General features: G+C 58.9%; 126 protein-coding genes and 5 tRNA genes (2 of these 131 running past the window's edge). 83 read left to right on the top strand and 48 right to left on the bottom strand.

Annotated elements, in window-relative coordinates:
* The 5 genes from NCN06_RS05710 to cpeB all read right to left on the bottom strand — a co-directional run.
* Positions 1-231, bottom strand: the 5' end (the start) of a protein-coding gene (locus NCN06_RS05710; protein ID WP_226398222.1) for a HEAT repeat domain-containing protein. It extends 408 nt beyond the left edge of the window; the window shows 231 of its 639 coding nt (coding positions 1-231); the start codon lies at positions 229-231; its stop codon lies beyond the left edge, outside the window.
* A 77-nt stretch (positions 232-308) separates the two neighbouring features.
* Positions 309-1,628 carry a HEAT repeat domain-containing protein gene (locus NCN06_RS05705; RefSeq protein WP_250398727.1) on the bottom strand — a complete coding sequence of 440 codons (1,320 nt, stop codon included), beginning with the start codon at positions 1,626-1,628 and terminating at the stop codon, positions 309-311.
* 496 nt (positions 1,629-2,124) lie between these two features.
* On the bottom strand, positions 2,125-2,559 hold the full coding sequence (locus tag NCN06_RS05700; protein WP_226398220.1) for a DUF2656 family protein: 435 nt from the start codon (positions 2,557-2,559) through the stop codon (positions 2,125-2,127).
* A 134-nt stretch (positions 2,560-2,693) separates the two neighbouring features.
* On the bottom strand, positions 2,694-3,188 hold the full coding sequence (gene cpeA, locus NCN06_RS05695) for a C-phycoerythrin subunit alpha (RefSeq protein WP_115022908.1): 495 nt from the start codon (positions 3,186-3,188) through the stop codon (positions 2,694-2,696).
* A gap of 61 nt (positions 3,189-3,249) precedes the next feature.
* Positions 3,250-3,804 (bottom strand): phycoerythrin subunit beta, encoded by a 555-nt coding sequence (gene cpeB / locus NCN06_RS05690; protein WP_166017569.1) that lies wholly within the window; start codon positions 3,802-3,804, stop codon positions 3,250-3,252.
* 310 nt (positions 3,805-4,114) lie between these two features.
* Between cpeB and NCN06_RS05685 the strand changes: the two genes are divergently transcribed.
* From NCN06_RS05685 to NCN06_RS05640, 10 genes are all read left to right on the top strand, one after another.
* On the top strand, positions 4,115-4,348 hold the full coding sequence (locus NCN06_RS05685; protein ID WP_226398219.1) for a DUF8630 family protein: 234 nt from the start codon (positions 4,115-4,117) through the stop codon (positions 4,346-4,348).
* Between the two features lie 60 nt (positions 4,349-4,408).
* Positions 4,409-5,020, top strand: coding sequence for a phycobiliprotein lyase (locus NCN06_RS05680; RefSeq protein ID WP_226398218.1), 612 nt, complete (start codon positions 4,409-4,411; stop codon positions 5,018-5,020).
* A 5-nt stretch (positions 5,021-5,025) separates the two neighbouring features.
* Positions 5,026-5,733, top strand: a complete 708-nt coding sequence (locus NCN06_RS05675; protein ID WP_226398217.1) for a 15,16-dihydrobiliverdin:ferredoxin oxidoreductase — start codon at positions 5,026-5,028, stop codon at positions 5,731-5,733.
* Positions 5,730-6,503, top strand: a complete 774-nt coding sequence (locus NCN06_RS05670; RefSeq protein ID WP_226398216.1) for a phycoerythrobilin:ferredoxin oxidoreductase — start codon at positions 5,730-5,732, stop codon at positions 6,501-6,503. Before NCN06_RS05675 ends, NCN06_RS05670 begins: the two co-directional genes overlap by 4 nt.
* Before the next feature lie 176 nt (positions 6,504-6,679).
* On the top strand, positions 6,680-7,198 hold the full coding sequence (cpcB, locus tag NCN06_RS05665) for a C-phycocyanin subunit beta (RefSeq protein ID WP_226398215.1): 519 nt from the start codon (positions 6,680-6,682) through the stop codon (positions 7,196-7,198).
* A 42-nt stretch (positions 7,199-7,240) separates the two neighbouring features.
* A complete protein-coding gene (gene cpcA, locus NCN06_RS05660) occupies positions 7,241-7,729 on the top strand; it encodes a C-phycocyanin subunit alpha (RefSeq protein ID WP_115022894.1) in 489 nt (162 codons plus the stop codon).
* Positions 7,730-7,803: 74 nt separating this feature from the next.
* On the top strand, positions 7,804-8,397 hold the full coding sequence (locus NCN06_RS05655; protein WP_226398214.1) for a chromophore lyase CpcT/CpeT: 594 nt from the start codon (positions 7,804-7,806) through the stop codon (positions 8,395-8,397).
* A complete protein-coding gene (locus NCN06_RS05650) occupies positions 8,397-9,170 on the top strand; it encodes a HEAT repeat domain-containing protein (protein ID WP_226398256.1) in 774 nt (257 codons plus the stop codon). The genes NCN06_RS05655 and NCN06_RS05650 overlap by 1 nt, the downstream gene beginning before the upstream one ends.
* Positions 9,170-9,802, top strand: coding sequence for a C-phycocyanin alpha-cysteine-84 phycocyanobilin lyase subunit CpcF (gene cpcF / locus NCN06_RS05645; protein WP_250398726.1), 633 nt, complete (start codon positions 9,170-9,172; stop codon positions 9,800-9,802). Before NCN06_RS05650 ends, cpcF begins: the two co-directional genes overlap by 1 nt.
* Positions 9,799-10,278 carry a low molecular weight protein-tyrosine-phosphatase gene (locus tag NCN06_RS05640; protein WP_226398212.1) on the top strand — a complete coding sequence of 160 codons (480 nt, stop codon included), beginning with the start codon at positions 9,799-9,801 and terminating at the stop codon, positions 10,276-10,278. The genes cpcF and NCN06_RS05640 overlap by 4 nt, the downstream gene beginning before the upstream one ends.
* Here the strand turns inward: NCN06_RS05640 and NCN06_RS05635 are convergent.
* Together NCN06_RS05635 and NCN06_RS05630 are read right to left on the bottom strand one after the other, a co-directional pair.
* A complete protein-coding gene (locus tag NCN06_RS05635) occupies positions 10,262-11,779 on the bottom strand; it encodes a bifunctional pantoate--beta-alanine ligase/(d)CMP kinase (protein ID WP_226398255.1) in 1,518 nt (505 codons plus the stop codon). The genes NCN06_RS05640 and NCN06_RS05635 overlap by 17 nt on opposite strands.
* Positions 11,776-12,315 (bottom strand): septal ring lytic transglycosylase RlpA family protein, encoded by a 540-nt coding sequence (locus tag NCN06_RS05630; RefSeq protein ID WP_226398211.1) that lies wholly within the window; start codon positions 12,313-12,315, stop codon positions 11,776-11,778. Before NCN06_RS05630 ends, NCN06_RS05635 begins: the two co-directional genes overlap by 4 nt.
* 319 nt (positions 12,316-12,634) lie before the next feature.
* Here NCN06_RS05630 and purM point away from each other — a divergent pair, with 319 nt between their 5' ends.
* The gene (purM, locus tag NCN06_RS05625; protein ID WP_226398210.1) at positions 12,635-13,678 is read left to right on the top strand and encodes a phosphoribosylformylglycinamidine cyclo-ligase; all 1,044 of its coding nucleotides are present in this window, start codon (positions 12,635-12,637) and stop codon (positions 13,676-13,678) included.
* Between the two features lie 118 nt (positions 13,679-13,796).
* Positions 13,797-14,429, top strand: a complete 633-nt coding sequence (locus tag NCN06_RS05620; protein WP_226398209.1) for a DUF8655 family protein — start codon at positions 13,797-13,799, stop codon at positions 14,427-14,429.
* A gap of 9 nt (positions 14,430-14,438) precedes the next feature.
* Here NCN06_RS05620 and NCN06_RS05615 read toward each other — a convergent pair whose 3' ends face one another.
* Positions 14,439-15,455, bottom strand: a complete 1,017-nt coding sequence (locus NCN06_RS05615; protein WP_226398208.1) for an aldo/keto reductase — start codon at positions 15,453-15,455, stop codon at positions 14,439-14,441.
* Here NCN06_RS05615 and NCN06_RS05610 point away from each other — a divergent pair.
* Positions 15,454-15,612 carry a DUF8639 family protein gene (locus NCN06_RS05610; RefSeq protein ID WP_166017559.1) on the top strand — a complete coding sequence of 53 codons (159 nt, stop codon included), beginning with the start codon at positions 15,454-15,456 and terminating at the stop codon, positions 15,610-15,612. The two genes, NCN06_RS05615 and NCN06_RS05610, sit on opposite strands and share 2 nt — an antisense overlap.
* Positions 15,612-16,085: a hypothetical protein gene (locus NCN06_RS05605; RefSeq protein WP_226398207.1), complete on the top strand. Its 474-nt coding sequence runs from the start codon at positions 15,612-15,614 to the stop codon at positions 16,083-16,085. The genes NCN06_RS05610 and NCN06_RS05605 overlap by 1 nt, the downstream gene beginning before the upstream one ends.
* 11 nt (positions 16,086-16,096) lie before the next feature.
* On the opposite strand, the gene NCN06_RS05600 is transcribed toward NCN06_RS05605, so the two are convergent.
* A tRNA-Cys gene (locus NCN06_RS05600) sits at positions 16,097-16,167 on the bottom strand.
* A 54-nt stretch (positions 16,168-16,221) separates the two neighbouring features.
* Between NCN06_RS05600 and NCN06_RS05595 the strand changes: the two genes are divergently transcribed.
* Positions 16,222-17,442: a lipid-A-disaccharide synthase-related protein gene (locus NCN06_RS05595; RefSeq protein WP_226398254.1), complete on the top strand. Its 1,221-nt coding sequence runs from the start codon at positions 16,222-16,224 to the stop codon at positions 17,440-17,442.
* Between the two features lie 19 nt (positions 17,443-17,461).
* Complete coding sequence (locus tag NCN06_RS05590; protein WP_115023012.1) at positions 17,462-17,719, top strand: DUF8658 family protein; 258 nt, start codon at positions 17,462-17,464, stop codon at positions 17,717-17,719.
* Positions 17,720-17,721: 2 nt separating this feature from the next.
* Here NCN06_RS05590 and NCN06_RS05585 read toward each other — a convergent pair whose 3' ends face one another.
* Positions 17,722-18,366, bottom strand: a complete 645-nt coding sequence (locus NCN06_RS05585) for a ribonuclease D (RefSeq protein WP_226398206.1) — start codon at positions 18,364-18,366, stop codon at positions 17,722-17,724.
* 115 nt (positions 18,367-18,481) lie between these two features.
* Here NCN06_RS05585 and NCN06_RS05580 point away from each other — a divergent pair, with 115 nt between their 5' ends.
* Genes NCN06_RS05580 through NCN06_RS05570 form a run of 3 tightly spaced genes read left to right on the top strand, consistent with a single transcriptional unit; the run spans position 18,482 to position 20,337 of the window.
* Positions 18,482-18,865: a helix-turn-helix transcriptional regulator gene (locus NCN06_RS05580; protein ID WP_115023011.1), complete on the top strand. Its 384-nt coding sequence runs from the start codon at positions 18,482-18,484 to the stop codon at positions 18,863-18,865.
* A gap of 50 nt (positions 18,866-18,915) precedes the next feature.
* Positions 18,916-19,470 (top strand): cofactor assembly of complex C subunit B, encoded by a 555-nt coding sequence (locus tag NCN06_RS05575; protein WP_166017557.1) that lies wholly within the window; start codon positions 18,916-18,918, stop codon positions 19,468-19,470.
* A 3-nt stretch (positions 19,471-19,473) separates the two neighbouring features.
* Positions 19,474-20,337: an N-acetylmuramoyl-L-alanine amidase gene (locus NCN06_RS05570; protein WP_226398205.1), complete on the top strand. Its 864-nt coding sequence runs from the start codon at positions 19,474-19,476 to the stop codon at positions 20,335-20,337.
* Here NCN06_RS05570 and hemF read toward each other — a convergent pair.
* Positions 20,334-21,422: an oxygen-dependent coproporphyrinogen oxidase gene (hemF, locus tag NCN06_RS05565; protein WP_226398204.1), complete on the bottom strand. Its 1,089-nt coding sequence runs from the start codon at positions 21,420-21,422 to the stop codon at positions 20,334-20,336. The two genes, NCN06_RS05570 and hemF, sit on opposite strands and share 4 nt — an antisense overlap.
* A gap of 115 nt (positions 21,423-21,537) precedes the next feature.
* On the opposite strand from hemF, the gene NCN06_RS05560 reads away from it, so the two are divergent.
* The 8 genes from NCN06_RS05560 (at position 21,538) to NCN06_RS05525 (ending at position 31,943) form a co-directional block, all read left to right on the top strand.
* On the top strand, positions 21,538-22,614 hold the full coding sequence (locus tag NCN06_RS05560; RefSeq protein WP_115022852.1) for an Mrp/NBP35 family ATP-binding protein: 1,077 nt from the start codon (positions 21,538-21,540) through the stop codon (positions 22,612-22,614).
* 2 nt (positions 22,615-22,616) lie between these two features.
* Positions 22,617-23,855 carry a rod shape-determining protein RodA gene (gene rodA, locus NCN06_RS05555; RefSeq protein WP_226398203.1) on the top strand — a complete coding sequence of 413 codons (1,239 nt, stop codon included), beginning with the start codon at positions 22,617-22,619 and terminating at the stop codon, positions 23,853-23,855.
* Positions 23,852-25,201, top strand: a complete 1,350-nt coding sequence (locus tag NCN06_RS05550; RefSeq protein WP_226398202.1) for a sensor histidine kinase — start codon at positions 23,852-23,854, stop codon at positions 25,199-25,201. The genes rodA and NCN06_RS05550 overlap by 4 nt, the downstream gene beginning before the upstream one ends.
* Positions 25,202-25,303: 102 nt before the next feature.
* A complete protein-coding gene (locus NCN06_RS05545) occupies positions 25,304-25,735 on the top strand; it encodes a photosystem I reaction center subunit II PsaD (RefSeq protein WP_226398201.1) in 432 nt (143 codons plus the stop codon).
* Between the two features lie 60 nt (positions 25,736-25,795).
* Entirely contained in the window at positions 25,796-27,313 is a 1,518-nt protein-coding gene (locus NCN06_RS05540) for an anthranilate synthase component I family protein (RefSeq protein ID WP_226398200.1), read from the top strand.
* Positions 27,310-28,455, top strand: a complete 1,146-nt coding sequence (gshA, locus tag NCN06_RS05535; RefSeq protein WP_226398253.1) for a glutamate--cysteine ligase — start codon at positions 27,310-27,312, stop codon at positions 28,453-28,455. The genes NCN06_RS05540 and gshA overlap by 4 nt, the downstream gene beginning before the upstream one ends.
* Positions 28,456-28,487: 32 nt before the next feature.
* Entirely contained in the window at positions 28,488-31,481 is a 2,994-nt protein-coding gene (ppc, locus tag NCN06_RS05530) for a phosphoenolpyruvate carboxylase (protein ID WP_250398725.1), read from the top strand.
* 6 nt (positions 31,482-31,487) lie between these two features.
* The gene (locus NCN06_RS05525) at positions 31,488-31,943 is read left to right on the top strand and encodes an N-acetyltransferase (protein WP_226398198.1); all 456 of its coding nucleotides are present in this window, start codon (positions 31,488-31,490) and stop codon (positions 31,941-31,943) included.
* A gap of 17 nt (positions 31,944-31,960) precedes the next feature.
* Here NCN06_RS05525 and NCN06_RS05520 read toward each other — a convergent pair.
* A tRNA-Arg gene (locus tag NCN06_RS05520) sits at positions 31,961-32,034 on the bottom strand.
* A gap of 103 nt (positions 32,035-32,137) precedes the next feature.
* Here NCN06_RS05520 and recF point away from each other — a divergent pair.
* The gene (gene recF, locus NCN06_RS05515; protein ID WP_244279297.1) at positions 32,138-33,232 is read left to right on the top strand and encodes a DNA replication/repair protein RecF; all 1,095 of its coding nucleotides are present in this window, start codon (positions 32,138-32,140) and stop codon (positions 33,230-33,232) included.
* A gap of 31 nt (positions 33,233-33,263) precedes the next feature.
* Positions 33,264-33,731, top strand: coding sequence for an adenosylmethionine decarboxylase (gene speD, locus NCN06_RS05510; RefSeq protein WP_226398197.1), 468 nt, complete (start codon positions 33,264-33,266; stop codon positions 33,729-33,731).
* A 16-nt stretch (positions 33,732-33,747) separates the two neighbouring features.
* Here the strand turns inward: speD and larE are convergent, their stop codons facing one another.
* Positions 33,748-34,575 carry an ATP-dependent sacrificial sulfur transferase LarE gene (larE, locus tag NCN06_RS05505; RefSeq protein ID WP_226398196.1) on the bottom strand — a complete coding sequence of 276 codons (828 nt, stop codon included), beginning with the start codon at positions 34,573-34,575 and terminating at the stop codon, positions 33,748-33,750.
* Between the two features lie 53 nt (positions 34,576-34,628).
* Here larE and NCN06_RS05500 point away from each other — a divergent pair, with 53 nt between their 5' ends.
* Positions 34,629-35,777 carry a cob(I)yrinic acid a,c-diamide adenosyltransferase gene (locus NCN06_RS05500; RefSeq protein ID WP_115022838.1) on the top strand — a complete coding sequence of 383 codons (1,149 nt, stop codon included), beginning with the start codon at positions 34,629-34,631 and terminating at the stop codon, positions 35,775-35,777.
* A 9-nt stretch (positions 35,778-35,786) separates the two neighbouring features.
* Here NCN06_RS05500 and moeB read toward each other — a convergent pair whose 3' ends face one another.
* Positions 35,787-36,923, bottom strand: coding sequence for a molybdopterin-synthase adenylyltransferase MoeB (gene moeB / locus NCN06_RS05495; RefSeq protein ID WP_226398195.1), 1,137 nt, complete (start codon positions 36,921-36,923; stop codon positions 35,787-35,789).
* Complete coding sequence (locus NCN06_RS05490) at positions 36,895-37,422, bottom strand: M67 family metallopeptidase (RefSeq protein WP_226398194.1); 528 nt, start codon at positions 37,420-37,422, stop codon at positions 36,895-36,897. The genes moeB and NCN06_RS05490 overlap by 29 nt, the downstream gene beginning before the upstream one ends.
* 10 nt (positions 37,423-37,432) lie before the next feature.
* Here NCN06_RS05490 and NCN06_RS05485 point away from each other — a divergent pair, with 10 nt between their 5' ends.
* Positions 37,433-37,819: a CAAD domain-containing protein gene (locus NCN06_RS05485; RefSeq protein WP_186571359.1), complete on the top strand. Its 387-nt coding sequence runs from the start codon at positions 37,433-37,435 to the stop codon at positions 37,817-37,819.
* 3 nt (positions 37,820-37,822) lie between these two features.
* Here NCN06_RS05485 and NCN06_RS05480 read toward each other — a convergent pair whose 3' ends face one another.
* Complete coding sequence (locus tag NCN06_RS05480) at positions 37,823-38,710, bottom strand: fructosamine kinase family protein (protein WP_226398193.1); 888 nt, start codon at positions 38,708-38,710, stop codon at positions 37,823-37,825.
* Between the two features lie 50 nt (positions 38,711-38,760).
* On the opposite strand from NCN06_RS05480, the gene crtD reads away from it, so the two are divergent.
* Positions 38,761-40,263, top strand: a complete 1,503-nt coding sequence (crtD, locus tag NCN06_RS05475) for a C-3',4' desaturase CrtD (protein ID WP_226398192.1) — start codon at positions 38,761-38,763, stop codon at positions 40,261-40,263.
* On the opposite strand, the gene NCN06_RS05470 is transcribed toward crtD, so the two are convergent.
* Positions 40,247-41,128: a prephenate/arogenate dehydrogenase gene (locus tag NCN06_RS05470; RefSeq protein WP_226398252.1), complete on the bottom strand. Its 882-nt coding sequence runs from the start codon at positions 41,126-41,128 to the stop codon at positions 40,247-40,249. The two genes, crtD and NCN06_RS05470, sit on opposite strands and share 17 nt — an antisense overlap.
* An 83-nt stretch (positions 41,129-41,211) precedes the next feature.
* Between NCN06_RS05470 and NCN06_RS05465 the strand changes: the two genes are divergently transcribed.
* From NCN06_RS05465 to NCN06_RS05455, 3 genes are all read left to right on the top strand, one after another.
* Positions 41,212-42,657: an ATP-dependent DNA helicase gene (locus NCN06_RS05465; protein ID WP_115022826.1), complete on the top strand. Its 1,446-nt coding sequence runs from the start codon at positions 41,212-41,214 to the stop codon at positions 42,655-42,657.
* A gap of 35 nt (positions 42,658-42,692) precedes the next feature.
* A complete protein-coding gene (locus tag NCN06_RS05460) occupies positions 42,693-42,941 on the top strand; it encodes a DUF2839 domain-containing protein (protein WP_115022824.1) in 249 nt (82 codons plus the stop codon).
* A gap of 70 nt (positions 42,942-43,011) precedes the next feature.
* Positions 43,012-43,356 (top strand): DUF1815 family protein, encoded by a 345-nt coding sequence (locus NCN06_RS05455; protein WP_226398191.1) that lies wholly within the window; start codon positions 43,012-43,014, stop codon positions 43,354-43,356.
* Between the two features lie 2 nt (positions 43,357-43,358).
* Here NCN06_RS05455 and recA read toward each other — a convergent pair whose 3' ends face one another.
* The 6 genes from recA to NCN06_RS05425 all read right to left on the bottom strand — a co-directional run bounded on the left by recA (position 43,359) and on the right by NCN06_RS05425 (position 48,611).
* Positions 43,359-44,480 carry a recombinase RecA gene (recA, locus tag NCN06_RS05450; RefSeq protein WP_115022820.1) on the bottom strand — a complete coding sequence of 374 codons (1,122 nt, stop codon included), beginning with the start codon at positions 44,478-44,480 and terminating at the stop codon, positions 43,359-43,361.
* 86 nt (positions 44,481-44,566) lie between these two features.
* Positions 44,567-45,316, bottom strand: coding sequence for an HAD family hydrolase (locus NCN06_RS05445; RefSeq protein ID WP_226398190.1), 750 nt, complete (start codon positions 45,314-45,316; stop codon positions 44,567-44,569).
* A gap of 9 nt (positions 45,317-45,325) precedes the next feature.
* Positions 45,326-45,397 (bottom strand) — tRNA-Gln (locus tag NCN06_RS05440).
* Positions 45,398-45,500: 103 nt separating this feature from the next.
* Positions 45,501-47,129 carry an AAA ATPase domain-containing protein gene (locus NCN06_RS05435; RefSeq protein WP_250398724.1) on the bottom strand — a complete coding sequence of 543 codons (1,629 nt, stop codon included), beginning with the start codon at positions 47,127-47,129 and terminating at the stop codon, positions 45,501-45,503.
* Positions 47,130-47,151: 22 nt separating this feature from the next.
* A complete protein-coding gene (locus tag NCN06_RS05430) occupies positions 47,152-48,183 on the bottom strand; it encodes a Light dependent period protein LdpA domain-containing protein (RefSeq protein WP_226398188.1) in 1,032 nt (343 codons plus the stop codon).
* Positions 48,150-48,611, bottom strand: coding sequence for an NAD(P)H-quinone oxidoreductase subunit N (locus NCN06_RS05425; RefSeq protein WP_115022813.1), 462 nt, complete (start codon positions 48,609-48,611; stop codon positions 48,150-48,152). Before NCN06_RS05425 ends, NCN06_RS05430 begins: the two co-directional genes overlap by 34 nt.
* 380 nt (positions 48,612-48,991) lie before the next feature.
* On the opposite strand from NCN06_RS05425, the gene rplC reads away from it, so the two are divergent.
* The 30 genes from rplC to prfA all read left to right on the top strand — a co-directional run bounded on the left by rplC (position 48,992) and on the right by prfA (position 65,430).
* Complete coding sequence (gene rplC / locus NCN06_RS05420) at positions 48,992-49,648, top strand: 50S ribosomal protein L3 (RefSeq protein WP_115022811.1); 657 nt, start codon at positions 48,992-48,994, stop codon at positions 49,646-49,648.
* The gene (gene rplD, locus NCN06_RS05415; RefSeq protein ID WP_250398723.1) at positions 49,648-50,283 is read left to right on the top strand and encodes a 50S ribosomal protein L4; all 636 of its coding nucleotides are present in this window, start codon (positions 49,648-49,650) and stop codon (positions 50,281-50,283) included. Before rplC ends, rplD begins: the two co-directional genes overlap by 1 nt.
* Positions 50,276-50,578 (top strand): 50S ribosomal protein L23, encoded by a 303-nt coding sequence (locus NCN06_RS05410; RefSeq protein WP_226398187.1) that lies wholly within the window; start codon positions 50,276-50,278, stop codon positions 50,576-50,578. Before rplD ends, NCN06_RS05410 begins: the two co-directional genes overlap by 8 nt.
* Before the next feature lie 15 nt (positions 50,579-50,593).
* A complete protein-coding gene (gene rplB, locus NCN06_RS05405) occupies positions 50,594-51,457 on the top strand; it encodes a 50S ribosomal protein L2 (RefSeq protein ID WP_115022806.1) in 864 nt (287 codons plus the stop codon).
* Between the two features lie 35 nt (positions 51,458-51,492).
* The gene (gene rpsS, locus NCN06_RS05400) at positions 51,493-51,768 is read left to right on the top strand and encodes a 30S ribosomal protein S19 (protein ID WP_006849645.1); all 276 of its coding nucleotides are present in this window, start codon (positions 51,493-51,495) and stop codon (positions 51,766-51,768) included.
* A gap of 3 nt (positions 51,769-51,771) precedes the next feature.
* The gene (gene rplV, locus NCN06_RS05395) at positions 51,772-52,137 is read left to right on the top strand and encodes a 50S ribosomal protein L22 (RefSeq protein ID WP_115022804.1); all 366 of its coding nucleotides are present in this window, start codon (positions 51,772-51,774) and stop codon (positions 52,135-52,137) included.
* A 20-nt stretch (positions 52,138-52,157) separates the two neighbouring features.
* Positions 52,158-52,886, top strand: coding sequence for a 30S ribosomal protein S3 (gene rpsC / locus NCN06_RS05390; protein ID WP_115022801.1), 729 nt, complete (start codon positions 52,158-52,160; stop codon positions 52,884-52,886).
* A gap of 16 nt (positions 52,887-52,902) precedes the next feature.
* Positions 52,903-53,379, top strand: a complete 477-nt coding sequence (gene rplP, locus NCN06_RS05385; protein ID WP_115022799.1) for a 50S ribosomal protein L16 — start codon at positions 52,903-52,905, stop codon at positions 53,377-53,379.
* Positions 53,380-53,381: 2 nt separating this feature from the next.
* Entirely contained in the window at positions 53,382-53,591 is a 210-nt protein-coding gene (gene rpmC, locus NCN06_RS05380) for a 50S ribosomal protein L29 (RefSeq protein ID WP_038551201.1), read from the top strand.
* 16 nt (positions 53,592-53,607) lie between these two features.
* Complete coding sequence (gene rpsQ, locus NCN06_RS05375) at positions 53,608-53,904, top strand: 30S ribosomal protein S17 (protein WP_115022797.1); 297 nt, start codon at positions 53,608-53,610, stop codon at positions 53,902-53,904.
* Positions 53,901-54,266, top strand: coding sequence for a 50S ribosomal protein L14 (gene rplN, locus NCN06_RS05370; protein WP_115022795.1), 366 nt, complete (start codon positions 53,901-53,903; stop codon positions 54,264-54,266). Before rpsQ ends, rplN begins: the two co-directional genes overlap by 4 nt.
* 2 nt (positions 54,267-54,268) lie before the next feature.
* Entirely contained in the window at positions 54,269-54,625 is a 357-nt protein-coding gene (gene rplX / locus NCN06_RS05365; RefSeq protein ID WP_115022793.1) for a 50S ribosomal protein L24, read from the top strand.
* A 40-nt stretch (positions 54,626-54,665) separates the two neighbouring features.
* Positions 54,666-55,205, top strand: a complete 540-nt coding sequence (gene rplE / locus NCN06_RS05360) for a 50S ribosomal protein L5 (RefSeq protein ID WP_226398186.1) — start codon at positions 54,666-54,668, stop codon at positions 55,203-55,205.
* 19 nt (positions 55,206-55,224) lie between these two features.
* The gene (rpsH, locus tag NCN06_RS05355; RefSeq protein ID WP_011363382.1) at positions 55,225-55,626 is read left to right on the top strand and encodes a 30S ribosomal protein S8; all 402 of its coding nucleotides are present in this window, start codon (positions 55,225-55,227) and stop codon (positions 55,624-55,626) included.
* Positions 55,627-55,640: 14 nt separating this feature from the next.
* Positions 55,641-56,180: a 50S ribosomal protein L6 gene (rplF, locus tag NCN06_RS05350; RefSeq protein WP_115022789.1), complete on the top strand. Its 540-nt coding sequence runs from the start codon at positions 55,641-55,643 to the stop codon at positions 56,178-56,180.
* A 33-nt stretch (positions 56,181-56,213) separates the two neighbouring features.
* Positions 56,214-56,582, top strand: coding sequence for a 50S ribosomal protein L18 (gene rplR, locus NCN06_RS05345; RefSeq protein WP_115022787.1), 369 nt, complete (start codon positions 56,214-56,216; stop codon positions 56,580-56,582).
* Positions 56,583-56,596: 14 nt separating this feature from the next.
* Positions 56,597-57,241, top strand: a complete 645-nt coding sequence (rpsE, locus tag NCN06_RS05340) for a 30S ribosomal protein S5 (protein WP_011363379.1) — start codon at positions 56,597-56,599, stop codon at positions 57,239-57,241.
* A gap of 6 nt (positions 57,242-57,247) precedes the next feature.
* Positions 57,248-57,703 carry a 50S ribosomal protein L15 gene (rplO, locus tag NCN06_RS05335; protein ID WP_115022785.1) on the top strand — a complete coding sequence of 152 codons (456 nt, stop codon included), beginning with the start codon at positions 57,248-57,250 and terminating at the stop codon, positions 57,701-57,703.
* Positions 57,704-57,807: 104 nt separating this feature from the next.
* Positions 57,808-59,127 carry a preprotein translocase subunit SecY gene (gene secY, locus NCN06_RS05330; protein ID WP_115022783.1) on the top strand — a complete coding sequence of 440 codons (1,320 nt, stop codon included), beginning with the start codon at positions 57,808-57,810 and terminating at the stop codon, positions 59,125-59,127.
* 52 nt (positions 59,128-59,179) lie between these two features.
* The gene (locus NCN06_RS05325; RefSeq protein WP_226398185.1) at positions 59,180-59,731 is read left to right on the top strand and encodes an adenylate kinase; all 552 of its coding nucleotides are present in this window, start codon (positions 59,180-59,182) and stop codon (positions 59,729-59,731) included.
* A 46-nt stretch (positions 59,732-59,777) separates the two neighbouring features.
* Positions 59,778-59,891, top strand: a complete 114-nt coding sequence (gene rpmJ / locus NCN06_RS05320; RefSeq protein WP_006850859.1) for a 50S ribosomal protein L36 — start codon at positions 59,778-59,780, stop codon at positions 59,889-59,891.
* Between the two features lie 69 nt (positions 59,892-59,960).
* Entirely contained in the window at positions 59,961-60,326 is a 366-nt protein-coding gene (gene rpsM / locus NCN06_RS05315; RefSeq protein WP_115022779.1) for a 30S ribosomal protein S13, read from the top strand.
* A 35-nt stretch (positions 60,327-60,361) separates the two neighbouring features.
* Entirely contained in the window at positions 60,362-60,754 is a 393-nt protein-coding gene (rpsK, locus tag NCN06_RS05310; RefSeq protein WP_006850182.1) for a 30S ribosomal protein S11, read from the top strand.
* A 47-nt stretch (positions 60,755-60,801) separates the two neighbouring features.
* Positions 60,802-61,740: a DNA-directed RNA polymerase subunit alpha gene (locus NCN06_RS05305; RefSeq protein WP_115022776.1), complete on the top strand. Its 939-nt coding sequence runs from the start codon at positions 60,802-60,804 to the stop codon at positions 61,738-61,740.
* 49 nt (positions 61,741-61,789) lie between these two features.
* Positions 61,790-62,140: a 50S ribosomal protein L17 gene (rplQ, locus tag NCN06_RS05300; protein WP_006851925.1), complete on the top strand. Its 351-nt coding sequence runs from the start codon at positions 61,790-61,792 to the stop codon at positions 62,138-62,140.
* Between the two features lie 25 nt (positions 62,141-62,165).
* A complete protein-coding gene (truA, locus tag NCN06_RS05295; protein ID WP_226398183.1) occupies positions 62,166-63,047 on the top strand; it encodes a tRNA pseudouridine(38-40) synthase TruA in 882 nt (293 codons plus the stop codon).
* 157 nt (positions 63,048-63,204) lie between these two features.
* The gene (gene rplM / locus NCN06_RS05290) at positions 63,205-63,657 is read left to right on the top strand and encodes a 50S ribosomal protein L13 (protein ID WP_115022773.1); all 453 of its coding nucleotides are present in this window, start codon (positions 63,205-63,207) and stop codon (positions 63,655-63,657) included.
* The gene (gene rpsI / locus NCN06_RS05285; RefSeq protein WP_115022771.1) at positions 63,654-64,055 is read left to right on the top strand and encodes a 30S ribosomal protein S9; all 402 of its coding nucleotides are present in this window, start codon (positions 63,654-63,656) and stop codon (positions 64,053-64,055) included. Before rplM ends, rpsI begins: the two co-directional genes overlap by 4 nt.
* A 10-nt stretch (positions 64,056-64,065) precedes the next feature.
* Positions 64,066-64,317, top strand: a complete 252-nt coding sequence (gene rpmE, locus NCN06_RS05280; protein WP_115022769.1) for a 50S ribosomal protein L31 — start codon at positions 64,066-64,068, stop codon at positions 64,315-64,317.
* A gap of 15 nt (positions 64,318-64,332) precedes the next feature.
* Positions 64,333-65,430: a peptide chain release factor 1 gene (gene prfA / locus NCN06_RS05275; RefSeq protein ID WP_250398722.1), complete on the top strand. Its 1,098-nt coding sequence runs from the start codon at positions 64,333-64,335 to the stop codon at positions 65,428-65,430.
* A 3-nt stretch (positions 65,431-65,433) separates the two neighbouring features.
* Here the strand turns inward: prfA and NCN06_RS05270 are convergent, their stop codons facing one another.
* Positions 65,434-65,934, bottom strand: a complete 501-nt coding sequence (locus tag NCN06_RS05270) for an HNH endonuclease (RefSeq protein WP_226398181.1) — start codon at positions 65,932-65,934, stop codon at positions 65,434-65,436.
* Positions 65,935-66,003: 69 nt separating this feature from the next.
* On the opposite strand from NCN06_RS05270, the gene alr reads away from it, so the two are divergent.
* Both alr and NCN06_RS05260 read left to right on the top strand, forming a co-directional pair.
* Positions 66,004-67,134 carry an alanine racemase gene (gene alr, locus NCN06_RS05265; RefSeq protein ID WP_226398180.1) on the top strand — a complete coding sequence of 377 codons (1,131 nt, stop codon included), beginning with the start codon at positions 66,004-66,006 and terminating at the stop codon, positions 67,132-67,134.
* 37 nt (positions 67,135-67,171) lie between these two features.
* A tRNA-Ser gene (locus NCN06_RS05260) sits at positions 67,172-67,260 on the top strand.
* Between the two features lie 16 nt (positions 67,261-67,276).
* On the opposite strand, the gene NCN06_RS05255 is transcribed toward NCN06_RS05260, so the two are convergent.
* A complete protein-coding gene (locus tag NCN06_RS05255) occupies positions 67,277-68,191 on the bottom strand; it encodes a serine hydrolase (RefSeq protein WP_226398179.1) in 915 nt (304 codons plus the stop codon).
* Positions 68,192-68,208: 17 nt separating this feature from the next.
* Between NCN06_RS05255 and NCN06_RS05250 the strand changes: the two genes are divergently transcribed.
* Together NCN06_RS05250 and NCN06_RS05245 are read left to right on the top strand one after the other, a co-directional pair.
* The gene (locus NCN06_RS05250; RefSeq protein ID WP_226398178.1) at positions 68,209-68,937 is read left to right on the top strand and encodes a C40 family peptidase; all 729 of its coding nucleotides are present in this window, start codon (positions 68,209-68,211) and stop codon (positions 68,935-68,937) included.
* A gap of 60 nt (positions 68,938-68,997) precedes the next feature.
* Entirely contained in the window at positions 68,998-69,951 is a 954-nt protein-coding gene (locus NCN06_RS05245; protein ID WP_226398177.1) for a glycosyltransferase family 2 protein, read from the top strand.
* Here NCN06_RS05245 and NCN06_RS05240 read toward each other — a convergent pair.
* Positions 69,918-70,385, bottom strand: a complete 468-nt coding sequence (locus tag NCN06_RS05240; RefSeq protein ID WP_226398176.1) for a HEAT repeat domain-containing protein — start codon at positions 70,383-70,385, stop codon at positions 69,918-69,920. The genes NCN06_RS05245 and NCN06_RS05240 overlap by 34 nt on opposite strands.
* A 90-nt stretch (positions 70,386-70,475) precedes the next feature.
* On the opposite strand from NCN06_RS05240, the gene NCN06_RS05235 reads away from it, so the two are divergent.
* From NCN06_RS05235 to NCN06_RS05220, 4 genes are all read left to right on the top strand, one after another.
* Positions 70,476-70,592 carry a photosystem I reaction center subunit VIII gene (locus NCN06_RS05235; protein ID WP_006851672.1) on the top strand — a complete coding sequence of 39 codons (117 nt, stop codon included), beginning with the start codon at positions 70,476-70,478 and terminating at the stop codon, positions 70,590-70,592.
* A gap of 43 nt (positions 70,593-70,635) precedes the next feature.
* Entirely contained in the window at positions 70,636-71,127 is a 492-nt protein-coding gene (locus NCN06_RS05230) for a photosystem I reaction center protein subunit XI (RefSeq protein ID WP_115022755.1), read from the top strand.
* Positions 71,128-71,236: 109 nt separating this feature from the next.
* Positions 71,237-74,353 carry an efflux RND transporter permease subunit gene (locus tag NCN06_RS05225; RefSeq protein ID WP_226398175.1) on the top strand — a complete coding sequence of 1,039 codons (3,117 nt, stop codon included), beginning with the start codon at positions 71,237-71,239 and terminating at the stop codon, positions 74,351-74,353.
* A gap of 17 nt (positions 74,354-74,370) precedes the next feature.
* The gene (locus NCN06_RS05220) at positions 74,371-75,360 is read left to right on the top strand and encodes a cupin domain-containing protein (protein WP_226398174.1); all 990 of its coding nucleotides are present in this window, start codon (positions 74,371-74,373) and stop codon (positions 75,358-75,360) included.
* An 11-nt stretch (positions 75,361-75,371) separates the two neighbouring features.
* Here the strand turns inward: NCN06_RS05220 and NCN06_RS05215 are convergent, their stop codons facing one another.
* The 4 genes from NCN06_RS05215 to psaA all read right to left on the bottom strand — a co-directional run bounded on the left by NCN06_RS05215 (position 75,372) and on the right by psaA (position 81,870).
* Complete coding sequence (locus NCN06_RS05215) at positions 75,372-76,085, bottom strand: DUF3598 family protein (RefSeq protein WP_226398173.1); 714 nt, start codon at positions 76,083-76,085, stop codon at positions 75,372-75,374.
* Positions 76,086-76,174: 89 nt separating this feature from the next.
* Positions 76,175-76,972, bottom strand: a complete 798-nt coding sequence (locus NCN06_RS05210; RefSeq protein WP_250398721.1) for a helix-turn-helix domain-containing protein — start codon at positions 76,970-76,972, stop codon at positions 76,175-76,177.
* Between the two features lie 358 nt (positions 76,973-77,330).
* A complete protein-coding gene (psaB, locus tag NCN06_RS05205) occupies positions 77,331-79,544 on the bottom strand; it encodes a photosystem I core protein PsaB (RefSeq protein ID WP_166017519.1) in 2,214 nt (737 codons plus the stop codon).
* A 22-nt stretch (positions 79,545-79,566) separates the two neighbouring features.
* Positions 79,567-81,870, bottom strand: coding sequence for a photosystem I core protein PsaA (gene psaA, locus NCN06_RS05200; protein ID WP_166017663.1), 2,304 nt, complete (start codon positions 81,868-81,870; stop codon positions 79,567-79,569).
* A 403-nt stretch (positions 81,871-82,273) separates the two neighbouring features.
* Here psaA and NCN06_RS05195 point away from each other — a divergent pair, with 403 nt between their 5' ends.
* Complete coding sequence (locus NCN06_RS05195) at positions 82,274-83,602, top strand: hypothetical protein (RefSeq protein ID WP_226398171.1); 1,329 nt, start codon at positions 82,274-82,276, stop codon at positions 83,600-83,602.
* A gap of 69 nt (positions 83,603-83,671) precedes the next feature.
* Positions 83,672-85,399, top strand: coding sequence for a precorrin-3B C(17)-methyltransferase (gene cobJ / locus NCN06_RS05190; RefSeq protein ID WP_226398170.1), 1,728 nt, complete (start codon positions 83,672-83,674; stop codon positions 85,397-85,399).
* 829 nt (positions 85,400-86,228) lie between these two features.
* Here cobJ and NCN06_RS05185 read toward each other — a convergent pair.
* The 6 genes from NCN06_RS05185 to NCN06_RS05160 all read right to left on the bottom strand — a co-directional run bounded on the left by NCN06_RS05185 (position 86,229) and on the right by NCN06_RS05160 (position 91,659).
* A complete protein-coding gene (locus NCN06_RS05185; protein WP_226398169.1) occupies positions 86,229-86,372 on the bottom strand; it encodes a hypothetical protein in 144 nt (47 codons plus the stop codon).
* A gap of 54 nt (positions 86,373-86,426) precedes the next feature.
* Positions 86,427-86,573, bottom strand: a complete 147-nt coding sequence (locus NCN06_RS05180) for a hypothetical protein (protein ID WP_226398168.1) — start codon at positions 86,571-86,573, stop codon at positions 86,427-86,429.
* A gap of 926 nt (positions 86,574-87,499) precedes the next feature.
* Complete coding sequence (locus tag NCN06_RS05175) at positions 87,500-87,802, bottom strand: hypothetical protein (RefSeq protein ID WP_226398167.1); 303 nt, start codon at positions 87,800-87,802, stop codon at positions 87,500-87,502.
* Positions 87,803-88,152: 350 nt separating this feature from the next.
* Complete coding sequence (locus NCN06_RS05170) at positions 88,153-89,496, bottom strand: hypothetical protein (RefSeq protein ID WP_226398166.1); 1,344 nt, start codon at positions 89,494-89,496, stop codon at positions 88,153-88,155.
* A gap of 108 nt (positions 89,497-89,604) precedes the next feature.
* Complete coding sequence (locus tag NCN06_RS05165; protein WP_250398720.1) at positions 89,605-89,934, bottom strand: hypothetical protein; 330 nt, start codon at positions 89,932-89,934, stop codon at positions 89,605-89,607.
* Between the two features lie 396 nt (positions 89,935-90,330).
* Positions 90,331-91,659: a hypothetical protein gene (locus tag NCN06_RS05160; protein ID WP_226398164.1), complete on the bottom strand. Its 1,329-nt coding sequence runs from the start codon at positions 91,657-91,659 to the stop codon at positions 90,331-90,333.
* 193 nt (positions 91,660-91,852) lie between these two features.
* On the opposite strand from NCN06_RS05160, the gene NCN06_RS05155 reads away from it, so the two are divergent.
* Positions 91,853-92,749 (top strand): phytanoyl-CoA dioxygenase family protein, encoded by an 897-nt coding sequence (locus NCN06_RS05155; RefSeq protein WP_250398719.1) that lies wholly within the window; start codon positions 91,853-91,855, stop codon positions 92,747-92,749.
* Positions 92,750-92,900: 151 nt separating this feature from the next.
* On the opposite strand, the gene grrA is transcribed toward NCN06_RS05155, so the two are convergent.
* From grrA to NCN06_RS05130, 5 genes are all read right to left on the bottom strand, one after another.
* Complete coding sequence (gene grrA, locus NCN06_RS05150; RefSeq protein ID WP_226422701.1) at positions 92,901-93,263, bottom strand: GrrA/OscA1 family cyclophane-containing rSAM-modified RiPP; 363 nt, start codon at positions 93,261-93,263, stop codon at positions 92,901-92,903.
* Positions 93,264-93,807: 544 nt separating this feature from the next.
* Positions 93,808-94,122 carry a hypothetical protein gene (locus tag NCN06_RS05145; protein ID WP_226423214.1) on the bottom strand — a complete coding sequence of 105 codons (315 nt, stop codon included), beginning with the start codon at positions 94,120-94,122 and terminating at the stop codon, positions 93,808-93,810.
* A gap of 1,178 nt (positions 94,123-95,300) precedes the next feature.
* Positions 95,301-95,459 carry a metallothionein gene (locus NCN06_RS05140; protein WP_226398598.1) on the bottom strand — a complete coding sequence of 53 codons (159 nt, stop codon included), beginning with the start codon at positions 95,457-95,459 and terminating at the stop codon, positions 95,301-95,303.
* Positions 95,460-95,534: 75 nt separating this feature from the next.
* Positions 95,535-95,636, bottom strand: a complete 102-nt coding sequence (locus NCN06_RS05135) for a DUF1651 domain-containing protein (protein WP_350223182.1) — start codon at positions 95,634-95,636, stop codon at positions 95,535-95,537.
* A gap of 99 nt (positions 95,637-95,735) precedes the next feature.
* A complete protein-coding gene (locus NCN06_RS05130; RefSeq protein WP_226398599.1) occupies positions 95,736-96,311 on the bottom strand; it encodes a putative antibiotic biosynthesis monooxygenase in 576 nt (191 codons plus the stop codon).
* A gap of 662 nt (positions 96,312-96,973) precedes the next feature.
* On the opposite strand from NCN06_RS05130, the gene NCN06_RS05120 reads away from it, so the two are divergent.
* On the top strand, positions 96,974-98,116 hold the full coding sequence (locus tag NCN06_RS05120) for a THUMP domain-containing class I SAM-dependent RNA methyltransferase (protein WP_250398718.1): 1,143 nt from the start codon (positions 96,974-96,976) through the stop codon (positions 98,114-98,116).
* 24 nt (positions 98,117-98,140) lie between these two features.
* Here the strand turns inward: NCN06_RS05120 and NCN06_RS05115 are convergent, their stop codons facing one another.
* From NCN06_RS05115 to NCN06_RS05105, 3 genes are all read right to left on the bottom strand, one after another.
* A complete protein-coding gene (locus tag NCN06_RS05115) occupies positions 98,141-98,926 on the bottom strand; it encodes a hypothetical protein (protein ID WP_226398617.1) in 786 nt (261 codons plus the stop codon).
* A gap of 106 nt (positions 98,927-99,032) precedes the next feature.
* Complete coding sequence (locus tag NCN06_RS05110) at positions 99,033-99,419, bottom strand: phage holin family protein (protein WP_226398618.1); 387 nt, start codon at positions 99,417-99,419, stop codon at positions 99,033-99,035.
* The gene (locus tag NCN06_RS05105; protein ID WP_115093108.1) at positions 99,419-99,841 is read right to left on the bottom strand and encodes an ElaB/YgaM/YqjD family protein; all 423 of its coding nucleotides are present in this window, start codon (positions 99,839-99,841) and stop codon (positions 99,419-99,421) included. The genes NCN06_RS05110 and NCN06_RS05105 overlap by 1 nt, the downstream gene beginning before the upstream one ends.
* Before the next feature lie 59 nt (positions 99,842-99,900).
* On the opposite strand from NCN06_RS05105, the gene NCN06_RS05100 reads away from it, so the two are divergent.
* The 3 genes from NCN06_RS05100 to NCN06_RS05090 all read left to right on the top strand — a co-directional run bounded on the left by NCN06_RS05100 (position 99,901) and on the right by NCN06_RS05090 (position 105,152).
* Complete coding sequence (locus NCN06_RS05100) at positions 99,901-100,257, top strand: hypothetical protein (protein ID WP_226398619.1); 357 nt, start codon at positions 99,901-99,903, stop codon at positions 100,255-100,257.
* Positions 100,258-100,307: 50 nt separating this feature from the next.
* A complete protein-coding gene (smc, locus tag NCN06_RS05095; RefSeq protein ID WP_250398717.1) occupies positions 100,308-103,913 on the top strand; it encodes a chromosome segregation protein SMC in 3,606 nt (1,201 codons plus the stop codon).
* A 90-nt stretch (positions 103,914-104,003) separates the two neighbouring features.
* Positions 104,004-105,152 carry a PRC-barrel domain-containing protein gene (locus NCN06_RS05090; protein WP_370629834.1) on the top strand — a complete coding sequence of 383 codons (1,149 nt, stop codon included), beginning with the start codon at positions 104,004-104,006 and terminating at the stop codon, positions 105,150-105,152.
* Between the two features lie 24 nt (positions 105,153-105,176).
* On the opposite strand, the gene msrB is transcribed toward NCN06_RS05090, so the two are convergent.
* The 3 genes from msrB to NCN06_RS05075 form a co-directional block, all read right to left on the bottom strand.
* Complete coding sequence (gene msrB, locus NCN06_RS05085; RefSeq protein WP_226398622.1) at positions 105,177-105,578, bottom strand: peptide-methionine (R)-S-oxide reductase MsrB; 402 nt, start codon at positions 105,576-105,578, stop codon at positions 105,177-105,179.
* A gap of 28 nt (positions 105,579-105,606) precedes the next feature.
* The gene (locus NCN06_RS05080; RefSeq protein ID WP_226398623.1) at positions 105,607-106,890 is read right to left on the bottom strand and encodes a glycosyltransferase family protein; all 1,284 of its coding nucleotides are present in this window, start codon (positions 106,888-106,890) and stop codon (positions 105,607-105,609) included.
* 9 nt (positions 106,891-106,899) lie between these two features.
* A tRNA-Leu gene (locus tag NCN06_RS05075) sits at positions 106,900-106,981 on the bottom strand.
* 119 nt (positions 106,982-107,100) lie between these two features.
* On the opposite strand from NCN06_RS05075, the gene accC reads away from it, so the two are divergent.
* A complete protein-coding gene (gene accC, locus NCN06_RS05070; RefSeq protein WP_166017737.1) occupies positions 107,101-108,447 on the top strand; it encodes an acetyl-CoA carboxylase biotin carboxylase subunit in 1,347 nt (448 codons plus the stop codon).
* Between the two features lie 2 nt (positions 108,448-108,449).
* Here accC and NCN06_RS05065 read toward each other — a convergent pair whose 3' ends face one another.
* Positions 108,450-108,779, bottom strand: a complete 330-nt coding sequence (locus NCN06_RS05065; protein ID WP_166018068.1) for a YggT family protein — start codon at positions 108,777-108,779, stop codon at positions 108,450-108,452.
* An 80-nt stretch (positions 108,780-108,859) separates the two neighbouring features.
* On the opposite strand from NCN06_RS05065, the gene psbX reads away from it, so the two are divergent.
* Together psbX and NCN06_RS05055 are read left to right on the top strand one after the other, a co-directional pair.
* Positions 108,860-108,982 carry a photosystem II reaction center X protein gene (psbX, locus tag NCN06_RS05060; RefSeq protein WP_115022502.1) on the top strand — a complete coding sequence of 41 codons (123 nt, stop codon included), beginning with the start codon at positions 108,860-108,862 and terminating at the stop codon, positions 108,980-108,982.
* A 49-nt stretch (positions 108,983-109,031) separates the two neighbouring features.
* Positions 109,032-109,725, top strand: the 5' portion of a protein-coding gene (locus NCN06_RS05055) for a Ycf66 family protein (RefSeq protein ID WP_226398625.1). It continues 221 nt past the right edge of the window; only the first 694 of its 915 coding nucleotides appear in the window; the start codon lies at positions 109,032-109,034; the stop codon falls past the right edge of the window.

Below are 109,725 nucleotides of genomic sequence, written 5' to 3'. Positions count from 1 at the left end.
AAGTTCGATCAAAGGATCGAATGCAGAACTCCCAAAGAAACCAATTCCTTTAACAGCCGCTCTATATACTTTGGGGTCATGATGACAGAAAAGTTCTAATAATTTTGGCATCGCCTCTTTCTGATAGTGCTCAGAAAGAATCAAACAGGCTTCTTCCTGAATCCTAGGATTGGGATGCATTAGATCCTCAAATAATGCCTCAATTGAAGGAATAATCGAATCGTCGCTCACTTAATAGACTAATCATTGAGTTTTCCATATTAGCATTGGATGTCTCGGGTCATAAGAAATTGGAATTTGGTTCTCAACTAACCAATAACTGCCTGTGCTTTCAGACGCAGCAAACTGTCGACATCAGATTCGACAAGCTGTTGTAGCTGACGTTGATATCGAATTTGCAGACGATCTGTCTGATCAGCTTGGATTAAGAGGAGGCCTGCATAACACATGTCCCAACCAGGCTTATTTTCTAGAGAAAAACAATTGTCCAGAATACAATCGTATTGACCAGGAAACAATTTAGCGAATGATAACAAAGCCGCTGGTGGTGATTTTCTAAATTGTGGGCGCTTATCTATAATCGCATCCGAGAGGATTTTATATATTCGAACAAGGGCTTCATCACTCCAACCTGCCTTCAGTCCAAACAAACGCATCAAAAAATAGTGCGCACCGTAGTCATTATGGGCTTTTTCTCGCCAGCAATTGTCAACAGCAATCCAAGTCTCTTCAGCATCGCAGTTTAAGAGCGCCTGCATCGCAAGATAACAACGACTGAAATCTGGGTGAAACAAGCCCTCTACCAAAAGCTGTGTAGGCATAGATTCAGCATAATGATGAAGAACAGTTATCGACCGAGGATCATCAAAAAAAAGTTGATCAACTGCTGTTATTGCGTGATCGTTTGAGAGTTTTTTTACAGGGTTATCAAATAAAGCTCGAACAGCTCGCATCCGAAATGCAGGGGAAATTGGTGCCTGGAGTAAATCAGATAAAAGCTCAACAGCATTCGCGTCGATCACATCTTGTACAGCCGACTGTCGATCCATTTGATTGGAACTGTACAAATGATCTGAAAGATCAGCCAGATGTGAATGATCTCCAGATAGCTGAATCATGGCGGCGATGGCTGCACCGCGCACCGAAGGCTTTTCATGAGCTGTAAGAGCCGAAATCGTTGAAATTGCTGATTTAACAGAAAGCTTAGATAAACTTTGAATTAAGACTCTTTGATTTTGACAAGTGTCATTCACCAAATGAATCATGCGTTGATGCACTTCAGGGTCTTGACAATTCAGACGAGCCAAAGCCCAAGCAGCATTCTCAACCATATAAATGTCAGAGCTATCTAAAAAATTCGCAATTTTAGGTTTGGCCTCTGTCACCCCTAATCGCGCAAGAACTTCTACAGCTTTTCGTTGTGCAAGACCTATAGGTGTAACTGTAGACGGCCTATCGAGAAAAATTAATAATGCTTGGCTTGTTATTGGGTCAGGAAAATTGATCAGGTGGGAAACGGCCATATAATAATCACTTTCACTCTCTAAATCATCAACTTTTTTAGATAAGATATTAACGGCCTCGCTTTGATCAAGGCCAGCATGAATATTATCAAAAACACCGGGCATCAGAAATGACCAACTTCTCAATGATTCTACATGCTGTAGATGATTGAATGCTTCACGTCAAGATAAGAAAGTATTAGCAAGCTTGCCAACAGACGATACAAGGGGCAAAATTCTTTTTATCCACTATAAAAAATTATGGGACCATTTCCAGGACGATTGATTCAGGTTTCGACAGGAGTGATGGACGGCTGTAGGCCCTCAACGCCACACACAGTTGGTGTTGATACCCGATTCATGGCGCAATGGATGCAAGCTTTTAGAAGTTGCAAAACATCGATCACATGTGTCGGGTGGAGCAAAGCCGAGCATCGTCCATTGACAGCAACACCTAAAACGAAAGAATCGACTTCCAAGGTACGACAACTAGTTGAGAAATTGACATCGACGTCTGAGTCTTCTTCTAGCAAGAAAACCTCAGACAAGATAGAAGAAAGTAAAGAGACCAAAAAAAGCTCTGGTCGTCGCAAAAATCGCCGAAAGCAGTCTTAAGGACTGCTTATAGGGATGCTGAGGAAACCTGAAAAATGGAATCTTCTGGACGCCCAGATTTAAGAACATCCCAATTGATCGCCTGAAGAAAAGCAACTTCATCGGTTGTTTCAACTAAGTCAACACCCCAATATCCCTCCTGGAGTGGAGCTCCAGGAGAAGCTTGGGAATCCTTCCTTCCACCGAGTGCCAAGACAACGTGGTTCATCTCATGCCCAAGTTGTCGACGGTATTGAGACCATGTCTGAACTAGATCAGCAGCCAGTTCTTGCGGCGACAAATCAGATGATATTGAGAGTTTCCAATGAGGATGATCGAAAACTGCAGTTGATGAAATATTTTCCGAAAGAGATTTAAGTGCTTGTGCAAGCTCCTCAAAATTCAATGCAGGCACGTGCTCTGATTGAACTTGTAAGTTATGAGATAGAACAAACGTTGTCATCAAAAAACAGTTTCTTTGAGAAATCTAATGGAATTGAAGCTTGTCTGTGATGGGTGATTCAAGGTCTTCCATCTGACGGACACAAAAAAGGGGGGAGCAAAGTGCCCCCCCCTCCAGCTAGAACCTTGAGCGGATCAAGAAAGAGCGTTGATCGCGTAATCAAGGTAGCTCTTGAACTCGTTCAGAGCCTGGGGGCTCATATCACGAGGTGCACAACCGCGGTTGCGGGTGTAGGTGAGAGCTTCAATGTATGCATTGGTGGGAAGACCCAAGGTGCGATACACCTCACGTGCTCCAGCAATGCCCCACTCATCGAGAGGGCCGGTACCACCAACGATGAGGCAGTAGTTGATCAAGCGCAGGTAGTGGCCGAGATCGCGGTAGCACTTGTCGACCTTCACCTGGCTATCACCGGCTTCACCGGGTTGCCGCAGGTAGGCGTACTTGTTGAAGCAAGCATCACCAGCTTCGCGGGTGACGTTGTCCAGACCGGCGGCCAGCTTTTCAGCAGCCTCCAGACGAGCAGCAGCTCGCTGAATATTGCCCTGAACAGCCTCAAGGTCGTTCTGAGAAGGGAAGCGACCGGCTGCATCAGCAGCGGTCACAACAGTGGTGACGACGGATTTCATTTGAGATCCTTAGGTAAAAGGTGCTGAGAAGGTAAAAAGAGAAGACTTGTTCGTCCGCAGATCAGCTGATAGCGCCAATCACACGATCGAAGTAGGAACCTGCTTCAGACACCAGTGCAGAGCAGTCGCCCTGAGTGGTTTCCATCTTGCGGTACTTAGCACCACCGCTTGCAGGGGTATTGGTCTGACCAATCAGAGCCGTAGCAGCGGATTTCATGATCGCAACTGCGCGGGCTGCAGACTGAGTAGGAACACCTAAAGCGATGTAGGTTTCCTTGAGACCGTTAAGGCAACGGTCGTCCAGCACGGAAGCGTCACCAGCCAGCAAGGCATAGCTGATGTAGCGAAGCACGATCTCACCATCGCGAAGGCAAGCAGCCATGCGACGCGTGGGGTAGCAGTTGCCTCCGGCCTGGATGAGACCTGTGTTTTCGCAGATCATTCCGGTTACCGCATCGGAGACGATGCAATAAGCGTTGGAGGTAATGGCATTGACAGCGTCCAGACGCTTGTTGCCTTCTTGCACATAGGAGCGGAGGCTAGCGAGGTCGCTACCACCAACAGGTGCAGTTTTGGCGTCAGCGCTGACGACTGTGCGGGAGAATGCGTCGAGCATTGGGGGCCAGACAGTTTGGGGGATGCAGTGCTTCGGGGACCGATGGGTGAGCAGGCCTTAGAGACCTGGTAGCCCAAGGGTGGTGGAAGCGCTGACCAAGGCTAAACTCAGTTGTCAGCTGGCTTTGCAAACAGGCCCCTTTACGCAAAAGTTTGTCACCTTGCGGGAATAGCAAGGAGTTCCTCCAGCTGAACAGGGCACCTTCAACAGCACTCTTTCCTTTGTTTGAGCAATGCTGAGCGAAGGTTCACAAAAGCGTTAAGCAGGCGAGTTGGAGGCTTAGTATCGCCAGGGTCAACATGTGAAATGCATGGACAACGCAGCGTCCGATTTACCCAGCATCCAAGAATTGCAAGAGTCTATTGAGGAATTAGCTGCCTACCGAGAAAGACTTTTTCAAGATGTAATTGGTCTAGGCAAAAAACTGCGCCTTTCACAGAAAAAAATCGACGCCACGGTAGCGGCGCATCCAGAGCTACAACGGCTCGACGAAGTCATGTCACAACTCGTCGCCCAGAAGAATGCGCAGCAGGCACAATCTTGATCCGCTTAGGCAATAATTCGTTCGTCGACTTGAATTCATCTATTCAACAGGTTCAAGCCAATGGTCAAAACACTTTCCCCGCCGATGACGATGGCGGATTTTTTTCAAGCCAGCCGCGGAACTTGGTTGAACAGGCGCGCTGTTCATCACCTCGACCACCAAGATGATGAAGCGGCAGACTCGAATCTAATCATTGAACCTTTCAACTCAGATGACCCAGTCGTATCCAAAATCTGCGATTCTTTGAACATTAAGACCGAAGACAGTTCTGGTGGAGCTAGATTTTGGTGGGAAAGCAACATCAAGAAGGGCGTCCGCAACGATGACTATGCGGCAGTCGTGATCGACGTCCCCTCCCACGATGATTCCCGCAAGGGTTTTCTTCTGAGAGATGTAGGCTATGTCGAGAAACAATCCGTACTGAGCACATACACTTTTGCGGACGACGGAGTGGTAACAATCACGACGCGATATGACACCAATGTTGGTATTGAACGGTGTTGGTTTGTGACAGATCAGATCAGAATGAGAGTAAGTTCTGTTCAGTGTTTAGACGGCGTTGCAATGACCACATATTGCACTGAGTTTCGATGCCCTACCGATGCTGAAATCGCCGGCATTTCCGAGCGTTCACTGAACCTGGCCATGGCGACCTCTACAAGCAAAGGCTGAACATCATGTTTGATCCATTTCTTGATGAATTGCATTCAGGGATCAAAGCCCGGGGCGCAGTGCCAATTGAGGTTCCCCCTGGTCTGAAGCACAATCAATCATCCAAGCGCTCCAGCACGATCCAAAGCTGGCTTTGGGACGTTCCTGGATTTCGTCGTTGGCGCGTTACAAGATTGGATGCTGGCGACAGCCTCCAGGTGCTGAATTCAGTTGCCTATCCGGATTACGCCTACGACCATCCTCTGATGGGAGTTGATCTTCTCTGGTTCGGAGCCAAGCAGAAGTTAGTGGCAGTTCTAGATTTCCAGCCCCTCGTTCAAGACAAGGATTACTTAGAACGGTACTTCGATGGTCTGAAGTCTCTCAATGCTCAATTCCCTGATCTCAACGGAGAAGAGACAATGCGGTCTTTCGACCCAAATCAGTATTTCTCCTCCTGGTTGCTTTTCTGCCGTGGCGGCTCGGAACAGGCCACAACATCACTGCCTCCTGCCTTTAGCGCTTTCCTAAAAGCTTATTGGAACTTGCACGACGAAGCAGTTAAAAACTCATCGTTCATCAATCCCGAAAAAGTAGAGCAGCTTCAAAAAAACTACGATATCTACAGCGCCGAGAGAGATCCTGCGCACGGCCTTTTCAGCAGTCATTTTGGCAGTGATTGGTCTGATCGTTTCCTGCACGAATTTCTTTTCCCTGAATCTGCTAAATCATGACGCTCCAGCGCGCTAACAGCTCTGACCCGCTCGCAATACCGGGCTGGGCATGGCAGCCATTTCTTGATGATGCGGTTGCGGCACTCCAGACATTTGAGCCGCAGCCCTACCCAATTGAACAAGATTTTTTATTCAAGCAGGGGCAAATTGGCTCACGGGCGAAGCCAGTCACCGTGACCACAGCCACATGGGCTTGCCGCACTGAAAAATTTCGGCAAGTTCGTGCCGCTTGTGTCAACGGGGGGGACGCAGCATCGGTACTTAATTTCGTCATCAATCCATCCTCCAAGTACGACTTGCCCTTTTTTGGAGGTGATCTCGTCACCCTGCCTGGCGGTCATCTTCTTGCACTCGACCTTCAGCCCGCCGATAAAAGCGATGAGCAACACACGCGACCGGTTTGGGATCAGTTGATGCCAATTTTTGAGCGGTGGCGCGAGAAATTACCCGACGGTGGGCCGATCCCCGAAGAAGCCCAGCCCTTCTTTTCTCCTGGCTTTCTCTGGACCCGTCTTCCTCTCGGGGAAGAAGGGGAGCACTTGATCGAAACCGTGGTACGACCTGCTTTCAATGAGTACTTGTCTCTTTATCTGCGGCTTGCGGCCACGGCTGAACCTGTCTCTAACCAGCGCTCTGAGGTTCTCTTCGCTGGTCAACGTCGTTACACCGACTATCGCGCCGAGAAAGACCCGGCCCGAGGAATGTTGACCCGCTTTCACGGCAGTGAGTGGACAGAGGCATACATCCACGAGGTGCTTTTCGATCTTTGAGAAAAGCCTCACCACTTCCTTGTTGTAGCAAGGGAGTTAAGCATTATGAACAGCTTTCGGGAGGCTCCGGAGCTGTTGGTCAGAATCGCAGGCGACGGGATGGAGGCAATAGCCTTCAGCACTCCCTTTCATGTCTGAGATTCCCCTTCCAGACGTAGTTCACAGGAACAACAACCATGTTCGACGCCTTCACCAAGGTTGTCGCCCAGGCCGATGCCCGGGGACAATTCATCAGCACCAGCGAGATCGACGCCCTCGCTTCCATGGTTTCCGACAGCAACAAGCGTCTGGATGCCGTTAACCGCATTTCCAGCAACGCTTCCAGCATTGTTGCTTCGGCCGCACGCCAGCTGTTTGCTCAGCAGCCCTCTTTGATTTCACCAGGCGGTAACGCTTACACCTCCCGTCGCATGGCAGCTTGCCTGCGTGACATGGAGATCATCCTGCGTTATGTCACCTACTCAGCTTTCACCGGCGACGCTTCCGTGATGGAAGACCGCTGCCTGAATGGCCTGCGTGAGACCTATCTCGCCCTTGGTACTCCTGGTGCATCGGTTGCAGCAGGCGTCAACCTGATGAAGGAGGCAGCCCTTGCCATCGTTAACGACAAAACAGGTATTTCCACTGGCGACTGCGCCTCGTTGAGTAGCGAGATCGGCACCTACTTCGATAAGGCCGCAGCATCCGTCGCCTGATCGACGCGTTGATCCGACGTCTTTCACTTCTCCTATCAACCAATGAAAACCCCTCTTACCGAAGCTGTTGCAGCAGCTGATTCCCAGGGTCGTTTCCTGAGCAACACCGAAGTTCAGGCTGCCTCCGGCCGTTTCAATCGCGCCAAAGCCAGTCTCGAAGCAGCCAAAGCGCTCACAAGCAAGGCCGATTCCTTGGTGAACGGCGCAGCACAAGCTGTGTACACCAAGTTCCCGTACACCACTCAGATGGCGGGCCCCAATTACTCAGCCACCCCCGAAGGCAAGGCCAAGTGTTCCCGTGACGTGGGCTACTACCTGCGCATGATCACTTACTGCCTGGTCGCTGGTGGTACTGGCCCCATGGACGACTACCTGATTGCCGGCCTGGCCGAAATCAACCGTACTTTTGAGCTCTCCCCTTCCTGGTACGTGGAAGCTCTGAAGCACATCAAGTCCAACCACGGCCTCAGCGGCGATGCTGCTACCGAAGCCAACAGCTACATCGACTACGCCATCAACGCCCTGATCTGATCGGGTGATGTTGTCTGCAAAGCCCCCTTCGGGGGGCTTTTTTTATTGTTCTTTTCTGGCCTTATCAGAGCGCTGTGATCACCCCCAATGTTCGGCGTTTTCTCAACCTGCTCTGCGGCGAGTACAGCAACCAGCAACAAGCCTTCGATAACCCGCCTCTCTATGCCCACATCTTCCTGAGGTATCGCCCCCTGGCACAGCTGCGTCCAGGATCGATCCTGCTCGAGCAGACCTACGCAGTCGACCCCAAGCATCCCTATCGGTTGCGCATGATCCGCGCTGAAGCACAGCCCTCCGGTGCCATCAAGCTTTGGAATCACATCTTCCGCGATCCGGAACGCTTCGCTGGGGCAACGTTTGACCCGCAACTGCGACTTGCGATTCAGGACAGTGATCTCATCAGCCTGGATCAATGCCACTACCAGGTGGTCGAACAACAGGACGGCTACCACGGGGCCATGGAGCCCGGCTGCCAATGCATCGTGCGGAGGGATGGAAAAGACACCGTGCTGGTGAGCAGCTTTCACCTGGAGGGGGAAGCACTATCAACCCTGGACCGCGGTCATGACCCAACCACAAATGAGCGCTGCTGGGGCTCGATCGCTGGACCGTTCCAGTTCAAGAAAACCCAAAGTTGGACAGCCGACATGACGTCGGCCTGGGTGTGATGGAACCGCTGAGTGAAGCGCAGGTGATCCAGAACCTTCGCCAAACAGAGGATCCTTCAGCGCAGTATTACGCCGCCTGGTGGCTGGGAAAGATGCGCAGCCGGCATCCAGATGCCATCCCTCTGCTGCTGAAAGCCCTTGAGGCATTGAATGACACACCGATCGATACCGAACGACGCGGTATAGCTCTCAACGCAATCCGTGCTCTTGCTCTGCTTAGGGATGCCAGGGCAGAAGAACGCCTGCTGCTGCTGCTGAGATCGAACGACTACACCGTGCGCGAAGAGGTCGTTCGCACTCTTGGAGCGATGGGCAGCCGTGGGGCTGTTGAGGGCATCCGCGCTTTGCTGGCAAGTGGATTGGAAGGGGCAGGACAAGAGCAGACCTCTTCCCCCTTACTCAACGAACCCTGTGAAGCCCTGCTGGAGGCCCTTGGTGACATTGGTGATGCCAGCAGCAGCAACCTCGCAGTGATTCAGCCGTTCACGAAGCATCCTCGGCCGTTGATCCGTTCAGCAGCCTGCCGAGCTCTGCTGCAGCTCACAGCACTTGATCACTGGGGAGTTGAACTCAAAAAGCTGCTGAACCATCCCGAACCGTTGGTTCGCCGTGGCGCGCTGCTCGACCTCGGAGCCACCGGCTGGATCGCCGCTATCCCCTCAATCCGCTCGGCTGCAGTAGAGCCCAGCCTGAAGCTGGTCGCACTCCGTGAACTGGCGGAACACAACGACGACCCAGACGAGGTCCTCGATGCGATGGATGGCCTGCTCTGATGACCACGACAGGACTAGCCCAGGCGATTCAGACGCTCGACCGCGCCACCAGCACCCCTGAACTGGTCCGAGCAACGCAAGCCCTCTGTGCACTGAACGACCTTGAGGCCGCCAAGCCACTCGTGAAGGTACTTGGATTCAACAATCCAGCGGTGGCAGCAGTGGCGACGCAGGGACTGATTCAGCTGGGACGAGACATCGTTCCCACTCTTCTGGTGAGTCTGGATTCCCGCAATTACGGAGCACGGGCATGGGTGGTGAAAGTGCTTGCAGCGCTAAGGGATCCACGGGGTCTTGATCTTCTCGAACATGCTCTCCAGGCCGACATTGCACCAAGCGTGCGGCGCTCAGCAACCCGCGGCCTGGCGGACTTGGAGCTGCCCAAAGACGCGGGGGAAGATCAGCTTGAACGTTGCTTCCAGGGACTGCTCAAAGCGGGACGAGACGACGAGTGGGTCGTGCGTTACGCAGCTGCCTACGGACTCGAGCAGCGTTTGCTCGGCACGACTGTGTCGCAGCAACTAGCAGAACAGGGCCATGCCTCGCTGAAGCAGCTCGCTTCCAATGCTGAGGGTGTCAGGGTGGTGCAGCTGCGGGCCCAACGAGCCCTCCAACGCATCAACGCCGGATGACCCAAAAACTGTTGTTCGTCTGCCTTGGCAATATCTGCCGCTCTCCAGCAGCCGAAGGCGTATTTCTGCATCTGCTGCAGGAACGTGGTCTCAGCGATCAATTCGTGGTGGATTCCGCCGGAACAGGCGGATGGCATGTGGGCAATCCGGCGGACCGACGGATGCAGGGAGCGGCCAACCGCCGCGGCATTCAGCTGCCCAGCCGCGCACGACAGATCAGCCTCGACGATTTCTCGAGTTTCGATCTGGTGCTGACCATGGACTACGACAATCTCACCGCCGTGCAAGGACTGGCCAGGGAAGCTGGCCCAAGGGCGACAGCCACCATCAAACCGATGCTCAGCTACGCCCGCAGCTTCTCTGAAACAGAGGTCCCCGATCCCTATTACGGAGGCGACGCGGGCTTCGAGCATGTGCTCGACCTGCTCGAGGATGCCTGTTCCAACCTGCTCGACGAGCTCAGCCCGCCGGCGTAGGCCAGGCTTCTTCGGCCACTCGAGACCGAAACTCCGTCACCAGGGCGTCGATCACAGCCGCAATGCTCATGCCATCGGTGACGAGCTCCACAGCATCGTCTGCCTGCACCAAGGGGGCTTCCTCGCGGGTGCTATCGAGATGGTCCCGTTCGGCGATCTGTGCCTCGAGCTCAGATCGCTCAGGCACCGGGAAACCCCGCTGCTCAAGATCAAGGGCTCGACGCCGGGCGCGCTCGCCCACCGTGGCCGTCAGAAACACCTTTAGATCAGCATCCGGAAAAACAGCCGTGCCGATGTCGCGACCTTCCGCAACCAAGCCACCCTTGGCACCCATCGCCTTCTGCTGTGCCGTCAGCGCTTGCCTCACGCAGCGGTGAGCCGCCACAGCCGAGACCGACGCTGTGACTTCAGGGGAGCGAATCGCGTCGCTCACGTCCTGCCCGTTCACCAACACCTGCTGGCCGCCACCGGGCAGCGACCGCAGCTGAAGATCCAAGGCATTCAAGAGAGCCTCAATGGACGTCGCATCCTGGGGGTCCACACCGTTTTGTTGCACCAACCAGGTCACCGACCGGTACATCGCGCCGGTATCGAGGTAGACCAGCCCCAACCGCTCAGCAAAAGCCCGGGTAACGGTGCTTTTCCCGGCACCGGCCGGGCCATCAATGGCAACGAGAGGCTGGCGAGTCATCAGGAAGACATGATCGATCAAACGGGTCGTCCCGCAGCGCACCGCCGCGGCCAGCAGCGAGATGGCGGTTTCAGACCCACAGGGCTGAAGACTGAGGGGATCGACCCTCTCTACATACTCCACCTCAAGCCCCGCATCACACAGGCTCCTGCGGACTGAATCCTTGGGATCGTTCTGATCAGCACGGCGCAAAGCTGCTGGCAGAGCAGCAGCCCGCTCACGATCCGCAGCAGAGAGGTACTGGTTGCGGGAACTCAATGCCAGGCCATCCGCTTCACGAAGCGTGGGAACCCCCTGCACCGCCAGGTTCAAATCCAGATCAGCGACCAACCGGCGCAGGATCACGAGCTGCTGCCAATCCTTTTCACCTAGCCAAAGACATGAGGGCTTCACCAGCTGCAGGAGACGGGCCACGACTGTGACCACACCATCAAAGTGACCTGGACGGGATGCGCCGCAGAGATGGGACTGGAGGGCGGCCGGCGCTGACCGGGACACAACTGAATTGAGTCCACCGGGGTAGACCGTGTCGACACTCGGAGCCCAGAGGGCGTTGGCGCCACTGCCTTGGGCTAAAACCCGATCCGCCTCGAGCGCGCGGGGGTAGCGGTCGAAATCTTCGGTAGGACCGAATTGGAGTGGGTTGACGAACACACTCACAAGAACAGGGCCTTGTTGGGCAGCTCGGCGAATCAGCTGGCCGTGGCCTTCATGCAAACCACCCATGGTGGGCACGAATTGAAGCGGTCCACGGAGGCCAGTCCGGAAGATCTCCAGCTCGGCTTGCGTGGAGAGAACAACAAGGCTCAGCGCAGCACCTCAAGCTTGACTTGGGCAATTCCAGAGGCGGTCAGCCCAAGATCGGAGGCGGCGCCGTGGCCAAGGTCGATCACACGGTGATAAACGAAGGGCCCACGATCATTGATGCGAATAACAGCGCTTCGCCCGTTCCAAAGATTGGTCACACGAACCTTGGTGCCGAAGGGAAGCGTGCGATGGGCCGCCGTCATCGTGCCGGGCTGATAGACCTCGCCATTCGCTGTTCGGTTGCCATAAAAACCGGGGCCGTACCAACTGGCTTCTCCGGTGATGACTTTGACGACGTCAGGGACGACCCTCAGCTTGGGCTTAGGGAGCTCCGCTGCAGGGGGTGCATCGACTTGCTTGACCTCTGCAGGAGAGAGCGTTGCCTGCAACTCAGACACCTGTGGCTCGACGACCAGATCGAGGGGATCCAGGCGTTCTGCACCATCAACAGCCAGAAAATCGCTTGCCACCACGGGCAAGAGTGCAGCACTACCTGAAATCGCTCCGGAGAGCGTGGCCACCGTCAGAAGGACTCGCATGCAGAGCGGCTTGACCAACGAAACGGAACTGAAGTCGCAGTTCTCGAGCGTTGACTGGCCTAATCAAACAGTTGCTTGAGAACCTAAAAAAACCGCTCCCGAAAGAAAATGGGGCCCCATCGCCATGACCGTCACAACAACCCAAGCCCGACTGCACCGGCAATCCCTGCACTGACTGGCAGATCAACGCCCAAAAGCAAGCCCCCACGCATAAGCCGGGAATAAAGAAACGATAAGCAGATCGAATCAGAAGCTGTGCCGGCAGCCCAAGCCGCACAGGCGCCCCGGCATTGCAGGATCATTGCAACGGATTCATTCCATGGATTACAAGAGCGCTGGAGTTGACGTTGAAGCCGGACGTGCGTTCGTGCAGCGCATCAAGGCCTCTGTGGAAGCCACCCACCGACCGGAGGTCATCGGAGGCCTTGGGGGATTTGGGGGGGTGATGCGCCTCCCCAGCGGCCTGCGAAAGCCCCTGCTGGTGTCGGGCACCGATGGCGTCGGAACCAAATTGGAACTGGCCCAGGAGCATGGCAGCCATCACGGCGTTGGCATCGACCTGGTGGCGATGTGCGTCAACGATGTGATCACCTCAGGAGCAGCGCCTCTCTTTTTTCTGGATTACATGGCCACTGGTGCTCTGGCGCCGTCGGCGATGGCTGAGGTCGTGGAGGGAATCGCCGATGGATGCAGGCAAAGCGGCTGTGCCTTGCTCGGTGGAGAAACCGCGGAGATGCCGGGGTTCTATCCCAAGGGGCGCTACGACCTCGCCGGCTTTTGCGTGGCCGTCGTCGAAGAAGACCAACTCATTGACGGCCAGCGCATCCAGCCTGGCGACAGCGTGATCGGTGTGGCCAGCAGCGGCGTGCACAGCAATGGCTTCAGCCTGGTGCGCAAGGTGCTGCAACGTGCCAATGCTGATGCGAGCACCGTTTATGGCGATGACCAGCGGCCTCTGATCAGCGACCTACTGGCAGCCACAACCCTGTATGCCGACCTCGTGCAACATCTGCTGCAGGGCGGATGTGAGCTCCACGGAATGGCCCACATCACAGGCGGGGGACTACCGGAAAACCTGCCGCGGTGCCTGCCAGAAGGCTTATCTGCTCGCATCGACGCCACCAGCTGGACCAGGCCTCCACTCTTCCGCTGGCTGCAGGACGCAGGAGACATTCCCGAACGGGACCTCTGGCACACGTTCAACCTCGGCATCGGTTTCTGTCTGGTTGTGCCGGCAGGGAGTGAAGGCACTGTCATCGATTACTGCCGCGTCAAACAACATCAGGCCTGGGTGATTGGCGACGTGGCGTCCAAGTCCAACGACCCGGGTAACACAACGGCTCTGGAGGGGGTGCCCGCCTGATTGCGTCAGTTTCAGACGGGTTCAATGCAGCTGAGCACCAGAACGGAAAGGATCGAATAGGGTGCTGCCAAGCACATCGGAATCTTTTCCGATAGCAACGTCAATACATTTATTTTCAATGCCTTTTGATAAGCCCCAGCGCATCACGCGACGTCGATCGTCTGCAGGACCGGTTCCACCAAGACGCCCTTTAGCTTCCGGACAAGACAGGCAGCAGGGCTACAGGCAGGGTGCAAGGCCGACATTTCTCACACTGCGAGATCACGGCAAGGTCTTCGTGGCCGACATGCCGTACCTCTCAGATGGGCAGTTGGCCCACATCGGGAAAGAAGCCGAAGAGGTTTTGGAAAGCCTTGAACGGCGGATTCAAGACATGGAGCAGGAGCTCAGTCAGGGCCCTCAGGAGCGCGACACCCTGATCAAGGCGTGCACCAAACGCGACGTCACCCGACGATTCATCCGCGCCATTCAGGACGAGCAGGAGAACCGTCAGAACAACCCTGCTTTAAAGAGCGCTGCAAGCGAATCCCTACCTCGCACATTTCTGGAGGTCGCCCGGCATCGACTGCCCGGGGCAACCTTCGATTCACTCCTGCAAGAAGCGCTAACCGCCTGCGCTCAACAGCAGGAGGCCTCCCCCGCTCCCACTCCCCGGGAACCCTCCGAAGACAAGGTCATTCCGATTCGCACCAACGGAGATAGCCTCCCAGTCGTGGTGAGTCCAGCCCCCGAATCCGCCTCGGAGGCCTGAGCATCTCGTTTAGCGACTCTGGAATGGATTAGCGGGCATCCGCTCGCTGCAACTGCATCGGGCAGCATCCAAACGCTGGCATTCCTGCGTCGACAAGGACCACTGCAGTGCACCGGCAACATCCCTTGCTTGGTTCGGAGTTCGTAGCCCAGGAATCGGCGTCGTACCCAGTGATCTGCACCAGTTCAAGGCGACTTGCACCATCGTTGCTCCATGCTCGATCGCGATGGCATGCATCACCCTGCGCAGCTCAAAACTTGCGGGAAGGAGTCGCCGGAACAGACGACGTCTCAACCAGGTTGCGGGAAGCGTCTGCTCAGCCCCGGGAGGACATCCAAGGACGCCGAAGGCCAGAGGGCTGTAAGCCAAAACCTCCACATCCCTGTCCCTGCTGACGGCGATCAACTCGAGCAGCTGATCATCCCCAGGCGCCAAGAGTGAACACTGAACCTGAACACTGCGCAGGGAAACACCGCGTTCCAACAGACGGTTGTGGATCAACGCCAAGCGCTGGGGGCCCAAATTGGACAGCCCCAGCTCGGAGACCCGGCCACAAAGCACGAGCTCAGCCAAGCCATCGAGAAGGCCTGCCTCTTGCCAAGGCGCATAGCGAGCGGTGCTCCAGTGCAACTGCACCCGCTGGAGCTGCCCTTTGAGACGCTTTCGGCTGGCCTCAAAGGCGGCATCGAATCCTCGACGGCCCCATCTCCAGGGGAAGGGTGCCAACTTTGTCGCGACCATCAGCTGGGATCGACGAAGGGCTGGCAACTCAGCAATGAATTCGCCAAGAAGCTCTTCACTGCGCCCAGTCAGCCTCCCCGTGCCATAGGAATCCGCTGTATCCACCAGGTTGAGCCCAGAACTAAGGGCCTGTCGAAACGTGTCGCGCAGTCGACCATCGTCCCGCTCGGGGTCGTATCCCCAAACCGCCTTGTTACCCCAGGCCCAGGTGCCAAAACCGATGCCGTTCAACGGGGCGACGCTGCTGCCAGCCATGATCGCCTTCATCTCGTCCAGCTGCGTCATGACCGCATCCCCCGCACAGGAGCCTGCGACATCGCCCGATCAGGCTGTGGAGGGATCGTCTGCAGACGAGGAACGCATCCTCTGCAACCACTGCCGAAGAACCGCCAGCAACGGGATTCGCTGCCTGGGCATGTGCGTCGCCGACAGTGATTACTGATGATCCGCCTGTGGCTGGCTTCCCTGCTGCTCGCCGTTCCTGCAACGGCCAATCCAATGCTGACCTTTGGCCGCTTGGAGCACAGGCCTTCAAAATGCCGCATCCTTGTCGACGGGCGTCCCTTGGATTGCAAGCGCCTCCAGATCAGTGCGAACGGAAGTAGTGGCCTGCGGCTTCGCTTCATCGGAGACGATGAGGCGACGGGGGGCAGTTTTCAATTGAGCTTCGTGAGCCTTGATGGAGACCAGGGCAGTCCGCTTCTCTGCGACCGCTCCGGCTGCCGCTTGGATCAGCGCAGCTGGAGCGCGAGCCTGCTCAGCACCGCATGGGCCCGCTTTGACGCCAGAGGACTTCCCACGGGCCTGCCAGTGGCACGCACAGCCACTGGCAGCTGTTGGATTGATGCCGAAACCGTCAACTGCGAGAGTCACTCACGCAACATTCCCGCAATGAGCGCGGAGGCTCAACTGTGACGAGGATTAAAAGGCGGCACCCAGATTCGAACTGGGGATAAAGGATTTGCAATCCTCTGCCTTACCACTTGGCCATGCCGCCGCTGGGGAACAGCCGCTCCCATCAGGGGATCGTATCAGCCATGCCCCTGGCTCTCTGCTGTTTCTCTGCAATGGCCACGGCGAAGACCTGATCACCCTGCGGATCATCCAGGCCGTCCATCGACGTGCTCCCCGACTTTCCCTATCCGTGCTTCCTCTGGTGGGAACCGGCCGTGTTTTTGATGCTGCGGTTCAGCAGGGATGGTTAACGCGCATGGGGCCTAAAGCGGCTCTACCAAGCGGTGGCTTCAGCAACCAAAGCCTGCGGGGACTGCTGGCGGACCTCAGCGCTGGCCTCCCAACCCTGAGCTGGAGCCAGTGGCGCCTGGTGCGCCGCCTGGGTCATCACCACCAACCCATCGTTGCCGTCGGCGATCTGCTGCCGCTGCTGATGGCCTGGAGCAGTGGCTCCCCTTTTGGTTTCATCGGCACCCCCAAGAGCGACTACACCTGGCGCAGCGGGCCCGGACGGGCAAGAAGCGACTGCTACCACCTGCTCAAAGGCAGTGAGTGGGATCCCTGGGAATGGAGCTTGATGCGCTCGCGGCGCTGTCGAGTTGTGGCCATGCGTGATCGCCTCACGGCCCGTGGCCTGCGCCGCAAAGGAGTGGATGCTCTGTCTCCGGGCAATCCGATGATGGATGGCCTACGAATTCATCCGTTGCCGTCGGCCCTAGAACGCTGCCGACGGGTGCTCCTGCTCTGCGGCAGTCGCATGCCGGAGGCCCAGCGCAACCTGCAGCGGTTGGTTCGCAGCGCCATGGCCCTGCCCGGCAGTGTCCCGATGGCACTGCTCGTGGCCGTCGGCGCCCAACCCGATGCAAAGGCCCTGAGCGACAGTCTTGAACAACTGGGTTTTCGACGCAGCCTTCCTCCTTCGGACCAACTGGGTGCCGAAGCGTGCTGGGTGAAAGGAGCCTGTCTGGTGCTGATCGGGCGAGGTTGCTTTGACCAATGGGCCGGCTGGGCGGAAGCCGGCATCGCCACCGCCGGAACGGCGACGGAACAATTGGTGGGGCTAGGCATTCCTGCCCTGTCCCTGCCGGGACGAGGACCACAGTTCAAGCCAGGCTTCGCCCGCCGTCAGAGCCGCCTGTTGGGGGGAGCGGTTCGTCCGTGCTCTGACGAATCCGAGCTCACCAGACGGCTCGAATACCTCCTGGATGACCCGGCACTCCGCTCCCACTTGGGACGAATCGGTGCTCAGCGGATGGGACCTGCAGGAGGGAGCGATCAGCTGGCACGCCTCATCCTGGATCGCTTCAACGGATACTGAAGACACCCGGTTGGATGCGATGGCTGCGATTCAAGACCCCACCCTCGTCAAACTTTGCGCTCAGCTGGCGAGTCGATTGAGCATCAGCCTCGCCAGCGCCCGTCGCCAGGTCGAGCAAGCCGCGGCCCGTGAAGGTCATCGCGATGTGCAGGGGCGACGGGCGACGGCTGAATCCATGCTGGCCGCCCTCGACAACGACAACGGTGAGCACGCCCGTCAGCTGAACACGTTGTTGGAGCACAGCGAAGGAGATGGCAATTTCATGCTTGAAGACTGACTTCAGTGCTCAAAGATCTGGTGAAAACGCTGCCGGTCCAACTCGGCAACCACCGGAACGCATTGAAAACAGCGCTGAGCCAGATCCCAGCGCCCTTCCCGTCGCAGCATCTGTTCCAAACGCTCCCGGGCCGGCAAGAGATATCGGACGTCGTTAGCGGCATAGGCCAGCTGAGCATCCGTGAGTTCGTCCACACGGCCCCAATCACTGCTTTGGGCGCCCTTATCAAGCTCAACACCCACCAATTCCATCACCAGATCCTTGAGACCGTGGCGGGGGGTGTAGGTCCGCCCGAGCCGACTCCCGACCTTGGTGCAGAAGACAGGATCCACCGCAATCCCCAGACCGGCGGCGAGAGCTGCCACATCAAACCGTGCGAAGTGAAACACCTTCTCCACAGTGGAGGCCTCAAACAGGCGCTTCAGGTTGGGCGCATCGGTCTGGCCCAAGCCAATGCGGACGCAGGCGACACGGTCCTCTGCGTCCGCAATTTGAACCAGACAAAGCCGGTCACGGCCATGGATCAATCCCATCGCTTCGGTATCGACCGCAAGCCGCGGGCACTGCAAATAGCGCTCCGTCCAAGCTGCATCGAGATCGCGATCAAAGACGGCGAATTCCGCAGGGGACGAGGACTGCTCAGCCATGGCTTCAAGGATGGATATGGCCAGTGTGGCCAACCGCCTCTACAGCAAGTCTCAAGACTCTCCTCTTGAATCTCGAAATGAGATCGCATTTGATTGGGGGAGTTATCCCTCGCCTGTGTTCTCCCGCAGAAAGCCATCGCGCACCTGCCTGGCAGACATCGAGCAGTACTTCCACCAGCCACCGCCACAATTTCTCGACCTGGAACTGGCTGTCTGCTGGATCCTTGAGTGCCTGCTCAAAGACGACAACTATCCCTCCGCGCTCCTGCAGAAATTGATCCAGGAAGAGCCACAACTGCGGCTCTCTGAAACCGTGCTGCAGCAGGCTCTGGATTTTCTCGAGCAACAGGGCTCAATTAGCAGCTACACCCAACGCTGCCCGAGTCGTGGACGACCACGGCGCATGCTGCATCTTCAATCGGATGCCCGCAATGAAGCCGAGCGACTCATGGCCCCCTGGCGCAGCTGGCTGGACGCACACCGATTCGCGTTGAACTAAGCGATTCAGCCTGCGAAAGGCTTAAAAAGGTTCATCACGATCGGGATGCCATGCCTGCAGGATTCCAATCCACTCTCCTGCTGACCGTTCTGCTGGCGATTGGCCTGGTGTTCTTCCTGCGGGCAGCAAGCAAAGACCGAACCACTGTTGTGGATGTGATGTCTCCCCAACCGCCCTTGACCGTTCTCGACGGGCTCAGCGCTTGGCTGGAGGCTCGCGGTTGGAGCCGAGATGGCGGAGATGCAGAGCGGCAGGTGCTCCGCTTTAAGGGGAAGGTGGCATCCAGCCAACCCCTGGCCGTTCTGCTGTCTCTACTGGCTGCCATCGGCTCCGCTTGCTTCGCCCTGGTTCTGCGTCAGCTGTCACCACAACTGCACTGGTGGCCCCTGCTGTTGATTGGCTTCGGACCTATGGCCGGAGCTCTTTACACACGGCGAGCCTCACGCACAGAAGCCTTAGAACTGCAGTTGCTACCTCCTCCAGAGGGAGAAGGCAGCGCCATTCGCTTGCGGGCCCATCGCGACGAATTGATCGCGATCGAACTGGAACTGGCCGAGACCCTTGAACTCGCCAGTGATGGATCCCTGCTCTCCTCCCCCATCTGAACCATGCGTCTGCCGGCCTGGATTCAACGGCGTCGCTTTGCCACAGGCCTTGCCATCACAGGGCTGTCCCTGGTGACGCTCGCCATGACCAAGGCTGCTGAACAGCGCAATTGGCTGAGCGCACCAGGGACGAAAGAGCAACCACCAGAGCAACCAGCAGAGCAACTAGCGCCGGCACCGCCAGAGCCAAAACCCTGTCCCGCGCCCGCCACGCCAGACCCGCTGCTGGGCCCGCGCACGAAGGAATCCGGGAGATGGGTCGGTAGCAGCCCTGTTCAAACCAACTTGCCGATCGTCGTCATGGCAGGACACGCGGACTCCCAGGGCACCGTCAGTCCCGGAACACCGGGTTATGCCGTGGATCAGCAAAACCGTCCGCCGATGCAACCGGGCATTCGGGATGAGCTGTTCTGGAACCGCGAGGTTCAGGCTGCTGTTGTCAGCCAAGGCAAAGCACGTGGCTTGAACATCCGGTCTTACACCCCTCCCTCAATCACCATCGCGAACGACAACCACCCTTCCACCAATTGGTCGAAGGCCAAAGTGTTTTCCGAACGCGGGGAATATGTACTAGAGATCCATTTCGACGCCTACCGGCCCCATGGCTTCGGCTCAGGCCTGATTCCCGTGCTCGCGAACGTGCGTGCACTCAATGTCGTCGATGAAAGCTTGGCCAAGGCCTTTGGACGGTTCCCACGGAATTTTCGAGGAGGCCTTGGAGGTCCAAGGCGTGGCATCGGGATTCTTGAAATCGCCATGCTTGAACCCCCCCTCGAAACGAAGCTCAGAGATCCGAGCACAAGGGAGCAAACCGTGAACTGCCTGGCCGAGCGCGTAGTGAACGCACTCGTTCAGGGCGTCAGTTAGTTGATCGCTCCATGGGGGCGGCAACGGTCGTCGAGGGTGGAATCCCCAAGCCAATCCTGAGGCTTGGTGAACAGCTCGGTCAGCAGGGCCTCCCTTGATCCGGCCTCTGCGGTGTAGCCATACTCCCAGCGCACGAGCGGGGGCAGAGACATCAGGATCGACTCCGTACGCCCATTGGTCTGCAATCCGAAAATCGTGCCGCGATCCCAGACCAGGTTGAATTCCACGTACCTGCCACGGCGATAGAGCTGGAACTCTCTCTCGCGGTCGCCATAAGCCATCGGGTGACGCTTCTCAACGATGGGGGCATAGGAGGGCAAGAAGGCTCTGCCGTTGGCCTGGCCGAGCGAGAAAAGCTGCTCCCAGCTCAACGGCCTGGCCCCCAAACGTGCAGACACCTTGGCGGCTGGGCCCGCCGGGTCCTGTCCCTTGTAAAGCGTGCCGTTGGCATCTTGATAGTCGTAAAAAATGCCGCCGACGCCGCGGGTCTCACCACGGTGCTTCAAAAAGAAGTACTCATCGCACCAGGGCTTGAAGACCTTGTGCAGATCCGGATGAACCGAATCACAGGCCGCCTGATGGGTGCGATGAAAATGGCGTGCATCTTCGAGGAAGGGGTAATAGGGGGTCAGGTCGGCGCCCCCTCCAAACCACCACACCGGGCCAGCTTCGAAGTAGCGGTAATTGAGGTGAACCGTTGGGATGTAGGGGTTACGCGGATGCAGCACCATCGATGTTCCCGTGGCGAACCAGGGATGACCCTTCGCCTCCGGACGCTGCTTGAGGATGGATGGGGGCAGTTCTTCCCCTTGAACCTCTGAGAAATTCACGCCGCCTTGTTCAAAGACGCGGCCCTCACGCATCACCCTGGAGCGGCCACCACCCCCTTCAGGCCGCACCCAACTTTCCTCTGCAAAGCGACCTTCACCATCGAGAGCTTCCAGACCAGAGCAGATCTCGTCTTGAAGCCCCATCACCATTGCCCGAGCCCGATCTCTGGAGTCGCTGGGAGGAAGCTCGAGGGTGGAGTTGCTGACACCCACGTCCTGGCGTCCGAGGACGCGGCGAATCAGGGAGCGGACCATGTGTCAGAGACTGAAGACATCGAAACCTAACCAAGTCACCCCAGGCCTGGACAAGCATCCGTGAGGGACTGTCACGGGCGACGCCCCTAGGATCCGGCTTGCCCTAATGAAACTGATGAACCCGGTCGAGCAGGCCAACCACGCCCTCCAGCAAGTCAAAGATGCCGGCAGTGGCAAATCGGCACTGGAGCTCGGCTGGATCGAACAAATCCGCATCAGCCCGCCGCGGGCCGTGTTTCGCCTCAGCCTTCCCGGCTTCGCCCAAGGTCAGAGAGACCGAATCGTGACCGAGGCACGGGAAACGCTGCTGAGCATCGACGGCATCGACGACGTCCAGATTGAGATCGGCCAACCACCAAGCCAGGGGGGGATTGGCCAAGCAGGCCACGGACAGCCGGCTGAACGGCAGTCGATCCCAGGAGTGCGCCAGGTGATTGCTGTGAGCAGCGGCAAGGGAGGCGTCGGCAAGAGCACCGTGGCGGTCAATCTGGCCTGCGCACTCGCCCAGACCGGCCTGCGGGTTGGGCTCCTGGACGCCGATATCTACGGACCCAACGCACCAACCATGCTGGGTGTGGCTGATCAAACGCCGGAGGTGCAGGGAAGCGGAGATCAGCAGCGGATTGTCCCGATCGAAACCTGCGGAATCGCCATGGTGTCCATGGGTCTGCTGATCGATGATCACCAGCCCGTGATCTGGCGTGGCCCGATGCTGAACGGCATTATTCGTCAGTTTCTCTACCAGGCCGAATGGGGTGAAAGGGACGTTCTTGTCGTCGACCTGCCGCCGGGCACCGGTGATGCGCAGTTGTCCCTGGCCCAGGCAGTTCCGATGGCAGGAGTTGTGATCGTGACCACCCCGCAGCAGGTATCGCTGCAAGATGCGCGAAGGGGACTTGCCATGTTCCGGCAGATGGGCATTCCCGTCCTCGGCGTGGTGGAGAACATGAGCGCCTTCATTCCTCCGGATCGTCCCGACTGCCGTTATGCCCTCTTCGGCAGTGGCGGCGGAGCCCAACTCGCCTCCGACTACGACGTTCCTCTTCTGGCCCAAATTCCGATGGAAATGCCTGTGCAGGAAGGTGGAGACACAGGACGGCCGATCGTGATCAATCGCAGCGAATCAGCCAGCGCCGCAGAGTTCAAAGGGCTCGCAGATGCAGTGCTGAAGGCCGTCACCCAGCCCGCCTGACGATGTTCAGCCGACGTGACCGCCGCAGACCGCACCGGGAGTGGGTGCTCTGGGGTGTTCCGGTCGGGATGATCGCCATCGCCGGGGTGCTGATCGCCAGCACACAACGCCAGGCGGACTACGCCGACTGGTATCACCACTGGATCACCGCGGCCTTTGGGGTGCTGCTGGCGCTGGGACTGGAACGCCTGCCACTTCAGCGGCTCCGACCGCTGCTGGTTCCCGTCTATGGCTTGACCGTGATCAGTCTGGTGGCGGTACGGGTCATTGGAACCACGGCGCTGGGGGCCCAACGCTGGATCAGCATCGGCGGGGTTCATGTTCAGCCCTCGGAATTCGCCAAGATCGCCGCGATCCTGCTTGTGGCAGCGGTGTTGTCACGGCACCCGGTGGAACGACCGATCGATCTGATGCGTCCGCTGGGCGTGATCGCCGTGCCTTGGCTCCTGGTGTTCATCCAGCCTGATCTGGGCACATCCCTTGTGTTCGGCGCCCTGATGCTCACGATGCTCTATTGGTCGGGAATGCCAATTGAGTGGGTGATTCTTTTGCTGTCACCGCTGGTGACGGCCCTTCTGTCAGGGCTTCTCCCCTGGGCCATGGGGATCTGGATCCCACTGATGGTCGTTGTCGCCTACCGCTCCCTGCCCTGGAAGCGCCTGGCGGCTACAGCAACCTTGGCCATCCACAGCGCCATGGCTGCAGTGACGCCATGGCTTTGGATGCATGGCCTGAAGGACTACCAACGGGATCGTTTGGTGCTGTTCCTTGACCCCAGCAAGGATCCCCTCGGCGGGGGTTATCACCTCCTTCAGAGCACCGTGGGCATCGGTTCAGGCGGCGTCTTGGGGACGGGCCTTCTTCACGGGCAACTGACCAAACTGCGGTTCATTCCCGAACAGCACACCGATTTCATCTTCAGCGCTCTAGGCGAGGAGACGGGGTTTGTTGGGTGTCTCCTGGTGGTTCTTGGCTTTGCTGCATTGATGGCGCGGTTGCTTCAAGTCGCGCGCAATGCCCGCACCGACTTCGAATCGCTCGTGGTGATCGGAATCGGAACGATGCTGATGTTTCAAGTGGTGGTCAACATCTTCATGACCATTGGCCTGGGCCCTGTCACTGGAATCCCCCTGCCCTTCCTGAGCTATGGGCGCTCAGCGATGGTTGTGAATTTCATCGCCCTCGGCCTCTGCCTGTCTGTGGTTCGGCAGAGCCGTCGCTCCTTGGCACAACACCGTTGACCGGGCCAACCTTTACCGACCTGCGGCAACGACTGGCGCAGGATGTGCCCCAGGGGCGCTGCGATGAAATCGGTGTCCGACGGCTTTGGTGGGCAGCTCTGGAGACCCTGCAACAGGACCTGCTTGAGCGCGGCATTGAGCGTGGAATCTGGCTAGCAGCGCCCCTGCCAGCTCTCTACGAACCGGAGTTGCTGAAACATCTGCAGGGATGGGTCTGGGCTCCAGAGCGCCTGGATCAATTGAGTCCTCATCCAACGGCACTACCTGGACGGTCAAGCAGCGATGAACCAGGCACGCTGCAGGGATGCCAACGCTTGTCACTGCGCCGCGATGACGGAGATGATCCCCTGCTGCTGGTAATCACGCCCGAGGTCCAAGTCGCCCTGGCCCTGCACGGCCCCGCCCAGAAACGCCAGTTGCTGATGCGTTCTGACCCGGAAACACTCAGTGATGTTCTGCTGCAGCTCGGGCGTCGGCTGGAGCATCAGTCACCGGCAGAGGCCGATCAGCTGCGCAAAGCACTCGAATCCATCGGCACCCTTCAGGGCAATGGATCCTGGTCAGAACAGTTCTGGCCCCGCCTAACTGAACGGCTTACCGGAACAGCCCCAGGGCTGATGCTGCAACCCATCCAGGCCGAGCGCCCACCAGAAGACCCCAGCCATGGCGATCTGAATTTGCTGGAAGCCATCACCCATGAGGTGAGAACCCCTCTAGCAACGATCAGAACATTGATCCGGTCTCTGCTGCGGCGGAAGGATCTGCCCGAAGTCGTCGTGAATCGCTTGCGTCAGATCGATGTTGAATGCAGCGAACAGATCGACCGATTTGGCCTGATCTTCCATGCCGCCGAGCTTCAACGGGAGCCCAACGAAGCCAATTTGGCCCGCACGGATTTACACGCCATCCTCACCGCCCTTGCACCCAGCTGGACGGAGCAACTGGATCGGAGAGGGATCAGCCTTGAGCTGGACCTCACCGCTGACCTGCCGGCCATTCTCAGTGACTCCCGACGGCTGGAACCGATGTTGGGAGGTCTGATCGACCGCTGCACCAGAGGGCTAGCCCCCGGCAGTCAGCTGACACTTCATCTCCAAGCGGCGGGCCCGCGAGTGAAGCTTCAACTCCAGGTGGAGCATCCCAACAGAACCTCAGCCACCGAGCCCGGCACAGCTCCCCAACGCGAGGAAGTAGGGACCGTCCTGAGCTGGGATCCCAGCACTGGAAGCCTGCAGTTAAGTCAGGATGCAACCCGCCAAATGATGGCCAGCCTGGGGGGGCGCTATCAGTCCAGACGTGATCGCGACATCACCGTTTTCTTCCCCGTACACACCCCAGGAAACTGATCAATATGTTGTCTGGTGTGAAGCTTGCTTTCGGAGAGCAAAAGAGCAACCGATGACGGTGCTACTTTCCAGTCGTAACGGCTCTTGTGGATTCCTTCAGCCATGGCAGCAACGGCGTTGAATGGTCAACTTCCTCAGCACATCGCCAGCACTGGCGGACTTCTGAACTCAGCAGAGACTGAAGAGAAATACGCGATCACCTGGACCAGCAAGACAGAACAGGCTTTCGAGCTCCCCACCGGTGGAGCTGCCCTGATGAACTCAGGCGAAAACCTGATGTATTTCGCCCGCAAAGAGCAGTGCCTCGCCCTCGGCACCCAACTGCGCACCAAATTCAAGCCCCGGATTGAGGACTACAAGATCTACCGGATCTACCCCGGTGGTGACACCGAGTTCCTGCATCCCAAGGATGGCGTTTTCCCCGAAAAGGTGAACGAAGGACGTTCCATGGTCGGGCACAACTCCCGTCGCATCGGCGAAAACGTCAACCCTGCCAACATCAAGTTCAGCGGCCGCAACACCTTCGACTCCTGAACGATCAATCTGCAAGCCCGGAGGTCGTGATCTTCGGGTCTTGGCTGCGATGATCATGAGATGTTCAGTCCCGATCGCGACGCCTTTCATCAGGCGGTTTGCAGTGGCGCCAACCTGATCCCTCTGGCTCAGAGTTGGCCCGCAGATCTTGAAACACCGCTCACCACCTGGATCAAGGTGGGAGAGGGTAGGCCTCCAGGTGTTTTGCTGGAGTCCGTCGAAGGAGGCGAAACCCTCGGACGCTGGAGTGTGATCGCCTGCGATCCCCTCTGGACAGCATCAGCCAGGAATGACCGTCTGACACGCACCTGGCGCGATGGTCGCAAAGACGAGTTCACGGGCAACCCGTTTGAATCACTCCGCGACTGCTTAGCTCCTTACGCCTGCGTCAACCTGCCGGGCTTGCCCCCTCTGGGACAGCTCTATGGCGTTTGGGGCTACGAACTGATCCAATGGATTGAACCAACTGTTGCGGTGCATCCCCGAGCCGCGGCCGATCCCCCGGACGGGATCTGGATGTTGATGGACGCGCTCCTGATCTTTGATCAAGTAAAACGGCAGATCACGGCCGTCGCCTTCGGCGACTTGTCCGATGGCGCGGATGAGGAACAGGCATGGCAGACCGCCATCGGACGGATTGACGACCTGCGCCAACGGATGGATGCACCTCTTCCGGCCGTGCAACCGCTGACCTGGGATGCCAGAAGCAAAGAACTTCCCGCCGTGCGCTCCAACCGCAGCCGCGATGAATTCGAAGCTGCCGTCGACACTGCCAAAGAACACATCGCGGCCGGCGATGTCTTTCAACTGGTGATCAGTCAGCGCCTTGAGACCGACGTTCCTCAGTCGCCCCTGGAGCTGTATCGCAGTTTGCGGATGGTGAATCCATCTCCCTACATGGCGTTCTTCGACTTTGGGGACTGGCAACTGATCGGCTCAAGCCCGGAGGTGATGGTTCAAGCCGAGCCTGCAGCAGATGGCATCCATGCCAGCCTGCGGCCCATCGCGGGCACCCGACCACGGGGAGCCACGCCACTAGAGGATCGAGAGCTGGAAGCTGATCTGCTGGCCGACCCCAAAGAGCGCGCTGAGCACGTGATGCTGGTTGACCTGGGACGCAATGACCTCGGCAGGGTCTGCCAACCCGGAAGCGTGGCGGTGCAAGACCTCATGGTGATCGAGCGCTACTCACACGTCATGCACATCGTCAGCCAAGTCGAAGGACGCCTGGCCCCGACGCACGATGTGTGGGATTTGCTGATGGCGGCCTTTCCCGCCGGCACCGTCAGCGGCGCACCGAAGATCCGTGCCATGCAACTCATCCATACGCTTGAGCCCGATGCGCGCGGCCCCTATTCCGGGGTCTATGGATCCGTCGATCTGGCCGGAGCCCTCAACACGGCCATTACGATCCGAACCATGGTGGTGCAACCACGAGACGGCGGTGGATGCCGGGTCAAAGTTCAGGCCGGGGCCGGCATCGTTGCCGATTCACAACCGACGGCTGAATTCGAAGAAACCCTGAACAAAGCACGAGGAATGCTGACAGCACTGGCTTGCCTGAACCCGCCGGGATGACAGCTCAACAACTTCTACTGAAAGGCTTCGAGGTCGAACTGTTCACCGGTCAGCCCAACGGAGCCAACGTCGGCGTCGCCACCGACGTTGCCAGGGAACTGCCTGGCTTCGTAACAGAACCGGACTGTCGCAATCTCGAATACGTCACCGACCCGATCAGGGATTACGCCGAACTCCCCGAGGCACTGCTCGCTCCCCGACGGGAATTAAGGCGGTGGCTGCACGAGCGGGAGCTCACGCTTCTGCCAGGCAGCACCATGAGTTTGGGAGACAGCAGCCGGTTCGAACGCTCGGACCCCGGCAATGCGTATCACGCTCTCATCGAGCGGCTTTACGGCACCAGGGTCGTGACGGCCAGCATTCACATCAACCTCGGCATCACAGATCTGAACTGGTTGTTTGCGGCGGTCCGGCTCGTGCGCTGCGAGGCGGCTCTCCTGCTCGCCATGAGCGCCAGTTCCCCCTTTCTGGATGGGCGCAGCACCAGCCACCACTCCCAGAGATGGCATCAATTCCCCCTAACGCCGCAATCGGTTCCCTTATTTCGGGATCACGACCACTACATCCAGTGGGTGGAGGAGCAACTGGCCACGGGGGCCATGCGCAACGAACGTCACCTATGGACGTCCGTTCGTCCCAATGGTCCGCGACGCCCGTACGACCTCAACCGACTGGAATTACGCATCTGCGATCTCATCACCAATCCCCATGAGCTGCTGGCGATCACCTGCCTGCTTGAACTGCGGCTTCTTGCCCTCAGACAGGACATGACTCGCCTCGATCCCCTTTGCAACAGCGTCCTATCCGCGGATGAGCTGGCCCAGCTGGCTGACAGCAATGATGCAGCCGTCGCTCAATCAAGCCTGAACGCTGAACTCAAGCATTGGCGGGATGGCCGTGTGATCACCTGCAAGGACTGGCTTGAGGAGCTGCTTGATGAGCTCGCTCCCCTCGCCGAATCCCTCCAGCTCAGTGCTTTTTTGAAGCCGTTGGATGCACTGCTGACCCACGGCAATCAGGCCATGCGCTGGGAAGCGGCTCATGCCCGGGGCCAATCCATCGATGACTTGCTTCAGGAGGGGATCCAACTGATGCAGCAGGAAGAACAACAGATGACCACCGGGGAACCCTGTTTGGGATGATCATGTCGAGTCCATCGCAGCGTGGAGACTTCATGCCCGAGTCCACCACCCATGTCTCCGACAACGAGACAGCACGCTTGAACGGTGGTGCATCGGGTGCCGGGCAGCTTCTTCAGCACCGTCTGGATCTGATTGAAGACCTGTGGAAGACGGTGCTGCGCAGTGAGTGCCCACCGGAGCAGAGCGAACGTCTGCTGCGACTCAAACAACTCAGTGACCCTGTCTCCTTAGAGGGACGGGACGGCGACAGCACGAGCGAGGCGATCGTCGAGCTGATCCGAGCCATGGATCTTTCAGAAGCCATCTCGGCGGCCCGCGCCTTTTCGCTCTATTTCCAGCTCATCAACATCCTTGAGCAACGGATCGAGGAAGACAGCTATCTCGATAGCCTGCGGCCCAATCTCAGTGCTGAATCGGCTCAACGGGACGCCTTTGATCCCTTTGCACCCCCTCTCGCCAATCAGACTGATCCAGCCACCTTTGGAGAAGTCTTCGAGCGGCTGCGTCGGATGAACGTCCCCCCCGCGCAGGTGGAGCACCTGCTGCGGGAGCTGGATATCCGTCTGGTGTTCACCGCCCATCCCACGGAGATCGTTCGGCACACAGTGCGTCACAAGCAGCGGCGTGTGGCCAACTTGCTCCAGCAACTTCAATCAGACAACCCTCTCGCGAATCAGCTGCGCGAGGACTGTCGCGACCAACTGGAAGAGGAAATCCGACTGTGGTGGCGGACCGATGAACTCCACCAGTTCAAACCCACCGTGATCGATGAGGTGGATTCGACCCTGCACTACTTCCAGCAGGTGTTGTTTGACGCGATGCCGAAACTGCGTAGGAGGCTGATCACTGCTTTGCATCGGCATTACCCCGATGTCCAGGTCCCCCAGGCATCCTTCTGCACATTTGGCTCCTGGGTGGGTTCCGATCGGGACGGCAATCCCTCGGTGACACCCGAGATCACCTGGCGAACAGCCTGTTACCAGCGTCAGCTGATGCTGGAGCTGTACATCCACTCCGTCCAGTCGCTACGCCAGCAGCTGAGCATCTCCATGCAGTGGAGTCAGGTGGCGCCATCACTGCTGGAGTCCCTGGAGATGGATCGGCTCCGGTTCCCGGAGATCTACGAGCGCAGAGCAGCTCGATACCGACTGGAGCCCTACCGGCTGAAGCTCTGCTACGTGCTCGAAAAGCTTGAGCGCACGCTCGCCCGCAACAATCAGCTGTCGGAGGCGGGCTGGCAGATGCCCTGTGAAGCCCTGACCGATCCCAAGGACGGACTCGGCGGAGCCGATGTTCTCCACTACACCTCGGTGGATCAGTTCCGCAGTGACCTGGAGTTGGTCCGCAACAGCCTCGTCAGCACCGAATTGAGCTGCGAACAGCTCGACACGCTGCTGCACCAGGTGCACATCTTTGGGTTTTCGCTGGCCAGCCTTGATATCCGTCAGGAGAGCACCCGCCACAGCGATGCGATCGATGAACTCACCCGCAACCTGGAACTGCCCCAGGCCTACGGGGACATGGATGAAACGCAGCGGATGGCATGGCTCCTCCAGGAACTGAAGACCCGCAGGCCCCTGATTCCGCCAGCCACCAGTTGGTCAGCGCCTACATCAGAGACGTTGGCGGTGTTCCGAATGCTGCAGCGCCTCCAGGAAGAATTCGGCCAGCGGATCTGCAACTCCTATGTGATTTCGATGAGCCACACGGCATCGGATCTCTTGGAGGTTCTGCTGCTGGCGAAAGAGGCGGGTCTGGTGGACCCGCCGAACAAACGAGCCTCCCTACTAGTGGTGCCGCTGTTCGAAACCGTGGAGGATCTCCAACGGGCCCCCGCGGTGATGGAGGGGTTGTTTAAAACGCCGCTCTACCGCGAACTCCTACCGGTTGCAGGCCAACAGAAACAGCCGCTGCAGGAGCTCATGCTGGGCTACTCAGACAGCAACAAGGATTCCGGCTTTCTCTCCAGCAACTGGGAGATTCACCAGGCTCAGATCGCACTTCAGGAACTCGCCAGCCGCCAGGATGTGGCGCTTCGCCTTTTCCACGGCCGCGGGGGGTCTGTGAGTCGTGGAGGCGGGCCGGCTTACCAGGCGATCCTGGCCCAACCCAGCGGCACGCTGCAGGGCCGGATCAAAATCACCGAACAGGGTGAGGTACTGAACTCCAAGTACAGCCTGCCCGAGTTGGCGCTGTACAACCTGGAGACCGTGACCACGGCCGTGGTTCAGAACAGCCTGGTTACCAACCAGCTGGATGCCACCCCAAGCTGGAATCAGCTGATGAGTCGCCTCGCCACCCGTTCAAGGGAGCATTACCGGGCTTTGGTTCACGACAATCCCGATCTGGTGGCGTTCTTCCAGCAAGTCACTCCGATCGAAGAAATCAGCAAACTGCAGATCTCCAGCAGACCGGCCCGACGCAAAACAGGCGCAAAAGACCTGTCCAGTCTGCGGGCGATCCCCTGGGTCTTCGGTTGGACCCAGAGCCGATTTCTTCTGCCGAGCTGGTTTGGCTTCGGCACAGCTCTGTCGGAAGAAGTGGGAAGCGACTCCGAACAACTCGATCTGCTGCGCCGCCTCCATCAACGCTGGCCGTTCTTCCGGATGCTCATTTCAAAGGTAGAAATGACCCTCTCCAAGGTGGATCTCGACCTGGCTCATCACTACATGAACAGCCTGGGGCACCCCGAACAGCGAGAGGCCTTTGAAGCGATCTTCCAGGTGATCGCCAAGGAATACGAACTCACCCGCAAGCTGGTGCTGGAAATCACGGGACAAAACCGACTGCTGGGAGCTGATCAAGGGCTGCAGTTGTCCGTTGATCTGCGCAATCGCACCATCGTTCCCCTGGGCTTTCTCCAGGTTGCGCTGCTGAAGCGACTGCGTGATCAGAACCGGCAACCGCCCATGAGCGAAACCCCGGGAGCGCCCGAAGACACACGCACCTACAGCCGCAGTGAGCTGCTGCGAGGTGCACTGCTCACCCTCAATGGCATTGCAGCCGGCATGCGCAACACCGGTTGAGCCACTGTGCTGTCGTTCCTTAAACAACCCTCGATTCCACCGTTGCCCCAGGGCACGCGACTTGAGACATCGACCCCTCCAACGTCTGAACAGCTCAACACCCTGCTGATGTCCTGTGGGGAATCAACCCACCCGGAAGAACGCTGGGAGCTCGCGCTTCAGCGCAGTCTGTGGCAAATCAGCATCCTGGATGAGTCGAATGGGGAACTGATTGGATTTGTGCGGGCCACCAGTGATCTAGCCCTCAACGCCAATCTTTGGAATTTGGCAGCGAAACCGGGGCCAAACCAAGCGATCCTCTTCGCTGTTCTGGTGCATCGTGCCCTGCAAATCCTGCGTCGGGATCTACCAGGCTGCAGCCTTTCGATCTCAGCACCAGCAGATGCCCTGCAAGCTCTCAAAGAGCAAGGTTTTCTGATTGATCCCAATGGCATCCGAGCCATGGGACTCAGCCTGAGCTGAGACATTGAGGTCAAACACGAGCATGGAGGGACTCGAACCCCCGACCCTCAGAACCGGAATCTGATGCTCTATCCAACTGAGCTACATGCCCACTGATAGGCGGTAAGCCTCAGTGATATCGAGCGGCAACCGACCCGATACAGGTACCTTACTCACTGTTCGCCCCTGCACCCATCCGGCTACACAGGCTCCAGCTGCAGGGCTTCCGGAACCACACCGTTCTGCAGCTTGAACTGACGCAGCCGCGCTTGCTGGTGATCGGACCCAACGGAATTGGCAAGTCCAACCTGCTCGAGGCGGTTGAGTTACTGGGCAGCCTGCGCTCCCATCGCTGCAGCAATGATCGGGACCTCATCCAGTGGGACAGACCCCAGGCCCTGATCCGTGCCGACGTGGGGGATGGTGATCGTCTGGAACTGGAACTTCGTCGCCAGGGAGGGCGTCAGGCCAAGCGGAACGGAAAGTTGCTGGATCGGCAGCTGGACCTGATTGGTCCGCTGCGCTGCATCGGCTTCAGCGCCCTCGATCTTGATTTGGTGCGAGGCGAACCCGGTCTGCGCCGGCAGTGGCTTGACCGCGTCGTGCTGCAGCTCGAACCGGTCTATGCCGATCTGATGGCACGGCTCAACCGGTTGTTGCGACAGCGCAGCCAGCTTTGGCGCCAGAGACAGACCCCCAGCGCCGAACGCCATGCGCTGCTCGACGCTTTTGACGTCCAGATGGCGCTGGTCAGCACCAGAATTCACCGGCGGCGTCAACGGGCCCTGCAACGGCTGGAACCAATTGCCCAGCGCTGGCAGGCCCACCTCAGCGGTGGGACAGAAGCTCTGGAATTGCAATACAAACCAGGCAGCCGACTCGACGGAGAAGACGCCGAAGAACCATGGCGACTCGCCATTGAGGAGCAACTGCGCGAGCAGCGGGAAGACGAAGAACGCCTCGGCAACTGCCGCGTGGGGCCACACCGGGATGAAATCGCCCTGCTCCTAGGCGGCAGCCCAGCACGACGGTTTGGATCCGCTGGACAGCAGCGGTCGCTGGTGCTGGGGCTGAAGCTGGCTGAACTGGAGTTGGTGACCCAGTTGTGCGGAGAGCCACCGCTGCTGCTTCTCGATGATGTGCTCGCCGAACTGGATCCAACCCGACAGCAACTTTTGCTCGAAGCCGTGGGCGAATCGCATCAATGCCTGGTGAGCGCCACCCACCTCGAAGGCTTTGGCGGCGGCTGGCAGCAGCAGGCCCAAATTCTCGGAGCAAGAGACCTGAGACCAGACCTGGACATCAGATAGTCTGGCGGCCTTGTTTTTCTCTCATCGCCTGATGGAGCAGACCCTCTCTGAACTGCATCCCAACCCGGGATGGGGTGCAACTGAGATTCATGCCACCGACATGGTCGGTAAACACTGCATTCTCGAGCTCTACGACTGCGATCCAAACCGGCTCGACGACGAAGCCTTTATCCGCACAACGATCACCTCAGCAGCCAAAGGCGCTGGTGCAACGCTGCTGAACCTGATCACCCATCAATTCCAGCCCCAGGGGGTCACGGGTCTGGCCCTGCTGGCGGAATCCCACATATCCATCCACACCTGGCCGGAATCCGGCTACGCAGCCGTTGATGTGTTCACCTGTGGTGACCACACCATGCCGGAGCAGGCCTGCGCGATTCTCTGCACGGAGCTTCAAGCGAAACGGCATGCGCTGACAAGCTTTCTGCGCGAAACGCCTGCAGCTATTGCCACTGGGGTGAGAGAACCCGTGGAGACACCGACCCAGCTCCCCAGCTGAACAGACCGGCAAGCGTTCAGCGGCGATTCAACTTGCCGCTGACGAGACCTTCGAGATCCAGGTTGACGGAGGTGAACCCAAGGGAGCGAAAGGTTTCGACCAGAGGTTCACTCTCCGCGAGCGCAAACACAGCGCGAATCTGTTCACTGGGCACCTCAATGCGCGCAGCGAGACCATGGGATCGCACACGGACTGTGCTGAAGCCCCTGGCGATCAACCAGGCTTCCGCCTGGCCAACCTGCTTCAGCCGTTCAGCACTGATGCTTTCGCCGTAGGGGAAGCGAGACGCCAAGCAAGGCTGCGCTGGTTTGTCCCACCAGGGGAAACCGAGGGCCCGCGACAGCAGACGGATCGCTGCTTTGTCGATCGACAATTCAGCCAGGGGGGAGCGAACCCCAGCCTGTTGGGCGGCCTCGATACCCGGGCGATGATCACCCAGGTCATCGAGATTGACGCCATCAATCACCAACGCATCGCCCGCCTCCGCGGCAATGGGCTGGAGATGGTGATGCAATTCGCGCTTGCAGGCAAAGCATCGATCGACGGGGTTACTGCTGTAGTCGGGGTCGCTCAACTCGGCCGTAGGACACTCCCGATGCTGAATGCCGATCCAGGCAGCCTGGTCACGCGCCTCCCGCAACAGATGAGGAGCCAATGCCGGAGATACGCCCGTTACCGCCAAGGCTGAACTGCCCTTGGCTTCATAGGCGATTGCCGCCACCAGGGTGCTATCGACCCCACCGGAATAGGCCACACACAGTGCGGACTGCGCATCCATCCATTGCCGCAATTCAGCCAGCTGCTGCTGCTCACGATCCGCCAAAGGCTCCTGCAACCGAAACATCAGCGGGGAAAATCGTTTGATCTCTGTAGGCTCCAACGGTAAGAGCCGCCCCCATGCCTCAAAGCATCGGCATCGTCACCGCAGCGGACAGTCGCGAGCGCAGCCATGGACAGCTGCACATTTATGACGGCGAGGGCAAGGGCAAAAGCCAAGCCGCCCTTGGGGTTGTGCTGCGCACCATCGGACTCGGCATCTGCGAGCAGCGGCAGACCCGTGTGCTGCTGCTGCGCTTCCTCAAGGGTCCCGGCCGTGCCTACGACGAGGATGCGGCCATTGAGGCCTTGCAGCAGGGCTTCCCACACCTGATCGACCACCTACGCACCGGAAGGGCCGACCACTTCACGGCGGAGGAAGCCACCCGCTTCGACCGAGAGGAAGCGCAGCGGGGGTGGGTGATCGCCAAAGGCGCGATCGCTAGTGCCCTCTACTCGGTGGTGGTGCTTGACGAACTCAATCCTGTGCTGGACCTCGGTCTGCTGGATCTTGAGGATGTGGTCCGCACCCTCAGCAACCGGCCGGAGGGGATGGAAATCATCGTCACCGGTCGGGCCGCACCTGCCCCATTGGTGCGTGAAGCCGACCTCCACTCCGAGATGCGGGCCCATCGCCGTCCGGGCATGAACGACAACCGGGTCGTGCCTCTCAATGTGAGCAGCGGCATCGAGATCTACACCGGGGAAGGCAAAGGCAAATCGACCAGTGCGCTCGGGAAGGGCCTGCAGGCCATCGGTCGGGGCATCAGCCAAGACAAGAGCCATCGGGTCTTGATCCTGCAGTGGCTGAAAGGCGGCAGCGGCTACACCGAAGACGCGGCGATCGCTGCCCTTCGCGAGAGTTATCCCCATCTGGTGGACCACCTCCGCTCCGGCCGTGATGCGATCGTCTGGCGGGGCCAGCAGGAACCGATTGACTACGTGGAAGCCGAGCGGGCCTGGGAGATCGCAAGGGCAGCTATCTCAAGTGGCCTCTACAAGACCGTGATCCTCGATGAGTTAAACCCCACGGTGGACTTAGAGCTGCTGCCGGTCGAACCGATCCTGCAGACACTGCTCCGCAAACCGGCGGAAACCGAAGTGATCATCACGGGGCGCTGCAAAAACCCTCCCGCCTATTTCGATCTAGCGAGCATCCATTCGGAGATGGTGTGCCACAAGCACTACGCCGAACAGGGTGTCGATCTCAAGAGAGGGGTGGATTACTAACCCTGGGGTTCAGTAGCGGGGAACCGCAGGATCCACCTGCTGCGACCAGGCATCAATTCCACCGGTCACATTCGTGGCCGCAATGCCCTGCTGCCCCAGCAGCTCAACAGCACGTGCAGAGCGCCCCCCCAGCTTGCAGTGCACCAAAAGGCGCCGTCCCTCCGCCAAGGAACGCACGAGATCGATCGCCTCTCCACTCTCCAGGGAGGCCAAAGGAACCAAGTGGCTTCCTTCAATCGAAGCCACCTCTGCCTCAGCAGGATTGCGCACATCGACAAGCACAATCTCGCCTGGGGCGGAGTCGAGCAAGGCCTTCAGCTCCGTGACATTGATGGATTCCATCTCCGATGACGCCGGACGGCAGAACTCGCGATAGTCAATCAGGCTTTCAATCTTCGGGCGATCGGGATCAACGCGGAAGGTGAGTTCCCGAAAGCGCATCGCCAGGGCATCCACCACCAGCAGCCGACCATCCAGGCATTCACCGATCTCGGTGATCAGCTTGATCGCTTCCGTGGCCTGAAGCAGACCGATCAGCCCCGGCATCACGCCCATCACCCCAGCCTCTGAACAAGACGGAACAGACTCAGGCGGGGGAGGTTCTGGGAGCAAATCGCGGTAGTTAGGGCTCATCGGCGTGCGGTTGAACACGCTGACCTGGCCGTCAAAGCGCTGCACGGATCCATAAACAAGTGGCTTGCCAAGCAACACGCAGGCGTCGTTGATCAAATAGCGACTGGGGAAGTTATCCGTGCCGTCACACACCAGGTCATAGGCACCGATGAGATCCAAGGCGTTGTCCACATCAAGCATGTGTTCGTGCACATCGACCTGGCAGTGGGGGTTGAGCTCATGGATTCGAGCTGCTGCCGACCGAGCCTTGGAACGACCAACCCCACTTGAGCTGTGGATCACCTGTCGCTGGAGGTTCGAGAGCTCCACCACATCACCATCCACGATTCCGATGCGGCCGACGCCTGCCGCAGCCAGATACAGCAGCAGAGGAGATCCGAGCCCACCGCTGCCAACACACAACACAGATGCAGATTTCAGCCGGAGCTGGCCTGCCGGGCCAACCTCGGGAAGGATCAGATGGCGGGCATAGCGACCCCGCTCATCAGCACTCAGCATCGATCGGTCCTGCATGGTTGTGAGTGTCCCAAAGCTGGATGGGAATTTCATCCACGGTGCGGTCGCCATGCAGCCACCAGGCACGCAACCCAACCGAAGCCGAAAGAATCAGCATCACACCTTCAGTCTCTCCCCAAAGCCGATCGTGATGCGATGGCACTGCGGGGGAAGCCGGATGGGAGTGGGCCACGCCAAGACAACGTTGATGGCGTGCACGAGCCCAACGCTGCGCTGCAAGCTGTTCTCTGGGGTCCACCAGAAATCTGCGGCGGCGGCCGATGACGGGCTGCTGATCTGATCCTCCTCGCCCCCAGACATTGCAACAGGGCCAGGCCGTTTGAACTCTCAAGAGCCCTGGCGAGACCCGTTCGCCAAGCAGCAATGCACAACCCTCCTCGGGGTGAGGTGCCAGGAGAGTGGAGCACAGATCCGTGTGGCATCGGTAATCAATTTGCAGCACGGATGGCGTATATCGCGTCTCACCGATACCCTCAGCTGAAATAGCGAATGACATGGTCGTTTCCATGAGTGACGCCCCCACTGAAGTCAAGGATGCCGACACAACTGTGACGACACCCATCGACGCTCCTGCTCAGGAAGACACCACCTCCTTTGCTGAGCGCTACAGCGACGTTCTGGGCAAGGTGAACGACACCCTTGACCAGGTCGACTGGAGTCAGATGGGACGCATCGGCAAGATCGTTGGCATCTTTGCCGCCGTCATCATTGCCCAGATTCTGATCAAGGGCATCCTGGACACGATCAATCTCCTACCGATCGTTCCGGGGCTACTTGAACTGCTCGGCGTGGTTGTGGTCGGCCAATGGAGCTGGCAGAACCTGACCACCAGCGACAAGCGCAACGCCCTCGTGCAGCGTGTTCAAACACTCCGACAGGAGTACCTGGGCTGATCCTCAAAGCCGTCGAGCCAGATCTCTAAGACTGGCTCGACATTGGTTGATGTAACCGCCCCCAAACAAATTGGCGTGGTTGAGCAGGTGGTACAGGTTGTAGATCTCCACCCGAACGTCAGCGCCTGGAACCTCAGGAAGCACTTTCCGATAGGCAGATCGGAACTCTTCCCCGAAGCCGCCGAACAGTTGGGTCATGGCCAGATCGACTTCCCGATCAGCCCACCAACTGGCGGGATCAAAAATGCTTCCCCGTCCATCCGCGAGGCTGGCGGCATTCCCACCCCATAGATCGCCATGCACCAACGCAGGACGCGGTTGATGCTCATTCAGGTGCTCTGCAAGGCGATACAACAACGGGTCCAAGTCGATTGAAGCTTGATTCAACCAATCAAGGGCCTCGAGTTGGGGGCGCAGCCTCAACTCCACAAATGCAGATCCCCAATCACCCCGCCAACCACCTGGCTGGGGACCAGCACCGATGAAGCCATCACGGTGCCAGCCGAAACGTGCTGGGCTGGATGCCATGGACGACTGGTGCAGCAGTGCCAAACCCCGGCCGAGGGCTGCTTGGTCGCTGCCACGACAATCCAACCAAGGCAACAGCAGCACCGCACCATGGGGCAGTGCTGCCAGAGCCAAGGGCTGCGGGACAACCAAAAACGTGTTGTCTGCATGGGCACGCAAGGCCTCAAGGGCCTCCACCTCCACCTCAAACAGGGGCAGCGCGCTTAAGCCGCCGCTTTTGGCAAACAACACCTGGCCATTACTGAGACGCAGTTTCCAGGCCTGATGAATGCAACCGCCACCCACGGGCGAGACATCAGCGATGTCAGCCCCCGCCAACGGACCACCCTCCGCTGTGAGTTCGAGGCGCAGTTCGCTGTTCATCCTCATCAGGCCCCCTCTCTTGCCAGCATGGCTCGATTCTTCAGAGCGTCGTGAGCGATTCCAGCGTGATCGTGGTGGGCGGTGGCATCGCAGGCTTAACCGCAGCGGCACTGCTGGCCCGCGATGGCGTCAAGGTCTCCCTGTTGGAAGCGCACCACCAAACAGGGGGATGTGCCGGAACATTCCGTCGCCGTGAATGGGTGTTCGATGTTGGGGCGACCCAGGTCGCCGGTCTGGAGCCGGGGGGCAGTCATGCACGACTGCTGCAGCATCTGAACGTGCCTCTTCCCGCAGCGGAGATTTTGAACCCCGGGTGTGTGGTGGACCTGGGCGATGGCTCACCTCCCATTCCCCTTTGGCATGACCCGGAAGCGTGGGCCGCTGAACGGGAGCATCAGTTTCCTGGCAGCAAACCTTTCTGGAGCCTTTGCCATCAGTTGCATTCGAGCAACTGGCAGTTCGCCAACAAGGATCCCGTGGTGACACCGCGTTCCCTCTGGGATCTCGGCACCATGCTGCGGGCCCTGCGTCCCGCGACGCTGGCATCGGGACTGTTCACCGGACTCACCATCGCCGATCTGTTGCAGCTTTGTGGGTGCGGTCAAGATCAACGACTCCGGCGCTTTCTCGACCTCCAGCTGAAGCTGTACTCCCAGGAGCCGGCCAATCGCACCGCCGCTCTCTACGGCGCCACAGTCCTACAGATGGCTCAAGCGCCACTGGGTCTCTGGCATCTGGAGGGATCGATGCAGGTGCTGAGCGACCAGCTGGTGGCCGCCATTAAGCGCGACGGCGGGAACGTGCTTCTGAAGCATCGGGTCACCAAACTGCAGCCCTGCTCATCCGGTTGGCAAGTGCATGTCACCACGGCCGGAGACGAGCACAAACAACTCAACAGTCGCGATGTGGTCTGCAGCCTTCCCCCCCAGTGCCTGCTGAAACTGATCGATCTGAATCAGCTGCCCAAGGGATATCGAAGGCGTCTAGAAAACCTGCATGAACCGAGTGGTGCGCTGGTTCTCTACGGAGCGGTATCTCGTGATGCCCTGCCCGATCCCTGCCCAGGCCATCTCCAGCGCGGCTGCGCATCCCCGGGATCCCTATTTGTCTCTGTCAGCCGCGACGGCGACGGGCGCGCGCCCCGGGGACAGGCCACCTTGATCGCCAGCGTGTTCACCCCAACGGGTGACTGGTGCCGCTTGCCGGAGCCGGACTATCAGCAGCGAAAGCAAGAAATGATGACCCTGATCCAAGCAGAACTGAACAGCTGGCTCAACCTTCGGGAGGATGCCTGGTTGCACGCTGAGCTGGCAACGCCACGGGGCTTCGCCGGCTGGACGGGTCGTCCCAATGGAATGGTGGGGGGACTCGGGCAGCATCCCAGCCGGTTTGGCCCCTTTGGCCTGGCAGGACGAACGCCCATGCCAGGTTTTTGGCTCTGCGGCGACAGCCTTCACCCAGGCGAGGGCACAGCAGGGGTCAGCCTGTCTGCCCTCAATGCCTGCCGTCAGCTCATGGCGGAACGGGGACAGCCCCTCAGCTTTCGGAGCTGACCTCACCAGGTGCCCTCAAAAAATCTGGGCGCAGGGTTTGCGTTCGGAGCAATTCCAACTCCAATTGAGACCAGTTTTGCTGGAGAACGGCATCTTCAAGCTGCTCGAGGCTCCAGCGGTACGCCGCCAATCCGCGCAACACCGCATCTCGATTGGTGGAGGCCATCGCGACCCCCAACTGCGGATTCCCTCCACCCACGCGACTGGTATCGGCAAAGCCGCTGGAGGCCAGCACCATCGCCAGCTGCCGGATTTCCGGATCCCGCTCATCGCCCACCGCACGCAGCAGTGCGGCACTGACCAGCACCGGCATGTGCGAAATCAAAGCTACGGCCTGGTCGTGTTGAGAGGCGGTGGACGTCAGCCAATGTCCACCCACGCTGAGGGCAAGATCACGAACCTGGTCCAGGGCGATGGGATCCGTTTGAGCATCCGGAGTTGCGATCCAGGGGCGGCCTCGGAACAGATTCAGCACACCGGCATCGACCCCCGCCTGGGCCGTACCCGCCATGGGGTGACTCGCCACAAAGCGGGGATGCCGTTGGCGCCAAGCCTCCAAAACGGGCTGTTTAACCGAACCGACATCGGTCACCACCGCTGATTCAGGCAGGGCGGCCACCAACTCATCAGGTGGGTTCAGCAATAAGGGAATCGGCAAGGCCAGGATCACCACATCGCAATCCGCGAGGCAGCGCGGATCCGTCGACACCGTTCCCACCAGCCTTCGGGCCATGGCACGATCCGCCGTGATCTGACGATGCACGAGACCCTGCACCGTCCAACCTTGCGCCTGGAGATCGAGACCGAGGGATCCCCCAATCAATCCAAGGCCAACGATCCCCACCCTTCCCGGTTGCACCGCCATCACTCCTGCAGGGTCGTAAAGCCATGTTGATGGATGGATTGCCATGAACCAATCACAGAGGGAGCCCTGCTTAGGGTTTGACGATGTTGGAAGCCCAGGCCCACCATCAGATCAAAACCCTGCTCCGCCAGGAGGAATCGGATTGGCCCCACCACCTGACCCTGAGCCGGTTGGTGGCCAGAAGCCTGAGGCGCCGCGATACAACGCTCGTCCAACTCCCCCCCAGCAGCAGCGAACGTTGGTGGCTCGGTCTTCTTGTACCGCTTTGTCTGGCTCCCGAAGCTGGGGCTCTTGTGTTGACGGCCCCCCAGCGTCGGCGCCTGCTCCAATTGGAATTGCCCCGTTTACGGAACCAGGGCCTACGCCTTCCCTGTTGGCAAGGGACAACCCCACCTGAGGGGCCACAGCTCTGGTTGATGGATGTTGCAGAGCTGATTCAGGCCCATCGGGACGGGCACTTGGGCACGCGACAACTGCTGATCCCGGAGATGGATCAGTTGAGCCGTCGAATGCGCAACGCCCTCACGTTTGAGATCACTCCCCATCACTGGGACGAGCTTCGCCAAGCCTGCCCACAGGCTGAAGCCGGGTTGATGGAGCTGCATGACCGGATGAGCCGACAGCTGTTCGCTGGAGCCACGCGACCAGGGGGCGCGGTGCGACTCGAGGGATCAGCAGGGCAAGCGCTGCGTGACCTCCTCCAGCTGATGCCATCGAGCCCTGAGCCCTGGGACAAGCTCCGAAAGATCAACCCGGCGGACTGGACGGAGTGGGCTGAACTCGATCACCGGTTGCTCCAATGGCGCTGGCAGCTGGCCCCCTTGGAACCCCTTCAACTTCTGCGGGGGGTTCTGCATGATCACCCCTGCCTGATGTTTAGCAGCAATGGAGATAACGCAAGGCTGGATCTGGAGTTTGAGCAGGCGGGGGTGGTCCCCGACGTCCGCGCAACACTGCGCGAACGGGAGCTCAATGAACCCCTCCCTCTCTATGCCCCCCGCCGCCAGCCGCTGCCGAACACACGGATCTATTCCCAACATCTCCTTGAGGAGAGCAGACGGCTCATCCTTGGTCAGGCGGGAATGACCATCCTGCTGATCAATGACGACCAACTACGGCGACAGCTCACCAGCTCCCTGGCTGCCGAATTCGGACGCCGTGTGGACCATGAATCGACTGCACCCGAAAGCAATGGTGTGGTGACCTGCAGCTGGGACTGGTGGCTTGAGCATCAGGAGCATCTCCCATCTCCAGCGCAGCTGATTATCGGCATGCTTCCCCTCGCCAGCCTGGACAATCCACTCACCTCAGCAAGGGTGGAACGCATGAAACAACAGGGCGAAGACTGGTTCCGCACCCTGCTTTTGCCGGAAGCATTGAGCTTGATTCCAGCAGCCATTGCACCACTGCGACGCAGCGGTGGACGCCTAGCCATCCTTGATGGTCGTCTCCGAGGGCGCAGTTGGGGTGATCAGGTGCTGCATCGGCTTGAGCCTTGGATTCCACTGCAGCGACTGCTGCCGGACTGAACAACGCCTAACCTCCGTTCAACGCGCAGAAGTGCATGGGAGAAGCACGCCGCCGAGCTGCACAGGGCATGCCCCCTCGTCAGCCCAAGGCCAACACAAAAGCACCGGATACATCGCCGCGAGTGGTGTCCTGGCTTCCTCTGACGCGCAATCAGACACAGCAGTTCATGGCGGTGACCACACGCGGCGCCTGGATCGGCATCGGAGCCATGGTGGTCCTATGGATCACGGTGCGATTCATCGGACCCGCCGCAGGCTGGTGGACGCTCTCGGATACCCCCTGATCGGCCAGCCGGACCAAACACGCGAAAACGAAAGAAAACTTTTAGGATTGGTCTCACTGGAGACTCAATCATGTTTCCGCGTTTAGCCGAGCATTACAGGTCTGTCGTCGAAGACTTGGTGATGAGCCTGCAGGCCCTCGCCGGCAGCCTCGAAACTGCCGGCGTCACAGCCACCTGTTACTCCTGCGGCGACGGTCGCGATGGCCATGGCGCGTCTTTTGTGGCTGACATCGGCGATGGTCACATCGTGCGCTTTCTTGTCTCCGATTTCGGCATCAGCTGGGTGGAATCCCGCAATGGCCGAGAACTCGTGAAATTGGAGGGAGCTGAAGCCATCCAGGAACTACACCGAATGGCTGAACTGGCTCAGCAGGGCCAGGTCTGCGGCAAGCAGTCACTGACCCAAGCCGGCTGAGATCAAGCAGCTGCTTCCGGAGCCTTACCCGGAGTCGACTTATCGACAGTCGCCTTCGCAGCAGCCGCCAGGGGCCGCATGGAATTCGACTTCACTTCCGAACCTTCCGTCAGCTTTTGACGCACGAGCGTCTCAATCGTGGCCGTCGATTCCGGGTTCTCCTCCATCCAGGTGATGGTGTTGTCGCGACCCTGCCCGATGTTGTCTCCCTCGTAGCTGTACCAAGCGCCCTTGCGCACAACCACACCTGTCTCTTCGGCGAGATCGAGCAGACAGCCCAGGGTGCTGATGCCGCGGCCAAAAAGAATGTCGAATTCAGCAATGCGGAAGGGTGGCGCCACCTTGTTTTTCGCCACTTTCACTTTGGCCCTGATCCCGAATTCCTCCGTCCCCTTCTTGAGCGTCTGAATCCGACGGATGTCGAGGCGAACCGAGGCATAGAACTTGAGCGCATTGCCTCCAGTGGTCGTCTCTGGATTGCCGTAGGTCACACCAATCTTGAGACGCAGCTGGTTGAGGAAGATGACGGTGCAACCCGACTTGCCGATGTTGCCGGTGATCTTGCGCATGGCCTGACTCATCAGACGCGCCTGACTGCCAACCGCCAGGTCTCCCATTTCTCCCTCGATCTCGGCGCGGGGCGTGAGAGCGGCCACCGAGTCGATCACGACAAGATCAACCGCCGCCGATCGCACCAGTTGATCGACGATCTCCAGAGCCATCTCACCGGTATCGGGCTGAGAGACCAGAAGGTTCTCAACATCCACACCCAACGAAGCGGCATAAACGGGGTCCAGAGCATGCTCCGCATCCACGAAGGCCGCCACACCACCACGCTTCTGCACTTCAGCAATCGCATGCAGGGTGAGAGTGGTTTTACCGGAACTTTCTGGGCCATAAATCTCCACCACCCGGCCCTTCGGGTAACCACCACCCAGGGCAAGATCAAGGGTCAGAGCACCGGTGGAGATCGTCTCCACCCTCATGCGGGAGGCATCGCCGAGCCGCATGATCGACCCTTTACCGAAGTTGCGCTCGATCTGACCAAGGACCAGGTTTAGCGCCTTGTCTTTCTCGCCGGAGGAGCGGGGGTCGGAAGCACTGGATTTCATATCTGCAGGCATGGAAGAGACCTGAAACTAAGGAACGAGAGATCCAATGCCACAGAAGCGCCGAATCGTCTCAGGTAGTACAAGCGTACCGTAGCGAATCAGGGCCATTGCGCCAGGGGGGCCCGGAAACGATCCGGATGGAGCAACGCAATCCCGGGAGGAAGATTGTTCTGATCCTGGGGGCGAAGATAGCCCCAACTCACCAGGAAGCAGGGCAGTCGTTCCAATCCTGGCGTGGACCGCACAGCCTCCAGCGTCGCCCGACGGTCTTCAACGAAGCCACACAACGTTCGCTGCTGCTGAAGCCGAAGCAAAACCTGGGGCTTCGCTCCAGCTTCGCGACCGTCCAAACGCCAGGGATGCAGGCCAAGACTGTTCAGCAGCTCAGCGGTAAAGGCCTGGGTCTTGGTGGTCAGGACAGCCCAGTCCACGCCCTCAGCCTCAAGCTGGCGGAGCCTTGCCACCAACCCTGGGAAGGGCCGATGCAACGCCAACCAAGCGGAGCGGTTCTGCCGAACAGATTCATCACGGGACGCATCCAGGGCGGCTTGCAGCTGCTCCGGCTCCCATCCGTGACGCTGTAAAGCGAGCGCCTGGGCTTCAGCGTAGGACTGCATCCAAACCTGGGGATCCAGAACAGGCAGCTCAGCAGCCAGCAACACCATCTCCCAACCGTGATGCACCCATGGGCGCAGCCGACGGAACGCATCAGGCACCCGGTCGGGAGTCAATCCTGTCGGAGAGGCATCAAGGCGAAGACACGCATGCCAAGCACTCCACCAGTACTCGGCCATGCCATCGACGATGACCCCGTCGAAATCGAACACCAGCAAGGGTCGATGGTTCATGGACAAAAACTGGGCCGCTAGGATTCGAACCTAGGAATGGCGAGACCAAAACCCGCTGCCTTACCGCTTGGCGACGGCCCACTGAACCGGAAAAGACCACAACCTGCGGCTCACCGGAGCACTAATAGTTACTCATAGCAGCCAACCCTTCGTCAATCCACCGGGCGAATCAAGCGAAGGGCGATCAGGGAGGGAAGACCCGCAAACGCGACTGTTCGGCTTGACCGAAAACATCACTACGCAGTTGGTAACGACTGACAAGATCCGCCTGCATGCGAAGCACGCGTTCCGTTCGCGGCAACAACTCCACGGGCCTGCCTTGCGGCATCACCACTTGTTCCACTGCAAGCCGGCATTCCTCAAGAGCAGCCAATTCATCGTCCTTTGACGCCCGATCGGGAGCGATGGCATCCGCAGCCGTTTCACTTGCCCGACGACTCAAGAGGCGAGCCATAGCACGGGTCACCTGGGGCAGGGTGTCGGACTTGATCACCAGGATTGGAATCCCAAGATCCCTAGCCTGACGCCTCAGAGACGGTTGGCGGCTGAGTCCCAGCCGAATGCTCAACACAACATCCGCCTCACTTAAATCGTCCACCACCCGCGCAGTCCAGCCGTGAGAACGAATGGTTTCGTCCACAAGCCGGGGGGTGATCCCACAACAGAGAACCTGCAAAACGTCGGTGTTCTCAGGAGGGGCAGGAGGAGATGCTTCTGCTGCACTGGTCTGAGGCACAGACACAGGAACAGAGACAGGCCGTCCAGCTGCCGGTCGAGGAGAAGGAGGGCTTAGCAAACCCGACGACTGCGGGGGATCGACAAGCTGAACACCACCCTCAGCAGTCAGCTCGCGCTCCTGAACTCTGGGCTGCAGGCCCCTGAGCAACTGGTCCACCGTGGCAGCAACGTCGGTATGCACGGCCCAGCGGTGTCGACTGTGCATTTCAACCGCAACCGGAAAAGTTGGGTCAGCCGCGCGCTCGAGCACCGTCTTCTGACTGCGCCGCCGCCGGGCCTCCTCATCCCCAAGGGTGACCGCCTGAATTCCACCCACCAGATCACTAAGGGTGGGGTTCTTGATCAGGTTCGCCAGGGCATTGCCATGAGCGGTGGCGACCAGCACCACGCCACGCTCAGCAATGGTGCGCGCCGCCTGCGCCTCCAGCTCGGTGCCGATCTCATCGATCACGATGACTTCAGGCATGTGGTTTTCCACCGCCTCGATCATGGTTTGGTGCTGCAGTTCAGGCCTGGCCACCTGCATGCGGCGGGCCTTGCCAATCGCGGGATGCGGGATGTCGCCATCACCCGCGATCTCATTGCTCGTGTCAATCACCACAACGCGCCGCTCCAACTCATCAGCGAGCACCCGGGCGATCTCCCGCAATGCCGTTGTCTTGCCGACACCCGGGCGCCCCATCAACAGCAGGGACTGCCCTCCATCCAAAAGATCCCGCACCATGGCAACGGTGCCGAACACGGCACGCCCCACCCTGCAGGTCAGACCAACCACCTCACCCTGGCGGTTGCGGATCGCGCTGATCCGGTGAAGGGTCCTTTCAATCCCTGCTCGGTTATCGCCTCCGAACTGACCAATCCTGGCCACCACCGCCGCAAGGTCCTCCCGAGACAAGGGCGTGGAGCCCAGTGCCAAGGCACGACCTGGATAACGCGCTTCCGGGAGTCGACCGAGATCGAGCACCACCTCAAGCAACTGCTGTCGAGCCTCCTCCTCCCGCAACTGCTCCTGCACGGCATCCGGCAGAAGTTCGAGAAGGCGATCCAGATCGTCGGTGACCCGTTGCGTGCCCATGGGATCTGCGCGTTTCAGCCTTCTAGCAAGAGCGGCGCAGCCATGGAGTAACCAATGGACGCGCAAGGGAGAGGGCACGCTCCCAACCCTCGGGCCATTGCCACAGGGCAGATCCACGGGTTTGCGCCTCATTGAGCACGGGCATCAGCAAGCGACGCGCCACACCACCAAAGGCAATGCCAGCCGGCCGTTCCGTCGAATGCAAGAGATCCACCGTTGCGGCATTGGTTCCACCGGCAAGCTGCAGCGGACCAGGTGGTGCCAGAAGACGCATGGCACGCCAGAGCTGAACCGCAGCCCGCGCTGTTCCAGCCCCCACATCACCACTCATCGGCCGCCCATCCAATTGCCAGAGGGGCCTGTAACCGGCTTGCCGCAAACAGGAATGGCGATGCCACAGCAACCGAGCCAACTGATCAGCATTCACGCCATGACCCTCCAACCCGCAGCTCACGGCCAAGCGCTGCAAGGGAACGTTGTGGTGCTGAAGGCTTTGGATCAGCATCGTGGAGCCCTCCTCATGCCCAGACCCCGTGTGAATCTCCACCGCATCGGGCTGAATGGATTTCAGCAGCGTGATCACCTGCTCTGGAGCCAGTCGATGGTCGCGTTCCTCGATTAGCCCATGGGGGCAGGCCGGCAAGCAGCGACCACAGCCATAGCAACGCTGCTGGTCGATCCCAGAACCGGGCGGAATTGCTGCAGCGGGGCAAATCCTTTCGCAAGGACGCGGACAGTCCGCGGGACAGCGGTCGGCGTCGAACCAAGCCTTGCGGAAGTGAGCATCCATGCCATCGCTGAGGCTGACCATGAGCCAGGGACGATGGCCCGTGTGGGCTTCAGCCCAGTCGAGGCCACGACGGGCTGCAAGCGCGACCGCTGGATCGGCAGCCACATCAATGCAATGAACACCGACAGCCGCAAAAACAGCGGTCAGATCGGCAATGGCAGGCAAATCCTGATTGCTGGCCCCACAGATGAGCTTGACCCAGCGGCCCTGATCGAGGGCTTCCTCAGGTGTCAGGCGTTCAAATGTGTGGTCATCGGTTCCCACTTCAGGCTTCGGGCACCACCCATCTCCACGATGATGCGTAATCGGGGTTCGCGCTTGCAGAGGTCGCAAAGCGAGAGAAGTTCCGAACGCGACAGCACCTGACCCTCAAGAAGCCAGAGAGCCACAGGGGCATCACCCTCAAACAGGTCTCCGAGCTGGGGAGCCACCTCCTGCACTTCTCCCACAGCAGCACCACGACCCACGCTTTGATGACCGAGATGGGGAGGACGGATGCCGTGCTTCTGGGTGAGGAACACCTCCGGATCACCGAGTCCCCGGGCTGATGTCATGCGGGTGCGGTATCCAGCGCCTCGCAAACGACGCAGCAAGCGCGTTTCTGCACCACCCTCGAGCGGGGCCTGAACAGCCAGACAGCCATTGGCTTCGAGATCGCGGCGAAATGCCTGACCGGTGAGAAGCAGAGGCATGGCATCTACAGGGATTGGAGTGATTCTGGCAGCAGGCAGAGGGATCAGGGGAGCTGCAAGGGCGGTGGTGTAGGTTCGTTGTTTGTTCTGTGTTTCTGTGCCCGTCCGCTAGCCGGGCCTCCAGTCGACAGAACAGATTCGACGATTGCGTCGGATCTCTAGGCCAGTACGGGAGCTTTCTTCGGAAATCCCCGTCGGGAAACTGCAACAGCACACCGTGCAGATGCAAGTCCCAGCCTCGCTGCATCGTTCGCTAGCCCATTCGAATCCACTCCCTCGGGAGTTCAGCTTCGAACCACGTCTGCGTCCAATCGATCAGCACCTGACCCCATGCGGATCTCCGCCTGGTGGTTGTCCACGCTGGCGCTTCCTCCCCACCCATGTCCATCGGCATTCTCGGGAAGAAGCTGGGTATGTCCCAGTTCTTCGACGAGCAGGGCAGAGCTGTTCCGGTCACCTTGATCGAAGCCGGCCCCTGCCGCATCACCCAACTCAAAAACAACGACACTGACGGTTATTCCGCAGTGCAGATCGGCTTTGGCGAATCCCGCGAAAAGCTGATCAACAAACCCGCCCAGGGTCACCTGACCAAATCCGGTGAGGGGCTTCTTCGTCATCTGCGCGAATACCGCATCGACAGCGTTGAAGGGCTCGAACTCGGTGGATCCATCACCGTCGGCGATTTCGAAGCCGGTCAGAAGGTGGACGTCAGCGGTGACACCGTGGGCCGAGGCTTCGCTGGCTACCAAAAGCGCCACGGTTTCAGCCGGGGTCCGATGACCCACGGCTCCAAGAACCACCGCGAACCGGGTTCAACCGGTGCCGGTACAACCCCGGGCCGCATCTACCCCGGCAAGCGGATGGCCGGTCGCTACGGCGGCAAGAAGATCACCACCCGCGGTCTGACCATCCTCAAGGTGGACAGCGAGCACAATTTGCTGGTGGTGAAGGGATCCGTGCCCGGCAAACCCGGTGCGCTGCTCAACATCCGCCCGGCCGTGCGCGTGGGCGCCAAGCCCGCCAAAGGAGGTAAGTGATGGCCAGTTGTGTCGTTCGTGATTGGCAGGGCAAGGAAGCCGGCAAGGCAACCCTGGACCTGAAGGTGGCCAAGGAGACCACCGCGGTTGATCTCATGCACCGGGCTGTTCTGCGTCAGCAGGCCCATGCACGCCAAGGAACCGCCAGCACCCTCACCCGTTCAGAAGTACGTGGTGGCGGTCGCAAGCCTTACAAGCAGAAAGGAACTGGACGGGCCCGCCAGGGATCCATCCGGACTCCCCTGAAACCGGGCGGCGGCATCATCTTCGGACCCAAGCCCCGCACGTACAACCTTGCGATGAACCGCAAGGAGCGTCGTCTGGCCCTGCGCACAGCGCTGATGGCCCGCATTGACGATTTGACTGTCGTGAAGGACTTCGCTGCTTCGCTGGAAGCCCCCAAAACCCGTGAGATCACGGATGCTTTGGGACGCCTCGGTGTCGCTGCCGGTTCCAAGGTGCTCATCGTTCTGACGAACCCCTCCGATGTTGTTCGCCGCTCCGTGCGCAACCTGGAGAAAGTCAAGTTGATCTCCGCGGATCAGCTGAACGTCTTCGACCTGCTCCATGCCAATGCTTTGGTGCTGGGCGAGGAAGCTCTCGCAACCATCCAGGAGGTCTACGGCGATGACTGAACGTTTCCAAGCCCGCCTGGCGGATGTGATCCGCCGTCCCTTGATTACCGAGAAGGCCACACGAGCCCTCGAAATCAACCAGTACACCTTCGAGGTGGACCACCGCGCCGCAAAACCCGACATCAAGGCCGCCGTTGAGCAGCTCTTCGATGTGAAGGTCACCGGCATCAGCACCATGAATCCCCCTCGACGCTCGCGTCGGATGGGGCGCTTCGCTGGCAAACGTGCCCAAGTGAAGAAAGCCGTGGTGCGCCTTGCGGAGGGCAACTCGATCCAACTCTTCCCTGAGTCCTGAGGGGTCTGAATCGTCATGGCAATCCGTAATTTCCGCCCCTACACCCCCGGTACCCGCACCCGGGTGGTCACTGATTTCAGTGAGATCACCAGCCGCAAACCTGAGCGGACCCTGGTGGTGGCTAAACACCGCCGCAAGGGCCGCAACAACCGCGGTGTGATCACCTGCCGCCACCGCGGTGGCGGTCACAAACGCCTCTACCGCGTGGTGGATTTCCGTCGCAACAAGCACGGTGTCTCCGCCAAGGTTGCGGCAATCCACTACGACCCGCACCGCAACGCACGCCTGGCACTGCTCTTCTATGCCGATGGCGAGAAGCGCTACATCCTGGCTCCCGCAGGAGTGCAGGTCGGCCAGACCGTGGTCTCCGGCCCTGATGTCCCGATTGAGAACGGCAACGCCATGCCGCTTTCAGCGGTGCCTCTTGGTTCCAGCGTCCACTGCGTCGAGCTCTACGCCGGCCGCGGCGGCCAGATGGTCCGTACCGCTGGTGCCAGCGCCCAGGTGATGGCGAAGGAAGGCGACTACGTCGCTCTCAAACTGCCCTCCACCGAAGTTCGGCTGGTGCGCCGCGAGTGCTACGCCACCCTCGGCGAGGTCGGCAACTCCGAGATGCGCAACACCAGCCTGGGCAAGGCTGGACGTCGCCGCTGGTTGGGTCGTCGTCCTCAGGTTCGAGGCAGTGTGATGAACCCCTGCGATCACCCCCACGGTGGTGGTGAGGGTCGTGCACCAATCGGCCGTTCCGGTCCGGTGACTCCCTGGGGCAAACCCGCCCTCGGTCTCAAGACCCGCAAGCGGAACAAGCCCAGCAACCAATACGTGCTCCGGAAGCGTCGCAAGACCTCCAAGCGGAGCCGTGGCGGACGCGATTCCTGATGCAAACCATCACTTTGCCGCTTGCTTAAACCGTTATGGGACGTTCACTCAAAAAAGGTCCGTTTATTGCCGACAGCCTGCTTCGCAAGGTTGAAAAGCAGAACGACAACGACGACAAGTCCGTGATCAAGACCTGGTCACGGGCCTCCACGATCCTGCCGATGATGATTGGCCACACGATCGCGGTACACAACGGCCGCACCCACGTGCCGGTGTTCATCACCGAGCAAATGGTCGGTCACAAGCTGGGGGAGTTTGCTCCCACCCGCACCTTCAAGGGCCACATCAGAGACAAGAAAGGAGGCCGCTAATCCATGACATCGTCTACCCCAACGGCACCCATTGCCCAAGCTCACGGACGCTTCATCCGAGGCTCCGTTTCGAAGGTGCGCCGTGTGCTTGACCAGATCCGTGGCCGCACTTACCGCGACGCACTGATCATGCTCGAGTTCATGCCTTACCGCTCCACCGGACCCATCACCAAGGTGCTCCGGTCTGCAGTGGCCAACGCTGAGCACAATCTCGGTCTCGATCCCTCATCTCTGGTGATCGCGAGCGCGAGCGCTGACATGGGCCCCTCCATGAAGCGCTATCGCCCCCGCGCCCAGGGCCGGGCCTTCCAGATCAAGAAACAGACCTGCCACATCAGCATTGCTGTGGCGGCTCAGACCGATTCCTGACCCCCGAGGACTCTGACCCAATGGGACACAAAATCCACCCAACCGGTCTGCGCCTGGGGATCACCCAGGAACACCGGTCACGCTGGTACGCCTCCAGCAAGAGTTATCCGGCCCTCCTTCAAGAGGACGATCGGATTCGCAAGTTCATCCATAAGAAGTACGGCTCGGCAGGCATCAGCGATGTGCTGATCGCCCGCAAGGCCGATCAATTGGAAGTTGAACTCAAGACCGCACGCCCCGGTGTGCTGGTCGGCCGTCAAGGCAGCGGTATCGAAGAACTTCGCTCCGGCATTCAGAAGACCGTCGGCGACTCCAGTCGTCAGGTGCGGATCAATGTTGTCGAGGTCGAACGCGTCGACGGTGATGCCTTCCTCCTGGCCGAGTACATCGCCCAGCAGCTGGAAAAGCGTGTGGCCTTCCGCCGCACCATCCGCATGGCTGTGCAGCGCGCCCAGCGTGCCGGCGTACTGGGTCTCAAAATCCAGGTTTCCGGTCGCCTGAACGGTGCTGAGATTGCTCGGACGGAGTGGACCCGTGAGGGTCGAGTTCCCCTGCACACCCTGCGTGCTGACATCGACTACGCCACCAAAGTGGCTAGTACGACCTACGGCGTGCTTGGCATCAAGGTGTGGGTGTTCAAGGGCGAGGTGCTGAGCGAACAGGCTCAGCCCATGCCGGTGGGTGCCGCCCCCCGGCGCCGGGCCAGCCGTCGGCCCCAACAGTTCGAAGACCGCTCCAACGAGGGTTGAACAGGAGGCCTGAACCATGCTGAGTCCAAAACGCGTCAAATTCCGTAAGCAGCAGCGAGGCCGCATGCGCGGCGTCGCCACCCGGGGCAACACCATTGCCTTCGGACAGTTCGCGCTGCAGGCACAGGAATGTGGCTGGATCACCTCGCGCCAGATCGAGGCCAGCCGTCGTGCCATGACCCGCTACGTCAAGCGTGGCGGAAAAATCTGGATCCGGATCTTCCCCGACAAGCCAGTCACCATGCGCGCTGCCGAAACCCGGATGGGTTCCGGTAAGGGCAACCCAGAATTCTGGGTGGCGGTGATCAAGCCCGGCCGGATCTTGTTCGAGATGGGCGGTGATGAAATCACCCCCGAAATCGCCAAGGAAGCCATGCGCCTCGCGCAATACAAGCTTCCCGTGAAGACCAAGTTCATCCAGCTGGATGAGCAGGAGAAGCCAGCTGGTGCCAAGGCCCCGGCAGCTTCTGAAGCCGTCACCGTGGAGTCCTGACCATGGCCCGTCCCAACGCCGCAGATGTGCGCAGCCTCTCCGATTCGGACATCACCGAACAGATCGACGGCCTCCGCCGCGAACTGTTCCAACTCCGTTTCCAGCAGGCCACGCGCCAGCTCGCCAACACGCACCGTTTCAAAGAGGTCCGCATCAAGCTGGCCCAGCTGCTGACGGTGCAGTCGGAGCGCCAGCGCTCCACCGCCTCCTGATCCCCCCTCCGTAACCATGGCAGTCAAGGAAAGGGTCGGCACCGTCGTCAGCGACAAGATGGAGAAAACGGTGGTGGTCGCGGTGGAAAGCCGCTTCCCTCACCCCATCTATCAAAAGACGGTCAGCCGTACCACCCGCTACAAGGCTCACGACGAAGACAACACCTGTCGCGTCGGAGACCGCGTTCGTATCACTGAAACCCGTCCCATGAGCCGCCAAAAGCGGTGGGCCATTGCCGAGGTTCTCAGCCACAGCCCCAAGGCTGCAGCTGAGGAAGCCAGCAAGGCTGAAGCTCAGGAGGTGAAGCAGTGATCCAGCAGGAGTCCTATCTCACCGTTGCCGACAACAGTGGCGCCAAGCGCATCCAGTGCATTCGCGTCCTCGGCACCAACCGTCGCTATGCCCACGTGGGCGACGTGATCGTTGCCGCGGTAAAGGATGCCGCCCCCAACATGGGCGTCAAGAAATCCGACGTTGTCAAGGCTGTCGTGGTGCGCACCAAAGCCACCATGCGCCGTGAAACCGGCAACTCGATCCGGTTTGACGACAACGCCGCCGTGCTCATTAACGACGACAAGAACCCAAAAGGCACCCGCGTCTTCGGACCGGTGGCCCGTGAGCTGCGCGAGCGCAGCTTCACCAAAATCGTGTCCCTCGCTCCGGAGGTGATCTGACCATGGCGACTGCAACCACCAAGGCCAAGGCCACCGAGCGCATCAAAATGCGCATCCGCAAGGGCGACACCGTCCAGGTGATCGCCGGCAAGGACAAGGGCAAGACCGGTGCCGTTCTGCGCACCCTGCCCAACGAGAACCGTGTCGTCGTGGAAGGGGTGAACATGCGCACCCGCCACGAAAAGCCCACCCAGGAGGGCGAGACCGGCCGCATCGTGACCGAGGAAGCATCCCTGCATGCCTCCAACGTGATGCTTTATTCGACCGCCAAAAAGGTGGCAAGCCGCGTTGAAATCGTCGTCGAGAAGGACGGCACCAAAAAACGCCGGCTGAAGAAAACCGGTGAAGTCCTCGACTGATCCCGACTTCTGACCACGTCCAGAAGCACCCCAACCCGTTATGTCACTCAAGAAGCGCTACAGGGAGACCATTCAGCCCAAGCTGAAGAAGGATCTCTCCCTCAACAACATCCATGAAGTCCCCAAGGTGGTGAAAGTCACCGTGAACCGGGGTCTCGGCGAAGCCGCCGCCAACGCCAAGTCCCTCGAGGCTTCGGTCAATGAGCTGGCGCAGATCACCGGCCAGAAGGTCCTGGTGACCCGTGCAAAGAAGGCCATCGCCGGCTTCAAGATTCGGCAGGGCATGCCGATCGGCTGTGCCGTCACCCTCCGTGGTGATCGGATGTACGCCTTCCTCGAGCGCCTGATCAACCTGGCGCTGCCTCGCATCCGCGACTTCCGCGGGGTCAGCCCCAAGAGTTTCGATGGGCGCGGCAACTACACCCTTGGGGTGCGCGAACAGATCATTTTCCCTGAGATCTCCTTCGACAAGATCGATGCAATCCGGGGCATGGACATCACCATCGTGACCACCGCCCGTTCGGACGAAGAGGGCCGGGCCCTCCTCAGCGAGATGGGAATGCCGTTCCAGAGCAACTGAGCCCTCCCCGTCGACACCTATGGCCAACCACGACCCCATTTCCGACATGCTCACCCGCATTCGCAATGCGAGTGAGAAACGTCACGAAACCACCAAGATCCCCGCTTCGCGGATGACTCGCAGCATCGCCAAGGTGCTGCAGCAGGAGGGCTTCATCTCCGAAATCAGCGAGCAGGGTGAAGGCATTCGCACCGAACTGGTGCTCGCCCTCAAGTACAGCGGCAAGCACAGGCTGCCCACCATCCGCTCGATGCAGCGGGTCAGCAAGCCCGGTCTCCGCATCTACAAAAACACTCGCGGCCTGCCCAAAGTCCTCGGAGGACTGGGCGTGGCGATCATCTCCACCTCCAAGGGTGTGATGAGCGACCGCGACGCCCGCCGTGAGGGCGTCGGTGGCGAAGTGCTCTGTTACGTCTACTGATCCGGAGCTGAACCATGTCACGAATCGGCAAAAACCCCGTTCCCGTCCCTGAGAAGGTCACGGTTTCCCTCGACGGACTCACCGTCAAGGTGAAAGGACCCAAGGGTGAACTGGAACGCACCCTTCCTGAAGGCGTCAGCGTCAGTCAGGACAACGACTCCATCGTGGTCTCACCCACGAGCACCAAGCGCATCTCCCGAGAGCGCCACGGCCTGAGCCGAACCCTGGTCGCCAACATGATCGAAGGGGTCAGCAACGGCTACAGCAAAGCTTTGGAGATCGTCGGCGTGGGCTCCCGTGCCCAGGTCAAAGGCAAAACCCTCGTGGTAAGTGCTGGCTACAGCCACCCCGTGGAGCTGGAGGCCCCTGAAGGCATCACCTTCAAGGTGGAAAACAACACCAGGGTGATCGTCTCCGGCATCGACAAGGAGCTGGTGGGCAACGAAGCCGCAAAGGTCCGCGCCGTCCGTCCCCCCGAGCCCTACAAGGGCAAGGGCATCAAGTACGAGGGCGAGCACATCCTGCGCAAGGCGGGCAAGTCCGGCAAGAAATAAGCCTTGTCCTGACGTTCCTTCCTTTCACCCACCATGTCCAAACTTTCCCGCAAACAACAGACGCAGAAACGCCACCGGCGTCTGCGCCGCCACATCACTGGCACCCCAGACCGTCCGCGGCTGGCAGTGTTCCGTTCCAACAATCACATCTACGCCCAAGTCATCGACGACGCGGCCCAGAGCACTCTCTGCTCTGCGTCCACCGTCGACAAAGAGCTGCGTACCGGTCTCAAGGCTCCTGCTGGTAGCTGCGACGCCTCCGTCGCCGTTGGCGAACTGGTGGCCAAGCGAGCCATTGCCAAAGGCATCCAGCAGGTGGTGTTCGACCGTGGCGGCAATCTGTACCACGGCCGGATTAAAGCCCTTGCCGACGCCGCCCGGGAAGCGGGCCTTCAGTTCTGATTCCTGCTTAACCCATGACAGATTCCTCCCCCCAATCCAATCCCAACGCCGTACCGGGTGCGGCCGACGTTCCAGCGGCCGCCGAAGGGCAGCAGCAACAGGAGCAACGCCGTGGTCGTGGCGACCGTGATGGTCGTCGTGGAGACCGTCGCGGCGGTCGCCGCGGCCAAGAGCGCGACTCCGAATGGCAGGAGCGTGTGGTGCAAATCCGCCGCGTCTCCAAGACCGTGAAAGGCGGCAAAAAGATGAGCTTCCGCGCCATCGTCGTCGTCGGCAACGAAAAAGGCCAAGTCGGCGTTGGTGTCGGCAAAGCTGGTGATGTGATCGGCGCCGTCCGCAAGGGTGTTGCCGACGGCAAAAAGCACCTCGTCAAAGTGCCATTGACCCGTCACAACTCCATCCCGACCCTCTCCAATGGTCGCGATGGTGCAGCAAGCGTGCTTATTCGCCCTGCAGCCCCTGGTACTGGTGTGATCGCCGGCGGATCCATCCGCACGGTGCTCGAACTCGCCGGCATCAAAAATGTCTTGGCCAAGCGCCTGGGCAGCAAGACACCCCTGAACAATGCCCGGGCTGCCATGGTGGCCCTGTCGCTTCTCCGCACCCACAAGGAGACGGCCAAGGAACGGGGAATCTCCCTCGAGCAGATCTACTCCTGATTCCCGATGACTCTCCGACTCGATTCCCTCAAATCCAATAAGGGCGCTCGTCGCCGCAAACTGCGCAAAGGTCGCGGCATCGCCGCAGGTCAGGGTGCCAGCTGCGGCTTCGGTATGCGCGGTCAAAAGTCCCGCTCTGGCCGCCCCACTCGTCCAGGCTTCGAAGGTGGCCAGATGCCTCTGTACCGCCGGGTACCGAAGCTGAAGCACTTCCCCCTGGTGAATCCCAAGCACTTCACTGTGCTCAATGTCTCGGCATTGAACAACGTGAAGGAGGGCAGCACCGTCAACCTGGATTCCCTGGTCAAGGACGGCATTGTGACCAGCCCCAAGCATCCGCTGAAGATGCTCGGTAATGGCGAACTGACAGCCAAAAAGCTGACAGTTCAGGCCTCAGCGTTCACCGCCTCCGCCCGCACCAAGATCGAAGCTGCAGGCGGCACCTGCGAAACCCTCGACTAAACGGGGGCTCGTCCCCCAGTCAGCCCTAGGGTCTGAGCCGTCCGCTGGATTTCGATCCACGGGCGGCTTCTTGGCTTTTCGCCCAACTTCACTTTCCTCCAGACATGCTCGTCAGTCGGGGTCGCAACCCCAACGCCTCCGAAGTGATCAGCCAGCTGATCACCAACCCTGGGCTACGCAGTCGCGTGCTCACCACGCTCGGGCTGCTGCTGTTGGTGCGTCTTGGGATCTACATCCCAATGCCAGGAATTGATCGAGAAGCGTTTAAGCAGTTCATCGATCAGGGCGGACAACTGATCGGCTTCCTGGACATCTTCACCGGTGGTGGCATTTCCACCTTGGGCATCTTTGCCCTAGGGATCCTGCCATTCATCAATGCTTCGATCATCCTCCAACTGCTAACCGCAGCTTTGCCTCAGTTGGAGGATCTGCAGAAGAATGAAGGTGAGGCAGGTCGGAGAAAGATCGCCCAGATCACCCGTTACGTCGCCTTGGGCTGGGGTCTCGTCCAGAGCGTGGTCTTCGCAATGATCCTGCGCCAGTACGCCGTGGAAGGCCTGAGCGAAGTGGTCTTTGTCGTGCAGACAGCGCTTGCCTTGGTCACCGGGTCAATGGTGGTGATGTGGCTTAGTGAAGTCATCACAGAGCGGGGCATTGGCCAAGGCGCTTCCCTTGTGATTTTCCTGAACATCGTCGCAACACTGCCTCGCACGCTTGGTGCGACGATCGAAGCCGCTCAGACCGGTGACCGCGACACCGTTCTTGGCATCGTTGTTCTGGTGCTGGTGTTCCTGGCCACGATCGTCGGAATCATCTTCGTGCAGGAGGGGGCGCGCCGGATCCCCATCGTGAGTGCAAAGCGCCAGGTGGGTGGAGCAGGCGTTCTCCCCACCCGTCAGAGCTACCTACCGCTCAAGCTGAACGCTGGTGGGGTGATGCCGATCATTTTCGCCTCGGCCCTGATTTTTCTTCCGGTCACCATCGCCAATCTGACCAAAAGCGAGTTGTTGATCCGCGCAGCCAGCGCCCTGAACCCTGGAGCCGCTAACCCCTGGCCCTATGCGCTCACATTTTTTGCGTTGATCCTGGGTTTCTCGTATTTCTACGCATCACTCACCGTTAATCCCGCTGACATTGCCACGAACCTGAAACGCGGCGGTGTCGCCATTCCAGGCGTTCGCCCCGGCAGCGCCACTGCCACATATCTCTCGGGCGTCCAAAACCGTCTCACCTTGCTTGGTGGTCTGTTCCTCGGCGCCGTCGCGATCATTCCAGCTGGCGTCGAACGCGCCACCAATGTGCAGACCTTCCAAGGCCTTGGAGCCACTTCGCTGTTGATCTTGGTTGGTGTGGCCATCGACACGGCCAAGCAAGTCCAGACCTATGTGATTTCGCAGCGCTACGAAGGGCTCGTTCGCCAGTGAGCGCTGCTGAGCAGCGCACCTTCTGTTCTCTCAACTTCACGATTACGTCACCATGAAAAATCGCTTGCTCTTTCTTGGTCCTCCTGGAGCCGGCAAAGGCACCCAGGCTGCTCGGCTGTGCGATGCCAACAGCATGAAGCACCTGTCGACGGGTGATCTGCTGCGCTCCGAAGTCGCAGCAGGCAGCGAACTGGGCAGGGAGGCTGAAGCGGTGATGAACCGTGGCGAACTGGTCAGTGACGCCCTGGTGCTGGCCATCGTGGAAAGCCAGATGAAGGCTTTAACCACAGACGGCTGGCTTCTCGATGGGTTTCCCCGCACAGTCCCCCAGGCTGAAGCGCTGGAACCACTTCTCGCCGAACTCAAGCAACCCATCCAAGCCGTGGTTCTGCTGGAGCTCGATGACGCTGTTTTGATTGAACGGCTGCTGTCGCGGGGTCGCGCCGACGACAACGAAGCTGTGATCCGCAACCGCTTGGAGGTGTACCGGGAGAAGACAGCACCTCTAATTAGCTTCTACAGCGATAAGGAGCTGCTGGTGTCCGTCCCCGCCCAGGGCTCTGTAGAGGAGATCACCAAGCGGATCGAATTAGTGCTTGATTGACCCGCATGGTAACGTTGCCGTTTGGAAATTTGGAGAGCCACGCCTCATGAAGGTGCGCAGCTCAGTCAAGAAAATGTGTGACAAATGCCGGGTGATCCGTCGCCACGGCAAGGTCATGGTCATTTGCGCCAACCCCAAGCACAAACAGCGTCAGGGCTGATCGCCCGCTGTTCTGAACATCCTCGCCTCCAGGACCTCGGAGGCATCTGTCCTTTTCAATTGAACAACCGTGGCACGGATCGCCGGCGTTGACATTCCCCGCGACAAGCGGGTTGAAGTGTCCCTCACCTATATCTACGGAGTTGGTCTCACCCGCTCGCAGGCCATTCTGGCCAAAGCCGGTGTGAGCCCTGACATCCGGGTCAAAGATCTCGAGGACGGAGATCTTCAGAAGCTCCGGAATGCCATGGAGGAATACACCATTGAAGGTGACCTGCGCCGGCAGGAAGGCATGGCCTTGAAGCGCCTGCAGGACATTGGTTGCCTTCGTGGCCGTCGCCATCGCATGAGCCTTCCCGTTCGCGGACAGCGCACCCGCACCAACGCTCGGACCCGCCGCGGCGCGCGGAAAACTGTGGCTGGCAAGAAGAAGTAAGCCCTCAACGTCCTTAACCCTGACTGCATTCGGCCATGGCAAAAACCGTCAAAAAATCCGGGCCCAAGAAGGCCAAGCGCAACGTCCCCAACGGTGTTGCTCATATCCAGAGCACCTTTAACAACACCATCGTTTCGATCACCGACACTGCCGGTGAAGTGATTTCCTGGTCGTCGGCAGGTGCGAGTGGCTTCAAAGGTGCCCGCAAAGGAACCCCTTTCGCTGCTCAAACGGCTGCCGAAGCAGCGGCCCGTCGTGCCCTCGATCAAGGGATGCGCCAAATCGAAGTTCTGGTGAGAGGTCCTGGATCAGGACGCGAGACCGCCATCCGCGCTCTCCAGGTTGCTGGTCTCGAAATCACGCTCATCCGTGACGTCACCCCCCTGCCTCATAACGGTTGCCGGCGGCCTAAGCGCCGCCGCGTCTGAACCGACCTGATTTCCGTCCGGTTTCTCCACTTACCCCGATTCAGACAGTGCTGCAGTACCAGATTGATCGCATTGAGCATCAGGTATCCGAGGATCGCGCCCAATCGGGTGTGTTCCTGATTGGTCCGCTTGAACGTGGCCAGGCCACGACCTTGGGCAACGCGCTGCGTCGCGTGCTGATGGGTGGGCTCGAAGGCAGTGCCGTGACCGCGATTCGTATTGCAGGAGTCAATCACGAATACGCCACGGTGCCTGGTGTTCGTGAGGACGTGCTCGACATCCTGTTGAACTGCAAGGAGCTCACTGTCAACAGCCGCTCTGGCGAGCTCGAGATCGGCCGCCTCGTTGTGGCTGGTCCTGCCGAAGTCAAGGCCGGCGACCTTCAGTTTTCCTCCCAGGTCCAGGTGGTCGACACCGATCGTCCGATCGCGACTGTGGCCGATGGACACAGCCTTGAGCTGGAAGTTCATGTGGAACGCGGCGTCGGCTATCGCCCGGTTGATCGTTACAACGAAGAAACCAGTGCGATTGATCTGCTCCAGATCGATGCTGTTTTCATGCCCGTAACCCGGGTCAACTTCACCATCGATGAAACCGCCGTTGCCGAAGGCGGTTCAGCACGGGAGCGCCTTCGGATTGAGATCGTCACTGACGGTTCCATTACCCCTGACGACGCCCTAGCTCAATCAGCCAATCAACTGATCGAGCTGTTCCAGCCGCTGGCCACGGTCACTCTTGTTGAGGAAGTCCCTGCTGAGCCGGAGCCTTCGGCAGAAGCACAGATTCCGCTGGAAGAGTTGAACCTTTCGGTTCGTGCCTACAACTGCCTCAAGCGCGCTCAGGTCAACTCCGTGTCTGATCTGATGGGCTTCAGCTATGAGGATCTGCTCGAGATCAAGAACTTCGGTTCTAAATCCGCTGATGAAGTGATCGAAGCCCTCGAGCGCATCGGCATCTCCATCCCCCAGAGCCGCACCTCTGCATAACTGCAGCACGGCCTGAACGTCCTTTTTCGTCTTCGTCACCGACAGAACCATGCGTCATCAATGCCGAGTTCCTCAGCTGGGACGCCCAGCTGACCAGCGCAAGGCAATGCTGCGCGCCCTGACCACCCAGCTGATTCGGGAAGGTCGGGTCACCACCACCAAGGCACGGGCCAAGGCGCTTCGCGACGAAGCCGAGCGCATGATCACCCTGGCAAAGGACGGCAGCCTCGCCTCCCGCCGCAGGGCCATGGGATACATCTACGACAAGCAGCTTGTCCACGCTTTGTTCGACAAGGCCCCCAACCGCTACAGCGATCGCAAAGGTGGTTACACCCGTATCACCCGGACTGTTCCCCGTCGTGGTGATAACGCCGAAATGGCCATCATTGAACTGGTCTGATCACACCTCACGTCAGTCCTGACGTTTGAACCTCGAACCCTCGTCTGCAGGTCCTGAGTCACCGTCCCTTCAGAGGATTGCGCTCAGTCTTCAGTACGAGGGCTCTTCGTTTTGTGGATGGCAGCGTCAAAGCAACGGTCGCAGCGTTCAGGCCGTGCTTGAGGATGCCATTGCACAGCTTGATCCGCATCGGCCTGTGCAGAGCTTCGCTGCAGGCCGAACTGACGCCGGTGTTCATGCTGCAGGCCAGGTCGTGCATTTCGACTGCAATGGTCCGATCCCGGCTCACAAATGGGCCCCCGCCTTGAACGGACGCCTCCCGAGCACGATTCGTGTGCGCGAATCCGTCGCCCGTCCGCTCGATTGGCATGCCTGTTATTCGGCCACATACCGGCGATACAGGTACACGATTTACAACGGTCGACGTCCCAACTTGTTTCTCAGTCCGTGGAGCTGGCACCGCTACCAGCACAAACTGAATGCGTCCCGCATGCGGGACGCACTGAACACGATGCTTGGCATGCACGATTTCAGTGCCTTCATGAAGGCAGGCAGCCGTCGCGCCCATGCCCGAACAACGGTGCAGGAGGTTCTCGTGGAGCGTGATGGCGATCTTCTCCGGGTCGAAATTCAGGCCAGTGGTTTCCTGTACGGCATGGTGCGACTGTTGATGGCCCAGTTGGTGGCGGTCGGCGAACAGCGTCTCAGCGTTACCGCCTTTGAGGATCGTTGGCGAGAGCGAAGACGCCACGAGGTGAAGGAGTCAGCGCCCGCATCCGGCCTCTGCCTGCTTCGTGCTGGCTATGCCGAGCCCATCTTCACAAAAGCCGGCTGGTACGATTGTCAGCCGTGGTTTTTTCTGGCTGAGAGCGATCCACCTCCGGATCCACCCTCAACGCCGGGATAAACGGGCCTCTACTCGGAGTGCTGCCCAACTCGAAGGAGCTGGAGGGCTGAAGAGTAAGCTCGATCTTTGAGCCCCGTCAGGTCCAGCTCTGGACCGACCCCCTTTGCCCAGTTCCGCTGCAACATGCGGGACATAACCGAACCGGCATGCCGGCGCGATGAACAAGACCTCTCTCCCCCCGATTGATTCGATCGACCGCCAGTGGTACGTGGTGGACGCTGAGAATCAGACCCTCGGCCGCCTTGCCACTGAGGTAGCCGCCGTGCTTCGCGGCAAGAACAACCCCAGCTTCACCCCCCATCTGGACACCGGTGATTTTGTCGTCGTTGTGAACGCCGAAAAAATCAAAGTCACCGGCAGAAAACCCCAGCAGAAGCTGTACCGCCGTCACTCCGGACGTCCCGGGGGCATGAAGGTTGAAACCTTTGAGGCTCTGCAGGAACGGATTCCAGAGCGGATTGTGGAGAAGGCCATCAAAGGCATGCTTCCTCACAACGCTCTGGGCCGCCAGATGTTCCGCAAGCTCAAGGTCTACAAGGGCACCGAGCATCCCCATGCGGCTCAGAAGCCCCAGCCTCTCCAGCTCAACCCCTCCGCATCCGCCAAATGAGCAGCAACTCCGTCGTTTACTGGGGCACTGGTCGCCGTAAGACCTCAGTCGCCCGTGTACGCCTTGTTCCTGGCAATGGAACGATCACGATCAATGGTCGTCCCGGTGACAACTATCTGAACTACAACCCCTCGTACATCGCAGCGGTCAAAGCTCCCCTGGAGACCCTTGGCCTCACTAGCGAATACGACATTCTGGTAAATGTTCACGGCGGTGGACTTACAGGTCAGTCAGGCGCCATCAAGCAGGGTGCAGCCCGCGCCCTCTGTGAGCTTTCCGCTGACAACCGCAAGCCTCTCAAGACGGAAGGTCACCTGAGCCGCGACCCCCGTGCCAAGGAACGTCGCAAGTACGGTCTCAAGAAAGCACGTAAGGCTCCTCAGTTCTCCAAGCGCTGATTTTTTACCAATGCCAAAGCCCGACATCCACCCCACCTGGTATCCCGACGCCAAGGTGATCTGCAACGGCGAAGTGGTCATGACCACTGGTGCCACCCAGCCAGAGATCCATGTCGACGTCTGGAGCGGCAACCACCCCTTCTTCACCGGCACCCAGAAGATCCTCGACACCGAGGGACGCGTGGACCGCTTCATGAAGAAGTACGGCATGGGCACCAAAAAGAAAGGTGCCGAACCAGCCCAGGCCGAGTCCAAGGCCTGAGGCTGAGCACGGGGCATGGACGCCTCGACGTTGTTTTCTCGGCTGGAAACGGCCACAGCCAGCTTCCGCAACCTCGAGCGGCAGCTGGCTGATCCTGATGTGGCCGCTGACCCAAAGCGGCTCGAATCGATCGCGCGGGAGCGATCAAGGCTTGAGCCGCTTGTGCTCGATTTTGAGGAACTGAAAAAGCTCGAGAACGAGCGGGATTCAGCACGTCAGCTGCTCAAAGACAGCCGCGGTGATGCCGCGATGGAGGAACTGGCCCAGGAGGAACTGGTCAGCCTCCAGGAAAAGCACACAACGCTGACGGAGCGACTCACCCTGGCTCTACTACCGCGGGATCCCCGCGATGAGCGCAGTGTGATGCTCGAAATTCGAGCCGGTGCAGGAGGCGATGAGGCCTGTCTCTGGGCCGGTGATCTGGCTCGGATGTACGAGCGTTACAGCCAGAAGGTGGGCTGGGCGGTGCAGCCGATGAGCTGCACGGAGGCCGACCTGGGAGGGTTTCGAGAGCTGATCCTTTCGGTGCGCGGCGACAGCGTGTACAGCCAACTGAAATTTGAAGCGGGGGTCCATCGGGTTCAACGCGTCCCGGCTACGGAATCCCAGGGGCGGGTTCACACCTCCACCGCCACTGTGGCGGTGATGCCGGAAGCCGATGCGGTGGAAGTTCAGCTTGATCCAAAGGATCTGGAGATCAGCACCGCCCGCTCGGGTGGTGCAGGGGGACAAAACGTCAACAAGGTGGAAACCGCCGTGGACCTCCTCCACAAACCCACGGGCATCCGCGTGTTCTGCACCCAGGAACGCTCCCAGTTACAGAACCGAGAACGGGCCCTGGAAATCCTCCGGGCCAAATTGCTGGAGCGGGAACAAGCTGCTGCTGCGGAACGGGAAAGCAGCAAACGACGCGCTCAGGTCGGCAGTGGAGACCGCTCCGAAAAAATCCGCACGTACAACTACAAGGACAACCGAACCACCGATCACCGGCTGGGCCGGAACTTCACGCTGGAGCCTGTGCTGGAGGGCCAATTGGAGGACCTGATCGGTGCCTGCATCGCCGAAGAACAACGTCAGAAACTCGAAGCCCTGAGCGAACAGACCGACGCCTGACGTTCAAGAACCGATGACGTATTTCGCCCATTCCTGGTGATGGCCTGAATGGATCTGACGCCGGGCCTCGAAACTGAGGCTGCTGGCCGGACGGCGCGGCGCATGGCTCAGAGGCATGGCAGCCTCCTTTGGCGTTCGGTTGCCCTTGCGCACATTGCAGCTGAGGCAGGCTGTTGTCACGTTTTCCCAGGTGTCGCCGCCTCCACGACTTCGTGGCATCACATGGTCGATCGACAACTGATCGTCACGACTGCCGCAGTACTGGCAGGTGTGGTTGTCCCGCTGGAAGAGGTTGCGACGCGTCAGGGGCAGCTGGCGGAAGGGCACCCGTACGTATTGGCGCAATCGGATCACGGTCGGCAGGTTGGTGCCCTGACGCAGTTGCCGACAGGGGTCATGTTCCAGACCTTCGGCCTTCCCCTTCAGCATCATCACCACCGCCCGCCTCCAGGTGGTGATATTGAGCGGCTCATAGGACGCATTGAGAACGAGAACCTGGCCCATGCCAGCTCACTCAATAAGCGTCATGCTATCGGCCACATGAAGCCGTCTCGGTAGCGCCGAGCACCGCCTGTGATTCCGGAGCTGAATCCACGTCAGCGCGCCTGGGTGGAAGTCTCACCTGCAGCGATTCGGGCCAATGCCAGGGCTCTCTGCCATCACCTTGGCCCTCGCACCCAGTTGATGGCGGTTGTGAAGGCCGATGGCTATGGCCATGGCGCCGAGACCGTGGCACGAGCAGCACTCCAGGGGGGAGCCACCAGCCTTGGAGTAGCCACACTCCAGGAAGGCCTCGAGCTGCGCCGGGCTGGTCTGGAGGCACCGGTGCTGTTGCTGAGCAACCTCCACGAACCGGACGACCTACACACCTGTCTGCACTGGCGATTGATGCCCACCCTGAGCAGCCTCAGCGATGCCCAGCTGTGCAACGCGCTTGCAGCCGACAGTGGCCGACGTTTCGACGTGCAGCTGAAGATCGACACCGGCATGGCACGGCTGGGCTGCTCCCTCAGCGACAGTCATCAGACCGCAGCGGGGCTTCAAAGCCTGGAACATCTGAATCTGGTGGGTATCTACAGCCATCTGGCCTGTGCAGACGAACCCGACGATTCCCTGACAAGCATCCAGCAGGATCGCTTCGTCAGCATGCTTTCGGCCGTGCCACAAGAGGGCGACAGCATCACCCGCCATCTAGCCAACTCCGCTGGAACCTTGCTCAATCGTGAGCTGCACCACGACCTCGTCCGCGTCGGCCTGGCCTTGTACGGCCATGCCCCTGCTGCCCACCTGAGCGACGTTATTCCCCTGCAACCAGCCCTGGCCGTTCGTGCCCGGGTCAGCCTCATCCGCGCAGTCCCCGCCGGAACAGGCGTCAGCTACGGCCATCGCTTCGTCACGCAGCGCCCCTCCCGACTCGCGGTGGTGGGCCTGGGCTATGCCGATGGCGTTCTGCGGTCTCTCAGCGGGCACATTCATGCCGCACATCGGAATCGCCTGCTCCCGCAGGTGGGGGCCATCACCATGGACCAGCTTCTGATTGATGCCACCGATGCACCCGAACTGAAAGAAGGCGACATCGTCACCTTGCTTGGTCGAGACGGCGACCTTGAATTGAGCCCTCAACGTTGGAGCGATCACTGCGGTTCGATTCCCTGGGAAATCCTCTGCGGTTTCAAACGACGCCTGCCCCGTGTGGAAGTCTGACCAACTGCCCAGCACTTGGTACTCTGGGTGCGCCGCTGGAGAGGTGGCTGAGTGGTTGAAAGCGGCTCCCTGCTAAGGAGTTACAGGAGGCAACTTCTGTCGAGGGTTCGAATCCCTCCCTCTCCGTTCCAAGCTCATGTGCTTAATCCACCCGCTCCTCGGAGCTGGTGAACTGGCTGAGTTGCCGTGCCAACTCCGGTAAAAGGGATGCATCCCTGGCACGATCAGGGCCCGTTGTGAACACCACCAGCAAGGTCGGTGGCTGCTGATCGGGAGCCTGAAACCAAGCCGCATCATGACGGGCCTGACTCATCCAACCGGCCTTGCTCCACAGTTGCGTTTCCTCGGGTAAGCCCTCGCCGAGGAACCCATCCACCTGGTTCTCAGGATCGGCACGCCGCTGCTGCTGATCCAGCGAGCGCTGCAACAGACCTTGCAGCCGCCGGCATGCCGGCGGCGACACCACCGCACCAGTCATGACGGCCTCCAACATCCGGGCTGTCGCGACGGTGGACAAGCCATTGCGGTTGCTGTTGTCGGCTCCATAGAAGATTTTCTCCCGGCCATAGGGACCATCTCCCCAGGTCTTCTGACAGCAATTCACCGCCTCCAGCTCTGGCCAGGCCAAGCTCTGCAGCCAGGCATTGATCAAGCGACGCTGCTGGGTCCAGAGCTCCCAGCGCTCGCCATGGAGTGCAGGGCCGCTGGTGGTGCCCGTTAGCAGATCAACCACGAGCCCAGTGGCATCGTTGCTGGAGTCGGCGATCATGTCGCGCACGGCGCGCTGCAGTTCATCACCGTCTGGGATCAGGTCGCGCTGCAACCACTGCTCAACGGCGACGGCATAAAACAGTTTGACCACGCTGGCCGGATAGAGGATCCGGTCTTGATTCCAGGAGGCGCCGCACCCCTGACCAGCCTCCGGTGCAGCATCGGTGTACCGGACCCAGGTGATCGCCAAACTGTTGCGCAGCCCTGGACGGCCGTCTGCATCGAGCGCATCGAGTGCCGTCTCAAGCCGAGCCGCCATGACGGGATCGGGACGGTAGAACGCCATAGCGATTTGATTGGGCCATGGCGACGTTAGGCACCCTGCTGGCCCCAGACCTGATTCAGACAGGTTCCAGCTGGCAGCTGTGCGAGGACGTCAATGGTTATGCGCGACCTAATGGCGAGAATCTGACCACGCAGGCCTGTCGTGGACGCCGCTTTCGCATCTTGGAGAAGCAGCGCAACAGGATCGCCGTGCAGCTGCTGGAGGATGGTTACCGCTGCTGGTTGGACCTTGAGGCTGTCCTGGGGCGAGCTGAGCAATGCTCACCCTGGAGACCGTCGCTGCTGAGCGAGTCGGAAATTGAACGGAGGCTGCCTGGCGTGCTCGCCTGGAGCGAAGCCGCCCAGCAACAGCCCAATATCTATCTGTGGGGCGGAACCACCGAGCCGGACATGGATTGTTCCGGCCTGATGCAAATGGCCTTCGCCAGCCAAGGCATTTGGATTCCGCGAGACGCCTACCAACAAGAACGGTTCTGCCAACCGATTGCTGCTCTCCCCGACGATTACAGCCTGCTGAAACCGGGAGATCTTCTGTTTTTCGGCACACGCCAGCGTTGCACCCATGTGGGGCTTCATCTGGGCGATGGCCGCTATCGCCACAGCTCAGGCCAGGCCCATGGGCGCAATGGAATCGGCATCGACAGTCTCCACAGCCGCGACCGACACCCGGTCGCTTGCCATTACCGAGCTGAATTTCGCAGCGCAGGTCGTGTGGTTCGTTGCCATGACGGATCCCATCTCTCCTGACGCTGTCAGCAGGATCGGCAGGGACCCTGCTTAAGTTGAGCGACTCGAAGCGCGACCGGCATGAGTGCACCTCTGAATCTCTCGGTGGTGGTGCCGCTGTACAACGAAGAGGAAAGCCTTCCCCATCTGGTTAACCAGCTCATCTCGGCACTGCGTCCAACCGGTGAGACATTTGAACTGGTCCTTGTCGACGATGGATCCAGCGACCGCACCGCAGAGGTGCTGGCACAAGTCAGCAGCGACGTACCTGAAGTGGTGGCCGTGCTGCTGCGCAAGAACTATGGGCAGACCGCAGCCATGGCAGCAGGGTTTGACGTTGCTGGTGGAGAGGTCATCGTCAGCCTGGATGGAGATCTTCAGAACGATCCAGCCGACATCCCAATGCTGTTGGCCAAATTGCGAGAGGGATATGACCTTGTGAGTGGCTGGCGTCATCAGCGCCAGGACGCCGCGCTTCAACGCAAATTGCCCTCCCGGATGGCCAACCGTTTGATCGGACGGGTGACCGGCGTGCGACTTCATGACTACGGCTGCTCACTGAAGGCCTATCGACGGGAGGTGCTGGCAGATATGCGGCTGTATGGAGAGCTGCATCGCTTTCTTCCCGCCCTGGCCTTCATCGAGGGCGCACGGATCACCGAAGTCAAGGTGAACCACCGTGCCCGTCAGTTCGGCAGCAGCAAGTACGGGATCGACCGCACCTTCCGGGTGTTGATGGATCTGCTCACCGTCTGGTTCATGAAGCGGTTCCTGACCCGACCGATGTATGTGTTCGGCTTCGGGGGCTTGCTCGCGATTGCCGCCAGCTTGATTGCCAGCACCTACTTACTGGCGATCAAAGTGATGGGGGGCGACATCGCCAACCGCCCTCTGCTCACGCTGGCCGTTGTCCTTGGACTCGCTGGAATTCAACTCTTCTGTTTCGGGCTCCTTGGAGAACTGCTGATCCGCACGTATCACGAAAGCCAGGGCAGGCCGATCTACCGCATCCGTGAAACGTTGCGGGGCGGTTGAGCCGCCTGAAGGGTCGGAGCCGCAGCTGGAGCACCACGGAACGGCGCGATCGCGGCGGCCGCCTGTTCCACCACGCGTGCATCACTGTCCCGCAGCGCTTGGCGCAGCAAAGGAAGCGCTGAACGATGCCCCCATCGAGCCGCCAAACGGACGGCACGCAACCGTTCCTCTGGCCCAGCCTCCATATCAGCTTTCAAGCGACGCTGCAAAGCAAGACGCTCCAGCTCGCTTGTTGGTGCCGTCCAGGACTCCAGTGACCCATCAGCGGAATCCCCATCAGAGGCTGGCTCAATCACCAGTTCCAGCTGGGCACGGTTGAGCTGGGCAACACCACTGGCATCGGTGCTGGAGAGCATCGGCTTCAGCGGTTTCCTGCGCAACCAGAGCACCACCGTGAGCAGGACGACGGCACCAGGGAGGAGAACGTTCTGCATGCGGATTGAACTTTTATGTCGCCGACGCGGCCTAAAGCAGGCCGTCAGATCGGACCTCCTTACAGTAGCTGCGAAGCTTTTGGCCTCGACATGACTGGAGATTTCGCTGCTGCCTGGCTGCCTGCGATTTTTGTGCCCATCACCGGAATCGTTTTTCCCGCAGTGTTCATCGTCCTTGTTGGTCGAGTGATCACCGCTGCCGAGTGACCGCGAACTGCGGATCGTTTCAACCCCTCAGCACTCGTAACTCATGACTGTCACTCCTGCTGCTGATCCCTGCGTCGGCAATCTTGCGACCCCCGTCAACAGCGGTTATTTCATCAAGGGACTGATCAACAACCTGCCCCTGTACCGCCCTGGGATTTCCCCGAACTTCCGTGGCCTGGAAACGGGCGCAGCTTTCGGTTATCTGCTCTTCGGACCATTCACCATCTGTGGCCCTTTGCGTGCCACCGAGTATCAGCAAACCGCCGGTCTGCTGGCCGCGATTGGTGCTGTTCACATCCTCAGCCTGCTGTTCTTGCTGTACAACCAGCCCGGCAAGCAACCCAACATCCCCCCGGCAGACGTCACGGTTGAGAATCCTCCCGCCGACCTCTTCACCCGCACAGGTTGGTCCGACTTCACCAGTGGGTTCTGGCTTGGTGGCTGCGGCGGCGCCGTTTTTGCCTGGTTCCTCTGCAACACCGTTCACGTTCAGGATCTGTTCAAGATCGCTGCTGGTGTCTGGAGCGTCGGCTGAATTCATTCACCCGAGCCCTTCACCCAAACCATTAATCCCCCGGTTGCTTGCCCCGCAGGCAATCGGGGGATTTTTCCTGCCAAGATCCACACACTTTTGAGACGTCCAGGTGCGGTCGATCTCCCAGCCGTTTCTCCGACGGCCGGTCCTTACGGTCGTCTGCAGCCTGCTGATCCTTCTGGCGGGCTGCACAGCGCTGTTCGGCCTGGGGCTCGAGGATCTTCCGCCACTCGCGCCCACCCGCGTCAGCGTTAACGCCAGCTTCCCTGCAGCTTCGCCGGAGGTGGTGGAGCAGAGCGTGACACGGGTGTTGGAACAACAGCTGAATGGCCTTGAAGGGGTCGAAAGCATCAGCTCAACCAGCAGGCAAGGCGGCGCCAGCATCTCGTTGCGATTCAACGCGGGAGATCCCGAGCTGAATGCCATCAAGGTGCAGAACGAGGTCAACCTCGCCAGCCGCCGGTTGCCTCAAGCGGTGACGCGCCAGGGACTCCAGGTGCGTCGCTCCTCGGAAGACCTGTTGATGATCTTGGGGTTCAGCCACCCACCCGATCAATACGTCCCGACTTTTCTCACAGGTTGGCTGGACCAGACCCTGCGCGACGCACTGCTCACCACACCAGGCATCGGCGATGTGCAGATCTTCGGCAGCAGTGAACTCTCCTTTCGCCTGTGGCTGGATCCGCAACGCCTCGAACAAACCAACCTGACCCTTGGCGATGTCAGCCGAGCCCTGGCTGAACAGAATGTATTGGCTGCCGTTGGCAGCATTGGCGCGGCCCCTGTTCCATCGGGCCAGCTGCTGAGCCTTCCGGTAGAAGCGGAGGGGCGCCTCCGCAGCAGGTCGGATTTCGAGAATCTCGTGTTGCGCCGGCTGGACAACGGCGGGCTGCTGCGACTGAAGGATGTGGGACGGGTTGCCCTCGGACAGCGCAACTACGGACGAGAGGCCATGAATTTGGACGGGGAGCGCTCCGTCGCCGTGGGGATCTACCAGCGTGACGGGGCCAATGCCCTGGAGGTGAGCAGGGCGATCAAGCGCAAGTTGCAGCAGTTGGGACCGAGCTTCCCGCCGGGCATCGAGCTTTCGATGATCGTTGATGTGGCCGACACGGTTGAGGCCAACCTCGATCGCACCTTCATCACATTGCGCGATGCCGTGCTGCTGGTGCTGGTCGTGCTGGTGCTGTTTTTGGGCCGATGGCGCCTCGCCCTGATCCCGGGCCTTGCCGTTCCGGTGGCGCTGGTGGGAAGCCTCAGCCTTGTGAAACTGAGCGGTTCCAACCTCAACAGCCTGATCCTGTTTGGGCTGGTGCTGGCCACCGGGATCGTTGTGGATGACGCCATCGTCGTAAGCGAAGACATCGCCGGACGCATCGAACAGGGCACCCCCCCCGAACAGGCGGCGGAAGACGCAATGGCTGAGCTGGCGACTGCTGTTGTGGCCACCTCATTGGTGTTGGCAGCCGTGTTCCTTCCCGTGCTGCTCATTCCTGGATCGATTGGACGCCTTTATCAACCCATCGCCCTGGCCATCAGCGGAGCGATTCTGTTCTCCACCTTGAATGCGCTCAGCTTCACCCCGATGGCCTGCGCCCGTGTGTTGGGTCCAGGTGGTGGCCGTCTTCCTGGGGCCATCGGCAAGCTCAGCCGCTGGCTTCGGGAGGGAATGCAAACACTGCAATGCCAATACGCGAAGCACCTCGAGCACTGGCTGCAGCGAAAGCGGCTCATCGCCTGTGTGCTGCTGAGCGGCCTTGTCATCACAGCCTCAGGGTTGGCGGTGATGCCGACAGCTTTCATTCCCGATGACGACCAAGGTCAGATCCGCGGCTACTTCACCCTTCCCGACGGCGCCAGCCTCGAGCGCAGCGTGGCCGTGATGGACGACATCCGGCGCGTCGTCAGCGAAGAACCGCTGGTGCGCACCGGCAACTTTTATGCCGGCAGTTCGTTCGGACAGAGCGGAGAAGACCGAGGGTCCTTTTACCTGCGACTGCAAGCCCTGAAGGATCGGCCCGGCGTTGAGCAGAGCAGTGGCGCCATCAAACGCCGACTCAACCGCGAGATTCAGCAACGGGTCGGCGATGCCAGGGTCGTGCTGATTACCCCTCCGGCAGTGCGGGGCTTCAGCAGTGAATCAGGACTCTCTCTTGAACTGCTGGACCGCAGCGGCGGCCAATTAAGCCTGGAGCAATTCGGCCGAGTCGCCCAAGAGTTCATCCAAACGGCTCAAGCAACAGAAAGCTTTGAACGGGTGAGCACCCGCTTTGATGCCAGTTTCCCCCGCTGGCGCCTGGAGCTCGATCGCGACCAACTGGCCGCTCTCGACCTCGACTACGGCGCAACACTGCGGGAAATCGGCACAGCCTTCGGTGGCCGCTACATCGACGACACCTTCGACGGCGGTCGGATCCGCTCGATTGTTCTGCAGCTGGATGGCCGCGAGCGACGTCGCCCCGAAGATCTCACCGGCCTAATGGTGCGGAATCGCAGCGGTGAGCTTGTGTCCGTAGCAACAGTGGCCAGCTTGAGCCGGGAGGAGGGCGTCAACAACATTCGCCATTTCGGACTCAACCGGGCGATCCGCATCACCGCCATCCCCGCTCCAATGGTCAGCAGCGGTGAAGCCATCAACGCTCTAAACCAGGCAGGAGATCGGATTGGAGGCAGCAACATCGGGTTGGCCTTCACAGGCCTTGCGTTGGAAGAACAAAGGGCTGCGCAGGTGACCTGGGTGCTGTTCGCCCTTGGTGTGACTGTGGTGTATCTGCTTCTGGCCGCGCTCTACGAGAGTTTCGTCGACCCGTTGATCATTCTGCTGACGGTGCCGATGGCTCTGCTCGGAGCTCTGATCGGCTTGAAATTGCGGGGCCTTCCGCTGGATGTCTACGGCCAGATGGGACTCCTGGTGCTGGTGAGCCTGGCGGCCAAGAACGGAATTTTGATCGTGGAATTCGCCAACCAACGGCTTGCAGCAGGCCTGGAACTGCGCCAAGCCGTGATCGACGCTGCCGTGAACCGGATGCGCCCAATCCTGCTGACAGCGGTCACATCCTTGGCGGGTTTCCTGCCTCTTCTGCTCGCCCGGGGCACGGGAGCCGCCAGCCGTATCAGCATCGGCACCGTGGTCTTCAGTGGACTGCTAGTGGCCTCTTTGCTGTCCCTATTTGCAGTCCCTGCCGTCTACCTGCTGTTGAAACGCGATCGAATGCCCACCGCGTAGGGTGCTGCCTCGATCCAATGGTTCTGCTGCTGGAAGGAACGATGACCATCACCCCGCGGGCAACGACGGCAACCAGTTCCCAGGCGCAGTTCTTCGACTACGCCTCAGCGGCCAATCCCCTGCAGCAGGGGCTGATCAGCACGATCCCCTACCGGAGCTTTTCAGCCAGTTTCTTTGATGAGACCGGGACGGCCCTTCAATCTCTTGATTTGAGTGCCGACTTGCACTGCGAGGGCCCGGCCACCGGTCCATCCCTCTGCGGCAATTTCATTCGACTGGATCAAGGAGCACTCCGCACCAATGCGGATGCAACAAGTCAACTGTTCTTCGTTGCCCGAGGCCGTGGGCAAACCGAAGCCTGTGGTCAGGTTTTTCACTGGAGCGCAGGAGATACGTTCGTCCTTCCGGCAGGCGGGGATGCCATCCACAGCAGCGAGACTCGCGCCGGCCTCTACTGGGTGCACGATGCCCCCCTGCTTCGTTATCTGGGCGTGACCACCGTGAAGCCGGTGTTTCAACCCTGCTTTTACAGCCATCAAGATGCTCGCGCTGAGCTGGATGCCATCGCCAAAAATCCTCGAGGAGCCAACGCCAATCGGGTGAGTGTGCTGTTAGGCAACGACGCATTTCCTCAGACACGAACCGTCACTCACACCCTGTGGGCCATGTTGGGAATTCTCCCCGCAGGTCAGATCCAACGCCCGCATCGACACCAGTCGATCGCTCTTGATTTTGCGGTGGCCTGCCAACCGGGGTGCTACACGATGATTGGCACCGAACTGGACGCCAACGGAATGATCCGCAATGGTCACCGGGAAGACTGGGTGACCGGTGCAGCCTTCGTGACACCCCCGGGCTACTGGCACTCACACCACAATGAGTCCGGCGCAGACGCCTATGTGCTGCCGATCCAGGATGCAGGACTGCACACCTACCTCCGCACGCTCGACATTGCTTTCAGCAATCAAAGACGGGGTGAACGAGAGTCATTGAGCAACACCCCCTAAGGGGGAAGAGGTCAACGGGTAAGCAGCTGATGATCCACCGACGTCAGCGCACCGTTGATTGCATAACGACGCGCAATTCGCTCGAGACGCGTCGGACTCGACAACCAAAGCGCTTCGATGCTGAACGTCTGGTTGGGATCAATCTGCAGCGGCGCCAGAAACGCACCTCCGTCGGGCAAGAAGACCCACTGCTCAAGATCGTCCGCTTCAAGCCGAAGGCCATCTCCTGGGGAGTTGATATCGCAACCCCAGTCCCCCATAAGTTGATTGGCCTCCAAGGGTGGACACTCGACCGCTGAACTCCCGACAAGGAACTCTCGGATCAAAACGATCCGATCCAACTGCCCTGCACTGTCCCAAAGCAGAACCAGGCGATGGCGCCGTTCGTTGTGCAAAAAACCGAATTCGGCATAGAGCGTGCTCCAGTTGGAACGCTGCAGCGTGCCTCTGGAAAAGCTGCCCGTAGCGAAGACACCCATATCGGGATCAACGCGCATGAAGCTTTGAACAATCCGTTTTTCAGGCTCGCCGGCGGGAGTTTGCAGGAGAGATCCCGACCCCTCCGGCCAGAACAGCAACGTCAGATGAAGAGCGATCCCGGAGAGCGCCGGTTGAAGCGTGAGCAGAGATGGCTGACGTTTGGTTCGTTGCAACGATCGGTCCATGGTGTCGAACCAGCCGCGCCACTCACCAACGTTCCGCAGCAGAAGCTCCCATTCATCCACGATCAGCCTGGTCTTGATCCGACAGCAGAGGCTAGGCAGAGCCAGGACCAAAAGGACAGAAAAAGTTCAACGCAAGTTCCCTTGACCTTTCAGCGGGACGCCAACAAGGTTGTGCGCGGAGTCTCCGCGAAGAGATCTCGATAGGCACTTGCTAAGTGATTCCGACTGGCAAAGCCAAAATGCTCGGCGGTCTGCTGGACGGTGTAACAACCCAACCGTTGCTGGAGATCAGGATTGGACAGCACTTCGTGCACTTGCTGCAACCGAATACGACGCATCAATGCCATCGGGCCATAACCAAACATTTCACGACAACTCACGGTGAGGGTTGTCTTGGTGGTGAACAGCATTTGACACACCGAACTCAGTGAGATGGGCGTCATGCTCGATCGAAAGGAAAAGCGAACCAACTCCTGCACAAGATCAGTGTGATGGTTTTTTTGCACAGGCTGCAGAAGAGCTGAAGTCTCTGGCGAAAGAGACTCGATCAGCTGCGCTTCCAGGAAGTCAGCCTGGAAAGGCTGTGGCACATCAGCACCCTGCCAGGCGGGAAGCACCATCAACTGACGCAACTTGCGATGAACCATTGGGGGAAGAATGGCTGTGTTGTTGTGCTCCATTCGATTGGCAATCTCGGATGGACCCATCAGTTCGACCCAGGTGTCAATGCGACGACGATCGACAAGAGCAGCTGCAATCCGATTGCCACCTGGAGACGTTCTCATCAATGTCTCCTTCATCTTGGTGTTGAATCCAGCCAGGGCATTCGGAGCCAACGACTCACCAAAATGACGGTGGTCGCTGTAGTTGTCCGTATGTTCAATCGTGAATGGCAACCAGCGAGGGTGACGTGTGCCCTCCACCAACAACGCCTGATCTGCTTGCATCGAAACAAGCAGGATTCCATCCTGATGGTCGACCCTTAGACGTCCACGAAGGGGGCCTTGCGACACCTGAACGATGTTGTAATCACAGCCAAGCTGCCTCCACAACCGCGCACAGTCCTCCGCACTGCTGAATAACCGGTCGCAACAGGGCAACAGAACAGACGATGGCGCAGTTTTAGGGATCAGATGCGAACCAAAAAAGAATTCATGCAAGTTAGCCAACTATCACTAATCAGATGATGATCAGTCACCAAAGTCCTACTGAATGAGATTCCCACAAGAAAAATCCCCACCCGGATCACCGGATGGGGATAAGTGAAACGAGGAACGACTCGTCGCCGGTTGAATCAGGAAAGAATCAACCGAACTTTCCTGAAGTCGAAGCTATCAGGAAGGCTGCGTACGTCAGCACATAGCCGACCGTGAAGTGGGCGAGACCAACAACACGAGCCTGAACGATGGAGAGAGCCACAGGCTTGTCGCGGTAACCCATCATGTTGGCGATGGGGCTGCGCTGGTGTGCCCAGACAATGGTCTCGATCAGTTCCTGCCAGTAACCCCGCCAGGAGATCAGGAACATGAAACCGGTAGCCCATACCAGGTGACCGAAGAGGAACATCCAGGCCCAGACGGCCAGGTTGTTGCTTCCAAACGGGTTGTAACCGTTAATCAGCTGGGAGGAGTTGAGCCACAGGTAGTCACGGAACCAACCCATCAGGTAGGTGCTGGATTCGTTGAACTGAGCCACGTTGCCAGACCAGATCGCCAGGTGCTTCCAGTGCCAGTAGAAGGTCAGCCAACCCACGGTGTTCAGGGCCCAGAAGACTGCCAGATAGAAGGCGTCCCAGGCAGAGATGTCGCAGGTACCGCCACGGCCGGGGCCGTCGCAGGGGAAGGAGTAGCCGAAATCCTTCTTATCGGGCATCAGCTTGGAGCCGCGAGCATCCAGGGCACCCTTCACGAGGATGAGGGTGGTGGTGTGCAGACCCAAAGCGATGGCATGGTGAACAAGGAAGTCACCAGGGCCGATCGGCAGGAAGACATCGGTGTTGCCGTTGATGGCATCAAGCCAGTAGTGATCGCCAGGAATGTTCTGGGACGCAAGGCTGGCGGAGCTGGAGGCATTGGAGAGCAGCACGTCCATTCCATACATGGCCTTGCCAGAGGCGGCCTGTACGAACTGGGCGAAAACGGGCTCAACCAGAATCTGCTTCTCGGGGGTACCGAAGGCAACGACCACATCGTTGTGGACGTAGAGACCCAGGGTGTGGAATCCGAGGAACAGGGAGACCCAGCTCAGGTGACTGATGATCGCTTCTTTGTGCTCGAGCATCCGAGCCAGGACGTTGTCCTTATTGGCTTCGGGGTCGTAGTCACGGATGAAGAAGATCGCACCGTGAGCAAAGGCACCACACATCAGCGCAATGGCGATGTACTGGTGATGGGTGTACAGGGCTGCCTGGGTTGTGTAGTCCTTCGCGATGAAGGCATACGACGGCATCGAGTACATGTGCTGCGCAACGAGGCTGGTGATCACGCCAAGGGAGGCGAGAGCCAAACCAAGCTGGAAGTGCAGGCTGTTGTTGATGGTGTCGTAGAGACCTTTGTGGCCCGCACCCAGATCACCAGGAGTGCCCTGGGGAGGGTTGTGGGTTTCAAGGATCTCCTTGATGGAGTGACCGATACCGAAGTTGGTCCGGTACATGTGGCCGGCGATCACGAAGATGCAACCGATAGCCAGGTGGTGGTGGGCGATGTCCGTCAGCCAGAGAGCTTCTGTCTGAGGGTGGAAGCCACCAAGGAAGGTGAGGATGGCGGTGCCGGCACCTTCGGAACTACCAAAGACCTGATTCAGAGAATCGGGATTTTCGGCATACACACCCCAGTTACCGGTGAAGAAGGGTCCAAGACCGGCGGGGTGAGGCAGAACGTTGAGGAAGTTGTCCCATCCAACGTGCTGACCGCGGGCTTCGGGGATCGCAACGTGAACCAGGTGACCGGTCCACGCGATGGAACTGAAGCCGAACAGAACAGCCAGATGGTGGTTCAGACGCGATTCAGCGTTTTTGAACCAGGCCAGGGAAGGACGGAACTTGGGCTGCAGATGCAGCCAGCCGGCGAAGAGGGCCCAAGCCGACAGGATCATCATGAAGATGGAACCCTGATACAGCTCGGCATTCGTCGTCATGCCGATTGTGTAGAACCAGTGATACAGGCCTGAGTAGGCGATGTTCACCGGGGAGGAAGCACCCGCCTGGGTGAAGGCGTCAATGGCGCCTTGACCGAAGTGGGGATCCCAGATTGCGTGAGCGATGGGGCGCACGTGCAGGGGGTCGGCGACCCACTGCTCGAAGTTGCCCTGCCAGGCGATGTGGAACAGGTTTCCCGAAACCCACAGGCCGATGATCGCGAGGTGACCGAAATGGGTGGAGAAGAGCTTCTGATAGAGGCGCTCCTCCGTCATTCCGTCATGGCTCTCGAAGTCGTGAGCCGTGGCGATCCCGTACCAAATACGGCGGGTTGTCGGGTCCTGGGCCAGACCCTGGCTGAACGAAGGAAATTTCGTTGCCATTAGAGGGAGAGGTCAGGTGAGGTCAGCCGACCACAAGAATGTGGGCGTGGAAGAAGGCCCACGTGGTCGCAATTCCGCCCAAGAGGTAATGGGCAACACCCACGGCACGGCCTTGGATGATGGAAAGAGCACGGGGCTGGATGGCGGGAGCCACCTTCAGCTTGTTGTGAGCCCAAACGATGGACTCGATCAGCTCCTGCCAGTAGCCGCGGCCACTGAAGAGGAACATCAGGCTGAAGGCGAACACGAAGTGAGCGCCGAGGAACATGATTCCGTAGGCAGCCGTGTTCGAGCCATAGCTGTTGATCACCTGAACGGCCTGAGCCCACAGATAGTCACGCAGCCAGCCATTGATGGTGATGGCACTTTGAGCAAAGTTGCCATTGGTGATGTGCGCGACGGAGCCGTCGGCATTCACCGTTCCCCAGATGTCGCTCTGCATCTTCCAGGAGAAGTGGAAGATCACGATTGACAGGGAGTTGTACATCCAGAACAGGCCCAGGAACACGTGGTCCCAAGCGGAGACCTGGCAAGTACCACCACGACCAGGACCATCGCAGGAGAAGCGGAAGCCCAGGTTGGCCTTATCAGGGATGAGACGGGAGCTGCGGGCGTACAAGACACCCTTCAGCAGGATCAGCACCGTCACGTGAATCGTGAAGGCGTGAATGTGGTGGACCATGAAGTCGGCAGTGCCGAGCGGCATGGGAGCCGCGGCGACTTTGCCGCCGACGGCGACCACCGAGCCGTTGAACACTTCACTCACACCCGCGAGGGCATTAGGAGCGGTGCTACCGGCAGCTGCGGCGTGCACGTTTTGAATCCACTGAGCAAAGATCGGCTGAATCGAGATGGCCGAATCGCTGAACATGTCCTGGGGACGACCCAAGGCACGCATGGTGTCGTTGTGGACATACAGGCCGAAGCTGTGGGCTCCGAGCCAGATGCAGACCCAGTTGAGGTGACTAATGATCGCGTCGCGAGCCTTGAGAACCCGATCGAGCACGTTGTCGATGTGCTTCGCGGGGTCGTAGTCGCGCACCATGGCAATGGCAGCGTGAGCGCCGGCGCCAACGATCAGGAAACCGCCGATCCAAATGTGGTGTGTGAAGAGACCAATCTGGGTCGGATAGTCGATCGCTTGGTACGGATACGGAGGCATCGCGTACATGTGCTGAGCCACGATGATGCTCACTGAGCCGCCGATGGCCAGGTTGACCGCCAGCTGGGCATGCCAGGAAGTGGTCATGAACTCATAAAGTCCGTCGTGACCATTGGTGGCAGGGAACAGCAGGGGATCGCCCTTCTGGCCTTCGTGGATCTCCTTGATGGAGTGACCGATGCCCCAGTTGGTCCGGTACATGTGACCGGCAACGATGAACATCACGGCGATCGCCACATGGTGATGGGCGATATCCGTCATCCAAAGGCTTCCCGTTACAGGATTTAGACCACCTTTGAAGGTGAGGAAATCGCTGTAGGCAGCCCAGTTACCGGAGAAGAAGGCACCGACACCGGCGCTGAACCCGGGGTACAGCTGAGCCAGCAGATCCTGGTTGAAGAATTCGTGCGGCAGCGGAATGTCTGCAGCCGAAGCGATGGTCTTGCCATTGAGAACCAGCGGCTGGCCGGCATCAATGGCATCCATCAACTTGGTGACAGGAGCCGAGACGTGGATCAGGTGGCCTGCCCATGACAGTGAACCGAGACCCAGCAGACCTGCCAGGTGGTGGTTCAGCATCGACTCAACGTTCTGGAACCACTCCAGCTTTGGCGCTGCCTTGTGGTAGTGGAAAACACCAGCGTTGAGCATCAGGCCGGCCATCACCAGAGCACCGATGGCCAAAGCCATGAGCTGGGTTTCACTGGTGATGCCCCAGGCCCGCCACATCTGGAAGAGGCCTGAGGTGATTTGGATGCCTTGGAACCCGGCACCCATGTCTCCATTGAGGATGTCTTGGCCAAAGACAGCCCAGACCTGCTGGGCGCTTGGCTTCACATGGGTGGGGTCGGCAAGCCAACCGGAATAGTTGGAGAAGCGTGCGCCGTGGAAGAAGGCACCGCTGAGCCAGATGAAGATGACGGCCAGGTGGCCGAAATGCGCGGAAAAAATCCGCCGAGAGACCTCTTGCAGGTCGCTCGTGTGAGCGTCGAAGTCGTGAGCGTTGGCGTGAAGGTTCCAAACCCAGGTGGTGGTTTTGGGACCTTTCGCGAGGGCGCGGTCGAAATGTCCGGGTTTACCGAACAATTCAAAGGTTGCAGGATTGTCAACCTTCTCGACCTGGCTCTTCGCGTCACTCCCACGCTCTGGTGGGCTGATGGTCATCGAGTCGTTCCTCGAGGGACGGGATTCGAGGTGGTGGGCCACCCCTCCGGCGAATCGGAATCCACCGGGGCCCCGGACACCAATCCACAGGGAATCAGCGTCAGGGCGTCAGTGAGGCAGGGAGCCGAAACCCCTTGACTGCACTGAAGCTGGGGCCCCACAGAGGGGACCGCTGGCGGAAGCATAGGTGCGGAGGTGGGGGTTAAAGGGAACTGAGTTACAAAGGTTCAATCCCATGGCGGGCCAGTCAGCGACAGGCGTCTGCAGAAGGCCGAGAATCAGTCAAACAATGAAGATCTCAACCAGTAAGCATTACAATTTCCCGCAAATATTCTCCTTAAATAACTAAAACTGTGACATTGAAGGGCTGATTGTTCAGAATGATCAGATCTGTTCATGCCCAATGCTTCGCCCTGGCCTGAAGTCGATATGGGCTGTTCTGCTGACAGCTGTGGTGCTGCTGAGCGCCGGATTGCCAGTTCATGCACGACCTGGATTCTTCAACCGCGATGTCGGCACCGGAGCGAAGCCCCTATCGAGCTCGACCCCCAGCGGGAAGCTCCAGGAGGTTGCCCCACCAGGGGCGGTGCAACAGCTGCGGCAGGAGCTGCAACGGCACCGTCCATCCCTGCGGTTGGTGAATCCAAGCAACGACACCATCGTGGCGACGAAAGAGCTTGAGCTGAGTTTCGAGATCGATGACTGGCCCCTGAACAACGACCCCGAACTGGGTCTGGGCCCCCACATCGCCATCCAGATCGATGACCGTTCTCCCCTACGGCTGAGCGATAGCGATGGCAACCGCCTGACGGTCCGCATTGACGATCTGGAAGCGGGCAGTCACCGGTTCAGCGCATGGGCTGCTTATCCCTGGGGGGAGGCCGTTCAGTCACCAGGGGCCTCCATCCAGGGCCGCGTCCACCTCTGGCAAAAACTTCAGGGCACGCAACCCGACCGGGATTCACCCTGGCTGGTTCCTGTTCCACCCGCTGGAGAACAAGGCCTGCAACCACTTCTGGTGGACTGGCTCCTTTGGAATGCTCCGCTCCAAAACCTGCGTGAGGGGGATGGACGCTGGCGTCTACGCATCAGCATTGATGGAGACAGCTTTCTGGTTGATCACCAGGAGGCCCTGTGGCTCAAAGGATCCAATGGCGCAAGCAGTCACGACATTCAGATGGAACTTCTGAATGAGCTGGGCGAGCCGATCACACCCGTGTTCAACAATCAGCTGGTTCACCTGAAGGCTCCATCAGGTCCCAAGCCGGGCTGGATGCGATCGCGCCTCAATGAGAGCCAACTCGCCCGCTTAAGCGGATCACCTGAGCCAGAGATGCCGGAAACAACGGTCGAACAACCGAAAGAGGCTCCACAGAAAGCAGAACAGCCACCACAACTGGCGCCAGTCGAGATCGAGGCCGAGACAGAGACAGAAGCAGAGACAGAGACCGATCCCATCGCCCCCGAGAACAGCGATCACGAGACCCCACAGTCGCCCCTGGCTCAGGACCAAGCCACGGCAGAGGCCAGCCAGCCAACACCGACCAAGGAGCAGCCCGCTGACAACGATCTTCCAATGAACACCAGCGAGAACAATCCACCGGTTGCGGAAAAGCCAACCGAATCGCTCGAACAGCAGGCCAAGACAGAAGCCAAGCTGATGCCGAGCAGCAGCCTGGGAGGATCAGCGCGTGAGCTGCTCAACAGTGATGGCCGCTTGCGCAAGCCCTGACCCGGATTCCCTGCCCTGAACCCAACACCCGACGTACCTGCTCTGGGCCTAGGACTCTCCCCCAGCGCCATGCCGCTCTTGGAGCGATTGCTGCTGCGCGGCCACATTGACCGGATCAAGGCGGCCGATCAAAACATCAATACTGCTCTTGATGAGCACTGGATGGCGCAGAACGTCGTGCTGATTGTGGGTGCCGTGGGCGCGGTGACACGCCTTATCGCACCGCGGATCCAAAGCAAGGAGCAGGATCCGGCCGTTCTGGTTCTCGACCCGAAAGGGGATTTCATCATCCCGCTGCTGGGAGGCCATTCCGCAGGTGCTGAACAACGCGCGCGGGAGATCGCCATGGATCTGGGAGGGCAGGCCGTGATCACTGGCGCCTGCGCCCATGAAGGACGTCTCCCCCTGGATGCCTTTGGTGAAGGCTGGGGCTGGAGACGCAGGGGGTCGGTGGCGGGTTGGCGCACTCTGATGGTGCGGCAAGCCCAGGGATTCAGCATCAGCATTCACCAGAACAGTGGATGTTCCGCCTGGCAATGCCCCGAAAGCCAGCACTTGCTCGAAAAAGTGGCGTCAGAGGCCGCTGACCTTGCGATCGGAGCGCGCCTTCAGGGTGATTGCCAATGGCATCCAGCAACGCTCTGGATCGGCATCGGCTGCGAGCGCAACACCAGTCTGTCCCTGGTCGAAAAGGCCATTACCGAGGCTTTAGCAACAGCCGGGCTGGCGAAGGAGGCTGTCGCCGGCATCGCCAGCGCAGAGCGGAAATCCGATGAACCAGCCTTGCAACAACTGAGCCAGACCAGGGCATGGCCGTTCCGAACCTTTGCAGAGCAGACGCTGGCCTCCATTGACGTGCCGAACCCCTCCGAGGTCGTGCGCAGGGAAATGGGAACAGCTTCAGTGTCAGAAGCAGCGGCGTTGCTGGCTGCAGGCGACAAAGGTGTTCTGATCCAGCCAAAGCAAATCAGCCATCCCGCTCCGGGAGAACAGGGCGCCGTCACGGTGGCCATTGCCGAAGCTCCGCTACCCCACGCACCGGGTCGGGGCGAACTGCACCTCGTCGGCAGTGGTCCCGGAGATCTATCCCTGCTCAGCGGAGACGCCAAATCGGCCCTATCGCGATGCTGCGCATGGGTTGGGTACAGCCTCTACCTCGATCTGCTGGAGCCCCTAAGACGTCCGGATCAAATTCGGTTCGACGGTCAGCTCACCCGGGAATGGGACCGCTGTGCCGAAGCACTGCGCTTGGCACAACAGGGCGCCAAGGTTGCTCTCATCTCCTCTGGAGATAGCGGGATCTATGGAATGGCGGGATTAGCTCTGGAGCTGCTGCTTCAGCAACCCGAGCAGGACCGACCCAGCTTCACTGTGCATCCCGGAATTTCAGCATTCCAGCTGGCCGCCGCCAGAGCGGGAGCGCCACTTATGCATGACTTCTGCAGCGTGAGCCTCAGCGATCGCCTTACGCCCTGGACTGTGATCAAGCAGCGCTTGGAAGCAGCCGCAGCGGGAGATTTTGTCGTTGCGCTCTACAACCCACGCTCCAGGGGAAGGGATTGGCAGCTGGGGGCAGCCAAAAATATCCTGCTGAAACACCGCCCCTCAACCACACCGGTGATGCTGGCGCGGCAGCTGGGCCGCGCTGAGGAATCACATCAGCTCACCTGCCTTGAACGCTTAGAGCCTGAATCGGTGGACATGCTCACCTTGGTTCTGATCGGGAACAGCAGCAGCCGTGCCGAGGATGACTGGATGGTGACGCCGCGGGGGTACCCCGGGGCGAGCCTCCAATAGAAGAGGTGCAGGTCAAACACCCACTGGCTTGAACCATCAGCCGTAGCAATTCATTCTTTTTTTTCGACCCTGAAGGCTCTACCCAACTCAAACAAAACATCAACGATTCTCTGATCCAAAATCGAGATCACAAACGACAAGCCAGCCAAGAGACCCAACAAGACAGCCTGTAACAACTATGACCATGATTAAAAAGATGACGACACGAGCCAACAAACAAGAAAATGTCATCACAACGGCGTGCGTGAAATTCTTATTCAACTTTTCAGATTTTCGATTGGCTCCAAACTCGATTCCATCAACTCAATCTTGGTCGGCATTCTGGTTGAGCCGCCTTAACCAAAGTGTCAGGCCATTCATGAATGGATGTCGACGTCAGTCCTCCCTGCTTCCCCAGAGGATGATCAGAACGCACTTTTGAGCCCTTGGACGACTGGATCACTGAGTCTTTCCGCCGACGGAAGCGAACTCCCTAAGCCCAGCCAATCGCGCTAGACAGGCGGACCCAGCAGTTGCCGCTGACATGGGTCCGTGTCCCGAGCTAGGTGCATGAGTCCGGGACGCAACACAAATAAGCCAGTGAGGCCAGACGATTCAGCGAAATTCGATACCAACCGGGGTTGTTTGTAACTATCCCCAAGGCGGAAACCACTCGGGGACAAGACCCACACGGGATAGCCCCAGGACAACTGCAACGATCCCCAGCTTCATCCCCACCAGGATCCCCGCGTACTTCCAGCTGAACAAGGATTTCGTCTTGGTCGTCACAAGGCTCATCTGCTTCCCCCACATCATGCGCCCTTTTTGCTGCGGGCTCTGATGAGCAGCTTCAATCCTCTGCAGAACGCTTGCGACGGCGAGCACGATCGCTCAGGCCAATGATCACCCGCGTGATCCCCCACGCCAGTGCAACACCCAACACGATCGAGAGCAGTGTCGCCAAAGCACATCTATTGAGGACACCGGCAAGCACCGGATGCCACTCAATATGCCGTTCTGATCAAGCGATGCGTTCGGACTGTTGCGATCAGTCGCGTGTGTTCACGTCCTTGTCTTTGGGTGCCTCTGTCTTCGCCTGAGGCTTGGCGGCCGCCTTGGAGGCCAGAGAGGCTTCCAGGCGCTGCAGCTGCGCTTCGCGCAGTGCGCAAGAAATACTGAAGGTGCGGTCAGTCATCGATTGGCGTTCCCAACGGCGGCAGACACAGGGCCTTATGCGATCGAGAGGGCGCCTACAGATATAAGGACCGACGAAACCTAGTCGCTCAGCACCCCACGTCCAGGGAGCAAAAGTGCTTACGTCATCGTCTTGCAACACATGGGTTGACTCACCTCAGGGGTCAGCCCATTGGCATCGGCCAGATCGATGCCCAGAGCTTGCAGACCACTCCTCCCTTCCATCCCTGAAGCTCATGCTCGTCAGCACTGAGGCTGATGCGCTCTTGGTATCACTAAGGCACTCAATTCAGAATTTCTTCCGTGAATCTTCGGGGAGCATTGCAGCAATAGGCATCTCAGCACCCATAGCTTCCTTAGAACAGTTCTCTTTTCCTCATGTGCCCACCAGACCTGTCGAGTCTCAAGTGGGGGAATGACGGCGAGTTGTCTCCCAATGACACCCTCAGCCTGGTGGAGAGACTGACAAGAGCAGAGCAGAAGTCCGAGGGAGTTGACGAAACGACTCTCAACTCCAGTTCCATCTCCCAGGGGGAACCCTTACAAGAGTCCTGATAGAGGGCGACTGACGGGCATGTCAGAAAGACAGTTCCGAGTCGAAGAACTGAACCCTTTTTTGGAATGGCACCTCCACACGACTGAAGCTTCGCTGGAGCTTGCCTCTGAATCAGCAACGAGGATCGCCAGGATGATCGGCAGGAAAACCAGGGTGCTTAGCAAGGATGGAGCAGTCCTGTTCGAGCTGGATCCAGTGGAGAAGAGGAACTAGAGCCGTTTCATCAAGGGATGAAGTCGCCATACATACGGATTTCGCAAGCTCGAAGAACAAGGTCGACGGGAAGAAGCAAAAGGAAAACCCCACTCCCTAGCCACTAAACCAGGGCGTCTTGGAATCGGAATCGAGCCCATCAACGAGCCTTCTGCGGCTTAACTCCACGAGCTACGCCTCTTACGGCCAACGCTGTATCCAATGACCAGGCCGCCCGCAGCTCCAACACTCCCGGCCGTTAGTGCGGTCGCCTGATCCTTGGTGAGTTCGCTAGCCAGGCTTACCGACAGCCCCAGGACCACGAGCATTCCCGCGCCTGTGAGCACTGCATCCAGCCCGAGGCTTGACTGTCTGTGGAGAACTGGCTTGGGTGGCTCTCCCTTAAACGCACGATCTGCATCGGACCGCGCATGATCAATTTCTCGCTGCAGGCGCTCGATGTCCTTTTTGGGGTCAGGCATCAGGCGTCAGCAATCCACTTGCAGGCGAAGACGGTTAGTGGCGTTCAGGTAGCAGCAGCGATAGCCAGTTCAAAACCAAACATGGATCGTCTTGTCTCTGAACAAAACCTCGCCGTTTCAGCTGGAAACCAACTCCCCCATTCGATTGATTGTTCCGTCTGAATTCAGGGGTTCGCATCCCTCAACTGGGTGAACAATGAAAAATCCCGCCATTGCTGACGGGGCAAATGTTTTGTCGAGAGATGGATAGCGACAATCACAACGCCCCCTGCTTTCCCCTTGCGGGTCTTTTATTGCTTCCAGCCGCTCTCAATAGGCATCAGGCTTCCCGACAATCCTTCCAGAGACGACTAGAAGAATCCGCCTTCCGTCATTGCGTTGACCTGATCCACTCCAAGCCCGCCGGTGACGACTGCTTCAAGGGCGCCATTGGCAAAGATGCCAACGCCTTGTTCGCCACTACTGGGGAGTGATGCCATCTGGAAACTCAGCTGGCTGCCTTCAACGCCATGGATATAAATCCGATCGTTAGCTCCTAGGTCATTCAGCAAGTCAGCAAAGCTGCCGTCTGTGGGGCGTCCATACAAGACCGAATCAGCGTGGACATAGATCTGGTCCGTAGCCCCATCGTTGGCACCTGCGCTGATGGTGTTCTTGCCAGCACCACCACGAACGATGTCTGCTCCAGCACCCCCAGACATATCGTCACCACCCTGACCACCGTTCATCTCATCGTTGCCAGCGCCACCAACCAAGGTGTCGCGACCGAAGTTGCCACCCATTAGGTCATTGCCATTACCACCGATGAGGTAGTCACCACCTCCATAACCACGCAATGTGTCGTTTCCATCGCTGCCATCAATCGTTTCTGAATTCACCTGACCAATCAGGCCACTTATAAAATCAGCGCCAGCAGTGCCAACCAGGTTGCTAACCAATTGATCATCTTCTGCACCCCATATGGACTGAAGCGCTTGAATATCGAGAGGTCTAAACCAAACTGGATCTTCATTAAGACCTGGTCTATTATTGTAGGACATAATTGAATTCCACACATCCCAGCCTGGGTTTTCCCCAACGCCGCCAGGATGAGACAACCCGAGCGCGTGACCTATTTCGTGAACAATAGTTGTTTTTTCATATGCGTTAAATGCATCTCCTGAATACATATCTCTCCACTCAATATCAATGCCCTCTGGTTGGCCATACATTGTTCCTCCCCCGATGCTATTAGGATCAGGGAAGCGATTAGACCAATCAGAATTTCTGTAAGCCCTATAGATTCTAATATCACCTGTTTGGCCGCTTTCTACCCTCTTAAAGTCAAGATCGATCAAGCTATCTAATTTAATAAACACACTTTCTATGAATTGAAGCTGCTCCAATGAGTGCCACATGGCACCCAATTCATGCCCTCTATGGTTATATGTTTTTGTGAATTCCCATGGTCCTTCGTAAAGGCTGTACTCAACATTCTCACTATTGCCAATATTGCGCCTCAAACCTTGATAATCCCAAACCAATTCTCTGTAATTAAGCTCAAGAGATGTACTCAGACTAAGCTGCTGATGCAATTCCAACTCAAAATTTGAATGAGCAGAATTCGGTTGGCAAAAAGCACATCCGCATTTTCTATAGCGGGATTCCTCGCCTGAAAAGTTAAATGAATCAGAAAGAAGATTTTCTAACCCCATCTACTCGGTAAGTGGGTGCATGACAACAATCTACCTCTCGGCTGCGAATCACCTCCCCCATTAGAGGGAGGCTTTGGTGAGATTTTGATGAATCCCTTGCAGCACTAATTAAAAGCTCACCCCCAGAGTCCAAACCAGCAGCCTGTCCTGCTCTTCCACCGTCAGGAACGAATAAATCCAGCCCAGCAAAAGCTCCTCGACTATTGGCTCTCCTAGGTCTTGCACTCCACCAGACAGCCAACACCTGAAGGCATCAGGGTCATTTGCGCGTAGGGCATAGACAAGTTCCCCCATAAGGAGAAAGTCCTCAAGTTTTTTACTGCTCCATCTGATAAACCTGGCTATATCTAAGCAATCTGGAAATGTTGCTAATGAAAGAGGTGTTCCTTGTGTGGGCAGGTGCGGTTGCAGCTCTTTCGACTTATGGGCTTCCAGCATTCGCTCGCTGCCCTGAAGGGTTCACAGGGTCTGCTGGCTATAACTACTGCGTTCCTACTGACCCTTCTGCGAGAAAGATCTGGCTTGATTGTTCCACAGAGCAAAGGCGGTTAGGGCTGACAGAGGTAAGCCCTTGTATTCCTGAAGCCAGACGAATCAAGCTCATTGACAACTACATCTACTACTGTCGGAAAGCAAAGCTTCCAAGTCTGATGCGTTGAAAGTTTGATCAGCAAAAAACCGCCATTGCTGACGGGGTGGTGAGTGTGTGTGAGGTTTTGTCGGGAGATGGATAGCGACAATCACAACGCCCCCTGCTTTCCCCTTGCGGGTCTTTTATTGCTTCCAGCCGCTCTCAATAGGCATCAGGCTTCCCGACAATCCTTCCAGAGACGACTAGAAGAATCCGCCTTCCGTCATTGCGTTGACCTGATCCACTCCAAGCCCGCCGGTGACGACTGCTTCAAGGGCGCCATTGGCAAAGATGCCAACGCCTTGTTCGCCACTACTGGGGAGTGATGCCATCTGGAAACTCAGCTGGCTGCCTTCAACGCCATGGATATAAATCCGATCGTTAGCTCCTAGGTCATTCAGCAAGTCAGCAAAGCTGCCGTCTGTGGGGCGTCCATACAAGACCGAATCAGCGTGGACATAGATCTGGTCCGTAGCCCCATCGTTGGCACCTGCGCTGATGGTGTTCTTGCCAGCACCACCACGAACGATGTCTGCTCCAGCACCCCCAGACATATCGTCACCACCCTGACCACCGTTCATCTCATCGTTGCCAGCGCCACCAACCAAGGTGTCGCGACCGAAGTTGCCACCCATTAGGTCATTGCCATTACCACCGATGAGGTAGTCACCACCTCCATAACCACGCAATGTGTCGTTTCCATCGCTGCCATCAATCGTTTCTGAATTCACCTGACCAATCAGGCCACTTATAAAATCAGCGCCAGCAGTGCCAACCAGGTTGCTAACCAATTGATCATCTTCTGCACCCCATATTTCAATCAATGCTGCTATGTCAGTGTCGCTAAACCAATTATCCCAGCCATCAGGGCTTATATTGTATGACATAACTGTGTCGTCAGTATTCCAATTTCCATTAAAAGGATCCTCGTAAGGATGCGACAGACCTAGTGCATGACCAATCTCATGAACGATTGTATTGGCGTCACTGCTATTGAGCGAAGCACTGCCATCAGTATCCTTCCAATAAATATCCCAATACGAACTAGAGCCATAACCTTGATCATTAACCTCCCCAAGTGTTTTATCGCCCCATTCGCTGTAGTCGCCAAGAGAATAAATATCAAACGTCGTACCACTCCAGTCACTTGACTCACGGAAGTCCAAGTCAATATATGGATCTATGCGATCAAAAATACTTCTAATAAAATTGGCTTCATCAGAGGAGTGTCCCAAAGAGTCTCCGTAAGTGTAGTCTTCAAATGTGGTGAAACCTGTTCCATTGTGAATATAATATTTAAGTGTTTCACCTCCGCTTGCATTTAATGCATTTGCAGTGTGCACACCAAAGGTGTCACTGATTAGTCCAGCTGTTGATAAATATCCACCTCCTTGCGCTGAGCTGCCTTGAGCATCATTGCTCTGATGGCTATCTCCAGCATTAAGCCTGCAAGAATCACAACCGCATGTTCTGTAGTGGAATTCTTGGCCTAAAAGACCAAATGAATCAGAAAGAAGATTTTCTAAACCCATTTACTCGGTAAGCGGGTACATGACAACAATCTAACTCTCGGCTGGGAATCACCTCCCCCATCTCAGGGATTTATTAAGCGGGCTTTATCCCCCATCTGGTTAGAGGCTCACCCCTAGGTGCCAACCCGCCAACCTGTCCTGCTCTTCCACCGCCAAGAAATGGCCAAGCCAGTCCAGTCGCTATGGTTCGAATGTGGCTTCAACGAAAAAATGGCTGATGCACTTTAATACTGAATCACCATTAGGCCCCCTTGGATGGCGTCACTGTAAAAACGCAATTCCCAAGAATCTAATCCAGGAAGTTAAAGCAGAACTATCTGAATGGATGACAATCAAAGGTTCACCCAAGAAGGGCTTGGTTTTTAATGACATTGATCGACAAGCCAAGCAATTCTCAAACTGCATCTCAGACTTCCAGCTTTCTCTGCAGAAGAATCTACCTTACCTTCCATCTGTATATAAACTTGCATTATCTCAAGAAATAAAAGGTGTACTGGAGGCCAATACAGGCTGGAGCAAAAGCGAGCTGAGTCCAATTCACAACATTAGAGTTAAATATCCAAGCAAATACGGCGTTAGCCCTTTTACAACTGTCCCCTGGCACCAGGACTATGGAGCCACCGATCCGGGACAGAGCAATCTTTGTATTGTGACCGCCTGGATTCCATTAACCTCTACAGATAGTCACAATGGTGGAATCGAAATAATTCCTAGAAGTACAAGCTTTGGATGGCTTGAACATCGACGCGGAGAAAGTGGACCAGAAGTCAAGGATGAGATCATGAAAGAAGTTCTAAATGAGCGACGTGATTTACAACCCATCAAGACGAAAACGATCCTTGGTGATTTAATTTTATTTGATCAATACACACTTCACCGCAGCCTTATCAACTCAAGCAACCAACTTCGTTGGTCAATAGATATGCGATACATCTCTAGCGGATCAGAATCCGGACGTCCTGGAATGTGGCATAGAAATCCTGTAGTAGGAGAATGCGTCAACACCGAAGTCATGTCTTTAATTCAGCAAAGGCAAAATTTAATGGACAATCCAGAGACAACCATCAGAAAGCGTGTTGACAGCAACTAAAACAGCCATAGGCCCGGCAGAGTAGCCAGCACATTCCGAAGCTCGCCAGAACCATGCGGGAGTTTTGCCCAATTTCAGGGCTACGAATCCCCCATCTGGGTAGGCAATAAAAATCCCGCCATTGCTGACGGGGTGAAGTCAGCTCGCAGTTCTACCAATTCACAAAGCCACGTCGCCCGCCACCGTTGCCCCAGGCACCTGAACCGTTGCGCCAGCCACCACCACCGGCGTTAGCGAAACCACCACTTGAATTAGCGAAACCGCCACCATTGCGCCAGCCACCGCCATTGGCCCAGCCACGTCCGCGACCGTTACCCCAAGCAGCGATATCCAGCGGTTTGTGCAGCTTTGCATTCAACAGGTGCGACCAGCCGTCGTCACTCCGTGCAGCAGCAATGCGTTGCTCGATGCTGTTGTCAGCTTTTTGAACTGAATATGTTCCGGCCTCAGTGGCGCCAACACTGCTCCAGGTGCTGAGCAGGATCAGTGTTCCAAGAAGGGTGGTTGGCTTCATTAGGCCCATTGAGCAGCTGAATTTCTGAAGTACTAGCCATGGTGGAAGCGGCAGGTCATGGGTCATGACGTAACTGCGTTGAGTTTTCCCCGCTCTGGGTAAGCAAGAAAAAACCCCATCACTGCTGAGGGGGTGGTGTGTGTGAGGTTTTATCGGAAGATGGATGGCCTCAATCAAAAGTTCACTGGTTTAATCGTTCTGTTTAACAACCAGCCTAGATTTTTGCTCCATCAGTCATGGCGACCTAGCTAGTTTGAATGGCAGATTCTTCGCTTCTACGATCAATCAACTGCTCATAAAGGGCTTGAGCCTCAAGGTGCTTGCCTGCTTGAGTGAGAAGTTTGATAAGCTCAAAATACTGTCGTTTGGCTTGCATTTGATTTTTGAAAAGTAAGGGCTTGCACCCCTTTTTTCCATAATGCAGACTACTTCCTATCTAAACATTGTCCTGAGTGGTGAGTTGAGTGAGAACGTGGTGAGAGGGTCTCTGGCTGTAAATGATTGCTCGACAACTCTCTAGACTTGAGGTGCACATGCGGCAGCGCTAAAGATAAATTGCACTCTTAATCCTTTTTTTTTCAAGCATTAGCTGCTTTTGCGACGCCTGGCCGATACAACTCTTATCCTCTTCGGATAAGGTTGAAATATAGAGCATTCCAACTGCAAAGGTGTTAATCATCATTCTTTTTCTTTCAAGGCTGTAACCGCGAAAGCTTGATTCGTCGCTAGCAATCTGGACCTCTAGCTCGGAAATTTTATCGAAATTGATCTTTATGAATTCCTGAAAAAAAGATGAGCCTTTTCTCTGAAGACAGTTAAACGCTGTCGATGCAAAATGGATTTGACTTTCGCTGATCATTTATCTTGTGCAATTGGAGGGAATCGCCCATACACAACATCTCCGTTCCAGCCGTGAATCACCTCCCCCATCCGAGCCATAGTTCTGTCCGATTTCAGGGGTTCGCATCCCCCATCCGGGTGGACAAAGAACAACCCCGCCATTGCTGACGGGGTGGTGTGTGTGAGGTTTTGTCGGGAGATGCATAGCGACAACATCAGCAGCCCCTGCTTTTCCCTTGCGGGTCTTGTATTGCTTTCAGCCGCTAAGCATCGGGCTTCCCGACGTAACAGCTAGTCCTCCTCAGCCTTATCAAGATCGAGCCTGCCACTGACCCTGCTTGGGGTGCAGAGGTTGAGCCGTAATCGATACGCAAACTAAAAGCGAGCAGCTATCCGGTTTTTTGCCACCTTGATAGTTCACTTCAGTCAGAGTTTTCGCCCACAAGCGGGGGCTTTTTTTACTGGGAAAGCGCTGGGCCCTCGTTAAGCCCAGCACATTCGTGGGCAAGCGCTCTGCAAGCCCTGGAGGAGAGTATTCCTGATCACCTAAGCGACCTAGTTCGCATAGGCACATTGATTCTTAAGCAATAGCTAAGGGATCGCTTTTTTCCCTGTCACCTCACCTTCCGCGCTGAAGCATTGAGAATGATTACCATTTCGCTGCGAGTGCTTTTTCGCGCTCGTCGGCCCCCCTTTCTAGTTCTGCAGAGCTGCGGGGGCTTTTTCTAATGGAAGTGCATCGAAGGTTTTGCTCCCCTCAGCAGCACCTGACCTCATCTCATTTGGTCGGTACTAATAACTCAATTTCAACTGCGCTGACCTCAAGCCATCGCCATGGTGTTATCGGAGTTTCCCCTCCATCCAATGGTCCTCGCAACGGCCCCATTGGACGCTGAACAACCCAATGACTCCCTTGCCAAAAGTTTTGCTGGGGGAGTCAGTTCAGCATTAATTCAGCTTTCCAGATTTTTTTTGCTCATGTCCACTCCTGAGGAATTTCAACGTTTTGCACTGTTGAACTACACGAATGCGAACGGGGAGGAGCTAGTTGGGCTCGCCGTGGAATTGGCTGAAGATCCAAGTGGTGGAGTTCAAGTACGGGTACTTAGGGATTCAAATGTCATTAGCTGCGGGTCAGTGGACTCATTAGAAGAATGCGCAGTGGCCGCCTCGCAAGACTGCGACTGCTGTGACTAATCAGCAGCAATCAAAACTTGAGCAACATTGCTCTTCTCCGGCGTGACCATCAGCACAGGGCTGAGAGCAATAAATCTTTCCATCTTTCTCGACGGCTTTGTCAGGAGAAACACTGCAGCCACATGGCTCACATGCGCATTGCTGGTTTGCGATTGGCATGGATTCGACGATCAACTCCCCTTGTCTTAAGTCGAAAAAACAACCAGCGCATCCCTCAACCGAGGGAGTTGAACCTCACCGCACTGGTGGGTTGCACCATCGCCAGCCTGTTTTGAGCATCTTGTCCCACGCCTCGATGGCGTTATGCCTAAGCATTCGCCTGCGGGTTTTGCGAATCTAGTGATCATGCGTCAGCTACGGATGATCACTCAGCCCAAAAAATTAGACGAACCAAAAATCACATAACTGACAATGAGAAAGGCAAATATTGAGGCGCTACCCGCCAGATTGAAGCGCCATGAATCTGTTTTTTAGCCACTCCCTATAGGCATTAGCCAGCAGCGGAACGAGAAGCCAACCAGTCAAAGCAACGGTGATTGCAGTACTCAACAACATGTTTAGAGCCAATGGCAATTTCCCCAAGGTGTCAACGCCGATCAAGCTCAGCAGCATCACGGATGGGTAGAGAGCAAGCCAAACCAACAAGTTCATTTTCCAGACGGGTGGGGAATCTGGCAGCTGGGATGTCAGCCAAAGATCAAACGAAGGCCGATGAATTCCGGATTGAAACCGATGAACAAATCTAGTTTCTGCTTGATTCAGCAAACGCCTGCGAACAGGGCTATCAATCCATTCGAGGCATGATTGAATATCACTAAAACGCAATCTTACGTTATATTCAAATATGTCATTTTCAAGTCGCCGATGCGTTATCTCCTGTTCAATAAAGCCTCTTGACTGCAACACTGCTTGCTTAAGTGAATTCTGAAGTCGCTTGAACTCAATATGATCTGATTGACGCACCTGAGCTTGGATTAAGTAATCAAATTGCTCAGACGATTCGCTGCCCATCATCGACCTTTTGCAACCGCCAAATCATCTCCTCTTGATCTTCTCTTTCCAGAACCACTATGTCTAGACCTCGATGAACGGGAACGGGCTTAATCCCCGAGCCAGCAGCAGCACCGGTGAAGGCAAAGCGGGAATCACTGCAGGACCGAATGCGCAAAGCGTGATGGCGCCAGTAGCAACAGCAACGCCGCAAGACGGGGGTGGGAAAGATGGTGCTGGATCGCCTGGACGTGGAGTGGGCTACCACACGACTAGATGTCCACGGCCTCGGGATGTCCACCGGGATGTCCACGGACCCCTGAGCACTAAAAAAGGCGACCCCTGAGATCGCTTGTCCTGGAATGGTTGAGGGGGCCTTCCAGCCCCCATGAGTCATTTGGGTGATAAGGCTGACTTCACCCCATCTCCCCTAAGGGTCAGGCAGCAACAGGGGCTGCTTGACGGGAGAAACGAACGATGTTGTTCGCAGTTACGGGTTTGCTCTCACCGAGCAGGCTTCAGTCACCCTCCTCATGCCCCGTCGAAACCATTGCAGCCCCGAGAAGGGGGAATGGAGCTGAGCGGAATCGAACCGCTGTCCGAAACACTGGTGTGGATCACCTAGTCCGACAAAGCCGGACCCTGTCATTCTGACAGGAGTGGTGGCCTGGAGCACAACGCCCTTGGGTCGAACAAACCGGCTATCTGCTGTTGCAGTTCTTCCCCAGGGCCTTGAGGCTGCCGGCAGCGAAGAACTGACCGACCTCGGGGCCCATTCCGTGAAGCCTGGCAGGCGTGCCGTCAGCTTCGAAGCAGACATGGCCTGTCTGTACAGGATGCACCTGCAGGCTCGGCTGCCCTTCCGCGTGCTGCGTCAGGTGGCGAGCTTCCCTTGCCAAGGCAGGGACGACCTCTATGACGGCATCCGCCGGGCCCTCGACTGGGAACGCTGGCTACATCCCTCCATGACCTTCCGGGTGGATGTGACCGGAACAGCACCGGGTCTAAACCACAGCCATTTCACGGCCTTGCAGGTCAAAAACGCCCTTGTGGATGCGCAACGGGATCTGTGGGGAGAACGCTCCTCCATTGATCTCGACGACCCCGACCTCTCCTTACATCTCCACCTTGGCCGCGGAGTGGCCCAGCTGAGCCTCGACGGCAGTGGCGGAAGCCTGCACCGCCGCGGCTACAGGGCAGCCATGGGGGCCGCACCCTTGAAAGAGAATCTGGCCGCCGGCCTGATTCGCCTGACAGGCTGGGATGGAAGAAGCCCCCTGGTAGATCCCTGCTGTGGATCGGGAGTGCTCTTAATCGAAGCGGCACTGGCAGCGCTGCAGCAAGCGCCGGGATTGGAGCGTCGTTTTGCCCTTGAGGGCTGGGCCGATTTCCAACCCGAACTCTGGGAGAAAGAAGTCGATCGCGCCAGGCAGCGCAGGCGCCGAGACCTCACAGTCCCCCTCCTGCTTGGAATCGAAGCGGATCCCGTCATCGCTGATCAGGCCCGCGCCAACGTGGAGGCTGCAGGCCTGAGCGGAATCATCCGCATCTCCACCAGCCCGTTTGAAGACGAAACACTGCCCGATGGTCCGGGAGTCCTGGTGTGCAATCCGCCCTATGGCCAACGCATCGGTGACGAAGAGGAACTCGATGGGCTCTACAGCGCTCTGGGGCAATTTGTACGCCGAGAAGCTTCCGGCTGGCAGCTTTGGCTGTTGAGTGGCAATCCGAAGCTCACGGGTGCACTACGGCTCAAAGCATCGCGACGGATTCCTGTGAGCAACGGCGGAATTGATTGCCGCTGGTTGAACTACGACATTCGGTGATGCGACAACACGAGCCCACAGGTTTCAGTCGTCGTAGGAGACAAAGCTTCCATTCACAGAAAATCCATCATCGGAGTCAACATTGATCGAAACATTGGCGACAGGTGACATATGAACCAACGCGCTGTCCCAGCAGCGATAAATCTCAGCATGAATCGCTCGAGCGATGTGATCAGGGGCAGAAAAATATTTCATCCATTTGCCGCTTGAACGACGCTTGCGAGCCGCCAACTGAGAGGCATTTCGCTCGAAGCTGCAATGAACCGTTGCTACAGCAACCTGCCTGAAACGTTGGAACAGTTTTTTGGCCAGAAAAGCTTGCATCATCAAATCATTTTGACGGGGCTTGAGCAGATCTTCAAAGCATCGTTTCGGCAATCTGTCTGACTCATTTGAAAGGCGCTGAGCCCTTCTTTTCAGCCCCCTAGGCCAATAGGACGCATCAATACCCCGCAGTATTTGATAAAGATCAAGATGAAGTAACAGACCAGATGGCAGGGCCGACTCACGCGATAACCGCTTCACATGACTGGCCTGAAAACAGGAATGTTGCTCTAAAGCAAGGCCGTAATCGTCATATTCACGACCGGATCGATCCAAAACAGACCCTAGAAACTCACCTCTCAGTGCATCACCAAACAAAGGAAGATCAGATTGGACCGCTTTCTGGATGACGGAGGACTTTCCAGATCCACAGGGACCGGCCACCAGGAAAAGAGTTGACTGTCCCGAGCCAAGCTCAAGGCGCGAACCGGATTGCTGATCAGGAACAAGATCCTGCCGAAACCTTCGCCAGAAGGGGGAGCGCAACGATCACAGAACAACAATCAAGGCAAGTTAACCCGGCATTAACCGTGGGTTAACTGTTAATTGCATGGTGAAGTGATGATGATGCGTCTAACGCGCTGGGGCCGGTTCAGACCCGCCCCATCACCGCACGAACGGTTTTCATCAGGCCCTCAAGTGTCTGGGGCAAGAAAGGCCCCTTCAACACCTGCCCACCGATGCGCAAACTGATGCCAGCCAGCACAAGATTGGCAACGGAAAGGGTCAGCAGCGCGCGCATCCAATCCAGCCCCCACTCGGCCTGAATCCAAAGCAGCAACGACGCTTCTCCCGCCAACAACGCCAGGAACATGGCGGTACCTCCGATGGCGAGGAACAAACCACCGCTGATCAATCGGCGTTTTTCACGATCCACCTCCTGCAGAGCAATACGCACATGCAGGTCCATGACTGACGCCGCCAGCGCCGTGACCCGGGCGGCTGCTCCAAATCCACGCGGAGAGTTTTGATCGGCCATCAGGAACGCCGTCCTCCGCGAAGCATGCTGCCCAGCAGCAAACCAACACCTAGGGCAACACCGACGGCCAGAAGCGGTCGCTGACGCACAGGTGCCTCAATCTTTGGCCGCAGCGTGCTGTTCAACTCATCCAGCAGCTGTTCCAGTTGCTCTTCCAGCGGGTCAAGACTGTCGGCCCAGTCGCGGCTGCGATCACCCGCGTTATGGAGAAGATCCTCAAGCTGATCGCGCACTCCTTGGGGCGTCAGGCCTGTATTCGCTTCGATCAGACGAACAAGCTCATCCACACTTCCCCGGGTCGCTTCCAGGGTGTGATGGGCCAAATCCGGCCAACGCTCTTGGATCGTGGGGAGCAGGCTGTCGAACCGCTCACGGAAGTGATGCTCGAATCTGCCGTTGGACTGCGGCGGTGTCGAGGCCATAAAGACCGGTGGCAGAAACCTCTAAAAGGGTAGGGAGACTGAAGGCTGAGGGAAAGTCTTTGCCGCGATACGCCCTACTGCGTCACACCGGAGCGCCGGACGACCCCAGCGGATGCCATATCGATCTGCTGCTTGAGCATGGGGACAGCTGCAGAACCTGGCGCCTCGCGACCGTGCCGCGCCCGAACGCAGGGGGGCAACCGGCGGTTCCCCTGCCACCACATCGGCGGGCCTGGCTGGAACCACGCAGTGCTGCCGTTTCGGGCAACCGGGGCTGGGCCGAACGGATCCATGCCGGGAGCTACAGCGGCGTGCTTCCAAACGCCACGGATGCAGACGTAACCCTGCAGCTCCAGGGCGACCTTCAGGGCTGCCTACGCATCGCCAACGGAAACTGCTCGTTAACGATCCCTTGAGCTTTTCGTGAGCTCCGCTAGTTTCGGCCTGCTGACAGCCCCAGATCCTGTTGGTTCATATCAATCAGGTTGGGCTTACGCACTTCAAGTCGTTCGGCGGAGCGATGACCATCCCTCTTGAGGAGGGATTCACCGTTGTGACCGGACCCAACGGTTCCGGCAAGAGCAACATCCTCGACGGCGTTCTGTTCTGCCTAGGCCTGGCCACCAGTCGCGGCATGCGGGCCGACCGCCTTCCGGACCTCGTCAACAGCGGCATGCTGAAGGCTGGCAAGGCCGCCGAAACCACAGTCAGTGTTCGCTTCGATCTCAGCGACTGGACACCCGATGCCGCCGAGGAAGGCCTCGACGCACCGGCGGAAGGCCCCTGGATTCAACCGGGACAAACCGAGTGGACGGTGACCCGCAAGCTGCGGGTGATGCCGGGGGGCTCCTACAGCTCCAGCTACAGCGCTGATGGAGTGTCCTGCAATCTGCAACAGCTGCAGACCCAGTTGCGACGACTCCGAATCGATCCCGAAGGCAGCAATGTGGTGATGCAGGGGGACGTCACCCGCATCGTCTCGATGAGCAACCGGGACCGCCGCGGCCTCATCGATGAGCTGGCCGGTGTTGCCCTGTTCGACACCCGGATCGAACAGACCCGCCGCAAGCTCGATGACGTGCAGGAGCGCCAAGAGCGTTGCCGGATCATTGAGCAGGAATTGCTGACCAGCCGCCAACGGTTGGAGAAGGACTGCGCCAAGGCCCGCCAGTATCAGGAGTTAAGGGAACGGCTACAGCTGGGACGCCGCCAGGAAATGGTGCTGGCCTTCGAGGCAGCCCAGCAGGCCCTGAAGGATCTGGCCACGCGCCAACAGGCTCTGGAAGCCCAGGAACAGCGGGACGCTGCGGCCATCGCCAGTGGCCGGGAGCAATTGAACAAGGCTGTTGCCGAACTGGAGCTGCTGCAGGAGCAGGTCAAGGCCCTAGGAGAAGACCAACTGCTGACGGTTCAAGCAGAACTGGCTGGCCTCGACACGAGCAGCCGCGAACTTGAACGCCAGGCCACCCTCCACCAGGACGAAGGCCAGAAACTTCAAGGACAGCGCCATGACCTCGCCACCCGTCGCCAGCAGTGGCAGCTGCAGTCGCGGGAGCTGGAGCGCGACCCCAACCAGGACGCCCTGAACGCCGCTGAAGACAACTGCAAAGCCGCTGAGGCATCGGTTGAGATGTCCCGCCGCCGACTGGCTGATGTTGCCGGCCGCTCCGGCGCCTGGGTGGAGGAACAAAAGCGCCGCAGTGGCCGCCGTCAGGACTTACAGAGCAGCGTCTCTCCCTTGCTGGAGGAGCAACAGCAGTTGCAGGAGCGGCTGCGTCAGGAACGGGAACGCCTCGAGGAGCTCACCCAGGAACAGCAGCAGGACGGCTCCGACGGTGCCGCCGTGCAGCAGCAGCTCGAGACCCTGGAGGAGACCTGGCAAACCCTTCTTCAAGCCATTGCCGATGGCAAACAGGAGCTCCAGCAAACGGCCGACTCCCTGGCCATCCAACAACGCACCCGCAGCCGGCTTGAACAGGAACAAACCCGTTTGGAACGGGAGATCGCTCGTCTGGAGAGCCGTCGCGATGCCCTTCAGGAAAGCCGCGGCACCGGTGCCCTTCGCCTTCTACTGGAGGCCGGCCTCGATGGCATCCATGGCCCTGTAGCCCAGCTTGGTGAGGTGGAGGATCGCCATCGTCTCGCCCTTGAAGTGGCGGCTGGGGCCCGTCTCGGACAGGTGGTGGTCGACGACGACCGCATCGCTGCCCGCGCCATCGAGCTGCTCAAGAGCCGCCGTGCCGGCCGGCTTACCTTCCTGCCCCTGAACAAGATCCGCTCACCCGGGGGGGGCGGCTCAGCCGCCTTTGCCAGGGGGGCACGCCCGGGAGGGGACAGCGGCGCTGGACTGATCGGTCGAGCTGTGGAACTGGTGCGCTTCGAGCCGGTGTACGACCAGGTGTTCGCTTACGTCTTCGGCGACACCCAGGTGTTCTCCGACCTGGCCAGCGCCCGTCAACAGTTGGGCCGCTCCAGGGCTGTGACCCTGGATGGGGAGCTGCTGGAGAAAAGCGGCGCGATGACCGGCGGCAGCTTCTCCCAGCGCAGCAGCAGCCTCAGTTTCGGTCGCAGCAGTGATCAGGACGAGGCCGAGCCACTGCGTCGTCGCCTGCTGGAACTGGGTGAATCCCTGGTGGCCTGTCGGCGGGAGGAGTCGAAGCTGGCGCAACTGATGGAGCAGCAGAAACCCCAGCTGCGCCAGCTCGAGCAGCAACAAGCCGCTCTGATCGCCGAGCGCAATGCGGCCCGGCGGAACCACGGTCCCCTGCTCGAGCGCAGCCGCCAGCGGGCTGAAAGGCTCAGCAAACTGCAGCAGGACCAGACGGAACAACAGCAGCGGCTCGAATCGATCAGCCGTGAGCTCGCCCCCCTGACAGTGGAGCTCCAAGCCCTGGATGAGGCTGAGCGGAACAGCGGCAGCAATGACGATGCCGCGGCCTGGGCCCAACTACAGAAGGAGCAGGAAGACGCAGACCAACGGCTGGAGACGGCCCGCAGCGAGCGGGACCAGCTGCTGAACGCCCGCCGCGAGAGACAGCTGGCGATCGAACGGCTGGGGGATCAGGAGAAGGCACTGGCCGCAGAGGAGACCCGGCTGCAGGAGGCTGTGAAGGCCCTGGCCAGCGCCCATGGCGCCTGGCGCCAGCAGCAAAGCGACCTTCAGCAGAAGCGTCAACAATTGGAGCAGCAGCAGAGCGACCTGCAGGAACGCTTTGGCAGCCAGCGCCGGGCCAGGGATGCCGCGGAAGCCGAGGTGGGCCGGCAGCGTCAGGCCCTGCAGCAGGCCGAGTGGAATCTGGAACGGCTCAAGGAAGACCGGGAAGGGTTAATCGAAGAGCAGCGCAGCGGTGCGGTGCGCCTCCAGGAGATGGAACAGGCCCTGCCGGATCCCAGACCTGAGATCCCGGAGGCCTTGCGACTGTCTGGCCTAGAGGCCTTACAAGCCGATCTGCAGGCGATCCAGCAACGCATGGAAGCGCTGGAGCCCGTCAACATGCTGGCGCTGGAAGAACTTGAGGCCCTCGAACAGAGGCTCAACGAACTGAACGAGCGGCTCGATGTGCTCAACAGCGAGCGGGAAGAGCTTCTGCTGCGGATCGAAACCGTGGCCACCCTGCGTCAGGACGCCTTCATGGAAGCTTTCACCGCCGTGGATGGCCATTTCCGCGAGATCTTTGCCTCGCTCTCTGATGGTGATGGCCACCTCCAGCTGGAGAACCCGGACGATCCTCTGGAAGGTGGCCTCACCCTGGTGGCGCATCCCAAGGGCAAGACCGTACGGCGCCTGGCCTCGATGTCAGGTGGTGAGAAATCGCTCACCGCTCTCAGCTTCCTGTTTGCCCTGCAGCGCTTCCGGCCGTCGCCCTTCTATGCCCTGGATGAGGTGGACAGCTTCCTGGACGGCGTCAATGTGGAGCGCCTTGCCGCCCTGATCGCCCGTCAGGCCGAGGCGGCACAGTTCATGGTGGTCAGCCATCGCCGCCCGATGATCGGCGCGGCCCAGCGCACCATTGGAGTGACACAGGCCCGCGGCGCCCACACCCAGGTGGTGGGTTTGCCGGATGCCGCCTGAACGATCGACGTTTTCGCTGTGCAACCTGAACGTGACAGTCGGAACCCCTGCGCCACAATGGCCTGACTGTCCATGGCCGAGGGCCCGCGCTTGACCCCGACCCCTTCCCCGACTGAAGCCATCACCACTGGCGTACCCAGCGATCGCCTCTGGTTGCGCTCTGAACTGATGGGCACCCAAGTGATCACCCGCGACACCGGCCGCCGCCTGGGGGTGGTCGGTGAAGTGATCGTGGATATCGACCGCCGTGAGGTGGTCGCCGTCGGTCTGCGGGACAATCCGCTGACCCGTTTTCTGCCCGGCCTGCCGCGCTGGATGCCGCTGGACCGGATCCGTCAGGTGGGAGACGTGATCCTGGTGGATTCCGCCGACTCCCTGAGTGAGAACTTCAATCCCGAGCGATACAGCCGGGTCATTAACTGCCAGGTGATCACCGAATCCGGTGAGCAGCTGGGTCGGGTGCTCGGCTTCGCCTTCGACATCGAAACCGGAGAACTGACCACCCTTGTGATGGGAGCCCTCGGCGTGCCCCTACTGGGGGAAGGAGTGCTGAGCACCTGGGAAATGCCGGTGGAGGAGATCGTCAGTAGTGGCCCGGATCGGATCATTGTTTACGAGGGAGCCGAAGACAAGCTGAAACAGCTGAACAGCGGTGTGCTGGAGAAACTTGGAGTCGGTGGCCCCAGCTGGGAAGAGCAAGAGCGGGAGCGTTACCGGGTCAACTTGGTGCCCGTGGAAAACCAGCTCACTTCTGGACAACCCCAGGAGCAGGAACAACGGCGCCTCCAGGCCTCAGAAGCTGAAAGGCTTGATGCTGATGCGGAACTCGAATACGTGGAACTGGAGGATCGGCGGCAGGAGGCCATGCAGCAACGCCGTTACCTCGATGAGCCCCAGCGGTATGACGAGCGGCGCTACGAGGAACGGCCGCGGTACGACGAGCGGGACAACGTCAGAAACGACCGCTCCACTGAACGACCGCGGTCCTACGAGCAGCAGCAACCCCCCGCCTACGACGAACCAGCGCGTTACGAGGAACAACCTGCTTATCAGGAGCAGCCTGCCTATCAGGAGCAGCCTCCCTACCAGGAAGAGCCGGCATATCAGGAGCAGCCGCCCAGGCGCGCCATGCCAGCCTCCCGCCGTGCTGTTCAGCAGTCCGGTGAACCCCTGGATGTGGAACCGATGGAAGACTCAGCTCCTCAGCGCGGGACCCAGGATCTGGACGACCCCTGGTGAGCGAGCCGGAGGGCGGGGAGACGATCAGGCCGACTTGAAGTCCAGAGATGCGCTGTTGACGCAGTAGCGCTGGCCTGTAGGGGCGGGGCCATCAGCAAAGACATGCCCTAGATGGGCATCACAGCGGGCGCAATTGATTTCGGTGCGCACCATTCCGTGGGTCAGATCCTGTTTGGTGCTGATCGCATCGGAACTCACACCGTCCCAGAAACTCGGCCAGCCGGTGCCCGAGTCAAATTTGGCGTCAGAACTGAACAACGGCGATCCACAGCAGATGCAGTGATACATCCCGGTGGCCTTGTTGTTCCAATAAGCACCGGTGAAAGCACGCTCAGTACCGCCGCAACGAGCCACCTGGAACTGTTCCGGCGTCAGGGATTGCTTCCACTCCTCTGCACTGCGTTCGACCGGATTGGACGGGGTCATGGACGTCGGATTTAGCAGCCTATTCAGCCTAAGAAGAGCTGAGCTCGCGGGGGAGCAATGCCCTCACCTCTGCAGCCAGGGCAGCCACCGCCCCTGGATCCCCCCGCAACGCCTGGAGATCCTGCCGCTGGCCCTCCAGCCTCTCGGGAGCATTCAGCCAGTCGCATGCTTCCAGCGCGATCTGCTCCGGCGTGATCGCCCCCACCCTCTCCGGGACCACGGCGCGGCCAGCACTGATGTTGGGCCAGGCCATCAGACCGTTGTTCCGCAGACGCCAGAGGGTCAGCAAGACCCCAATCAGACGCCGCAAGCCCGGCAAGCGCGCCAGCAGCCCGAGCCCACCATCCCAGGCCTGCATTACCTCAAGGTGCTGGGTGGGAACAATCACGATCATCGGCACAGCCAGTGCTCCAAGCTCGGCCGTGTTGGCACCAACGGTGGTCAGGGCCAGGGCGCACTGGCTCAAGGCCCCGTGGGCCGGATGCTGCTGCAACAGACGAATCCGCGTCCCCGCCGCCGTCACCAACTCGGTGACCAACTCCTCTTGGTCAACCGACGCGACGGAAGCGCTGTAACGGGCAGCGATTGGATTGGATCCACCGGCAAAACGGAGTAGCTCCGCCACGCTTGTGGTGGGAGCCAACGGGAGCAAGAAACGGCATTCGGGTTGCAATCGAGCCAGGCGGTCGGCGGTGTCGAGCAGAAATGGCATGCCCACGCACAGCTTTGCCGGCTTGGAGCCCGGCAGCAGGGCCACCCACTGGCCTTCAGGCAGGGGATCCTCCCGACGGGCGAAGGATGACAAATCCGCCATCAGATCCCCAACCACACGGCATCGGGACTGATAACGAACCGGAAGCTGGCGCTGAACCGCCTCCGACATGGCCGCGATCCGGTCGTTCCAGCCCGGCCAGCGCGCCACCCATTCGGCATAGGTGATGTGGCGATACCCAAGTCGAGCAGAGAGCAGAACGGTCCAGAACTGATCTCCTCCCAGGAACACCACCACACCCCGCCGGGGCCAGGGGCCGTACCGCTGCGGGCGCAACAACAGCGACCAGAAACGCCGTGCCGGCACGATGCGCTCAAACAAGCCCCAGGGCTCTGCCGCCATGGGCTCCTGCCCGGTGGCATTGGGACAGGGAACCAGGACCAAATGCAAGGACGCCGCGGCCGTAGAGGACCGTGGACGAAGGCGGAGGCTGGCATGCAGACGTTCCGCCAGTGGGCGGACCCATGTGGTCAGCTCACCGGGACCGTTTGAAACAAGAACGACGGCCGGTCCAGGTTCTGCTGCGCGGGGACGGGCCAAGAGAAAAAGTGCGGATGGCGAGACTTGAACTCGCAAGGCCGAAGCCACACGCCCCTCAAACGTGCGTGTCTACCAATTCCACCACATCCGCGTGGTCGACTTCACCGCTCGGGCTCTGTCGACGTCAGATCATACCGGGCGGGGTCTTTGCTTTCGGCTTGATCGGTCGGCGCTGATACGATCCGGCGTCAGGCCTGAAGATGCTGCGGGATGCCCATCGGCAAAGTGCTGATCGCCAACCGCGGCGAGATTGCTCTCCGAATCATTCGGAGTTGCCGCGAGCTCGGCATCGCCACCGTGGCGGTTTACAGCTCAGTCGACAAAGACGCACTCCACGTTCAGCTCGCGGATGAAGCGGTTTGCGTCGGCGAGGCGCTGAGCAGCAAGAGCTACCTCAACATCCCCAACATCCTGGCGGCGGCCACCTCCCGCGGCGCTGACGCCATCCATCCCGGCTACGGCTTTCTGGCCGAGAACGACAAGTTTGCCGAGATGTGCCGTGATCACGGCCTCACCTTCGTTGGACCGTCACCCCACGCGATTCGCTCGATGGGGGACAAGTCGACCGCCAAAACGACGATGCAATCGGTGGGTGTCCCCACGGTTCCCGGCAGCGAAGGTCTGCTCAGCAGCACGAACCAGGCGGCGGCCCTTGCCGAGGAGATGGGCTATCCCGTGATGATCAAGGCCACCGCCGGCGGTGGCGGACGCGGCATGCGGCTCGTGCCGGACGCCAGTCAACTGGAAAGCCTGTACAAGGCGGCCCAAGGCGAAGCGGAAGCCGCCTTTGGCAACCCTGGGCTCTACATGGAGAAATTCATCGACCGGCCCCGCCACGTTGAAGTGCAGGTGCTGGCCGACCGCCACGGCAATGTGGTGCACCTGGGAGAACGCGACTGTTCGATTCAGCGTCGTCACCAGAAACTGCTGGAGGAGGCCCCCAGCCCGGCCCTAGATCCAGAACTGCGGCTGCGCATGGGTGAAGCCGCCGTTGCTGCCGCCCGCAGCATTAATTACGAGGGCGCTGGAACGGTGGAATTCCTGCTTGATCGCAGCGGGGGCTTCTACTTCATGGAGATGAACACCCGCATCCAGGTGGAGCATCCGGTGACCGAAATGGTCACGGGTGTTGATCTGATTGCCGAGCAGTTGCGCATCGCCGGTGGCGAACCCATCAGCGTGCGCCAGGAAGAGATCCAGCTCACTGGCCATGCGATCGAATGCCGGATCAACGCGGAGGATGCACGCCATAACTTCCGCCCCGCCCCTGGACGAATCACAGGATGGCTGCCCCCGGGGGGACCAGGCGTGCGCGTCGACAGCCACGTTTATACCGGCTACGACATCCCGCCCTTCTACGACTCCTTGATCGGCAAGCTGATTGTCTGGGGCAAAGACCGCGACCACGCCATGACCCGGATGAAACGGGCCCTAAACGAATGTGCCGTCACCGGAATCCCAACAACGGTGGAATTTCATCTCGAAATGCTGGATCGACCGGAATTCATCAATGGCGACATCCACACCAAGTTCGTCGAGCAAGAGATGCTCCCCTGAACTCAGGCTGCCGCCTGAGCGTGCATCAGAATTTGCGACAGCAGCCCCTGCTGACCAACGAGCAACTCACGCACGAGGCTGATCAATCCAACCCAGATCACGGGGGTGACATCGACCCCACCAATCGGTGAGATCACGCGGCGGCTAAGCGCCAGCACAGGCTCCGTCGGCCAGGCCACCACGGGCCAAACGCCCTGGTTCAGGTCCACCTGGGGGTACCAAGTGAGCACGATGCGAAGCAGAAACGCCAGGGTCCAGGCTGCCAACAGCAGACCAAGAAGAAGATGAACAACTGGCAGGACCTGCAGCAGCAGCGGCGTCACAAAGCTCAAAGCAAATCGTCCCGTCATCGTAGAAAGCCGACATAGCTCCTTAGGATCAGCGCGGCTTTGATGCAGACAGCAGCAACCCCATGACCCCCTCCCTCTCCAACTTCCTGAGCAGCCTCGTTTGGGGAGGTGTGATCGTTGTTGTTCCCGCCACCATCGCGCTGATCCTGCTGAGCCAGACCGACCGTCTCGACCGCAAACTCTGACCTGCCCCTGGCGCCCCTCGTAGACTGAGCCCCTAGCGGGATCAGAGTTTTGGTTAACGCCAGTCTCAACTGGGCCAGCATCGTCGGCATTGTGTTGGCCGTCGGCGGAGCTCTGCTCTATTTCATGCGGACGTTCAAACCAGCCCTGGCTCGGGACTACGACGTCTTCTTCGCAGCGATTGGACTGCTTTGCGGAGGCATCCTCTTCTTCCAGGGATGGCGTCTTGACCCGATTTTGCAGTTCGGCCAATTCCTCCTAGCGGGTACAACCGTTTTCTTCGCTTACGAAAGCGTGCGCTTGCGTGGCGTCGCCACCGAGCAAGCGCGGCGTTCCGCCTATTTCGATGACGAGCCCGCCCCTGATCGCGGCGATGGTCCTGGTGGACTGCGCGGGGGCTGGGATGACGGCTACGACCGTTTCGATGAACCTCAGCCGGTGCGGCGGCGTTTCTCCGGCCGCGACGACGACCCTGAAGAGCGACCTGAAGAGGAGTTCTACAGACCGCGCCGCACCAGCCGCGCCGCGATCCCTGAAGAGGCAGCCAGCCGTCGCTCCATGGGTCGCAACCCAACGGATTCCGGCTGGGAACAAGACAGTGAACGCTCCCGCCGCATGGCCCGCTTCCGGGCCGGAGAAGCCCGTGATGAGCAACGCCCCGATTTTGGATCCAGACGATCGGAGCGGGACGATCAACGCCGCGGCAGCCGTCCTACGGGCCGCTCTGAACGTCCTGCCGGCGAAC

It is taken from the genome of Synechococcus sp. MU1648 (assembly GCF_023630615.1).
In the GTDB taxonomy this organism is placed as follows: domain Bacteria; phylum Cyanobacteriota; class Cyanobacteriia; order PCC-6307; family Cyanobiaceae; genus Parasynechococcus.
The sequence above is the reverse complement of the archived record's forward strand: the minus strand, read 5'-3'. Positions and strand labels throughout refer to the sequence as shown.

What these genes read in the sequence shown, in the direction of transcription:
- NCN06_RS05545 (WP_226398201.1), top strand. Translation starts at nt 25,304, where the DNA reads ATGGCAGCAACGGCGTTGAATGGTCAACTTCCTCAGCACATCGCCAGC.
- cpeA (WP_115022908.1), bottom strand. Translation starts at nt 3,188, where the DNA reads ATGAAATCCGTCGTCACCACTGTTGTGACCGCTGCTGATGCAGCCGGT.
- NCN06_RS05105 (WP_115093108.1), bottom strand. Translation starts at nt 99,841, where the DNA reads ATGGCCTCGACACCGCCGCAGTCCAACGGCAGATTCGAGCATCACTTC.
- rplM (WP_115022773.1), top strand. Translation starts at nt 63,205, where the DNA reads ATGAACAAGACCTCTCTCCCCCCGATTGATTCGATCGACCGCCAGTGG.
- rplX (WP_115022793.1), top strand. Translation starts at nt 54,269, where the DNA reads ATGGCGACTGCAACCACCAAGGCCAAGGCCACCGAGCGCATCAAAATG.
- purM (WP_226398210.1), top strand. Translation starts at nt 12,635, where the DNA reads ATGGATTACAAGAGCGCTGGAGTTGACGTTGAAGCCGGACGTGCGTTC.
- NCN06_RS05425 (WP_115022813.1), bottom strand. Translation starts at nt 48,611, where the DNA reads ATGCCTCTGCTTCTCACCGGTCAGGCATTTCGCCGCGATCTCGAAGCC.
- rpsQ (WP_115022797.1), top strand. Translation starts at nt 53,608, where the DNA reads ATGGCAGTCAAGGAAAGGGTCGGCACCGTCGTCAGCGACAAGATGGAG.
- NCN06_RS05485 (WP_186571359.1), top strand. Translation starts at nt 37,433, where the DNA reads ATGAGTGACGCCCCCACTGAAGTCAAGGATGCCGACACAACTGTGACG.
- NCN06_RS05650 (WP_226398256.1), top strand. Translation starts at nt 8,397, where the DNA reads ATGGAACCGCTGAGTGAAGCGCAGGTGATCCAGAACCTTCGCCAAACA.
- NCN06_RS05140 (WP_226398598.1), bottom strand. Translation starts at nt 95,459, where the DNA reads ATGCCAATCGCAAACCAGCAATGCGCATGTGAGCCATGTGGCTGCAGT.
- NCN06_RS05470 (WP_226398252.1), bottom strand. Translation starts at nt 41,128, where the DNA reads ATGGCGGTGCAACCGGGAAGGGTGGGGATCGTTGGCCTTGGATTGATT.
- psbX (WP_115022502.1), top strand. Translation starts at nt 108,860, where the DNA reads ATGACCCCCTCCCTCTCCAACTTCCTGAGCAGCCTCGTTTGGGGAGGT.
- NCN06_RS05640 (WP_226398212.1), top strand. Translation starts at nt 9,799, where the DNA reads ATGACCCAAAAACTGTTGTTCGTCTGCCTTGGCAATATCTGCCGCTCT.
- NCN06_RS05670 (WP_226398216.1), top strand. Translation starts at nt 5,730, where the DNA reads ATGACGCTCCAGCGCGCTAACAGCTCTGACCCGCTCGCAATACCGGGC.
- grrA (WP_226422701.1), bottom strand. Translation starts at nt 93,263, where the DNA reads ATGAAGCCAACCACCCTTCTTGGAACACTGATCCTGCTCAGCACCTGG.
- ppc (WP_250398725.1), top strand. Translation starts at nt 28,488, where the DNA reads ATGCCCGAGTCCACCACCCATGTCTCCGACAACGAGACAGCACGCTTG.
- NCN06_RS05245 (WP_226398177.1), top strand. Translation starts at nt 68,998, where the DNA reads ATGAGTGCACCTCTGAATCTCTCGGTGGTGGTGCCGCTGTACAACGAA.
- NCN06_RS05255 (WP_226398179.1), bottom strand. Translation starts at nt 68,191, where the DNA reads ATGGCGTTCTACCGTCCCGATCCCGTCATGGCGGCTCGGCTTGAGACG.
- cpeB (WP_166017569.1), bottom strand. Translation starts at nt 3,804, where the DNA reads ATGCTCGACGCATTCTCCCGCACAGTCGTCAGCGCTGACGCCAAAACT.
- moeB (WP_226398195.1), bottom strand. Translation starts at nt 36,923, where the DNA reads ATGCAGGACCGATCGATGCTGAGTGCTGATGAGCGGGGTCGCTATGCC.
- rplQ (WP_006851925.1), top strand. Translation starts at nt 61,790, where the DNA reads ATGCGTCATCAATGCCGAGTTCCTCAGCTGGGACGCCCAGCTGACCAG.
- rpsC (WP_115022801.1), top strand. Translation starts at nt 52,158, where the DNA reads ATGGGACACAAAATCCACCCAACCGGTCTGCGCCTGGGGATCACCCAG.
- NCN06_RS05465 (WP_115022826.1), top strand. Translation starts at nt 41,212, where the DNA reads ATGTTGGAAGCCCAGGCCCACCATCAGATCAAAACCCTGCTCCGCCAG.
- rplE (WP_226398186.1), top strand. Translation starts at nt 54,666, where the DNA reads ATGTCACTCAAGAAGCGCTACAGGGAGACCATTCAGCCCAAGCTGAAG.
- NCN06_RS05685 (WP_226398219.1), top strand. Translation starts at nt 4,115, where the DNA reads ATGGACAACGCAGCGTCCGATTTACCCAGCATCCAAGAATTGCAAGAG.
- rplC (WP_115022811.1), top strand. Translation starts at nt 48,992, where the DNA reads ATGTCCATCGGCATTCTCGGGAAGAAGCTGGGTATGTCCCAGTTCTTC.
- NCN06_RS05570 (WP_226398205.1), top strand. Translation starts at nt 19,474, where the DNA reads ATGCGTCTGCCGGCCTGGATTCAACGGCGTCGCTTTGCCACAGGCCTT.
- recA (WP_115022820.1), bottom strand. Translation starts at nt 44,480, where the DNA reads ATGCCTGCAGATATGAAATCCAGTGCTTCCGACCCCCGCTCCTCCGGC.
- NCN06_RS05460 (WP_115022824.1), top strand. Translation starts at nt 42,693, where the DNA reads ATGGGAGAAGCACGCCGCCGAGCTGCACAGGGCATGCCCCCTCGTCAG.
- rplR (WP_115022787.1), top strand. Translation starts at nt 56,214, where the DNA reads ATGTCCAAACTTTCCCGCAAACAACAGACGCAGAAACGCCACCGGCGT.
- NCN06_RS05160 (WP_226398164.1), bottom strand. Translation starts at nt 91,659, where the DNA reads ATGGGTTTAGAAAATCTTCTTTCTGATTCATTTGGTCTTTTAGGCCAA.
- hemF (WP_226398204.1), bottom strand. Translation starts at nt 21,422, where the DNA reads ATGGTCCGCTCCCTGATTCGCCGCGTCCTCGGACGCCAGGACGTGGGT.
- NCN06_RS05175 (WP_226398167.1), bottom strand. Translation starts at nt 87,802, where the DNA reads ATGCCTGACCCCAAAAAGGACATCGAGCGCCTGCAGCGAGAAATTGAT.
- NCN06_RS05165 (WP_250398720.1), bottom strand. Translation starts at nt 89,934, where the DNA reads ATGCTGGAAGCCCATAAGTCGAAAGAGCTGCAACCGCACCTGCCCACA.
- NCN06_RS05110 (WP_226398618.1), bottom strand. Translation starts at nt 99,419, where the DNA reads ATGGCCGATCAAAACTCTCCGCGTGGATTTGGAGCAGCCGCCCGGGTC.
- cpcA (WP_115022894.1), top strand. Translation starts at nt 7,241, where the DNA reads ATGAAAACCCCTCTTACCGAAGCTGTTGCAGCAGCTGATTCCCAGGGT.
- NCN06_RS05130 (WP_226398599.1), bottom strand. Translation starts at nt 96,311, where the DNA reads ATGGGCAGCGAATCGTCTGAGCAATTTGATTACTTAATCCAAGCTCAG.
- NCN06_RS05145 (WP_226423214.1), bottom strand. Translation starts at nt 94,122, where the DNA reads ATGATCAGCGAAAGTCAAATCCATTTTGCATCGACAGCGTTTAACTGT.
- rplV (WP_115022804.1), top strand. Translation starts at nt 51,772, where the DNA reads ATGACATCGTCTACCCCAACGGCACCCATTGCCCAAGCTCACGGACGC.
- NCN06_RS05500 (WP_115022838.1), top strand. Translation starts at nt 34,629, where the DNA reads ATGCCTCAAAGCATCGGCATCGTCACCGCAGCGGACAGTCGCGAGCGC.
- rpsI (WP_115022771.1), top strand. Translation starts at nt 63,654, where the DNA reads ATGAGCAGCAACTCCGTCGTTTACTGGGGCACTGGTCGCCGTAAGACC.
- NCN06_RS05410 (WP_226398187.1), top strand. Translation starts at nt 50,276, where the DNA reads ATGACTGAACGTTTCCAAGCCCGCCTGGCGGATGTGATCCGCCGTCCC.
- NCN06_RS05230 (WP_115022755.1), top strand. Translation starts at nt 70,636, where the DNA reads ATGACTGTCACTCCTGCTGCTGATCCCTGCGTCGGCAATCTTGCGACC.
- NCN06_RS05630 (WP_226398211.1), bottom strand. Translation starts at nt 12,315, where the DNA reads ATGCGAGTCCTTCTGACGGTGGCCACGCTCTCCGGAGCGATTTCAGGT.
- NCN06_RS05605 (WP_226398207.1), top strand. Translation starts at nt 15,612, where the DNA reads ATGATCCGCCTGTGGCTGGCTTCCCTGCTGCTCGCCGTTCCTGCAACG.
- NCN06_RS05610 (WP_166017559.1), top strand. Translation starts at nt 15,454, where the DNA reads ATGACCGCATCCCCCGCACAGGAGCCTGCGACATCGCCCGATCAGGCT.
- NCN06_RS05540 (WP_226398200.1), top strand. Translation starts at nt 25,796, where the DNA reads ATGTTCAGTCCCGATCGCGACGCCTTTCATCAGGCGGTTTGCAGTGGC.
- rpsE (WP_011363379.1), top strand. Translation starts at nt 56,597, where the DNA reads ATGACAGATTCCTCCCCCCAATCCAATCCCAACGCCGTACCGGGTGCG.
- rplD (WP_250398723.1), top strand. Translation starts at nt 49,648, where the DNA reads ATGGCCAGTTGTGTCGTTCGTGATTGGCAGGGCAAGGAAGCCGGCAAG.
- NCN06_RS05455 (WP_226398191.1), top strand. Translation starts at nt 43,012, where the DNA reads ATGTTTCCGCGTTTAGCCGAGCATTACAGGTCTGTCGTCGAAGACTTG.
- NCN06_RS05590 (WP_115023012.1), top strand. Translation starts at nt 17,462, where the DNA reads ATGGCTGCGATTCAAGACCCCACCCTCGTCAAACTTTGCGCTCAGCTG.
- psaB (WP_166017519.1), bottom strand. Translation starts at nt 79,544, where the DNA reads ATGGCAACGAAATTTCCTTCGTTCAGCCAGGGTCTGGCCCAGGACCCG.
- cpcF (WP_250398726.1), top strand. Translation starts at nt 9,170, where the DNA reads ATGACCACGACAGGACTAGCCCAGGCGATTCAGACGCTCGACCGCGCC.
- NCN06_RS05180 (WP_226398168.1), bottom strand. Translation starts at nt 86,573, where the DNA reads ATGACTGACCGCACCTTCAGTATTTCTTGCGCACTGCGCGAAGCGCAG.
- NCN06_RS05250 (WP_226398178.1), top strand. Translation starts at nt 68,209, where the DNA reads ATGGCGACGTTAGGCACCCTGCTGGCCCCAGACCTGATTCAGACAGGT.
- NCN06_RS05210 (WP_250398721.1), bottom strand. Translation starts at nt 76,972, where the DNA reads ATGCAAGCAGATCAGGCGTTGTTGGTGGAGGGCACACGTCACCCTCGC.
- NCN06_RS05700 (WP_226398220.1), bottom strand. Translation starts at nt 2,559, where the DNA reads ATGACAACGTTTGTTCTATCTCATAACTTACAAGTTCAATCAGAGCAC.
- NCN06_RS05620 (WP_226398209.1), top strand. Translation starts at nt 13,797, where the DNA reads ATGCCTTTTGATAAGCCCCAGCGCATCACGCGACGTCGATCGTCTGCA.
- gshA (WP_226398253.1), top strand. Translation starts at nt 27,310, where the DNA reads ATGACAGCTCAACAACTTCTACTGAAAGGCTTCGAGGTCGAACTGTTC.
- accC (WP_166017737.1), top strand. Translation starts at nt 107,101, where the DNA reads ATGCCCATCGGCAAAGTGCTGATCGCCAACCGCGGCGAGATTGCTCTC.
- rodA (WP_226398203.1), top strand. Translation starts at nt 22,617, where the DNA reads ATGTTCAGCCGACGTGACCGCCGCAGACCGCACCGGGAGTGGGTGCTC.
- rplO (WP_115022785.1), top strand. Translation starts at nt 57,248, where the DNA reads ATGACTCTCCGACTCGATTCCCTCAAATCCAATAAGGGCGCTCGTCGC.
- NCN06_RS05240 (WP_226398176.1), bottom strand. Translation starts at nt 70,385, where the DNA reads ATGCAGAACGTTCTCCTCCCTGGTGCCGTCGTCCTGCTCACGGTGGTG.
- NCN06_RS05490 (WP_226398194.1), bottom strand. Translation starts at nt 37,422, where the DNA reads ATGTCATTCGCTATTTCAGCTGAGGGTATCGGTGAGACGCGATATACG.
- NCN06_RS05220 (WP_226398174.1), top strand. Translation starts at nt 74,371, where the DNA reads ATGGTTCTGCTGCTGGAAGGAACGATGACCATCACCCCGCGGGCAACG.
- NCN06_RS05170 (WP_226398166.1), bottom strand. Translation starts at nt 89,496, where the DNA reads ATGGGGTTAGAAAATCTTCTTTCTGATTCATTTAACTTTTCAGGCGAG.
- rplB (WP_115022806.1), top strand. Translation starts at nt 50,594, where the DNA reads ATGGCAATCCGTAATTTCCGCCCCTACACCCCCGGTACCCGCACCCGG.
- cpcB (WP_226398215.1), top strand. Translation starts at nt 6,680, where the DNA reads ATGTTCGACGCCTTCACCAAGGTTGTCGCCCAGGCCGATGCCCGGGGA.
- NCN06_RS05615 (WP_226398208.1), bottom strand. Translation starts at nt 15,455, where the DNA reads ATGACGCAGCTGGACGAGATGAAGGCGATCATGGCTGGCAGCAGCGTC.
- rplF (WP_115022789.1), top strand. Translation starts at nt 55,641, where the DNA reads ATGTCACGAATCGGCAAAAACCCCGTTCCCGTCCCTGAGAAGGTCACG.
- psaA (WP_166017663.1), bottom strand. Translation starts at nt 81,870, where the DNA reads ATGACCATCAGCCCACCAGAGCGTGGGAGTGACGCGAAGAGCCAGGTC.
- NCN06_RS05195 (WP_226398171.1), top strand. Translation starts at nt 82,274, where the DNA reads ATGCTTCGCCCTGGCCTGAAGTCGATATGGGCTGTTCTGCTGACAGCT.
- NCN06_RS05675 (WP_226398217.1), top strand. Translation starts at nt 5,026, where the DNA reads ATGTTTGATCCATTTCTTGATGAATTGCATTCAGGGATCAAAGCCCGG.
- rpsS (WP_006849645.1), top strand. Translation starts at nt 51,493, where the DNA reads ATGGGACGTTCACTCAAAAAAGGTCCGTTTATTGCCGACAGCCTGCTT.
- speD (WP_226398197.1), top strand. Translation starts at nt 33,264, where the DNA reads ATGGAGCAGACCCTCTCTGAACTGCATCCCAACCCGGGATGGGGTGCA.
- NCN06_RS05705 (WP_250398727.1), bottom strand. Translation starts at nt 1,628, where the DNA reads ATGCCCGGTGTTTTTGATAATATTCATGCTGGCCTTGATCAAAGCGAG.
- NCN06_RS05235 (WP_006851672.1), top strand. Translation starts at nt 70,476, where the DNA reads ATGACTGGAGATTTCGCTGCTGCCTGGCTGCCTGCGATTTTTGTGCCC.
- rpmE (WP_115022769.1), top strand. Translation starts at nt 64,066, where the DNA reads ATGCCAAAGCCCGACATCCACCCCACCTGGTATCCCGACGCCAAGGTG.
- larE (WP_226398196.1), bottom strand. Translation starts at nt 34,575, where the DNA reads ATGTTTCGGTTGCAGGAGCCTTTGGCGGATCGTGAGCAGCAGCAGCTG.
- rpmJ (WP_006850859.1), top strand. Translation starts at nt 59,778, where the DNA reads ATGAAGGTGCGCAGCTCAGTCAAGAAAATGTGTGACAAATGCCGGGTG.
- rplP (WP_115022799.1), top strand. Translation starts at nt 52,903, where the DNA reads ATGCTGAGTCCAAAACGCGTCAAATTCCGTAAGCAGCAGCGAGGCCGC.
- rpsK (WP_006850182.1), top strand. Translation starts at nt 60,362, where the DNA reads ATGGCAAAAACCGTCAAAAAATCCGGGCCCAAGAAGGCCAAGCGCAAC.
- NCN06_RS05435 (WP_250398724.1), bottom strand. Translation starts at nt 47,129, where the DNA reads ATGGGCACGCAACGGGTCACCGACGATCTGGATCGCCTTCTCGAACTT.
- rpsH (WP_011363382.1), top strand. Translation starts at nt 55,225, where the DNA reads ATGGCCAACCACGACCCCATTTCCGACATGCTCACCCGCATTCGCAAT.
- NCN06_RS05575 (WP_166017557.1), top strand. Translation starts at nt 18,916, where the DNA reads ATGCCTGCAGGATTCCAATCCACTCTCCTGCTGACCGTTCTGCTGGCG.
- NCN06_RS05585 (WP_226398206.1), bottom strand. Translation starts at nt 18,366, where the DNA reads ATGGCTGAGCAGTCCTCGTCCCCTGCGGAATTCGCCGTCTTTGATCGC.
- cobJ (WP_226398170.1), top strand. Translation starts at nt 83,672, where the DNA reads ATGCCGCTCTTGGAGCGATTGCTGCTGCGCGGCCACATTGACCGGATC.
- prfA (WP_250398722.1), top strand. Translation starts at nt 64,333, where the DNA reads ATGGACGCCTCGACGTTGTTTTCTCGGCTGGAAACGGCCACAGCCAGC.
- NCN06_RS05270 (WP_226398181.1), bottom strand. Translation starts at nt 65,934, where the DNA reads ATGGGCCAGGTTCTCGTTCTCAATGCGTCCTATGAGCCGCTCAATATC.
- NCN06_RS05480 (WP_226398193.1), bottom strand. Translation starts at nt 38,710, where the DNA reads ATGAACAGCGAACTGCGCCTCGAACTCACAGCGGAGGGTGGTCCGTTG.
- secY (WP_115022783.1), top strand. Translation starts at nt 57,808, where the DNA reads ATGCTCGTCAGTCGGGGTCGCAACCCCAACGCCTCCGAAGTGATCAGC.
- NCN06_RS05325 (WP_226398185.1), top strand. Translation starts at nt 59,180, where the DNA reads ATGAAAAATCGCTTGCTCTTTCTTGGTCCTCCTGGAGCCGGCAAAGGC.
- msrB (WP_226398622.1), bottom strand. Translation starts at nt 105,578, where the DNA reads ATGACCCCGTCCAATCCGGTCGAACGCAGTGCAGAGGAGTGGAAGCAA.
- NCN06_RS05445 (WP_226398190.1), bottom strand. Translation starts at nt 45,316, where the DNA reads ATGAACCATCGACCCTTGCTGGTGTTCGATTTCGACGGGGTCATCGTC.
- rpmC (WP_038551201.1), top strand. Translation starts at nt 53,382, where the DNA reads ATGGCCCGTCCCAACGCCGCAGATGTGCGCAGCCTCTCCGATTCGGAC.
- NCN06_RS05560 (WP_115022852.1), top strand. Translation starts at nt 21,538, where the DNA reads ATGAACCCGGTCGAGCAGGCCAACCACGCCCTCCAGCAAGTCAAAGAT.
- NCN06_RS05680 (WP_226398218.1), top strand. Translation starts at nt 4,409, where the DNA reads ATGGTCAAAACACTTTCCCCGCCGATGACGATGGCGGATTTTTTTCAA.